This window comes from Microbulbifer sp. TB1203 (assembly GCF_030997045.1).
Taxonomy (GTDB): domain Bacteria; phylum Pseudomonadota; class Gammaproteobacteria; order Pseudomonadales; family Cellvibrionaceae; genus Microbulbifer.
In genome coordinates this window covers 3,173,015-3,288,357 of record NZ_CP116899.1, presented here as the reverse complement: position 1 = coordinate 3,288,357, position 115,343 = coordinate 3,173,015, and the positions used below count along the sequence as shown (strand labels likewise).

Below are 115,343 nucleotides of genomic sequence, written 5' to 3'. Positions count from 1 at the left end.
CCTGAACGATGCCAACAACCAGTTGGAAGATGGCGACCTGCTGTTTACCGGCATCGACAGTGCCAGCGTTCCCACACTGAACACCTCCGGCGGCGTGGATGCAATTTCTGTGACCGGTGAGAACAAACTCACGGCCGCCGGTATTGATTTCCGCGATGTGTCCATCGTCGCCGATACCGGCAGCAGGGACACCGTCAATAGTGCCGTTACCAACCGCGATTGGGTGCTCCGGGACAACGGTCTGGATGTGGAACACGCGGGCATTACCTTCTCCGCTGTGGAATCCTTCTCAGGTGGCAACGGTATCCTGCAGGGCGGCATTGCTAGTTCTGATTATGCGGTGACCGCAAGTGGATCGGTTTCCGTGGACGGCTTGCGCTTCTTCAGCGACTTGGCCGAAGTGCAGGCTCAGGCGGGCGGCGATGATCTGGCCGCGCTGGAAACCGTTACCCTCACTGACGGCAGTGGGGCATTCAGCACCAGCGGCATCAACTTCACCGGTGTCGAAACCCTGACCGCCGCAGACCTTGAGGGCACCGTCGCTGACGACGAATTCACCCTGCTCGCGGACAGCAGCCTCAGGATTTACGGTCTCACCATTTCCGGCATCGATACCCTGGACGCGGCAGCGGGCAGTGGCGACAGAGTGGTCGGCCGCAATGGCATCGGCTACCAGTTGAGCAGTAATGGGGCGGTTACCCACGACGGCATCCTCTTCAGCAATACCGAGATGTATGAAGGTGTGGGCGCCGACTTGACCGCTAGCGACGCGGATGACCATTTCACCATGACTGCCGCCGACGCCGTGCGCCTGGAAGCCACGGGGCAGCAATTCAGCGGCCTCGTCAGCGCCAATACCGGAGTGGGTGCAGATACAGTTAGTGCCCTGGGCGCAGTTGCCGTAACCGGCAGCAAGGCGGCCACTGCCGGAGAGATTGCTTTCAGTAATATCGAAACGGTCAGCGGCACCGGCGCCCTCAGCGCAACCGGCGGTGCGGACTCTTTCACCATCGCCGCCACCGGCGAACTCGACAGCTACGATATCCGCTTCGAAGATGTCACTTCCGTGGCTGCGGGCGGGGGCGAAGATACCGTGCAGGGCCTGGGTGAATCCGGCTGGGAACTGGACGAAAGCGATAAGGCGCTCAGGCACGCCGGAATGGCCTTCACCGGCCTGGATGTCGCCAGCGGCGGCAATGGCGTACTGACCGGTTCCGCTGCCGCCGAGCAATTTACCGTGAGCGCGGCCAATCAGGTCACCGCCAAGGGCATCCAGTTCGATACCGTGAGCCTAGTCGACGCCGCGGGCGGCGCGAACAGTGTGGTTTCCATAGACGGTGAAACCTGGGTGCTTGGTGCGGACAATCGCTCCGCTTCAGCATCCGGCATTCAGTTTGCCAACGTCGATACGATCAGCGGTAGTGCCCTGAACGTTGATGCCGCCACCAATAACAGGAGCGACGACTTTGTTCTGGAGGGTGGCGCTCTGACCGTGCGCGCAATCGAGTTCGCCTCCGTCAGCAACGTAAGCGCCGGTGCCGATGGTGGCGACGCAGTTACCAGCAGCGCTGGCGAGTGGCAGCTTGCAGGTGGCGAGAACACCGAAGGTGAAGTTTCCACCGGCGGTGTCAGCTTCACCGGCATGGATCGGGTCTTTACCGAAAATGCCCTCCTGCGGGGCAGTGGTACCGCCGAACACTACGCCCTCAACGGCGAGGGGGCGCTCAGCGTAAGCGGCATGGCCTTTGAAGGCATTGCCGAAGTGGAGGCTGGCTCGGGCAGAGACTCGCTGCAGGGCACTGGCGGCGCCGATGAGTTTGACTTGGCTGGCAGCGGCGATATCAGCGTTGCCAGTATCCGCTTCGGCGGCGTGGAAAGCGTTGACGCTGGGGGCGGCGGAGATACCGTCAATGCCGAGGGCGCGAGTTGGACCTCCGTGGCCAGCGGTGATGCCCTGGTCGAAGGCGGCGCGGTGGCCGCCATCAACAGCCTGGAAGTCCTGTTTGAGAACCTTGAACAGGTCAACGGCGCCGGCAGCTACGCAGGCCTGGATATTGATGGTGAATACCTATTCGACAACCTGAATTCCGCCACCATCGGTGGCGTAGCTTTCGCGGATCTGGAGTCCATCGTGGCCGGCAGTGGCAACGATGCGTTCTTCGCCGCGGACATAGACGCAAACTGGAGCCTGGACACCGGCGGCGGCTTGGTGACCAGCGAAGGCGCTTCCCTGGTGTTCAGCGGCTTCGAATCGATTTTCGCCGGCAGCGGCGTGGATCAGTTCATCCTCTCCGGCGGGCAACTGGCCACCCTCGATACCGGCGCCGGCAGCGATTCGGTTCTGCTTACCGGCACTGCTATTGCGAGCTTGTCCCTGGGCGACGGCAACGACCTGTTGCAGGTGGACAGCGACAGCAGCCAGAGCGTCGCACTCGACGGCGGCAGCGGCGAAGATGAATTCCAGCTGCGCATCGACGACAAAACCTGGCGGATCTTCAGTAGTGACGACTTCAGCGTTGGTAGCTTCCAGTTCTCCGCTTTCGAGTTGGTGGAGAACGGCAGTGACAACCTGAACGTGGAAACCGACCAGGCCTTTGATTTCTTCCTGGGCGACAGCGCCGGCCTTCACTTCACCGGCAGCGATATGCGTATGCACTACAACGGCAGCGGCAATGTGAACATCGTCAATATCGGCAACCAGACCATCGGCGGGGGCGCCCAGGCGAAAAGGCTGGATCTCACCACCGCCGGCGATGTGGATATCACCACCGATGTCGAAGTGCTGAACATTCAGGGCAGTGGCGATATCGATATTGTGGTAGTCGCCGAACAAGACTTGGTGATCGACGAGATCAACGCGGGTCGGAACGGCACTATCGCCATCGACAGTGCCCGTTTCGGCAGCCTCACCGCGGAAACCTACGGCGATACCCACCTCACCGGGCGCACCGTGCAGCTCGGCTCCGAGCTGCAGCAGTGGTCTGTAATCGGCAGCGCCATCAATCCGCTGCGCATGGACGTTACCGAATCCGTGGATATCGTTTCCATCACTTACTTCCAGCCGGACTTCATTAATCAGGTCCCCGCGTTCAGCGCCAGGGGTGACGAACTGCAGTCCATAGCCGGTGCCCAGGCCGCCCAAGGCCTCAAGTCTGCCGTGCAGAATGCAGTGGAAGACTTCACCCAAGTAGACCCGGGCATCTTCACCGCCGTGCCGCCGTACAGCGCCGGTGTGGAGGTGGTGAATGCACCGGAAATGGCGTTGAACGCCGACGGCCTGCATCCGGTTTACGGGCCTGCTGCGGAAGAAGACGAGGACGACCTGGAGGAGCGCATGCGCGAAGACTTGCCTTCGGTTGACGGCGCGCGGGTATCTGGCGGTCGGTAAAGAGAATTTTGGCAAGCAGTTTAGTGGGAATTATTGAAATGTCCGGAGTAGTACACCAGAAGGATTACCGCGGGTTCGTTTATTTTCACCCGAGTACCAAGGGGCATGAGGGTAAGGCGGTCTTTATCGATAAAGGCCTGTTGAGGCGTTTTATGGACCTGGTGGACACCTCTACCGAAGAGGGCAGGCTATTGGCTGTGAAGGTGACCGAGCTGAAATCCAAGGCTGCCGGCTTCGAATCCGCCAGCAATATCAGCGACGGATTCAGTCACCGGCAAACCTTTGGCAGCGTGGAGGTGACCTACGCGGTTTTTCAGACTCGGGAAGCGATGTTCTGGTCGATGCGGCCACTAACAACGCTGACGATAACTTTGTACTGGATGACACCGGACAATCACTCAGTGTGCGCGGAATCGACTTCTTCTCGGTTGGCAGTGTCGTCGCTGGCGCCGACACGGGAGATTCCGTAAGCAGTAATGCTACCGACTGGCAGCTGACCGGGACCGACGGGGAGTTGGTCGTCAACGACGTCACCTTGTCGGGTATCGACCAGGTGATCACCGCTAACGCGCTCTTGAGCGGCACTGCCAATAGCGAGACCTTTGCCCTCGCGGGCGAGGGGGCTCTGAGCGTCGCCGGTATGGCATTCGAAGGCGTTGCCCGGGTGGCGGCCGGCGGCGGCAGTGACCTGTTGCAGGGCACTGCCGCCGCGGACAATTTCGAGCTGGCAAGCTCCGGAGACATCAGCGTTGCCGGTATCAGTTTCAGCGGCCTCGAGACCGTAGGTGCGGGCGGAGGTGCGGATACCGTCAATTCCAGCGGCGCCAACTGGACCTCGGTGAGCAGCGACGACGCACTGGTAGATGGCAGTGCCCAGGCCGAAGTCAACAGCATAACGGTGCTGTTCGAGGACCTGGAGCTGGTCAACAATACCGGAACCTACGTAGGGCAGGATATCGACAGTGAATACACTTTCAGCAGCCTGGACACCATGTCCGTCGGTGGAACTACATTCGCTGGCCTGAACAGCTTCACCGCCGGAAGCGGAACGGATGTACTTCACGGTGCGGATATAGATACGCAGTGGTCGGTAAATGCCTCCCAGGGCACTATCAGTAGCGATGGGGAATCGCTGGTCTTCAATGGCGTGGAGTCGATAGTCGCGGGTAGCGGTGCCGACCGGTTCACCCTTTCCGGCGGTGAATTTACGTCAATAGATAGCGGCGCAGGTAACGATACGGTACTGCTTGCCGGAACCAGCCTGGAGACGTTATCCCTGGGCGAGGGCAATGATCTGCTGCAGGTCGATGCCGACAGCAGCCAGGAGGTAATGCTCGACGGCGGCAGCGGCGATGACCAGTTCCAATTCAATATCGCCGGCAAGACCTGGCAGATTTCCGGCAGTGGTGATCAGGTTGGGAACTTCCAGTTCTCCGGCTTCGAGTGGCTGGACAACAACACCGGCAGCCTGACCCTGGAAACCGACCAGAACTTTGATTTCGTAAGTGGTGGCAACAGTTCGGCCAGCTTTAACCGCAATGGTGCCGGAATTCTGTTCACCGGCAGCGGTATGCGCTTGGGGTATGACGGCAGCGGCGACCTCACCATTACCAGTATGGGTACGGAAACCATTGGCGGGGATTTGCAGGCAAACCGCGCGGATCTGGTCATCTCCGGTAATGTCGATATCGAAACCGATGTGAATATAATTGCTATCCATACCTCCGGAGACGATATCGATGTCGCCGTACTGGCCCAGGGCGATCTGGTTATCGACGAGATCAACGCAGGCCGCGGCAATATCACGTTGAACAGCGCCAGCTTCGGCAGCCTTACCGCGGAAACCTTTGGCGATACCCACCTGACGGCCGGAACGGTGAATCTGGGCTCTGAACTGGAGCAATGGAGCATCATCGGCAGCGCGATCAACCCCCTGCGCATGGATGTGTCGGAGTCGGTCGACATCATTTCACTGAGTTATTTTGAGCCGGACTTTGTTGGTGGTGTGCCAGCCTTTACCGGTACGGGTAACCAGCTGCAGTCTGTAGCCGGGGCCCAGGCTGCCCAGGGGCTCAAGTCCGCGGTGCAAAACGCTGTCGAGGATTTTGTTCAGGTGGACCCGGGTATTTTCAGCGCGGTAAACCCATACAGCACCGGCGTGGACGCGGTCAATACACCGGAAATGCGGATAAGCGGGGGAGAACTGCTGCCTGTGGCCGCATCGACGGCGCCCGGCGATGAGGTTGAATTGCCGCACGGGCCCGAAGAGTTTGAAGAGGATGAAAAGCCGTCTGAGCGGGAAGGTAAACGTACAGCGCTGGCGCCAGGGAATGCGGGAGGATGATCCCGGATATCCCGTTTGGTGAGCATCCCGGCTTTCAGGATGCTGCTCTGTAACTTGCAACTGATAACAAAGCGGCTGCCTTAAGGCAGCCGCTTTGTTATTTGGTGGTGTTCAGAATGATCAGTGTTTGCGTACTGAGTTATATGTGGCGAGCCCAGCATACAGCCTGTGCTTGAATACGCAAAACGCCATTCAGAACCGGGTCTTAATACAGATAGACTGCACCACTTTGCTGCGCGCTATTGTCGTCCTGGTCCCCGTTTATTCCTGTTGCCGCACTGTCTTCCAGGGTTGCGGAAACCGCGAGAGTCTTGCCGTCGCCGGATAGTGCTAACGAGTTGCCGAACCAATCACTCTTATCTGTATTGGAAGCCTTCATGTAGGCTTGTTGTTGCCAACTGCCATCGGCGAGCGTAAATAAATAAGCGGCGCCACTAAACCTGGCTGAATCACCGCTTTGGTCGCCGTTGATTCCTGTAGCTAAACTTTCCTCCTCCTCGGCACCGATAGCGAGTGTTTTACCATCAGTCGACAGGGAAAGGCTGCTGCCGAATCCACCAGCAGTGCTGGCGTTGGAAGCTACCAAGCGGACGGGTTCTTGCCATTCCGCTCCACTTCGCTCGAATACATAGACAACACCGTCGATGGTGGGATCACTGTCAACACTGTCCTCACGGCTGCTTATTGCGATAGTATTTCCGTTCCCGGATATTGACGTGCGCCAGCCGAAGATACCACCGTTACTGGTATTGGGAGACTTCAGGTATGCCTGCTGCCGCCATGTCTCCCCGCTTTGGATATAGACGTAGGCGGCACCTCCGCTACTTATACTGTTATCGCTTTGATCACCGTCAATACTGGTGGCGCCGCTGTCTTCGCCTATAGCTCCGACAACCAGGGTTTTGCCGTCGCCGGATAGTGCCAGTGACCAGCCGAAACGGTCCCCGTCATCCCACGGGTTTTCCCCCCCGTCCGTATTGGAAGCCTTCAAGTAAGCCTGTTGCTGCCAGTTGCCGTCCACCTGCGTAAACAGGTACACAGCGCCGCTTCTTGATGCGCTGTTGTCGTTCTGGTTTCCGTCTATCCCGGTTGCCGCACTGTCTTCACCCGTTGCCCCAACGGCCAGGACCTTGCCGTCAGCGGATAAGGATAAAGAATGGCCAAAGAAGTCTGCGATGTCGCCATTGGAGGCTTTCAGGTAGGCCTGCTGTTGCCAGCTATCTTCGCTGCGGACAAAGATATAGGCCGCGCCGCTGTTTGCTGTGCTGTTGTCGCCCTGATCGCCGTCGACTCCGCGAGCTGCACTGTCTTCCCGCCGCGCGCCTACGGCCAGGGTATTGCCATCGGCGGAGAGAGACACACTGTGCCCAAAGTCCTCTTCGGCCTCGGCATTGGAGGCCTTCAGATAGGCCTGCTGCTGCCAGATGCCTTCCTGCCGGGTAAAGACATAGACGGCACCGCTCTGCTCCGCGCTGAAATCATCCTGGTTTCCATTGACGCCAATACCTGCGCTCCTTTCATCCGGGCCGCCTACGGCGAGCGTAGAGCCGTCGGCAGACAGGGACACGATGCCGAAGAAAATTTCACCCAGATATTCGGTGCCCTGGGTATTGGATGCCTTTATATAGCCTATGGCTTCCTCCAGGTTGCCACTTACGGCGACTTCATCGGAATCGGTACAGCCGGCGTCGTTACAGGCCTGCAGTATATAGCTGGCGTTGATCCGTTCAGGCAGGAAGACCATCAGCCCGTATTCCGTGGTTTCCGCATCCAAACTGGCGATGGGTTCATAGCCGGATACGCCGTCCGGGTTTTCGAGCAGGTGATATTCCTCCGCACCGTTTACCGCCTCCCAGCTGAACTGGAAGGTTTTGATAGGTTGGGGCTCCATGGTTAGCGTAGGTTGTTCCGGCGGAGGCTCCGGCTCCTCGCCGCCGCTGCTGGAGGAGCTGCTGCTCGAGCTGCTACTGCTTGAGGAACTGCTACTGGAAGAGCTGCCAACACTATTATCGCTGCTGCCCCCGCCTCCACCGCAGGCTGCAAGCAGTACCGTTAGCAGCAGCACTGAAAGCTTGCCCGTCACTTGAGCAAGCAAACTCGTTATGTATTGGTGTGATACGGTCATGATCTATTCCTTTTAAGCTGGCTGTACTTGGTCCATTTCAGTGCGTTTTTATCAGTGGTCATAATAAAATGACTTGTATTTAAAGCTCTGTGTTGTTGTTTTCTTATTTTATTCTCGATTATTGTCTGTGTTCTTATGAGTTTGAAGCTCGTGGAATTCCTAGCCCTTTATAATAGAGGACGTTAACCTTGCTTTTAAATGGTTTCCCTCGAATGCGAAGGGCGCCTTTACCTTTGTTGCGCAGAGACACCTTCGCCTGATGAAAATATTGTAATGACCCGGGTCCTGGCTTGATATCGCTTTCGGCCAGCTGCAGTAGGCGGCTGTGGACAATTCGCAACAGGTGGGAGGAGCCAGAAAAGTGGACTCGCCGAGATTCAGGTGGCGGCCTGTGGTTTTCCGTTTCGACGGGGGATTCAAAAGCATGTAGTCAGGTTCCCTGCGAGTAACTCCCTGTCGCAGCTGCGACGATCTGAAATTTTAACTAACTCTCAGAGTATCATCTAGTCGTTCAGCCCTAAGGGGTGATCTGAATCGCATTTCTGACGTAAAGATTACTGGCTGGGCGAGTTGGGATGCGTTGCTCGTTACGAACTTTGTCTTTATGTCGAAGATCTGCATGCTGCGTTTGTCCTGTAAGGAGACCTTGATTCTGCCGCTCACTGAGTTATTTGGAGTCAGACTTTATCGGTAGCGTTCTGGTCTTTACCGGTACAGGTAACGAGCTGCAGTCTGTACGGCACCCAGGCCGCCCAGGGCCTCGAGTCTGCCGTGCAGAATGCGGTGGAGGGCTTCGCCTAGGTAGAGCCGGGCATCTTCACTGCGGTGCCGCCGTACAGCGCCGGTATGGAGGTGTGGATGCACCGGAGATGCGACTCTCTGGTGAAGGGCTTCAATCGGTGGCCGTATCTGCGCCGTCAGACGATGACGGAAACAAATGCACTCTGAGAGTCGGTTGAAGAGCCCTGAATAGGCGGTCGACGCTTCCTCGTGGAAATATGCGAAGATGCACCAAATCGTTCCACCAGGGAGAATAAACCCGTGAGCCAGGACCAAAACGCCCCTCTACGAGAAGACGTCCGCCTGCTCGGCGAGGAGCTCGGCGCGGTACTGCGGGAGCAGGCCGGCGAGCAACTTTTCGATACAGTTGAAACCATCCGCCAAGCCGCCGTGGAAAGCCGCAGCCAGGGTGAGATGCCGGTGAAGCGCCTGCGCCAGCTGCTGGACCCGCTCGACGACGAAACACTGCTGGAAGTGGCGCGGGCATTCAGCCAGTTCCTCAATCTGGCCAATATCGCCGAGCAGCGCCACCGCGAACGCCTGCACCGCCATCACCAGCGCTATCCCGGCGATCCGGATACGGACCGGGGCCTGCGCCAGGTGCTGGCGGAGCTGAAAAAAGCCGGCGTCGGCGAGGATAAGGTCAAGTCGGTGCTGCAAGACTTGTCCGTGGAGCTGGTGCTCACCGCCCACCCCACCGAGGTCACCCGCCGCACCCTGATCCGCAAGTACGACCGGATCGCCGACCTGCTCACCGACCTGGACCGGCCCGATCTCACCGAAGAAGAGGAGCAGGATCTGCGCCGTTACCTGCGCGAACAGATTCTCTCCGCCTGGAGTACCGACGAAATCCGCCGCGAGCGGCCGACACCGGTGGACGAGGCCAAATGGGGCTTCGCCACCATCGAGCAGTCCCTCTGGCAGGCGGTGCCCCGGGGTATGCGCGAGATTGAAGCGGAGCTGGCGCTCGCCGGCCTGGACCCGTTGCCCGCGGACTGGGTGCCGATCCGCTTTGCCTCCTGGATGGGCGGGGACCGGGACGGCAACCCCAATGTCACCGCCGCTGTGACCCGCCAGGTGCTGCTGCTGGCCCGCTGGATGGCCGCCGACCTGTACTTGCGGGATGTGGAAAATCTTTTGGCGGACCTGTCCATGCACCGGGCCAGTGACGAACTGCTGGAACGCACCGGCCCCAGCCACGAACCTTACCGGCTGGTACTGCGCGAGGTGCGCGAGCGCCTGCGCATCACCCGGGCGCGGATGGAAGCCCGGGTGGCCGCCCGCCCGGAACCGGAAGGCGAGGGCTACACCAGCGGCCGGCAACTGTTCGACGAGCTGAGCCTGATAGACCGCTCCCTGCGCGCGGTGGGCCTGTCCGCTGTCGCCGACGGCCAGCTCAAGGACACACTGCGCCGGCTCAACTGTTTCGGCATCACGCTGCTGTGCCTGGATATCCGCCAGGAGTCCACCCGCCATATCGACACGCTGGACGCCATCACCCGCTATCTGGACCTTGGTGGTTATGCGGACTGGGACGAGACACAGAAACAGCAGTTCCTGCTCACCGAATTGGAGAGCCGGCGTCCGCTGGTGGACGAGGCCTTCTATCACAGCGATCTTTGTGATGAAGACGTGCGCGAGGTGCTGGACACCTGCAAGGTGATCGCGGAGCAGGGACCGGAAGGGCTCGGCGCCTATGTGATTTCCATGGCGAGGACGTCTTCCGATGTGCTCGCCGTGATGCTGTTGCAGAAAATCGCCGGTGTGCGCCAGCCGATGCGCGTAGTGCCGCTATTTGAAACCCTCGATGACCTCAACAACGCCGGCGACACCATGCGCGCGCTGCTCGATATTCCGCTGTACAAACAGCGTGTGAGCGACGGTCAGGAAGTGATGATCGGCTATTCCGATTCCGCCAAGGACGCCGGCTTCCTCGGCGCCGCCTGGGCCCAGTTCCGCACCCAGGAAAAGCTCACGGCGATTTTCCACGAACACGGTATTCCACTGACCCTGTTCCACGGCCGCGGCGGTTCCATTTCCCGGGGCGGGGCACCGACCCGCATGGCACTGCTGTCGCAGCCGCCGGGCTCGGTGGCCGGCCGCATCCGCGTCACCGAACAGGGCGAAATGATCCGAGTCAAATACGGCCGCCCCTCGCTGGCGGCCTACAACCTGGAGCAGTATGTGGCCGCCACCCTGGAAGCCACACTGATGCCGCCGGCGGAACCGCGCCCGGAATGGCGCGCGGAAATGGACCGCCTGACCGAAGTGTCGGTGGACGGCTACCGACAGGTGGTGCGCGACGATCCGGCACTGGTGGCCTACCTGCGTACCGTAACCCCGGAAACCGAACTCAGCCGCCTGGCCCTGGGCAGCCGCCCGGCGCGGCGCAAACCCGGCGGCGGGGTGGAAACCCTGCGCGCCATTCCCTGGGTGTTCGCCTGGACGCAGATCCGCCTGATGTTGCCCGCCTGGCTGGGCACCGGCGCGGCGCTGGAAAGCGCGCTGGCCAGCGGCGAGGAAACGGAAATATTGCGCGCGATGGACGAGCAGTGGCCCTTCTTTCAGGGCGCCGTGGATATGCTGGAGATGGTGCTCGCCAAGACCGACACCCGGGTCGCGTCCTGGTACGAGGAGCGGCTTACTGACGAGAAGGAGCTGATCCGCCTCGGCGACACACTGCGCGAGCACCTGGCCGACACCGTGGCAGCACTGCACCGCCTCACCGGCCACGACAGCCTCCTCGACAACAACCCGGTGATGCGCTGGTCGATCCGCGTGCGCGATCCCTATACCGATCCGCTGCATCTGCTGCAGGCGGAACTGATGGCCCGCCTGCGCGAACGGGACGCGGACCCGGTGCTGGAAAGTGCGTTGATGGTAACCATCGCGGGAATCGCCGCGGGGATGCGCAACACCGGATGATGCGGCATGGGATTTCGGTGAGAGTCAGTGACTACTCACCCCGGGGGCCGGAGAAGAATACTGGAGTTTGATGCGAAGGCCCCGATGCCGGTGGCTGTTTGGGAAATGATTGACTCGGGCCATCCATGGCCCTTGCCCTTCGGGCGCCTACGGCGTCCAAATCGGCTGTCCTGCCGATTTGTGCCGATCAGGCTTTTTCCCGAATGGCCACCGGCAGCGGTGCCTGGCCTTGGCTTAGTGGTGACGAGGCCAAATAAAAAGGCCGACTCTCGCGAGTCGGCCTTTTTTGAATATGGTGCCCAGGAGAAGACTTGAACTTCCACGACCGTAAGGCCACTAGCACCTGAAGCTAGCGCGTCTACCAATTCCGCCACCTGGGCAAATTCAACGGTGTGCCCCGTTGAGGTCGCGAACTATAGAGATTTGCCCCGGGGGTGTCAACGGTCAATTTGCGTTTGCTTCGTCGTCGTTCGCGGGAGTCGGGATAGGGCGGGAAATGGCTTATACTGCCTGCAATGCGACCTTCTGCCGCGGCCCTTGGCGCCGTTACTGGCCGAGCCCCGTGTCGCAATCTACCAATCCCCGGACCCTGTCCCGGGAGCCGCCGCAGACCGGCGGTCACCTCGAACAACGGATGCTGCTTTGACTCAAAAGAAACCCACACACCACACCCAGGCCGATCCCCACGCCGAGCGCGAGGCCGAGAAGTACGAGAAACCCGTTCCCAGCCGCGAGTACCTGCTGCAACTGCTGGAGCAGCAGCCGGGCCCGGTATCCTGGGAGACGGTGGCCGACGCCCTGGATATCCAGGACGAAGACCGCCGCGAGGGGGTGCGCCGACGCCTGATCGCCATGTCCCGCGACGGCCAGATCGCCAGCAACCGCGCCGGCGACTTCGGCGTGCTGGACAAGATGAGCCTGGTGCGCGGCCGCGTCATCGGCCACCGGGATGGCTTCGGCTTCGTCTCCCCCCGGGATGGCGGCGACGACCTCTATCTCTCCCACCGCCAGATGCGCAAGGTGTTCGACGGCGACGAAGTGCTGGTGCGCGAGACCCCCGGCGGCTTCCGCGGCAAGCGGGAAGCGGCGGTGGTGCGGGTGATCAAGCACAACACCCGGGAGCTGGCCGGTCGCCTGTTCCGCGAGAACGGCATCTGCTTCGTGCGCCCGGACAACCCGCGCATCAACCTGGACATCATGGTGGCGGCGGAAAAGACCGCCGGCGCCAGTCACGGCCAGTATGTGGTGGTGAATGTCGTCACCCAACCCAGCCGCACCAGTCTGCCCCAGGGCGAAGTAACGGAAGTGCTCGGCGACCACCTGGCGCCGGGCATGGAAATCGATGTCGCCATCCGTAACTACGGTATCCCCCATACCTGGCCGGCGGGACTCCAGAGCGAAGTGGACGCCATTGCCGACGAGGTGAGAGAAGAGGACAAGGTCCACAGGGTCGACCTGCGCCAGCTGCCGCTGGTCACCATCGACGGCGAGGACGCCCGCGACTTCGACGATGCCGTCTTCTGCGAGGTATTAAAGGACGGCAGTTGGAAACTGCTGGTGGCCATCGCCGACGTCTCCCACTATGTGCGCCCCGGCAGCGCCCTGGACGAGGAAGCCCACAGCCGCGGCAACTCGGTTTACTTCCCGGACTTCGTAGTGCCCATGCTGCCGGAGAAGTTGTCCAATGGCCTCTGTTCCCTCAACCCCGACGTGGACCGGCTGTGCATGGTGTGCGAGATGCACATCGACGTCGACGGCCGCATCCTCGATTACCGCTTCTTCGAGGGAGTGATGCGCAGCCACGCGCGCCTCACCTACTCCCAGGTAGGGCAGATGATCGAGGAGCGCGGCAAGCGCAGCAGCGGCCTGCGCAAGCAATTCGCCGCGCTCACCCCGCACCTGGACAACCTGCACGACCTCTACAAGGCCCTGCGCGGGGCCCGCGACCGCCGCGGCGCCATCGACTTCGAAACCACCGAGACGCGGATTATTTTCGATGAGAGCCGCAAGATCGAGCGCATAGTCCCGGTGCAGCGCAACGACGCCCACAAGCTGATCGAGGAGTGCATGCTCGCCGCCAACGTCTGCGCCGCGGAGTTGATGGAGCTGTCCGAACTGCCGATACTCTACCGGGTGCACGATACCCCCAAGCAGGAGAAACTCAGCAACCTCCGCGAATACCTGGGCGAACTGGGCCTGCGCCTCCCCGGCGGCGCCGAACCCCAGCCCAAGGACTTCCAGGCACTGCTGGAATCCGTGGAGGGGCGCCCGGACGCGCACATTATTCAGATGATGCTGTTGCGCTCCATGAATCAGGCGGTCTACCAGCCGGAAAACCGCGGCCACTTTGGCCTCGACTATCACGCCTACGCCCATTTCACCTCTCCCATCCGCCGCTACCCGGACCTGCTGCTGCATCGCGCCCTGCGCTGGCTGATCCGCAATGGCAGCGCCAATGAGCGCATGGTGGAAAAAAAGATCCATGTAGAGCCTGGGGCCAAGGCGCTGCCGCGGGAGCGCATCCTCCCCTACGATATGCCCGCCATGGTGCAACTGGGCGAGCATTGCTCCATGACCGAGCGCCGCGCCGACGACGCCACCCGCGATGTGGTCAGCTGGCTCAAATGCGAGTACCTGCAGGACCATGTCGGCGAGGTCTACCGTGGCGTGGTCAGCGCCGTTACCGGATTCGGCCTGTTCGTGGAGCTGGAGGATCTCTACGTGGAGGGCCTGGTCCATGTCACCGCCCTGCCCAAGGACTATTACCGCTTTGAACAGGCCCACCAGCGCCTGATCGGCGAGCGCAGCGGCGCCCGGTATCATCTGGGAGACCTGGTCACCGTGCAGGTGGCGCGGGTGGATCTCGAAGAGCGCAAGGTGGACTTCGCCTTCGGCGAGCTGCTGAGCAAGAATAAAAAAAAACAAAAAAGCCCAGGGAAAATCCGCAAGTTAGCGCGCGCGCTATGGAAATGGCCGTGGAGCACCAGCGCGAGCGCGAAAGGCGAGGCCGAGACGCCGCCGGAAAAACCCCGAAAGGAAAGGAGGGAAAGACCAGCCCCTGGACCAGGCGCGAGGAAATCCCGGGGAAGGCGACGCCCTTCCGCAAACGCAAAGTCGGCTCCACCGAAGCGCAACCGGTAGAGGCCCAGCCGGAAAAAACACCCGCCCCGGAAGAGGGGGAAGCCCCGCGCAAAAAGCGCGGCCCCAAACGCACCCCAACCCGCAAGGGTGGCAAGCGCCCGTCGGTAGCCGCGCGCAAGGCCGCACAAAAAGCGGAAAAGGCCGGTGCCAAAAACGGTAAGGGGAAAAAGAAAAAAGCCGCTAAGGGCAAGAAGAAAAAGTAATATCGGTTTTCGGGAAAACTGTAGAGCGGATAAGCGCTACAAAGCCTGAAAGATTAGCTCCCCTCTCCCGCTTGCGGGAGAGGGGCCGGGGGAGAGGGTATTCCCAATCCCGCCACATCGTCAGTAAATAACACCAATGTCCAAGGAAATCATCTACGGCCTCCACGCCGTACAAGCACTGCTGAAAGGCTCCCCCCAACAAGTACAGGAGCTACTCCTGTTGCGCGGCCGCAAAGACCAGCGCCTGCAGAAAATTCTCAAACAGGCGGAACAAAACGATATTCCCCTGCGCTTTGTCGACCGCCGCACCCTGGACGAAAAAGCCGGCGACGAAGGCAACCACCAGGGCGTGATCGCCCTTTGCGTCGGCGAAACCAAAGTTCACGACGAGCGCTTTCTGAAAGATCTCTTGCAGGAACTGGAACAGAAGTCCGAAGCCCCGTTCCTGCTGGTCCTCGACGGCGTCACCGACCCCCACAACCTCGGTGCCTGCCTGCGCACCGCCGAGGCCGCCGGCGTACACGCCGTGATCGCCCCCAAGGACAAATCCGCCGGCCTGACACCCACCGCCAGAAAAGTCGCCTGCGGCGCCGCGGAAGTGCTGCCCTTTGTCACCGTCACAAATTTAGCGCGCACATTGCAGCAGTTACAGCAGGCGGGAATATGGATTTTCGGCGCTGCCGGGGAGGCGGAGCAGGATATCTACCAGAGCCAGCTCACAGGCCCCATGGCCCTGGTAATGGGCGCCGAGGGTTCCGGTCTGCGCCGGCTGACCCGGGAAAACTGCGACCACCTGATCAGGATCCCCATGGCCGGGGAGGTGAGCAGTTTGAATGTCTCGGTAGCTACCGGTGTATGTCTGTTTGAAGCGGTTCGGCAACGAACAGGCTCAAAGTAATCCCTAACCTGAATGCCACTAAGTTAAGGTCGAGGCGGCAGGACCTTAGCATCACGCTTTTTGTAGGAGCCTGCTTGCGGGCGAATTGAAGGCGCGGCAAGACATCGGGAATATTCGCCAGGCAGATTTTGCTCCTGAAAAAATTGCATTTTTGCTGGGCGGCATTCCGCTGGGCAGTACCCCGCTATCCCTGGCGGTCACAGCAGGCTCCTAGAGCGCAAATTTCCAGCGTAGAAGCAGCTTGGGAATAACTATTGACCGGCACTCACATCCGCCGGGAAACTGCTGTTCGGTTCCGAAAGTGGCCAGCACCTACCCGTCACAAAGATACCCTGCATCCACAAACGTAAAACGAAGTGGGTATCTCTATGAATCAGTTACTGCACACAGAATTCACCACCCTCCACCGCAGTTCATCGCCGCTGCTGTTGGCAAATATCTGGGATTCAGCCAGCGCGTTGCTCTGCCAGCGAGCCGGTACCCAGGCGCTGGCAACCTCCAGTGCCTCCATGGCCTGGTCCCTGGGTTACGCGGATGGCAGCGCCCTTCCTCGGGAGGAATTGTTATCCGTGGTCCGGCGCATGGTGCGCGTGGCCCGGGTACCGGTGACAGTGGATATCGAGGATGGCTACAGCGAGGAACCCCGCGAGGTGGCGGAGCTGGCTGCTGAAATCGCGCGGTGCGGTGTCGTGGGCATCAATATCGAGGATGGCGAGGGTTCTGCTGAATTACTCTCCCGCAAGATCCGCGCGATACGCAACACCCTGGGAGACCGGCCGTTGTTTATCAATGCCAGAACCGACGTCTATCTGCGCGGCCTGGCCACCGGCGAGAAGGCGGTGGCGCTTTCGATAAAGCGCTTGGCGGAGTATCGGGATGCGGGCGCCGATGGCGGTTTTGTTCCGGGGCTGGGTGCCGTGGAGCAGGTGCGCGCGGTCGCCGCCGGAGTGGATATGCCCCTCAATCTTATGATACTGCCGGGAATGGCGTCGGTAGAGGATCTGTTCGCGGCGGGTGCCAGGCGGCTCAGCGCGGGACCGGCCACTTTTCTGGCCAGCTATGCTTCGCTCGCCGAAGTCGCGCGGGGATTTCTCGAGTGCGGCGAGACTGAGCCAATGTTCGCACACAGGCTTACCTATAAGGCACTGAACCAGGCCTTTGCGGGGAAAGCCGTCCCTGGATAGGGTTGTTGGCGTTATTGCCGAAGGGGCTCAGTTGCCTGTTCCTTCGGCTTGGTCCCGTACAGTTCGCCCGCCGGGCGGTAGTTGACCCAGGAAGTCAGGATATATTTATCGCCGGACACGGGCACATTGCCGCGGTGGGTATGGGTAAAGCCGCAGGGGGAGAGGATCAGGCTGCCTTTGCGTGGTTTGATTTTGGCGCCCTGGTAGCAGAATTCTGTCTCACCGCCTTCGTCCACATCGTTGAGATAGAGAATCCAGAAAAGCACCCGGTGCAGGGATTTTTGCCCCGGGTCGCTGGGGTGCGGATAGTGCTCCGAGTGCCAGTGGTAGTAGCCTCCCTTGGCTTTCTCATAGTGCTGCAAGTTGATCTTGTCCAACTGGTAGATGCCGGAAACCAGCCGCTGCATCTGCTGTTCTCCAAGCCCGCCGATATCCCCGCTGGTCAGGTTGCGCACTTCCCGGCTGGTTTCATCGTAAAAGGAGGGGGAGAGAGCGCCGGTCAATATGTGCGGGTAGCGGCGGCAGTACTCCATCAGTCCGCGAAAAACCAAGTTGTTTACTGCGGCACATTCATCCCGCCAGGAATCCATATCGGAGATAAACAGGTCGGAACTGTTTTTCTTGCTGTGGTCCACTCCGGAGCCGGTCCGGCCCGGCTGTTTGTCTGGGGACTCGCGAAAGCGCCGGATCAAATGATCGCAGGTTTCCGCGGGTGCGATATTCTCAAACATCAGAATCAGCGAATCCATACTCTCCACTCCGAATACCAAACTGACAGAAATACCCGACAAAACGTTATCTATGGATAATGAGGCCGGATCGACGTCCACCGGCCTACTGGCCGGGTGTCGTCACCGGTTTTTTTAACCTCCGGCGAATGAAGCCGGTGGAGTTTTTGATGGCATTACTGTAACGCGAACTATGGTTTTAGGAAAATTAAATTTCTGATTTTTGGGGCTTGATTGGAATAATTTTGCGTTGCGGCCCTTGGGGCGAACAGGTGCAAGCCCGGCCGGCCCGGAAGTTTATTTGAATAATTTTGAATTTTCGGGAACCTTTTCGGGTTGCCCTGCGTGTTAACAGACCGATTGAAGATATCGGCGAGAGGAGTGATGGCTTGACCGGCCTGATGCAGATATTCCGCTGGCGCGCGGCGCCGGAGGACCGCTTTACCGCCCTGGTGCGCCCGCACATCCGCCTGATGTACCGGATGGCCTACCGCTGGACGCAAAACCAGTCGGAAGCGGAGGATCTGGTGCAGGACGTACTGGCCCGCCTGTTTCCGCGGTTGGAAGAACTGGTCGCACTGGACAAGCCGGGCCCCTGGCTGGTCAAGGTGCTCTACCACCGCTACGTGGACCTCTACCGCCGCCGGCTCAATTCGCCGGTCGACGACAGCGTTTCCTGGAGCAGCGATGACGCTTTCTTTCAGGGGCACCTTCTGGATGAGCGTAACCATTTCCATCAGCTGGAACTGAAGCGGGCCCTGAACCGGGCGCTGGAAGAGCTGGATGACGGCTGGCGCGACGTGGTGCTATTGCACGATGTGGAGGGCTATTCGGTCCTGGAAGTGGCGGAAATCCTGGAAATCAATGTGGGCACTGTGAAATCCCGCCTCCACCGTGCGAGAAAAAAACTGAAAGCGGCGCTGCAACTGGGAACCATTGAGGGCTGCCACGCGTGTTAACCGGTGGCGAGGAGATGATTATGAATTGCAATCGGGCAAAACAGGAATTGGACTTGATGCGCGAGCAGAACGACGGAAGTCTGCTGCATCATCTGCGCCAGTGTGCCAACTGCCGCGACTACGCGGAAGAACTCCGGGTGGTGCGCCTGCTGCGCGGCATGCCCGCGCCGGAACCCTCGGAGGGTTTCGAGAAACGGGTGCTGCAGTCGGTGCTTCCGCAGTCCCGGGTGGAGCCGCAGGCCCGGCTGCGCGGCTGGCAACTGGCGACCGCCGCCAGTCTGCTGCTGGCGGTAATAATGACGGTGCCCCGCTGGCAGTCGCCGCAGCCCGCCGCGCCGCAGGTCGTCTCGACGCTGCCGGTCAGCGTATCCCTCGACAGCGCCCGCCCGTTGGAGGGCGCCGTTATCCGGGTGTCGCTGCCGTCCCACTTGGCGCTGGATGGTTATCCCGGAGTTCAGGAGCTGGAGTGGCGGGCGAATTTGAACGCTGGAGGCAACCGGCTCACCCTGCCGGTGCAGTTGCAGGGCGCGGAGAGCGGCGGCGAAATACTGATTGAAGTCGAGCACGGGGGGCAGCGCAAGACGTTCCGGGTGCCGGTTCAGCCCCGGCCTTCTGGAGGTGCCGCGACGGCCCCGATGCAGAAGACCTGAACGATTTCCCATAGAAACAACATGAGGTTTCCCGGATGAAAGTGCAAAGAAGGTTGTTGGTGCTGACTCTGTTTTTCGCGGCGCAGTTAGCTGTTCCGGCACAGGCCGAGGATGAAGCCGACAGCGATGAGCTGGATGTCACCCTGACCGTGGTGGAGTCCGATGAAGACGTCGAAGATGCGGTGAACACCATCCAGCTGCCCGAGCAGGCCAGCGAAGTCGCGAAGGAGAGCGCCGCTTTTGGCCAGGCCACCGCCAACACCGCCCGCCAGCGTGCAAAAGATGACTCCGGCGAAGTAAAGGACGAGGCCAAAGAAGCTGCCGAGCAGGCAAAGGCGGCCGCCAAGAGTGCACGGGAATCTGCGCGGGAATCCGCTAAAAACGGCAATGAGGCCGCGGAGGAAGCAGTGAAGAACGGGCTCTCCGGCGGCGGTACGGAAAATATTCCAGAAGAGGTGCTGGACAATATTCCCGATGATGTAAAGGACAAGCTGCCGATCGATCTGGACTCGGTGATCGATGGCGCTGACGAGAAGGGCCGGGGAAATCTACCCGGCAGTTGATACGCGCTTCCCTAGTAGTGGCTTTGGTGGTCGGGTTCTGTGCCCGGCCATCTTTTTGTTGTTTTGAAACTGCGGAAAATTGTAATGTTGGCAAAGGCGATAAAAACGATTTCTCTATGGGGGCTGCTGAGTGCATCGCTGGTACACGCAGAGGATAATTTCAGCCGGGGGACAGCCGCCTTCAAGCACGGGGACTACCAAGAGGCCTTGGTGCAGTTCGAACTGGAGCGGCGCAAAGGCAACAGCGACGGGAAGCTGATTTACAACATCGGCATTACGCACTTCAAACTGGGGAATTACCACGAGGCCGGCTTGGCCTTCCGCCAATTGACGGAGGCTCCCCGCTGGCGGGACCTGGGGTATTTCCAGATGGCGCTGGTGGAGGAAAAGCAAGGGCGCAAGGATCGCGCTATCCGCCTCTACCGCGAGGTTGAAGCGCAGGCGGAATCGGACAAGCTGCGCCGGCTCGCCAACAAAAGGTTGGCTGCCTTGGCACCGGCGGAGCCGCGAGGGGTGAAATCCAATCCCTGGCTGGGCATAGTCAGTGCCTCTGCCGGTTACGACGACAATGTCTTTGCGCTGAGGGACGAACTGCAGCTGGATTCATCCGCGGGGGACGACGTCTATTCGGAGTTGTTTGCCTGGGGGCAGTACCGCCTTCACGGCACGACGAGCGACGGCTGGCGGTTGCAGGGGTTTGGCTACAGTCGTCGCTATCGGGAGTACAGTTCCCTGGATATCAACAGCTACAGCCTGGGCCTCTCGCGGGACCTGCAGTGGGCCGGCTGGCAGACTGAACTCGGAATTGCCGCGGAACACACCACCCTGGACGGGACACAACTCACAAACAGAGCCGGGCTGGTGGGCAGGTTGAAGCGCAGCCTCGGCGGTGCCCGGGTGACTCTCGCCTACTTGCCCTCCCACTATAGCGGGGGCGGCAACTACACCTATCTGGACGGCTGGCGCCACCGGTTCGAGGCCAAGTGGCAGCGGCCGCTGCGCTCGGCCACGGTCAGTGCCCTCTACCGGCTGGATATCGACGACCGCGCCGACCTCGAGAACGGAGGCGGCGAGTTCTACAGCTATTCACCCACGCGGCACAGCCTCGGCCTGGAGCTGGGCTGGCAGTTGCGGAGCAACTGGGTCGTGTCCGCCGGCTTCGAGTACCGGGCCAGCGAATACGGTGGCAGCAACAGCCTGACCGATACCGACGGCGTTCAGCGGCGCGAGGCGCGGGAGGCCGATCGGGTGAAGTCCTGGCTGGAATCCGAGTTGCAACTGTCGCCCCGGCTGCAACTGGCAGGAAAGGTCTCTGTCGTCGACAACGAAGAGAACTTCGACCTCTATACCCACGACAAAACCGAGGCCAGCCTGGGAGTGAGGTACATCTTCTGAGAGCCCTTTCATAACCTTGTATTTCCGAGCGCGACGGGTGGGGCGGCCCTTTGCCGGGACATGCTGTGAATACACCCCCGGCAGAAAGCTGCTCTCTACGTTTTCTGCCGCCACCCCCTATCGGTCGTCGCTCATAACCGGCCGCCCTCCTCACAAATTCGTCAAGAGCAGATTTTGACGGCGAAGGCGCACGTCAGGGCCGGTGCGAGTCATCGGGTCTCCCCACCTGGCCCCGCACTGGACCGAATTTTTGAAGACTTCAAAAGGCTCGCCCCCCAGCCTGCCATCCCCATCAAGAGATTGTGAACCGGCTCTGAATTACGGCCGGTCCCTCCAGCCGACGATCCACCGCTCCGACAACGGGCCCCGTATTCCCAATCCGGGAACCTTTGACAGCTGCCAAGCGTGTTAACCGGTATTGAGGAGGCGGGCATGGATCGCAATCAGGCAAGACGGGATCTGGAGTTGATGCGCGAGCAGAGCGGCCGCGCCCTGTTGCCCCATTCCGCCAGTGCGCTTGTCGCGAGTGCGTCGGGAGCTCAGGGTGGCACGGCAGCTCCTTCGATCCGGCGACAATGATTTAAAAATTTTTTTCCTAAGTAGAAAGTGAGGTTCAATAAAAATGAATATATTCAAGAAGACAATGGTCCTGTCGCTGTTCGTCTCCGCGCAGTTTGCTGTTCCGGCCATTGCTGACGGCGACCTGGATGTGACAGTGACCGTAGTGGAGGCCGACGGCAGTGTCGAGGACGCGGTGGAGCTGATCGAACTCCCGGAAGAGGCCAGCGACGTGGCGAAAGAGGCTTCGGCCTTCGGTCTGGCCACCGCCAATGCGGCGCGCCAGCGCGGCAAGTTCGAGAGAGACGATATAGACGAGCCGACCGAGGACGCACTGGACGACATGGACGACGCGGCGGAAGAGGCGCGCGAATCCGAAGAAGAGGCGCGGGAGGCCGCAGACGAAGCCGCCGAGAAGGCACAGGAGGCCGCTGAAGAAGCTGCCGAAGAGGCGCGGGAGGCCGCCAAAGAAGCTGCCGAAGAGGCCCGGGAGACCGCCAAAGAAGCACGGGAGGCTGCCGAAGAAGCTGCCAAAGAGGCCCAGGAAGCCGCTGACGAAGCTGCCGAGGAGGCGCAGGAGGCGGCTGAAGACGCCGCCGAGGACGCGCAGGAGTCCGCTGAAGAAGCTGCCGAAGAGGCGCAGGAAGATGCCAGCGAAGCAGCCGAAGATGCCATGGAAGATGCCGAAGAGGCAGCTTCAGCTGGCTGATACCGGAAGCAGAGACCGCGAATATCGCAGTATGAATGGCCGGGCGGTTGCGCTCGGTCATTTTTGTATTTGGGGTAGCCTCCCGGGGGAATTGATCAACTTGCAAGCAGCGGGGGGAGTGCATAGAATACGCCGCCCGCAATGTGCCCCTCAAAAGGCCCGTTGTTCTCCTTGCCTCACCGGATTGTCCGGGAGGCTGTTTAACCCGTAAGGAGCAAAAATGCGTCATTACGAAATTGTATTCCTGGTCCATCCCGACCAGAGCGAGCAGGTGCCCGGTATGGTGGAGCGCTACAGCGCGACCATCAAGGACAGCGGTGGACAGGTCCATCGCCTGGAAGACTGGGGCCGCCGCCGTCTGGCCTATCCGATCAACAAGATCCACAAAGCCCACTACATCCTGATGAACGTCGAGTGCACGGAAGAGGCTCTGGAAGAGCTGACTACCAACTTCCGCTACAACGACGCCGTGCTGCGCAACCTGGTGATGCGCGAAGATGAGGCCATCACCGAAGAAAGCCCGATCATGAAGGCGGAGAAAGAGAGCCGCGAGCGCAAGGCCGCACGAGCGGAGCGTGGCGAGCGTAGCGAACGCCGCGAGCGCACCGAGCAGGAAGAAGACAGGTCTTCCTCCGATGAAGAGGAAGAAGAGTCTTCCGATACCGCTGAAGACGAAGAGTAAGGGGATTATCAGATGGCACGTTTTTTCCGTCGTCGCAAGTTCTGCCGTTTTACCGCCGAAGGCGTCAAGCGTATCGATTACAAGGATCTCGATACCCTGAAAGCCTACGTTTCCGAAACCGGCAAGATTGTTCCGAGCCGTATCACCGGCACCAAAGCCAAGTATCAGCGCCAGTTGGCCACCGCGGTCAAGCGCGCCCGCTACCTGGCCCTGCTGCCGTACACGGACAGCCACGAGGCCTAAGCCGGAAACCTAGGTTTCTGTGCTTAGACGCTTTACAAGAGAAGCTATCTAGACGTGCGCGCCCTGGCCGAATTCATCATGCGCGGGCGCGTGCGCGCGGTGCTCATCACTATGGTGGGCATACCGCTGATCAGCCCGGCGGCGCTGGCCCTGGTGAGCCTGCGTCGCGGCGGCAGCGACGGCCTGATGGTTCTGGCCTGGGCCCTGCTGCCGGTGATTGCCGCGGGCCTGAGCGGCTATATGATGTCGCCGCTGATGATCGGCCTCACCGCCAGTCATCTCGCCGCAGTCTTCTGCGGCGCGATGCTGTTGCGCGGCACCCGCTCCTGGGGTGCGGCGCTGGTGGGGGCCACCGCGGTGGCGGCAGCGGGAATTCTGCTCACCGCCCACTTCAGTGGCGGTCTGCTGCAGAGCCTGCTGGAAGCCGCGGAGACCTCCGGCGGCGGCCAGGCGGAGCAGTTGCGCCAGGTATTCGACAGTGAGATGTTGCTTACTGGCTATGTGGCTTGGTTCTCTGCCATGTATGCCACTCTGGCCCTGGTGCTGGGCCGCTGGTGGCAGGCACTGCTGTACAACCCCGGCGGCTTTCGCCAGGAGTTTCACCAGTTGCGCATGCCCCTGCCGCTGGCGGCTGCGGGAATGCTGCTGTGGGTCTTCGGCCTGGTGAGCGAGGGCCTGGTGTTCTGGGGTGCTGTGGTCGCCTTCCCGATGGTGGTGGCCGGCATCGGCCTGATCCACTGGCTGGTGGCAAGGCGCGGCTGGGGCAGGGGGCCACTGGTGGCCCTGTACGTGATGCTGGTGATCGCGGCGCTGCCGCTGGCCGGCTTCCTTTGTGGGCTGGCGCTGATAGATAGCTGGATAGATATTCGCGGACGCGCCGCCAAATAGGCGGTCCCGCACAAAATTGAAATTGAGGAAACCGAGATGGAAGTTATTCTGCTCGATAAAGTCGGCAAACTGGGCAACGTGGGTGACCGCGTTGAAGTGAAGGCCGGTTTCGGCCGCAACTACCTGCTGCCCACCGGTAAGGCCGTGGCGGCCACCGAAACCAATATCGCCGAGTTCGAAGCCAGGCGCGCCGAACTGGAAGCGGCCGCTGCGGCCAAGATCGGCGGAGCCGAGGGCCGCGCCGCCCAGCTGGCAGACCTGTCTGTAACCCTCACCGCCAACGCCGGTGACGAAGGCAAGCTGTTCGGTTCTATCGGCACCCGTGATATCGCCGAGGCGATCACCGCCGCAGGCGTGGAAGTGACCAAGGCTGAAGTCAAGCTGCCGGAGGGCGCGCTGCGCGAAGTGGGCGAGTACGAAGTCGACGTACAGCTGCACGCGGACGTGATCGCCACCGTCAAGGTCATCATCGAAGCCGAGTAAGCGGGCTCTGCCTGTTTCCCTTGGCGCGACTGACTCGCCACGTCCCTGTGGCTCGCCCGCTTCGCGGGCAGCCTTCGGCTGTCCAAATTCGCTCCGGGCGAATTTGTCGCGCTACAATCGGGCGCTGATTCCCCCGCGGATTCAGCGCCCGCTTTGTTTCTGGTAACCAGCAAATCCCTATGCACGACGAGTACGCCGTCCCCGAAGATGAACTACAGACCGAGGAATCCTCGCCGCTGCCTCACTCCGTAGAGGCGGAACAGTCGGTGCTGGGCGGGCTGATGCTGGATTCCAGCCGCCTGGACAGCGTCGCCGAACAGCTGGGGGAGCAGGATTTCTTCGTTGCCAGGCACCGGGTGATCTTCTCGGTGATGGTGCAGCTGGCAAACGGCGAGCAGCCACTGGATATCGTCACCCTGGCGGAGGCGCTGGCCAGCCGCGACCTGCTGGCGGAGGTGGGCGGGCCCGCCTACCTGGCGGAACTGGCCGAGAATACGCCCTCCGCGGCCAATATCGTCGCCTACGCCAAAATCGTGCGCGAGCGTTCCATGCTGCGCCAGCTGATCGCCGCCGCCGGCGAGATCAGCCGCACCAGCTTCAAGCCCGGCGGCCTGGCCTCCAGCGACCTGCTGCAGATGGCCGAGCGCCGAGTGGCAGAGATCGCCGAGGGGCGCGCCAAGGAGGGGGGCTTTGTCGGCGTCGATGCGCTGCTCAAGAAGACCGTCGAGCGCATCGACGAACTGTTCAAATCCGAGGGGGACATCACCGGCCTGGGCACCGGCCTCACCGAGCTGGACCAGCGCACATCCGGCTGGCAGCCGGGGGAGCTGATCATTCTCGCCGCGCGCCCCTCCATGGGCAAGACCGCGTTGGCGCTCAACTTCGTGGAAACCGCGATGCTGTCCCAGGAGCGCCCGACCCTGGTGTTCAGCATGGAGATGCCCTCGGACAGCCTGGTAATGCGTATGCTGTCCTCCATCGGCCGCATCGACCAGGGCCGCATCCGCAACGGCAAGCTGCAGGAAGAGGACTGGCCCAAGCTCTCCAGCGCGGTGCAGAAGATGAAGGGCAAGGCCCTGTACATCGACGACACTCCGGCTCTGACCCCCAGCGAAGTGCGCGCGCGCACCAAGCGCACGGTGCGCGACCACACCAACCGGCTGATGCAGGCGGACAGCAAGCTCAGCCGCGAGGAGGCCGAGCGCAAAAGCATGCCCGCGATGATCATGGTGGACTACCTGCAGCTGATGCAGGTGGCCGGCAGCACCGAGGGCCGCACCCAGGAGATCTCCGAGATCTCGCGGTCTTTGAAGGCCCTGGCAAAGGAGTACGATTGCCCGGTAATCGCCCTGTCCCAGCTCAACCGCGGTGTGGAGCAGCGCCCCAACAAGCGGCCGATGAACTCCGACCTGCGGGAATCCGGAGCCATCGAGCAGGATGCGGACGTGATCCTGTTTATCTACCGCGATGAGTACTACAACGAAGACAGCCCGGACAAGGGCATGGCTGAGCTGATCATCGGCAAGCAGCGGAACGGCGAGATCGGCACCTGCCGCGCCGCCTTTGTGGGCAAGTACACCCGCTTCGACAACCTGGCGCCGGAGTACTACCAGGGAGACTAATGCCCTCTAGATACGCTGTTTAAAATTAAGTACTCGTCATACCGGCGCACGCCGGTATCCAGTTCAGTGGCACCTAGGCCTACGCCGGAAGGACGACAGTGCGCTGTAGGGGCGGACCTTTGCTGGCATGGACAGGGACGAATACAAGGTTCACCCCTAAGGGAGCTTCGAATTGCTGTCTGAGGAAATCATTCGCGCGCTGGTGATCGAGCGCCAGCATATCCACAAACCCTGGCCCGGCGACCTGCCGGCGCTGATCCGCCATCTGGGCGCACTGCAGCTGGATGCCATCCAGGTGATCGCCCGCGCCCACCACCACCAGCTCTACAATCGCCTGTCGCGCTACCGCGAGAGCCAGCTACAAACAGCGGAGCGGCGTCGGGAGATTTTCGAGTACTGGTCCCACGCCGCCGCCTACCTGCCCATGGAGCACTACCGCTATGCGCGGGTGCGCATGGACCGCGTTCGCGAGGGGCAGCGGCACTGGTTTGAGAAAAACGCCAAACTGTGCCGCCACGTGCTGGACCGGGTGCGCGCTGAGGGCGCGCTCAAGGCCAGTGACTTCGTAAAGGGGAAGGGCGGTTGGTGGGAGTGGTCCGATGAAAAGAAAGCCCTGGAGCAGCTGTTTCACGAGGGCGAACTGATGGTGAGCCACCGGGACGGTTTCCAGAAAGTCTTCGACCTGCCGGAGCGCCTGCTGCCCTCCCATATCGCCACCGATACCGCCAGCGACGCCGACTACGGCCGCCACCTGGTGCGCACTTTCCTGCGCTGTCAGGGCGTGGGCCGGCCGGAGGAGATCGCTTACCTGCGCCGCCACGACAAGCCGCTGGTCAAGCGCGCGATCGATGCCATGCTGAAAAGCGGGGAACTGATGCCGCTGGGGAAGGAGCTGATACTGGCGGAGGACGGGCGGCCGACTCCGGCCAGGCCGGCGCGCCGGGTGCGCCTGCTGTCCCCCTTCGATCCGTTGGTATTGCAGCGCAAGCGACTTAAGAGGCTGTTCGATTTCGACTACCAGCTGGAGTGCTACCTGCCGGCACACAAGCGGCGCTATGGCTATTTCTGCCTGCCGATTCTGTACGGGGATAAATTTGCCGGCGTGGCGGATTTGAAGGCGGACCGGGAGGTCGGCCTGTTGCGGATCAAATCCCTGCACTGGAAGGCGGACCCGGGGGCGACGTTGAAGGCCGGTTTTACCCGTGCCCTGGCGGGCTTTGCCCGTTTCCACGGCCTGGAGGCCCAGGCCCTGTAGGGTGCGCCGCGCGCACCGCGAACAAAAGGGGCTGTGCCCCTGATTCTAGGCCACCTTGTTCGCCAGTTCGCTCTTGATCAGCTCAAGCGCCTCTATCTGCATTGTGTCCGAGGCCTTGCGCGCGGCCCGCACATTGCCCTGGTCGATGGCGTCGTAGAGCCGCTTGTGGTTCTTGTAGCTGGCCGTTTCCACTCCTTTGATGCGGTTGGTGAAGCGGATGCTCACCCGCAGCGCCGTCTCGATAAAGCTGGAGAGCTGCATATAGAAGGGATTGTTGGTGGCCTTGAGTATGCTGATATGGAAGGCGATGTCCGCGTCCACCGAATCACCGAGCCCCTCTTCTGCGTCTTTCATCCGCCGTAAGGCTGCGCCGATTGCGGCGATCTTGGGCCTGTCCTGGTCTTCCGCCGCCAGCGCGGCCGCTTCCTGTTCGATGGCCACCCGCAGTTGCAGGAACTCCTTGAGCATTTCCAGGGTGGGTTGGCCGCGCAGTATCCAGCCGAGTACATCCGGGTCGAACATGTTCCAGGTCTCCCGCGGCTGCACGCGGATGCCCTGGCGCGGACGCGAGCTGATCAGCCCCTTGGCGGTGAGCATCTTGATCGCCTCGCGGGTGGCGCTGCGGCTGATGCCGAACTCTTCACACAGGTGAGCCTCGGAGGGCAGGCCCTCGCCGACCTTGTAGCGGCCGCTGGCGATGGCCGCCCCGAGGGTGTGCACCAGTTGCTGGGTCAGGTTGCGCCCGTTCTGTTCTCTATCCATCTTATACGTCGGTCCGTGGAGTGAATATTCGTATGATAAATCTACACAAAGGCCACGGCTACCCCCGGTACGATAGTTCGAGTCTAGCTGTCGGTGTTCGGAGGAGTGGTGGGGTGATTTGGCGATGATATCACGATATTTCGCCATCGTTTCGAAGATGATACTGGAATCAGGTGAGAAATCTCTGCCCGGCAGGTTCCCGCCTCCGGGCCACGGCATTCGCCAGTGGCCGGAGGCGTCCCTCTCTACACCCGGCCGCCGTCGATCACCAGGGACTGGCCGGTGATCATCCTCGACGCCTGGGAGGCGAGGAAGAGTGCCGAATTTGCGCAATCCTCCTCGGAAATGGTGTCTTTCAGGCACTGTTGGTCGAGGCACTCCTGCAATGCCTCCGGGGTCACCCACAGCTCCTTCTGCCGCTCGGTCATCACCCAGCCGGGAATCAGGGCGTTAACACGGATATTGTCCGGCCCCAGTTCCCGCGCCAGTGCCTTGGTGAGGCCGATGATCGCCGCCTTGGCGGTGACGTAGGCCGGGTAACCGCTCAGTCCCAGCAGGGAGGAGTTGGAGCCCACGTTGATGATGCTGCCCTGTCCCTTCCTGCGCATACCCGCCGCTACCGCCTGGGCGGTAAAGAAGTGGGGGCGCAGGTTGGTGTTGATGGACTGGTCCCAGTCCTCGGGGGTGAATTCGTCGAGGGTGTGGCGGGTGTCGCGGGCGGCGTTGTTGATCAGTACGTCGATGGGCCCTATCTCCTGTACCGCCTCCGCCACGCAGGCCTTGAGGTGGTCCACATCGGAGATATCGCAGCTCCGATAGAAGGGCCGCACACCCGACTGGGCTTCTATGTCGTCGCAGAGGCGCTCGGCCTTGTCCGCGTCCAGGGACACAAAGGCGACCCGCGCCCCCTGGGCGACAAAGGCGCGTACAAAGGCGGCGCCTATACCGGAGCCGCCGCCGGTGATAAAGACCGAGGTGTCTTTGAGATCGAAATAGGTCGTTACTGCCATCGCTGTGCTTTCCCCCTGTATGGCCTTCCCTTTATGATTTTATCCATATTTATATGATAAATTGATGGTAAGGGCCTGCCAAGCGGTTTCTGTCCGTTTCCAACAACATAAAGCAGGGCAACCTCCAGACGACTTCCGTTATCGGAGGGTGGGGGAGGGTGGTTAAACCGATCGCGGCCAGCGGCCGCTCCTACAGTAGGAGCAGACGCCGGCCGCGATCAGTGGCGATGAAAGCCGTGTTCTCTCAGATCCTCACCACCACGTAGACTTCCCTGCCATCCCGCTGGGTCGGGAGGAAGTAGTCGCTGCCGTAGCGGTAGTACTGCACCCCGTTGACGATCTCCGCGGTGTAGCCGGGGGGTAGGGTCTCCACCACTTCTCCGGGGGAATAGTCGGAAGAGGTGCTGGCCACGGTCACCGGCGGCGGGACCACCACATAGCCGCGGCTGGCTGGATGCCATTGGTAGTAGGCATCTGCGTACTGGTAGTAGGTGGCGCCACCGATCTCCAGCCGCACTGTACTGGCCGGCAGCGACATCACCGAGGCACCCAGGGGGGCGGAAACCACCACGTAGCCCGCCGGTGCCGGCCGGTAGAAATAGCCACTGTGGTAGTAATAGGGGCGGCCGCCCACTGCCAGGCTCATGTAGCCGAAAGGCAGGATCGGCGCGCTGAAGCCGATGGATACCCGCGGTCCACGGTAACGGTGGCCATACCTGTAACGGTGGTCGTGCCTGTAGTGGTGGTGATGGCCGTAGCCGTGGCGCTGGTGGCCGGGTGTTCGCGCGTCGGCGGGTGGGGTGAAGGCGAATGCCCCCAGCGCCACGATTGCCGCGGCGCCGATCAGAGTTTTTAACGTTTTCACAGCCTTTCCTGCTAAGTAATCACTTACATCGTTTAAATATTAACCCCTTTCGGGGTGGGAGCGCCACGCCTGCGCGTTAAGAAATGTCAAACGGACGCCGGCCGGGTGGTCGCCGGAGTGTATCCGCGGACCACAGGGTCATCGATGTACTCGAGAGGTCTGTGTAGGAGCGGTCGTTGGCCGCGATCGGTGTATGCTGCGAGACGAGGCTGATCGGATCGCGGACAGTGGCCGCTCCCACAACCGCGTCAGCGATTGCGCTGCACGATTCCCATCAGCTTGTACAGCAGTTGCGCGGCGGCAAAGTCGTAGGCGTGGAAGCCCTCGATAGGGGCGAATTCCAGCAGGTCGAAGCCGATAATCTCCCGCTGCCTGGCCACCGATTCGAACAGGTTGAGGGTCTGGTACCAGCCCAGGCCGCCGGGCACCGGAGTGCCGGTGGAGGGGAACACCGACGGATCTATGCCGTCGACGTCCAGGGTGAAGAACACCTTCCTGGGGAAGTCCTCCGGCAGCTCGAATTCCTGCACGTTGGTGGGCACCAGTTGGTGGGCGTCCAGGTAGTGCACGCCGTACTTGTCGCGCGCGCCCATCTCCTCCTCGCAGTAGGCGCGGATACCCAACTGGAACAGCGGAATGCCGGCCTCAACCACCAGGCGCATCACACTGGCGTGGCTGTGCTTTTCACCCTCGTAGCAGTCGCGCAGGTCCGCGTGGGCGTCTATCTGCACCACGCCGAAGTCCTCTACACCCGCGTCCAGGTAACCCTTGATCACGCCCCAGGTCACCGAGTGCTCGCCGCCGATGCCCACCGGCATTTTGCCCAGCTCGAGAATCTTGCGGGTGGCCGCGGCGATATTGTCCATTACCTGCTCGGGCTTGCCGGAGACATCCACCGCATTGCGGGTATAGATGCCCAGTTCGCAGGGGGAAGAGAAGTTGTCGAAGGTCTCCAGTTGCTGCGAGGCTTCGACAATCGCGGCGGGGCCCCGCCCGGTGCCACCGCCGTAGGACACGGTGGCCTCGTAGGGAATCGGCAGGATATGGAACAGAGCCTCTTCCGGCTTCGGTTGCTCTATCTCGGAGCCTAGGAAAATCGGGTAGCCTTTTTCTGCAAGCATGGTTGTTCACCCTGTAGGGAGAGGCCGCTCCTACAGCAGATGGAAAGTTAGGAGAGGCGGTCCTTGAAATCCCCGTAGCCGAACTCTTTGATAATTTTCAGCTCGTCGGTTTTCGAATTCCACAGCGCGATCGCCGGCAGCGGAATGCCGTTGAAGGTATTGGTCTTGACCATGGTGTAGTAGGCCATTTCCTCGAACACCAGGCGGTCGCCGACTTTCAGCGGATCGGCGAAGCTGTACTCGCCGATGCTGTCGCCGGCCAGGCAGCTCTGGCCGCCCAGGCGGTAGTCGTGGGGCAGTTCGCCGGGGCGGGCGGCGCCGGTGATTTCCGGGCGATAGGGCATTTCCAGCACGTCGGGCATATGGCAGGTGGCGGAGGTGTCGAGGATCGCCTGGTTGCGGCCGTTCCAGGTGAGATCCACCACTTCGCCCACCAGTACGCCGGCGAACAGCGAAATCGCCTCGCCGGGTTCCAGGTAAACCTGCACCTTATGTTTGTCGGCAAAAGTGCGCACCGCGTTTACCAGTTCGTCGACCTGGTAGTCACAGCGGGTGATATGGTGGCCGCCGCCGAAATTGATCCATTCCATCTGCGGGATCAGGTCTTTGAATTTGTCCTCCACCGCGGCGATGGTGCGCTCCAGTGGTTTGAAGTCCTGCTCGCACAGGGTGTGGAAGTGCAGGCCGCTGATGCCGTGGAGATCCTCGCCGTCGAACAGTGAGCGCACTATGCCAAGGCGCGAGCAGGGCGCGCAGGGATCGTAGAGGTCTGTGTGTCCCTCGGAGTGTTCCGGATTGATGCGCAGGCCGAAACGCAGTTCCGGCCTTTCGTTCTGCATTTCCAGGCACAGATCTTTGTAGCGCTTCCACTGGGAAAAGGAATTGAAAATCACATGGTGGGCGAATTGCAGGATTTCCCGCAGTTCGCTTTCCTTGTAGCCGGCGCTGAATACATGCACTTCTTTGCCGAGGTCGCGGCCACCGTACTCCTCGAAACCCAGTTTCGCTTCGAACAGGCCGGAGGCGGCAGTGCCGGACAGGTACTCGGCAACGATGGGGCCCACGCTGAACATGGAGAAGGCTTTCAACGCCGCGAGCACCTTGGCGCCGCTGCGTTCCTGCACATCCGCCAGGACTTCCAGGTTGTCGCGCAGCGCTCTTTCGTCGACGACGAAACAGGGAGACGGCACGCGGCTGGGGTCGAAACTGCCGAAGTAGTCTATTCGAGGGGTCAGGTCCATAGGCTGATAATTGTGTTTTGCGTGATTCAGGCTCAGTAGCAGCCGGATACCGGCTTGCCGGGGTGACGACGGTTTTCCGGAGTCGTCACACCGGCGAAAGCCGGTGTCTGGAAACTATCGGATTATTGGAACGGCTTGTCCAGCCAGGTCTCCTGCCATGGCAGGCCGTACTGGTTGAGGTCGGCCATAAACGGGTCCGGATCCAGCTGCTCCATGTTCCACACGCCGGGCTTCATCCATTTGCCTTCCAGCATCATCTTGGCGCCAATCATCGCCGGCACGCCGGTGGTGTAGGAGATGGCCTGGGACTGCACTTCCTTGTAGCACTCCTGATGGTCGCAGATATTGTAGACGTAATAGATTTTTTCTTGCCCATCCTTGGTGCCGCGGATGATATTGCCGATGCAGGTTTTGCCCTTGGTCAGGGGGCCCAGGCTGGCCGGGTCGGGGAGCAGCGCTTTCAGGAACTGGATCGGAGCGATTTCCTGGCCCTGGAATTCGATCGGTTCGATGCTGGTCATGCCGACGTTCTGCAGCACTTCCAGATGTTTCAAATAGTTGGGCGAGAAAGTCATCCAGAAACGTGCGCGCTCGATTTCCGGCAAGTGCTTGCTGAGGGATTCCAGTTCCTCGTGGTAGAGGAGATAAATATCTTTTTCGCCGATGCCTTCCGGGAAGTCGAAAACCCGCTTTTCTTCCATCGGCTTGGTGGTGACCCACTCGCCGTTTTCCCAGTAGCGGCCGTTGGCGGTGATCTCGCGGATATTGATCTCGGGATTGAAGTTGGTGGCAAACGGCAGGCCGTGGTCGCCGGCGTTGCAATCGAGAATATCCAGGGTCTTGATGCGGTCGAAGTGGTGCTTCTTCGCGTAGGCGGTGAACACGCTGGTCACGCCCGGGTCGAAGCCGCTGCCGAGCAGCGCCATCAAGCCGGCTTTCTCGAATTTTTCGTGGTAGGCCCACTGCCACTTGTATTCGAACTTGGCTTCTTCCGGCGGCTCGTAGTTGGCGGTGTCCAGGTAGTGCACGCCGGTTTCCAGGCAGGCGTCCATGATGTGCAGGTCCTGATAGGGCAGGGCCACGTTGATCACCATATCCGGCTTGACCTTCTCGATCAGTGCCACCATTTCGCCCACGTGGTCCGCGTCCACCTGCGCGGTGTCGATCTTGCGCGGCAGCATCTCGGCGATCTTGTCGCACTTGCTCTTGGTGCGGCTGGCCAGGGTGATCTTCTCGAATACCTCCGGTACCTGCGCGCACTTGTGCGCGACCACCTGGCCGACGCCGCCGGCGCCGATAATCAGTACATTGGCCATAAAATCTCCGTATTTTGCAATTCTGTTTTCAGTACGCGCGGATCCTGTAGGAGCGGCCCATGGCCGCGATTGAACTTTCCGGGTGCACCGGACTTCGATCGCGGCCATGGGCCGCTCCTACAGCACAATCTTGCGAGTTCCGCGTCCTGCTTATTTCTCGAAATAGGTATAGCCGCTCATACTAGCGGTATAAGTGTGCAAAATCTGCTTGCGCTGTTGCGGGGTGATCTTGCCGTCCTTCACCGCGCGCTCGGCGAGCTTGCGGAAGCGCTCGAACAGGTCCTGCGGCCGGTACTCCACGTAGCTGAGCACGTCGGCGATGCTGTCGCCGTGAATTTCCCGACTGTAGTCGAAAGTGCCGTCGTCGTGGATGCGCACGCTGACCACGTTGGTGTCGCCGAACAGGTTGTGCAGGTCGCCCAGGGTCTCCTGGTAGGCGCCCACCAGGAAGGCGCCGAGAATGTAGTCCTCGTCGTCTATCAGAGGGTGCAGCGGCAGGGTCCGATGCTCCTCCTGGCGGCCGATAAAACGGTCTATCTTGCCGTCGCAGTCGCAGGTGATGTCGGCGATGATCGCCGAGCGGGTGGGCGCTTCGCCGTGGCGGTGGATCGGCAGCACCGGGAATACCTGGTCGATGGCCCACATGTCCGGCAGTGATTGGAAGACACTGACGTTTGCGTAGTAGATGTCCGACAGCACTTCCGGCAGCGCCTGCAGATCCACGGGTACTTCCTCCGCCTCGTCGAGCAGCGCGCGGATTTTCTGCGCGCCCTGCAGGAACAGGTTTTCCGCGTTCGCACGTTCGCGCAGGCTGACCTGGCCGTGCAGGTAGAGGGCGCGGACCTCGTCCCGGTAGTAGAGGGTGTCGTTGTAGCTCTCCTGCAGGTTTTTTGCGCTGACACTGCTGACCGCGTCCTGCAGGTTACGCAGCATCGGGTGATCGTCCTCGTTGATTTTGGTGTGTTCCAGCTCCACCGGCTCGAAGCGGGTGGTGTCGAGGATGTCGAACAGCAGGACCGAGGAGTAGGCCACGGTGGCGCGGCCGGATTCGGTGATGATCACCGGGTGGGCCACTTCCTCGCTGTCCAGCGTGCCCATGATGGCTTCCACCACATCCACGCAGTACTCGTCCAGGGAGTAGTTCTTGGAGTGGGTGTAGTTGGTCTTGGAGCCGTCGTAGTCCACCGCCAGGCCGCCGCCCAGGTCGAGGTAGCCCATGGCCGCGCCCTCTTCCACCAGATCGGCGTAGTAGCGGCAGGCCTCCAGTACCCCGGTGCGGATATCGCGGATATTCGGCACCTGGGACCCCAGGTGGTAGTGCAGCAGCTTGAGGCAGTCGAGCATGTCGTGGCGGCGCAGCTGGTCCACCATCGCGATCAGATCGTTGCTGCCCAGGCCGAAGATGCTGCGGTCGCCGCTGGTGGCGTTCCAGTAACCACCCACCTTGGAGGCGAGTTTGACGCGCGCCCCTATGTTGGGGCGTACCTGCTCCCGCTCCGCGCAGCGGATGATGGTTTCCACTTCCGAGGGGGTTTCCACCACAAAGAAAATCTGCACGCCCAGGCGCTGGGCCTGCAGGCCCAGGTTGATGAATTCCTCGTCCTTGTAGCCGTTGCAGATAATCAGCGATTCGGTGTTGTCGAGAATTGACAGCGCGGCGATCAGCTCCGCCTTGCTGCCCGCCTCCAGGCCGTGGCCGAAGCGGCGCCCTGCGCTGGCAATCTCCTCGATCACCTGGCACTGCTGGTTCACCTTGATCGGGAAGACGCCGCGAAACACATTGCGGTAGCCGCAGTCGGCGATGGCGCGGGCGAAGGATTCGTTGATGCGGGCGATCTGTGCGTCCAGCAGGTTCTCGATGCGCAGCAGCAGCGGCATGCCCAGGCCGCGGTCGGTGGCGCCGCGGGCGATGTCTACCAGAGAGACGGCGCGGGTTTCACCGCTTGTGGTCTCTACCTGCACGGTCACTTCGCCACTCTTGTCCAGGTCGAAATAGCCGGCGCCCCAGTTGCGGATTCCATAGAGTTCGGCGGAGTCTTCGCAGGTCCAGTCCTGTACTTGTCGCTGTTTCATGGCGCCTGTTTGGTTGGAGTGTTTCGGGGCGCGAATCTTGGGCCCAGAAAGGGCGGAAAGCAATAACTATAGATAAGAAAAACGCTGTTTTTTAGCAGGTAAAATTAAATTTTTGTTCAGTTTTTGCTGGTTGGGAGAGGTGCAGGTCAAGTGTAGGAGTAATCCCCGCCAGTGCAAGCGACGGGCTGGGCGCCACAATCCGATTCCCACAAAAAAGGCGGCCACAGGGGCCGCCGGCAACAGGGGTGAAAACTCAGTAGAAGCCCGGGTTCCTTACTACCCGGTAGCCCCGGTGGCGACCATCCCAAAGGTAGTAGGTGTCGTAGGCCACGTAGTAGTTATGGCCGCCGAACGCCAGGGTCACCGCGGAGGCGGGCAGGCTGTACACTATGGCGCCGACCGGCGGTTGTGCGACCACATAGCCATGCTGGTGGGGACGGTAAAAGATGCCGTCGCTGTAATAGAAGCCCAGTCCGCCGAAGCTGATGCGTACAAAGTTGCGCGGCAGGCGGTTCCAGCGGTAGCCGTAGCCGTAGTGGCGCGGGCGCCAGTGGTGGCGGTGCCTGTAGCCGTGCTTGTAGTGATGGCGATCGCCGTAGTGATGCCTTCTGTCGCGGTGTCCCCAGTCTCTGTCGCGGCGGCCCCAGTCCCTATCGTGGTGTCTCCGGCCTTTGTCGTGATGTCTCCGGTCCTTGTCGTGGTGCCTCCGGTCCTTGTCGTGGTGCCTCCGGTCTTTGTCGTGGTGCCTTCGGTCTTTGTCGTGGTGCCTCCGGCCCTTGTCGTGATGTCCCCGACCCCGGTCGTGATGTCCCCGGCCTCGGTCGTGCCCGCGATTTTCGCGGTAGGCTGGGCCGGCGGCGTGGGACAGTTTGCGTTCCGGACCCTTGTGACCGAAGCGGTCGTCGCGGTCCGCCGCCAAGGCCGGGCCCGCCAACAGCAGGCCGGCAATGGCGGCAACGGTGGCCAGTTTGCTCAGGGGGTTTTTCATGGCGCTCTCTCCAGTGCCGTTGAACGGCATCTCGTGATACTGGCGGCTAGTTTGTCCCCGGCGGACTGAATCTTTCCTGAACCGGATGAAATTTTTTTTTGCTATGATGCCGCGCTCATCCACCCACAGCGCTAGAGATCGCGATGCAAGTGTTTCACCATGTGGCCAGCCTGCGCGGGGCGCTGGCGGAGGCCCGCGCCGCCGGCAAGACGATCGGCTTGGTGCCCACCATGGGCAACCTGCACGACGCCCATATCGAGCTGGTCAAAACCGCTCGGCAGCATTGTGACCAGGTAGTCGTATCCATCTTCGTAAACCGGCTGCAGTTCGGCCTAAACGAGGACTGGGACAAGTACCCGCGCACCCTGGAACAGGATACCGCGCGGCTGCGCGAGGCGGATTGCGACTTCCTGTTCCATCCGGAGGAGAGCGAGATCTACCCGAACGGGATGGACCAGCAGACCCGGGTGATCTGCCCAGCGATGACCGACGTACTCTGCGGTGCCAGCCGCCCCGGCCACTTCGAGGGTGTGACCACGGTGGTGGCCAAACTGTTCAATATCGTGCAGCCCCAAAAGGCGATATTCGGTATCAAGGATTTCCAACAACTGGCGGTGATCCGGCGGATGGTGGAAGACCTGTGCATTCCGGTGGAGATCATCGCCGCGCCGGTACACCGGGAGGCGGATGGCCTGGCCATGAGTTCGCGCAACGGCTATATCACCCCGCAGGAGCGCCCGCGGGTGGCGGTGCTCAACCAGTCGCTGAACTGGGCCAGGGAGCAGATAGAGAGCGGCTGCCACGATTTCTCCGACCTGGAGGCGGAGGCGAAGAAGCGAATCGAGCAGGCGGGTTTCCGCGTGGACTATTTTTCCATCTGCAACAGCCGGACTCTGGAGCCCGCCGCGGACGACGACGGAGAGATCACCGTGCTCGGCGCCATCTATACCAGCGCCGCGCGGTTGATCGACAACGTATCCCTGCAACTTTAATGGGGGTGAAAATGCAAATCGAGTTGCTGAAGTGCAAACTGCATATGGCCGCCGTCACTCAGGCGGAGCTCTGGTATGACGGTTCCTGTGCCATCGATCAGGATCTGGTGGAGCTGGCCGGCCTGCGCGAATTCGAGAAGATCGATATCTACAACGTGAGCAACGGCGAGCGCTTCCACACCTATGTGATTCTCGCCGAGCGCGGCTCCGGCACCATCTCCATGAACGGCGCCGCCGCGCGCCGGGTGCAGGTGGGCGACCGCATCATCATCGCGTCCTATGCGCAGATGAGCGAGCAGGAGGCCGACAGCTTCAAACCGAAACTGGTCTACCTGGACGAAAGCAATCGGGTGGAGCGCAGTACCAATACCATCCCCGTGCAGTTGGCCGAAGCCTGATTCTCCTTGCAGGAGCCTTGCCGCCATGCCCGTCGGTTTTATTTCCAGTCCCGCCTGCGCCGGTCACGATATGGGTGCAGGGCACCCGGAGCGCCCGGCGCGCCTCGATGCGATTCGCGATCAACTGCTCTCCAGTGGCATCGATGTAGCCTTGCGTCACTTCGACGCGCCGGCGGCCAGCCGCGCGCAACTGGAGCTGGTACACGATCCGGATTATGTCCAATCCATCTTTGCGCGCGCGCCCAAGGAGGGCATCGAACAGCTGGACCCGGACACCTGCATGAATCCGGCTTCGCTGGACGCCGCGCTACACGCCGCCGGCGCGGTGGTGTCGGCGGTGGACCGGGTGATGACCGGGGAGATACCCTCCGCCTTCTGTGCCGTCCGCCCACCGGGCCATCATGCCGAGCGGGACAGGGCCATGGGTTTCTGCCTGTTCAATAATATTGCTATCGGTGCGGCCTGGGCGCGCGAGCGATACGGCCTGGAGCGAGTCGCCATCGTCGATTTCGACGTGCATCACGGCAACGGCACCGAAGATTTTGTGAAAGGGCGGGAGGGCTACCTGCTCTGTTCCAGCTTCCAGCATCCCTACTACCCGTTTTCCGGCACAGGCGAGCTGCCGGACAATGTGATCAATACACCGCTGGAGGCCGGCGCCGGAGGGGCCGGGCTGCGTCGCGCCGTCGAGGATACCTGGCTGCCGGCCCTGGAGAATTTCCGGCCACAGATGCTGTTCGTGTCGGCCGGCTTCGACGGCCACCGGGAAGACGACATGGCCCAGTTGCGCTTCGTTGAAGACGATTACCGCTGGGTTACGGAAACGATCAAAAAGATCGCCGATCGCCATGCGGGGGGGCGTATCGTATCCGCACTGGAAGGTGGCTATGCATTGAGCGCGCTCGGCCGCAGCGTCGTCGCCCATCTTCAGGGCCTGATCGGCAGATAGCCGTCAATTGCTCTCCCCGGGTAGAAGTTGCTTCATAACGTAGCGAGCGGGTGGCTGGTGGCGGCCGCCGGAGCGGAGGCACCGGAATGTACACGTAGTACCTGAGGATGCCGACCGGGCTGGCGCACCAGCACCGCCGGACGCCGCCAGGCGCCCGCGCAGTAGTTATGAAGCGGCTTCTATGAAAGCCCCTTGCCATCGGGCTATTATGAAGGGAAACATCTGAATAATAAGGGAGAAAGTGATGTCCGATGTGCATACCCGCCCCGTACCCGCAGAATTCGCCGATAGAGCACATATCAGTGCCGAAGACTACGAGAAAATGTACCGCGAGTCGGTCGAAAGTCCGGAGGCTTTCTGGTCTCAACAGGCCAAGGATTTCCTGCAGTGGGAGAAGCCGTTCACCAAGGTCTGCGAGGAAGACCTGAAGCGCGGCCATGCCGCCTGGTTCGCCGATGGCCAACTCAACGTCACCGTCAACTGCATCGACCGCCACCTGCCCAATCGCGCGGCGCAAACCGCGATTATCTGGGAGGGCGACGATCCCGCCGACAGCCAGACCATCACCTATCGCCAGTTGCATGAAAACGTCTGCCGTCTCGCCAATCTGCTCAAATCCCGCGGAGTAAAAAAGAGCGATCGCGTGTGCATCTATATGCCGATGATTCCCGAGGCCGCCTACGCCATGCTCGCCTGTGCGCGCATCGGCGCGGTGCATTCGGTGGTGTTCGGCGGCTTCTCCCCCGACTCGCTGAAAGACCGTATCCTGGACTCCGACTGCCGCCTGGTGATCACCGCCGACGAGGGCGTGCGCGGCGGCAAAAAAGTTCCGCTCAAGGCGAATGTGGACAAGGCCCTCGCCCACTGCCCCGACGTACACACCGCCATCGTGGTCAAGCGCACCGGCGCCAATATCGATTGGAACAGCGAGCGCGATATCTGGTATGCCGAATCCGTAGCGGAGATGGAAGCCGACTGCGCACCGGAGTCGATGAACGCGGAAGACCCGCTGTTTATCCTCTACACCTCCGGCTCCACCGGCAAACCCAAAGGGGTGTTGCACACCACCGCCGGCTACCTGCTGATGACCGCCATGACCTTCAAGTACGTCTTCGACTACAAAGAGGGCGACGTCTTCTGGTGCACCGCCGACGTGGGCTGGGTCACCGGCCACAGCTATATCGTCTACGGGCCTCTATGCGCGGGGGCTATCACCCTGATGTTTGAGGGCGTGCCCACCTATCCGGACGCCTCCCGCTGTTGGCAGGTGGTGGACAAGCACAAGGTCAATATCTTCTACACCGCCCCCACCGCCATCCGCGCTTTAATGGGAGCCGGCGATGAATTCGTCACCAAAACCGACCGCAGCTCGCTGAAACTGCTCGGCACCGTGGGCGAGCCGATCAATCCGGAGGCCTGGGAGTGGTACTACAAGGTGGTCGGCGATGAGCGCTGTCCCATCGTCGACACCTGGTGGCAGACCGAGACCGGCGCCCACCTGATCACCCCGCTGCCCGGTGCAACCGAACTCAAACCCGGCTCCGCCGCAGTTCCCTTCTTCGGCGTGCAGCCGGCACTGCTGGATGAAAAGGGCAAAGAGATCGAGGGCGAAGGCGAGGGCGCGTTGGTGATGAAATCCAGCTGGCCCAGCATGATCCGCAGCGTCTACGGCGATCACCAGCGCATGGTGGACACCTACTTCTCCAGTTTTCCCGGCTACTACTTCACCGGCGACGGCGCCCGCCGCGATGCCGACGGCTACTACTGGATCACCGGCCGCATCGACGACGTGCTCAACGTCTCCGGCCACCGCCTGGGCACCGCGGAGATCGAGAGCGCCATAGTCCTGCACGACGACACCGCCGAGGCCGCGGTGGTGGGCTACCCCCACGATATCAAGGGCCAGGGGATTTACTGCTACGTTACCCTAAAGGCGGGCCACGAGCCGAGCGACGAATTGCGCAAGGAACTGATCGACCTCTGCGTCAAGGAAATCGGCCCCATCGCCAAACCGGATGTCATCCAGTGGGCGCCGGGACTGCCCAAGACCCGCTCCGGCAAGATCATGCGCCGCATCCTGCGCAAGATTGCCGGCAATGAGCTGGACAACCTCGGCGACACCTCCACGCTGGCGGATCCGTCGGTGGTGGACGAGTTGATTGAGCACAGGGCCAATCGCTGATCACCGCCTTCGGAGAGGCCGGGCAATGCCCGGCCTTGTGGTTTGCGTGGGGCGGGGAAGGTCGCTAAAGTTGGGAGGTAGCACCAACGAGGTTGCCGATATGTCCACCCTGAGCGAACGAATCACCATAAACCCACAACAGTGCGGCGGACGCCCCTGCATCCGCGGAATGCGCATCCGCGTATCCGATGTGCTGGATCTGCTGGCAAACGGGCTCAGCGCCGAGCAGGTACTGGCGGAAATGCCCGATTTGGAGCCGGAAGACATCTCTGCCGCGCTACAGTTCGCCGCCCGACGCGTTGACCATCCGATTCTGGCCGCATGATTTTCTGGATCGATGCCCAGCTCTCCCCTGCGCTGGCGCTGTGGATTGGCGAGGAATTTGGCATCGAGTCCTACTCTGTCCAACGACTGGGTTACCGGGATGCCACGGACAACGATATTTTCTTTGCCGCCCGGAAGGCCGGGACGGTGGTCATAACCAAGGACAAGGATTTCACCTATCTGATCGACAAGCATGGCCCGCCGCCACAGGTATTGTGGGTCACCTTGGGCAATACTTCGAACAATCATATGCGGACTGTGCTAAAGAAAGTCTTGCCCGAAGCGGTTGCACTTTTTGAACAGGGCGAGCCGCTGGTGGAGATCGGTTAGGCGTATTCGTGTGGCCGCCGCACATTGATTCCCTTCTCAGTTATGGCGCTTCCCTAAGTGAATGGGGTCATCTCGTTTTTTTGTGGCGACCGGCCTTGAATTTGTATCGGCTACCGCTGGCAGCAGAGAGAAGAAAGTTCCAATGAGTGTAAATAATGAATAAAAATACCGATATCAAATTGATGATTGTATTTCTTCTGCTCTGTGTTCTGGGCGCGGCCGCCAACGCCGGTGCCCCCGGAGAGCGCATCACCCTGAAATCGGAGGTGTTGCAGGAGGAGCGCGCGATACAGGTTCTCCTGCCCGAGGGTTATTGGGTCGATAAAGACACCAGCTACCCGGTGGTCTACCTGCTGGACGGGGACTATAACTTTCACGGCGTGTCCGGCATGCTCGACCTGCTGGCGAACAAAGGGCAGATGATCCCGGAAGTGATTCTTGTCGGGATTGCCGACAAGGGAACACTCCGCTACCGGGAGAATATGACTCCCGCCAGCGGTGACGGCAAGGGAGGAAAAGCCGGTCAATTCCTGAATTTCCTGGAAAAGGAGCTGAAACCCTATATCGACCGGCACTATCGGTCCGCGCAAAATGCGACGCTGGTGGGGCAGTCCATCGGTGGCCTGTTCACGGTCAACGCACTACTGGAAAAGCCGGACAGCTTCGACCATTACGTGGCCATCAGCCCCGCTCTCTGGGTAGGTGACCATCAACTGGAAAAAGCCGCGGCGGAGCTGGTTGGCAAGAACAGCTATCGGGGGAAAACCCTCCACTTGTCGCTGGCGGATGAGACCCGTATGGGGGTCTACGGATTCCTGGAAGTGCTGGACCGGAAGAATGTGCAGGGCATCGAATGGCAGTTCACCCATTACGGGGATGAAAACCACAACTCCGTCGGCCTGCCCGCGCTGCGCGACAGCCTGAAAGAGATCTTCGACGGCTGGTACCTGTCCGGGAGCGAGATATCCGCAATGGAACCGGACGGTGTCCTGGCGCATTACAGGGCGCGAATGGATGCATTCGGCATCAACCAGCCCATACCGACGTCCAGCGTAAAAAGCGTGATTCGGACGTTGTATAACCGGGAGAGGGCCGCGGAAATTGACGCACTGGTTGCGCGGGTGAGGCGGGATCTCCCCATGTCTGAGCGGGATTTTATCATTATGCAGGCCGCCTATGCGGGCCATTTCGATTCCCCGAAGAGGGCGCTGGAAATACTCCGGGAATCGGAGTCCCGTTTTTCCGCTTCGGTAAAGTACTTGCAGGAAATCGCCGGCGTCTATGAACAATTGGATAATCGCCGGAAGGCCCGCGAATACTACCAGAGGGCCGCCGCCCTGGCGGAGCGGCAAAATGCGGGGCAGTGGCAGATGAACATCCTTAATGCGGCTCTGGTGCGCACCGAAGCCTGACCCTGAAAATTACCCGGAACACAGCTATGTCCGATACGCCAGCCATCTCTTCCGGGCAGCCGGCCATGAAACTGCGCCCGGCCTCTCCCGCCGATCTGGACCTGCTGCGCCACTGGGACGAACAACCTCACGTGATCGCCGCAGACCCGAATGACGACTGGGGCTGGGAGATGGAGCTGGCGCGCAACCCCGACTGGCGCGAGCAACTGATCGCCGAGCTGGATAGCCGGCCGATCGGTTTTATGCAGATTATCGATCCGGCATTGGAGGACAGTCACTACTGGGGCGATGTCCCGGAGAACCTCCGAGCCATCGATATCTGGATCGGCGAGGCGCGGGACCTGGGCCGGGGCTACGGCACCCGGATGATGGAACTGGCTCTCGACCGCTGTTTCGCGGATCCGGCGGTGATGGCGGTATTGATCGATCCGTTGGCAAGCAATGTTCGCGCGCACCGTTTTTACGAGCGGATCGGCTTCAGGTTTGTCGAGCGCCGCCGGTTTGGCGAGGACGACTGTTTCGTCTTTCGCCTGGAGCGTGCAGAATATTCCTGCAAATAGGTTTTGGGGATGTCGGGTGAACGAACAGCAGTATCTTTGCGAGCACTACAGGTTCAATGCCGAGCAGCGGCTGAAGGGTTTCAACTTTTTTGTCGTTCTGTCGATGTTCGCCGAGGGCGGTATCTTTACCGCGGTTGAAAAGGGCTTCCACCCCCTGAGCCTGGCGTTGCTCGGCGGTTTTGTGGTGATACTCTCATCGGTTTTCTGGTTGGTGGATGCGCGCAGCCGGGAGCTGCTCAGCCTGGCGGTTCCAGGGCTCAAAAAACTGGAAGGCGATCTCTCGGAGGAGTGCAGATTATTTACCCGGGACAGCGCGGAAAAGGGCAGCTTTGTCCGATACACTTTCGCGATACGCGCGCTGCTTATCGGCCAGTTTATCTTCGGTACCGGCGTGGCCAGCTACGGCCTCTATCTGTGGTTGCTGGCGCCGGCAACATAGGGCGGAGCCGTGAACCTGCTGTTTGTCTGTAGTGAAAACCGCCTGCGCAGCCCTACTGCGGAAGCGGTTTTTTCATATTACCGGGGTGTCAATGCGCTTGGCGCGGGGGTCAATCCGGCTGCGGCCAGGACGGTGAGCCGGGACTTGATCGAGTGGGCGGACAGGGTATTTGTTATGGAGGCCTTCCACCGGGAACTGCTGTTGAAAAAATACCCGGATCTGCTCGATGACAGACGGTTGGTATGCCTGAATATCCCGGACAGGTTTGCCTATATGGACCCGGAACTGGTGGAATTGCTGGAGTCCGGGGTATCCGAATACCTCCGCCCGGACTGAAGCCGAATGACCTGTATTCACAGCTTCGAACCGATTGCGTCCGGGAGCGCCGAACGCCTGATCCTCGGTTCCGTGCCGAGCAAGGCTTCGCTGCGCGCGAAGCAGTATTATGCCCATCCGCGCAACGCCTTCTGGCGAATTATCGAATCGGTGCTGGCGCTTGACCCCGGGCTTCTTAGCTACGAACAGCGCTGTGCACAACTGGTGAAGCATCGGATCGCGCTCTGGGATGTACTGAAGAGCTGCACCCGATCGGGCAGCCTGGATTCGGATATTGTCGCTTCGTCCATAGTGCCAAACGATTTTGCCGGATTCCTCGCCGATCACCCGGGGATTGGGTATATCTATTTCAACGGCGCCAAGTCGGAGCAGATGTATCGGAAATATGTACTGCCAACACTGCCCGAGCAATACGCTGCCCTTCCCACCCTGAGATTGCCCTCCACCAGTCCGGCCAACGCCTCGCTCAGCTTTTCAGGTAAACTCGAGCGGTGGCGCGCTATCGTGGAATAAGAGGAGGTAGTTATGGATTCACTGCTGCCCATGGGCAGGGACGTGCTTGCCAGCCAGCCGTTCAGCCGGTTGCTGGGGGCCGAACTGGACGGGTTCTCTGCCGGCAATGCGGAACTGCGGGTTCCGGTCACGGATGAACTCAAACAGCAACACGGCTTTGTACACGGCGGTGTGGTGAGCTATGCCGCGGACAACGCGCTGACCTATGCCGGTGGCAGCGTGCTGGGCACCAATGTGGTCACCTCGGAATTCAAGATCAACTATGTGCGCCCGGCGGTGGGCGAGTATATTGTCGCCAGGGCGAGCGTTGTTCACTCGGGCAGGACCCAGGCGGTCTGCCGCTGCGAGGTCTACGCCGTGAACGGCGATGAAGAGAACCTCTGCGCTGTAGCCCAGGGAACCATCGCCAGGCTCGGGAGCGCCAAAACGGATTGAGGAGGAAAAGAATGCTGGACCATATCGGCCTACAGGTGCACAGCTACGAGCGCAGCAAGGCCTTCTACCAGGAAGCACTGGCGCCGCTGGGCTATCAGCTGATTCTGGAATACGCCGATTGGGGCGGCTTCGGAATCGGCGGCAAACCGGATTTCTGGATACAGGTGGGCAAGCAGGTGAGGCCCGGGCTGCATATCGCCTTCCGCGCGGATAACCGGGAAATGGTCGACGCATTTTATCGCGCTGCGCTGGACGCCGGCGGCAAGGACAATGGCCCTCCCGGCCTGCGCGAGATCTACCACCCCGATTACTACGGCGCCTTCGTGATGGACCCGGACGGGCACAATATCGAAGCGGTCTGTCACACGCCGGTGCAGTCGTGAAGACCGTCGGCCTGATCGGAGGCATGAGCTGGGAGTCCACCCAGATCTATTACCGGCGTATCAACGAACTGGTGAAGGAGCGCCTCGGCGGCCTGCACTCGGCGCGCCTGCTGCTCTACAGTGTCGACTTTCACGAGATAGAGCAATTGCAGCATGCCGGCCGCTGGGAAGAGGCCGGTGAACTGCTGGCGGCTGCAGCGCGGTCACTGGCGGCGGCGGGCGCCGACTTCCTGCTGATCTGCACCAACACCATGCACAAGATTGCGCCGGCGGTGGAGGCGGCGGTCTCCATTCCCCTGCTGCATATCGCCGATGCCACAGCCGCGGAGATCGGGCGCGCCGGTGCCCGCACCGTGGGGCTGTTGGGCACCCGCTTTACCATGGAGGAGAATTTTTACCGCGGCCGCCTGCAGGAGGAGCACGGCATCCCCGTATTGCTGCCGGATGCCGAAGAGCGGGCGCTGGTGCACCAGGTAATTTACCAGGAACTCTGCCTGGGTACGGTGCGCGACGAATCCCGCGCGGCTTATCGGGACATTATCCGGCGCCTGGTGGAGCGGGGCGCGGAGGGGATTATTCTCGGCTGCACAGAGATCGGTATGCTGGTAACGGCGGCGGATGCTCCGGTGCCGCTGTTCGATACCACTGAAATACACGCGCGGGCGGCGGTGGACCGGGCCCTGCTCGACATAACATAAAACAATAAACAGGCAAATATTGCATGCAGGATGTTTTTATCACCGGGACCGGCAGCTTTCTGCCGGGCGCGCCGGTGGACAATGGGACCATGGAGGAGCGCATCGGCCTCCTCAGCGAACACAGCCGAAAACTGAAAGCCGCCTCCCTGAGGCAAAACGGCATCAAGTCCCGGCACTATGCCATCGACGCCGGGGGCAATTACCTTTTTACCAATGCGGAAATGGCGGCACAGGCTATTCTTTCCGCCTGCGATCTGGCGAGACTGGACCCCCGCCGTATCGGTTATCTCTCCACCAGCACTACCCAGGGCGACCTGCTGGTGCCGGGCCATGCCAGTGCGGTGCACGCCGGACTTGGCGCGGGGCCGATGGAAATCTCCTCGCACCAGAGTGTGTGCGGCAGCAGCATGATGGCGATCAAATCCAGCTACCTGAATATTCGCGCCGGGGAACACCACACCGCCGTTGCCTGTGGCAGCGAGTTTTCCAGCCGCTGGTTCCAGCCGGGTTTCTATTCGGCGATCGACTTTGCCGGCTTGTCCGCGGAAGAGGCACTGCAATACGAATTCCTGCGCTGGACGCTGTCCGACGGCGCCGCAGCGTTGGTGATGGAATCCCGGGCCGACGACAGCCGGCCCTGCCTGCGTATCGACTGGATAGAGCAAAAGTCCTTCGCCGACCGCTTTCCCAGCTGCATGTACGCGGGAAGCCGCACTGCGGACCCGGAGCAGTTCAAGCCCTGGGCCCACTACGGGGCGCCGACCGAGGCCTGCGGCGATGGCGCCGTGGCGTTGCGCCAGGACTTCGATTTATTGCAGCAGATGTTCCCGGTGTGGATGGGTTACTTTCTCGAGGTGTTGGACAAGCGACGGCTGTCGCCGGGGGAGGTGCGCTATTTTCTGCCCCACTATTCGGCCAGGTCCCTCGGCAACCGGATGAAAACCTTGCTGACCCGCTCCGGGGCGATGATTCCAGAGGAGCGCTGGTTCAACAATCAGCATCGGGTGGGAAATGTGGGCTCGGCCTCCATTTTCCTGATGATCGATCAACTGATGCGCGAGACCGCACTGCAACCCGGCGACCGGGTGCTCTGCTTCGTGCCGGAGAGCGGGCGCTGCCTGGCGGCCTTTATGTGTATGACGGTGGTTTAACAGTGAATGAAAACGACAAGACGTCGCGGCTGATCCGCGAACTCACCAAAACCTGGGCGGATTTCGAGGGCCGGTTGGTCCAGGTGCCGATGATCAGCCGCGCCCTGCGGGGTGCACTGCGCCTGGATGACTACCGCACCATCCTCTGCGATCACTACCAGCAGGTGATCGAGGGGGCCTGCTGGATCGCCCGCGCGGTGTCCTCCATCGACCGCGGGCACCTCGAGTTGCGCTCGAGCTTCCTTTCCCATGCGAAAACCGAGCACCTGGATTACCGGATGCTGGAGCGGGACTACCAGTCCGTGGGCGGCGATCTCGCGACGCTGCGCGGCGGGCGGAAAAATATCGGCTCCAACGCTCTCTCCGCGTGGATGTACCACCGGGCCTCGCAGCCGAATCCGCTGGACCTGCTGGGGGCGATGTTTATGATCGAGGGGCTGGGCAAACACTTCGCCGGCATCTTTGCCGAGTCGCTGCAAAAGCATCTGGGGCTGCGCGGAGACCAGGTCTCGTTTTATCTCTACCACGCGCAGCACGACGAGGATCACTTGGCGGAACTGGCGGAAACGCTGGGTTCCGGCATCCTGGACACAGACGGCCTGGCGGAGCGCATCCTGGAAACCGCGCGGGTCACCGGGCGCCTGTACCTGTTGCAGTTGGAGGAGTTGGGGAACTATTAATGAGCTGGAACAGCGATTTCGAACAGGGCACCATCAACCGGCGGGACCCGAATCCCTGGCTGGCCCTGTACCTGGACAGAAGCCTGCCGATAAACGAGGGCGCCAAGCGGGCGCTGCTCGCCGGCCATAATACCTGGTCCCGCCGCCTGCTGCTGCCGGTGGTACGGCCGCTGGCGCGGCTCAGTATCGTGCTGGTGCAACTGTTGCGCATCGCAATTCCGGAGCGCTGGAACTCCTCGAAAATTCTCCATCGCACCATCTACTGGGGGCTAAAGTATTTCGTGCGTCCGGATGCCAACTACCTGATCCTGCGCCATTTCAATATCGGCACCGAACTGCTGCAGTTTATCGCCGACAATATCGACGGGGTTGAGATAGAGAGCACCCGGCCTCTGCGGCCGCGCCGCCTGGAAGACCTGTTGGATGACACCTTCCTGATCCACGACCTGAATATCTACAATTTTGTCGCCGAACTGAGCCAGAAGCTGCGCGAGGAAAACCGGGAGATCGTGCCCCCGCGGCAACTGGATTTCAGCGCGATCTCCTCCGCAGAGTTCGAGCTGGACCCGGGCGAGGCGCATTTCACCAATGTGATCGACCTGCAGACCGCGATCGAACTGTATACGCCGCTATACGCACTGTTTCTCTCGGATCACGATTTCTGGCGCGCGAGTAATTCACTGCAGTTGGACGAAACGGTATCCATCTATATCGGCAGGCTGCTGAACGACGGCACTGCCCTGTCCCTGGTCAGCAACCGGCACCCGATGGTGCCGCACTCAACTTTGCAGGCCGGCTTCCGGCTGATGCTGCACGGGCTCGATGCGGAATTGCTGCATGGCTATCTGCGCAATTTGAAGGTGACTGCTGCGCGTGAGGATGTTGCGCAGCAGCTTTGTGTGGAATCCTAGTGGTCTACTCTTTCTCCGGCAGGTACTGTTCGTGCACTATGCCGCGCAGGTCCTTCCAGGGGATTGTCAGCTCTACAGGGCCGAGGACGTAGGGCCCCAGGGCATAGACGTTGTAAAGCAACACCAGGCCCTCGTCGTCGAAACGGAAGTTAGTGCTGCGCCGGAACGGCCAGGTCTCGCGGAATTCCCTGTTGGTTCCCGGCTGTTCATCCAGCCAGCGCCGGTGTGCCCCCCGGGCCTCTCCCCAGAAGTCCTTCTCCTGGCCCTTCCGGATCGTCTCGCTCAAGGGTACCTCTTCGTCCGCGGCCAGGTCCCAGTTGAGCCAGCGAATGGCCGGCATGCCGTGGGCGCCGCCGGTATAGATATAGCTGTTGATTTCCACCGTGAGCAGGTCGTCGCGACGGGCCAGTCGCTTTGCCTCGCCGGTGAGCTGCCAGCGGGCGCTGCTCTCCCCGTGCCCCTCCGCCGCTTCGGCGAGAAAGTTGTCGGCGAGTTCCTCCAGGCTGTTTGCAGACGTCTGATCCTCACCGTTTCCCTGAAGTTGGTGGATCATCTGCTGAAGAACGACTCTGTTCAACGCCGGCCGCTGTTCGAACACCTCGCGGGTGATGGACACGGACGCGCATTCCTCTTTTTCGGTGCAACCGCTTGCCCGACGCTCGAAAGTTTCCCGCTTGGATTTCAACTTGCCGATCGGAGGCTGGTTCTCCGGGGAATCGCTCTGTGACTCCCGCTCGCGGTCACAGCCGGCCAGCGACAGCAGGATGGCGAGAATCGCAGTTGTGGCGATGGATTTTATGGAAGGTCTTGTCGGCATAGCGGGTCCCTGTCAGCTCGATTCCGGATAGAGACGCGGGCCGGGCCCGCGCCAGTGGCGGAAAGGATGCCCCCCGTGGGGGCTCAGGGCAAGCTTAGCTCAGGCTGCCAGCCGCGGGCGCAAATCCTTCAGGTGAATATGGCCTCTGAAATCGGCGCCGCTTTTCGTGGGAGTCACTTCTTCGATTGCCTGGGCGAAACGCACTGCCGGGTCCTGTTGCAGTTTCCGCAGATAGCGGGCCAGGTACGGATAGTTGCGCTGCAGACCGAACAACCTGTGGTGTCCAACCCGGCGGGCGATGCCGGACAGGTAAGCATCCGCTAGACTGCGTTCACCCAAGAGCCAGTCGCTGCCCTCCAGCAGCCCGTTGAGATGGGCACAGCACCGGGCAATCTGTTCGCGTCCGAGGACGTACAGAAGCTCCCGCTGTTCAGTGGTCAGCCCTCGAGTTTCCACCAGGGCGCGCAACGGGGCGAACGCCGAGAAGACGTCGGTATGCAGGTAGGCCAGGGTCTGGCACAGCCGGTCGAACTTCGCTGTGCCCGGGCATATCCCAAGCGGGCTGTCCGGATCGTGTATGGCCAGGTGCATCAGGATCGCCAGACTTTCGCTCAGGATATCGCCGTTGTCCAGCAGCAGGGCCGGAGTTTTCATCAGCGGGTTTACCTGGCTGTAGAGCGGGTCTTGGAGGTGCCCGATTCTTTCGATGCGGCACAGGTGGTAGGGCCGCCGCAACCACTCCAATGCAACTATGGAGCCGAATGAGCAACCCTGGGAAACGCCGTAGAACAGGACGGGAGGCATTTTCGATTTCCTTACCGTGGTTGAATGGAAAGGCCGCGAGTCTCGCTGGCCGTAGTGGTAAGGTAAGCGATTAATAGGTTAGTTATCGTCCTATTATTAACCCGGGGATCAAATAGATTTGTCTATTGTTTCCGCCCGGAAATGCTGGCGATGTGGCGCTACTTGTCCTCATAGGCTTCTTCGCCGTGGGTCGCCTTGTCCGAGCCTTCCTTTTCCTCCTCGGCGGGAATCCGCAGCCAGCCCGTACTTCGCAATATCCAGCACGCCCGATATCGGAGCCGGAAACCGGACTGTCTTCCGGTTTCCCATCGGTCCCAGACGGAAACGCTGAACGAACGGAAAGTTTAGATCATTGCGAGCAAAATGGTGCCAACTCCCCGGCCGACGTGAAATTCCACGAATTGGCTACTGCTATCAGAGCGATAACAATGTCTAATTTCCCAGCCATTGTGCATCCCTATAGGCTTTCCCCACGCAATAGACAAAGCAATAAAGCTATAAGGAGCGCAAATCCAATGTTTAAAAGAGCCCTTCCGTTGGCGGCAGTGTTGGCGGTAGCCATCTCCGCTAACGCCAATGCCAAGGAGGCCCCCATGTCCAACCAGGACTGGTGGCCCGACCAACTCAGCCTCCAACCCCTCCGCCAGCACGCCGAAAAATCCAATCCGATGGATGACGATTTCGACTACGGGTCAGCTTTCACCAGCCTCGACCTCGATGCGGTTAAAAAAGACATCGAAAAAGTGCTGACCACTTCCCAGGACTGGTGGCCCGCCGACTACGGCCACTACGGCCCCTTCTTTATCCGCATGGCCTGGCACAGCGCCGGAACCTACCGTGTTTACGATGGCCGCGGCGGCGCCGGCGGCGGCCAGCAGCGCTTCGAGCCTCTCAACAGCTGGCCCGACAACGTCAGCCTGGACAAGGCTCGCCGCCTGCTGTGGCCGGTAAAACAGAAATACGGCAACAAGATCTCCTGGGCGGACCTGATGGTATTGGCCGGCAACGTGGCCCTGGAATCCATGGGCTTTGAGACCTTTGGCTTTGCCGGTGGCCGCGAAGACGAATGGGAGGCCGACATCGTCTACTGGGGCTCGGAAAGGGAGTGGCTCGGTGACCAGCGCCACAGCGGCGACAGAAAACTGGAAAAACCGCTGGCCGCAGTGCAGATGGGCCTGATCTACGTCAACCCGGAAGGCCCCAACGGCAACCCCGATCCGCTGCTCGCCGCCAAGGATATCCGCGAATCCTTCGGCCGCATGGCCATGAACGACGAGGAAACCGTGGCCCTGATCGCCGGCGGTCACACCTTCGGCAAGGCCCACGGCGCCCACAAACCCGAGGAATGCGTGGGCGAAGCTCCGGCGGGTGCGGCTCTTGAAGAGCAGGGCTTCGGTTGGAAGAACAAGTGCGGCAAGGGCCACTCGGAAGACACCGTTACCAGTGGCCTGGAAGGCGCCTGGACCGCCAGTCCGACCATGTGGAGCAGCCAGTACCTGTCCAACCTGTTCGCGTTTGAATGGGTGAAGTCCAAGAGCCCGGCGGGCGCCACTCAGTGGGTGCCGAAAAATGCCGATCAGGCCCGCTTCGTTCCGGATGCGCACATTCCCGACAAGCGCCACGCGCCCATCATGTTCACCACCGACCTGGCGCTGAAGTTCGACCCGGAGTACCGCAAGATCGCCAAGCGCTTCGTGGAAGATCCCGAAGCGTACCGCTTGGCCTTCGCCAAGGCCTGGTTCAAGCTGACCCACCGCGATCTGGGCCCGCGGGCGCGGCACCTGGGCAGTGAGGTGCCGAAAGAAATCCTGATCTGGCAGGACCCGATCCCCGCCGTCGACTACACCCTGATTGACGACAGGGACATCGAGGCATTGAAAGCCAGGGTACTGGACAGCGGGCTGACCGTTCCGCAACTCGTCAGAACCGCCTGGGCCTCCGCCTCCAGCTTCCGCGGCACCGACATGCGCGGCGGCGCCAATGGTGCGCGCATCCGCCTGGCGCCCCAGAAAGACTGGGCCGTAAACGACCCCCGCGAGCTGAAGAAAGTCCTGGGCCGCCTGGAGCGCATCCAGAAAGACTTCAACCGCAAGCAGTCCGGAAACAAGAAGGTCTCCCTGGCCGACCTGATCGTTCTGGGCGCCGCCGCCGCCATCGAGCAGGCCGCTGAAAAAGCGGGCCACGACATTCGGGTGCCCTTCAAGCCGGGCCGCAACGACGCGGCGCAAGCGCAGACGGACGTGCAATCCTTTGCCTTCCTGGAACCCAAAGCAGATGGTTTCCGCAACTACTACAGCAGCGAAAGCCACCTCTCCCCGGCGGAGATGCTGATCGACCGCGCCGACCTGCTGACCCTGAGTGTTCCGGAAATGACCGCGCTGGTGGGCGGCATGCGCGCCCTGGGCGCCAACGATGGCGACTCGAAGCACGGCGTCTTCACCGATCGACCGGGCGCCCTGACCAACGACTACTTCGTGAACCTGCTCGACATGTCCACCAAGTGGTCCAAGTCGTCCGAGGAAAACGGTATTTACGAAGGCTACGACCGCAAGAGCGGCAAGCTGAAGTGGACCGCCACCCCGGTGGACCTGGTCTTCGGCTCCAACTCCGAACTGCGCGCCGTGGCGGAAGTCTATGCCAGCGACGACAACCGGGAAAAATTCGTCGAGGACTTTGTCGGCGCCTGGACCAAGGTGATGACTCTGGACCGTTTTGACTTGAAATAATCCGGACCTCACAGGACGACCACACTGCAACCCTGTTGCAGTCAACGGAAAACGGCGGCGTTACTCAACGCCGCCGTTTTTTGCACTTCCCCCATGCTCCCCGAAGGGCTGTTGGCGGCGGTACAAATTTGTTCCGAACAGATTTGTCTGTTTGGTCCCGGCGCGCGGGCCGGGTTAGCATAGCTGTCCTATGTAAACCCCGGATATGTCATGCCCCAGAGCCACCACCCCTACGAAGCCCTCACGCCGGATATGGTTATCGACCTGTGTGGAGAGCGCCGGGCTGGTGTCCGACGCGCGCATCTTTCCCCTGAACAGCTACGAAAACCGCGTCTACCAGGTGGGTATCGAGGAGAGCGAGCCACTGATCGCCAAGTTCTACCGTCCGGGCCGCTGGAGTGACGAGCAGATCGTGGAGGAGCACCAGTTCACCCTGGAACTGGCGGCGGCGGAGATTCCGGTGGTGGCGCCGCTGCAGTTCGACGGCCGCACGCTGATGGAAGCCGGGGGGTTCCGCTTCGCGCTCTTCCCCCGCCGCGGCGGGCGGCAGGTGGAGCTGGACAATTTCGAGCACCTGGAGCAGGTGGGCACCATGCTCGGGCGCATCCACGCGGTGGGCCGCGCCAGGCCCTTCCAGTACCGGCCAGCGCTGACCCTGCAGCACTTCGCCATCGACAGCCGCGAATTCATCCTCGCCGGTGACTTCCTGCCGCGGGAAAACCGCGAGGCCTACGAATCGGTGACCGCCCATATCATCGAGCGGATAGCGCCGCTGTTCGAGCGCGACTGGGCGACCCTGCGCCTGCACGGCGACTGCCACCCCGGCAATTTCCTGTGGCGCGAGGAGACCCCCTGGTTCGTGGACCTGGACGACTGCCTCACCGGCCCGGCGATCCAGGACATCTGGATGCTCATTTCGGGTAACCGCGCCGAGCAGACTGCCTACCTGGACGCGGTGATCGAGGGCTACGAGACCTTCTCCAGTTTCGACCCGCAGGAGCTGCAGCTGATTGAGCCGCTGCGCTGCCTGCGCCAGATGCACCACGCCGCCTGGCTGGCGCGTCGCTGGCAGGACCCGGCCTTTCCCCTGGCCTTCCCCTGGTTCAATACCCCGAACTACTGGGGGACACATATACTGGCGTTGCGCGAGCAGTTGTCTGCGCTGCAGGAACCGCCGCTGACCCTCGGCGCTGTCTAAAGGAGGAATATTGTCGATGGAAGCTTACCGAGTGGATGTGAAAACCGATGAAATCTGGCGGGAGATCCGCGGCGGCGTGGCCCAGCAGGTGGAGCGGGAGCCGATGCTGGCGAGCTTCCTGCACGCCACCATCCTCAACCACGACACCCTGGAATCGGCGCTGAGTTTTCACCTGGCCAACAAACTGGACAGCCCCGTGGCGCCGGCGCTGCTGATCCGCGAGGTGATCGACGAGGCACTGGTGGCGGACGCCGGCATCGGCCGCGCCGCGCGCGCCGACCTGGCCGCCGTCCACCAGCGGGATTCCGCCTGCAGTGCCCTCTACGAACCCTTCCTGTACTTCAAGGGCTTCCACGCCCTGCAGGCCCACCGCGTGGCCCACTGGCTGTGGCGCCAGAAGCGCCGCTCCCTGGCGCTGTTCCTGCAGCACCGCATCTCGGTGGTGTTCAGCGTGGACATTCACCCGGCGGCGGAGCTGGGGCAGGGCATACTGCTGGACCACGCCACCGGCATTGTGATCGGCGAGACCGCGGTGGTGGAGGACAACGTATCGATCATGCAGTCGGTGACCCTGGGGGGCACCGGCAAGGAGAGCGGCGACCGCCACCCCAAAGTGCGCCGGGGCGTGCTGATCGGCGCCGGCAGCAAAGTGCTGGGCAACATCGAGATCGGCCAGTGCGCCCAGGTGGCCTCCGGCAGTGTAGTGCTCAAATCGATACCGGCGCAGAAGCTGGTCGCCGGCGTCCCCGCGCGGGTGATCGGCGATGCCAGCTGCGCGCAGCCGGCGCTGTCCATGGACCAGTGCGCGCTGTCGGAGGTGGACAGGCAACTGCGCTGACGGCTATCAGTTGCGCTGAGGGCTATCAGTGCGCTGAGGGCTCCGGCGCCACCGTTCCTGTAGGGGCATCCCACACCTACACCCCTCCGGCCAACCGCTATTCTTGTAAGAATGAAATACAGTCTCAGCGCCAAAAACCTCGTCTGCCGCAATCTGGAGGCCAAGGCCAGCTACTGCGCCGGCCTGTTGAACCCGGATCACACCCGGGAGATCACCGGCGTACTGCGCACCGACAGCGGCCTGCTGTCCCACACCTTCAACCAAGTGGTGAGCAATGCGGTGATGCCCACGCGCATACTGCAGCGCTTCGTGGTGGACTACTTCGCCGAGCGCCACAGCCCCTTCACCCTCTGGCACTGCGCCAACAAGCCGCTGGACCACGCCGAACTGGCGGAATTGGGGGTGGTGCGCCAGGATACCCTGGTGGCCATGGCGGTGGAGGTGCAGCGACTGGCAGCGGACGATCAGTGCCCCCCGGAGCTGGAACTGGCGCCCGCGGCCGCGGAAGAGATAGCCGACTACGCAGAGTTGCAGGCGGAAGCGTTCAGCGGCGCGCGCGAGGGGCCGCAGATCAAGAAGTTCTACCGTAAGCTGCAGGAGCTGCCGGAGCACAAGCGCGGTCGCCTGAAACTGTTCCTGGGCAAGTGGGAGGGCAGGCCGGTGGCCGCGGGCTGCCTGTTCGCCTCCGCCGATGCCCTGGGCTTCTACGACCTGATCACCCGGGAGGAATACCGGGGCCGCGGTATAGGCCGTGCGCTGTTCAACTACCTGGTGGCCCAGGCGCTGGGCAGCCATCACAAGCACGCGGTGGCGCTGACACCGGTGGAGCGGCAGGAGCTCCATCTTGAGACCGGTTTCTTCGCCGTGGGCGAGGTGACCCGCTATCGCTACGAGCCGTAGAGTGCGCCGTGCGCACCGCCCGGTCAATGGTGCGCACGGCGCACCCTACGCACGGTCAATGGGAAATACGATGACTTCGTCGATCCGCGAATAACCGCCGGCGAGCATCAGCACTCGGTCCACGCCCAGTGCCACTCCCGCGCACTCCGGCATTCCGGCGCGCAGCGCTTCCACCAGCCGTTCCTCGAAAGGATACACGTGTCGCTTGTGGGCGGCCCGGTAGCGGTGGTCCGCGTGAAAGCGGCGCAGCTGTTCCTCGGGGTCGGTGAGTTCCCAGTAGCCGTTGGCCAGTTCCATACCGCCGGCGTAGGCCTCGAAGCGCCGTGCCACGGCGGTGCCGGTCTCGTCTTCCACCACCCTGGCCAGGGCCGCCTGCCCGACGGGGAAGTCGTATAACAGGGTGATGCCCTCGCCCATGGCCGGCTCCAGGCGGTGGCTCATCAGCAGGTCCAGGCACTCATCGCGGGTGGCGGGCGTGAAGGACAGCTCCACTTCGCGGCCGGCGCAGTCGCGCAGTTCCGCATCGGAGACGGTGTGCGGGTCCAGTTCCAACTGTTGCAGGAACAGCTCGCGGTAGCTGAGCGAGCGCACCCGTTCAGTGCCGAGCAGTAGGCCCAGCAACTCTCCCACTTCCTCCATCAACTGACGGTCGTCCCAGCCCACCCGGTACCATTCCAGCATGGTGAACTCCGGGTTGTGGCGGCCGCCTGCCTCGCCCTCGCGAAACGCCTTGCCGAGGCTGTAGCAGTCCCCCACCCCCGCGGCCAGCAGCCGCTTGAGGCCGAATTCCGGGCTGGTGGCCAGGTAGGCGGGCTCGCCGCCGCAGAGGGCGGTGATGGGCTCGATATGGGGATCGCTGGTGGCGCGGCGGGAGAGCAGCGGCACCTCCACTTCCAGCACATCGCGATCGGCGAAGAAGCGGCGGATATCGGCCAGCAGCCGCGCGCGGTGGCGCAGGGCCTCGACGGAAGCGGTGGGTTGCCAGGAATTCTCTGTCATGTGGGAGAAACTTTGTAGGAGCGGGCCATGCCCGCGATCAATCTTGCTACGTAGCACATGCCGCTGACTCGCACAATAGCTCGGCACATCCATGTGCCTCGGCCTTCGGCCAGCTAAAGCTGCTCAAATCCGCTTCCGGCTGATTTGTCCATGGTGCTCGCCCTCCGGGCGCCTGCGGCGTCCAAATCGGCTATCCTGCCGATTTGTCGCGGGCATGGCCCGCTCCTACAGAAAAAGTGATCAGTCTTCCTTGGCGCGCCCCAGGTACTCACCGGTGCGGGTGTCCACCTTGATGGTCTCGCCGATCTCCAGGAACAATGGCACCTTGACCACCGCGCCGGTGATCAGGGTGGCGGGCTTGGTGCCGCCCTGGGCGGTGTCGCCGCGCAGGCCCGGATCGGTGTCGGTGATCTCCAGGATCACATGGTTGGGCGGAGTGACCGCGAGCGGCGCGCCGTTGTACAGGGTCACGGTGCATATATCCTGTTCTTTCAGCCATTTGGCGGCGTCGCCCACCGCGTCGGCGGAGGCCTGGTGCTGCTCGAAGGTCTCCGGCTCCATAAAGTGGTAGAACTCGCCGTCGTTGTAGAGGTACTCCATGTCGCGGTCCATCACGTCCGCGGCCTCCAGGCTCTCGCCGGAGCGGAAGGTGCGCTCCCACACCCTGCCGGTTTTCAGGTTGCGCAGCTTCACGCGGTTAAATGCCTGGCCCTTGCCGGGTTTGACGAATTCGTTCTCCACGATGGAGCAGGGGTCGCCGTCGAGCATTACCTTGAGGCCGCCCTTGAATTCGTTGGTGGAGTAACTAGCCATGGATTCCTCTAAAACAAACTTTCAATTTCTAATGAAGTGCTTAAAATTTGCGCGCTTCAGCCATTTGCAAACAGCCGCCTATGATACAGCACGCCCCAGCCGCCAGTGAAATCGTTGCCCGCGAGGCAGTCCCCGCGGGACGGCAGCGGCGTTGGCAGGAGGAGCTGGCGGACCTGCTCACCGATCCCCGCGAATTGATCGAACTGCTGGAACTGGACCCGGCGCAGCTGCCGGCGGCACTCGCCGCGGGCGGCGACTTCTCCCTGCGTATCCCCAGGCCCTACCTCAAGCGTATACGCCCCGGCGATCCCCGCGACCCGCTGTTGTTACAGGTGTTGCCCGCCGCCGCGGAGCTGGAGGCGAGCCCCGGCTACAGCGCCGATCCGCTGCGCGAGGCCGAGGCCAACCCGCGGCCCGGTGTGGTGCACAAGTATCGCGGCCGCCTGCTGCTGATCGCCGCCGGCCAGTGCGCGGTGAACTGCCGCTACTGCTTTCGCCGCCAGTTTCCCTACGGCGACAACCACCTCAGCCGCACCCAGTGGGTGGAAGCGCTGGACTATATCCGCTCACAGGCGGATCTGCGCGAGGTGATTCTGAGCGGCGGCGATCCGCTGGTGCTGAGCGACCGCCAACTGCGGTGGCTGAGCGGCGAACTGGCGGCGATTCCGCAGTTGGACAAGCTGCGGCTGCACAGCCGCCTGCCGATAGTGGTGCCGGCGCGGATCACCGATCAACTGATCGACTGGTTCACCGGTTCACGGCTCAAGCCGGTGCTGGTGCTGCACTGCAACCACGCCAACGAGATAGACGGCGAGGTCCGCAGCGCCCTGCAAAAATTGCGTGATGCCGGAGTCACCCTGCTCAATCAGGCGGTACTGCTGCGAGGGGTAAACGACAGCGCCGAGGCGCTGGAAGACCTGAGCGAGGCGCTCTTCACCGCCGGTGTGCTGCCTTACTACCTGCACCAGCTCGACCGGGTTCAGGGGGCGGCGCACTTCGAGGTGTGTGACGCCCGCGCGCGGGAACTGGTGGAACAGCTGCGCCGGCGGTTGCCCGGCTACCTGGTGCCGCGACTGGTGCGGGAAATCCCCGGGGAAGCATCCAAGACGCCGCTCTGAAAGCCTGTTTGGAGTCTCGCGCTGAGGTTTCCGGGCGGGGCTGGGCCTCTTCCCAAGTCTCAGTTTGCGAAGACTTCAACAGGCTCCTAATCATTGGCCTTCCCATTTGCTTCGAATAGTGTGACGCGGTTGCCACTCCCGCCTTGTAAGTCCCAGTCGCGCAGCAATAAACTAGCGGGCTCGCCTGACGCGACGGTAGTTAACAAGAGCAAATAATGAGCAGCAACGACACCATTCGACTTTTATTGATCCACGATACCCCCACCGAAGCCCAAAGATTGGTGAGCATGCTGCACAACGCCGGTCGTCCCAACCGCGCGCAACACGTGGCCAGCGAGGCCGCGCTGACCAAGCTGCTGCAGGACAAAGCCTGGGACCTGCTGATCGCCGCGGAAAACAGCCAACAGCTGCCTCCCGCAGTTGCGCTGCGCACCATCAGCAAACTGCAGAAAGACGTGCCGGTGCTGCTGCTTACCGAGCGCAGCGGCGCGCAACCGGCGGTGGAGGGGCTGAAACTCGGCGCCCGCGATGTCATAACCGTGGACGAGGACCAGCACCTGCTGCTGGTGATCCAGCGCGAACTCACCGCGCTCGCCAACCGCCGCGTGGCGCGCCTGCACGACCAGCGTTACCACGCCACCCTTCAACGCGCCAAGGAACTGCTGGACAGCTCCAAGGACGCCATTGCCTATGTGTCCGACGGCCTGATCGTCTACGCCAACGACTCCTTTGCCGAGCGCTTTGGCTACCGCAGCAACGAGGATGTGGAGTACCAGCCGCTGATCGATATGCTCACGGCGGGCGAACAGGAAGCCGGGCGGGAATTTCTCAAGCAATGCGCCATCGACAACAACGAAGTCGAGGCCCGCGAGTGGAAATTCACCGCCAAGACCGCTTCCGGCAGCCCGCTGCCCACCCGCGCCCAGGTGCTCTCCACCGTGTACGACGACGAGCGCTGCCTGCAGGTGCGCATCGCCTCGCGCAGCGGCGACACCGAGGAGCTGGAGGCCCAGCTCAGCGACATCAAGAACCGCGATCCGCTCACCGGCCTCTACAACCGCCAGCACTTCGTGCAACTGCTCAATTCCGCCATTAAATCCACCGCGGGCACCCAGCGCACCGGCGGCCTGATCTATATCGAGGTGGACGGCTTCGAAGAGACAGTACAGAAAGTGGTGGGGGTGGCGGGCGCCGACGCGCTGCAGAAAAATATGGCCGAGCTGCTGCAATCCAGCCTGCGCCGCGGCGACATGATCGCCCGCTACGGGGACGAGAGCTTCTGCCTGCTGATACCGGAAACCACCCCGGACAGCGCCGAGCACCGCACCCGCGAGTTGCTGAAAAAAATCTCCGACACCATCTTCGACGCCGCCGGCAAGACTCTGCAGATCACCGCTTCGGTGGGTATCTCGCTGCTTAGCGAGGCGTCCGGCAATGCACAGAAAGTACTCGACCAGGCATTGCACGCCCATAAGCAGGCGCTGCAGAAAAACCCCAAGGGCAATGGCTTCGCCCTCTACGAACCGGACGCCGGCAAGGAGGGCGACGCCGACACCTACCACCGCGCCCGGGTGGTACAGGCGCTGGAGGCGGGCAAGCTGAAGCTGTTATACCAGCCGATCCTCAGCCTGCAGGGCAGTGGCGAGCAGATTTACGAAGTGCTGGTGCGCCTGGTGGACGGCAAGGACCAGTTGGCGCCGGTGGCTTTCCTCGAGGCCCTCGGCGACGCCGGCCTCTCCACCAAAATGGACCGCTGGGTGACCCTCACCGCGATCAAGTCCGCCGCCGCCCAGCGCGCTAAGGGTAACGAAGTGTCGCTGCTGTTGCATATCACCGCCGCCTCGCTTCTGGACAGCGGCCTGCCGGCCTGGTTGGCGGTGGCCTTCAAGGCCGCCAAAGTGCCCCCAAAGGCAGTGACCTTCCAGTTGCGCCAGGAGGATATCAACAGCAACCTGCACGCCGCGCGGGACTTCACCAAACAGGTACAGGACCTGGGCTGCCGCGTGGCCGTGTGCCACTTCGGCACCGGTCTCAACCCCTTCAAGGCCCTGGAGCACGTCAAGGTGGATCTCGCCAAGGTGGACCCTTCCTTCGTGCGCGAGGTGCAGGACGAGGGTGAGAGCAGCGAAACCTTGGCCAACCTGGTCAAGCAGCTGAGCGAGGCCAACACCAAGGTGATAGTGCCGCACATCGAACAGGCCAGCATGCTGCCCACCCTGTGGCAGACCGGCACCGACTATATCCAGGGCTACTATGTCCAGGCGCCCGGCGAGGCGATGGACTTCGATTTCAGCCTGGATTGAATCTCGAGGGGCGAACACAGGATTCGCCCCTAATAAGCTTCGTGCTACTCCCTCCCTGTAGGAGCGGCCCATGGCCGCGATCGGCTTCAACGCCTTGTAGTTAAGGATGGGCGGTCCTGCCACCAGGGGTCTTTTGCGAGACACGGGCTGGGTGCCCCCCCTTAAATACATCCCTGACAGATTTTTGCTCCTGCAAAATCTGCACTTCCGCCATCCATGGCGGTCGTACGCTCGTAATCGGCATCCATGCCTCATACGGTCCCGCAAAAGACCCCTGGTAGCAGGACCTTCTCATCGAGGCCATTTTTCTTAGCTGGTATCGCAGCCAACGGCCGCTCCTACAGGGCACCTTTCCGCATTGGTTCTGCTCCCGGCTGATTTGTCCCCGTTGCTCCTGTATCCTGTGTCGCGTTTCAATAAGCAGAATATTTCTGGAGCCAATCCATGCTGCCCCGCTTACTCTGTACCAGTTTTCTTTTCGGCGCCCTCGCCCTCGGCGGCTGCGCAAAATCTGAACCCGAACCAAAGGATGAAAGCGCCGCGCCGCAGGCCGAAGCCCCTGCGGCCGACTCCGCCGATAAGGCCGCTGCAGACAAAAAGGCCCCGAAATCCGGCGTGGACTACCATTCCTTCGCCAACACCGACGACTACCGCATCAAGCACCTGGACCTGGATCTCACCGTGGATTTTTCCCGCAAGGTGCTGGAAGGTGAAGCCCGGCTGAAAATCAAGCGGCTCACAAAAAAGAACCCGCCGCTGGTGCTGGATACCCGGGACCTCACTATCGAATCCGTCGAGGCCGGCCACGGCGAGCGGCTGGAACCGGTGAAATTTTCCCTGGGTGAAAAGGACGATCACCTGGGCACGCCGCTGTCGATCAAATTGCCGAAAAATGCCACCGCCGTGGCCATCCGCTACCGCACCTCGCCGAATGCCTCCGGTGTGCAGTGGCTGGAGCCGCAGCAGACCGCGGGCAAGAAACATCCCTTCCTGTTCACCCAGGCCCAGGCGATCCACGCGCGCAGCTTTGTGCCGTTGCAGGACTCCCCCAAGGTGCGCATGACCTACAACGCCATTATCCGCACGCCGAAAGAATTGCGCGCGGTGATGAGCGCGGACAACGATCCGGAGACGGAGAAAGACGGCGTTTACGAATTTGAAATGCCGCAGCCGATCCCCTCCTACCTGCTGGCGCTGGCGGTGGGCGACCTGGAATTCAAGTCCATGGGCGAGCGCACCGGCGTCTACGCCGAGCCGGCGCTGCTCGACGCCGCCGCTGAGGAGTTTGAGGACACCGAGTCCATGCTCGAGGCCACCGAGCAGGTCTATGGCCCCTACCGCTGGGACCGCTACGACTTGCTGATCCTGCCGCCGAGTTTTCCCTTCGGCGGCATGGAGAACCCGCGCCTGAGTTTTATCACGCCCACGGTGATCGCCGGTGACAAGAGCCTGGTGGCGCTGATCGCCCACGAGCTGGCCCACTCCTGGTCCGGTAACCTGGTCACCAACGCCAGCTGGCGCGACCTGTGGCTGAACGAGGGCTTCACCACCTACCTCACCAACCGCATCATGCAGAATATCTACGGCGACCAGCGCTACCGCATGGAAATGGCGCTGGGCTACGACGACCTGCAGGCGGACCTGGCGGACAGGGAGGACCGCGACGAGATTATGGCCATCGACCTGCGCGGCCGCGATCCGGACGAGGTCTTCTCCAATATCCCCTACGAAAAGGGCTCCCTGTTCCTGTTCGAACTGGAACAGAAAATCGGCCGCGAGAATTTCGACCAGTTCTTGCTGGACTACTTCAACCACTTTGCCTTCCAGAGCATCACCACGGAAGATTTCGTGGATTACCTGAACCAGACGCTGCTGAAGCAATATCCGGACAAGCTGGATGCGGAGCGGATTCACGAGTGGATCTATGAGCCGGGCATTCCGGAAGGCGCGCCGCATCCGCAATCGGATGCCTTCAGCAAAATCGATCCGCTGCGCCAGCAGTGGCTGGACGGCGAGATTTCAGCGAAGGATATCGACACCAGCGGCTGGACCTACCACCAGTGGAAATATTTCCTCGACGGCATGCCGGAAAAACTGAGCGAAGCGCAACTGAAAGAACTGGACAGCACCTTCGAACTGACCGAATCGAAAAACAACGAAGTTGCCTTCAGCTGGCTGATGATTGCGGTGCACAACCAGTACAAGCCCGCCTACGGGCGCCTGGAGAATTTCCTCACCACCATCGGCCGCAACAAGTTCCTGCGCCCGCTGTACAGCGAGCTGGTGGAGACCGGCCAGGGAGACCTGGCCAAGCGCATTTTTGAAAATGCCAAGGCCGGCTATCACCCGCTGACGGTGAAGGTGAACAGCAAGGTTATCTACGGCGACGACGGCGAGTAACTAACCCCTCTCCCCAGCCCCTCTCCCCGCGGAGGAGGGGGGCTCTGTGCTCCCCGGGAGCGGGGTTGGGAGGGATTGGGGGGAGGGCTGCTCCACCAGACAAACCCTTCCAAATGTAAATTTTTGTAAAATCCACCCCCCCCCATTCCGCTGCTGCGGGCATGGGAGTATGCACTGGCAACGGAAATTGAATTTGCAGTAAAGTGCGCATGCACAAGGCCGCCATATGGAGATCAGGACGGTGCACTATCTATCTTTTTCGGTTCTGCTGCTGGCGCTGATCGTCGCCGGCTGCAATAACAAGGTTTGTGACGACGAGCGCGGCAAACCTGCGCCCATACCTTTTCCCCACGCCGGCGTCACACAGGGCTGAGTTCAGAAACCCCAGGGAAAGGTATCCGGTGGTGCCGCCTCCGCGGATGTCTTCACATGCAGCGGGTGCAGCGCCCGGGTTTCCTCCAGATATAAAAAAGCGTCGTAGCGGCGCGCCAGTTCGGTGGGCACATAGTTGAACCGCTCGTACTCCGGGTTGTACACGACGCCGACGGCGCGGTGTCCGCGGGCCTGCAAAAAATCATCCCGCTCCCCGGTCTCGTCCAGCAAAAAGAGCCCGTCGTCGCCCAGTGCCTCGTGCATGGCGCCTTCCCAGGAGTGCGCGGGAGCTTCCGGCAGCGGCATTTTCTGCTGCTGGCTGCCCCAGGCTCTGCCGGCGATCACGCTGCCCCGGTGACAGCCGAAGCCCACCAGACGCACCCGTCCGGAGCCCCACTCCTCACGCGCCAGTTGGCCGATGTTGTACATCCCCTCGTGCCGCATGTCGGTGGCGCGGGCGTCGCCGACATGGGTGTTGTGGGCCCATACGATGCCCTTGCTGTCCGGCCCGTGGTGCTGCATCAGGCGGTTCAGGGTTTCCATCATATGGGTATCGCGCAGGTTCCAGGAGCCGGGGCCGCCGAGCACCATGGTGCGGTAGTAGCGCTCCGCGTTCACCATCACGTGGGCGTTCTGCTCGGTGTCGAAGTCGCCCTCGGGGTCCGTATCGAAACGCGGGCGGCGGTGCGCCAGTCGCAGCAGCAGGCGGACCACCTCATCCGCGCAATCCTGGTGCGTTGCGGTTGTATGTCGCGCATAGCGCTGCTCGTCGCGCCCGTAGGGCTGGAAACAGTTGAACACCCGCTCTGCCAGGGCCAGTGATTGCGGATCGTTTCGGCGCACGTGACCGATGATCGCCTCCAGGGATTCCCACAGACTGTACACGTCGAGCCCGTAGAAGCCGGCCCCGCGTTCGCGTCCGGTATTGTGGTTGCGCAGCCACTCGGCGAAGGCCACCATCTCCCAGTTGGCCCACATCCACGTGGGCCAGCGATCGAAATCGCGCAGCACCGATTCGGCGTGCTCACCGGCTTGCGGATAGGATTTTACGTAGCGGTTGACGCGGTAGCAGTCGGGCCAGTCGCCTTCCACCGCGACAAAGTCGAACCCGTGCTCCTCGATCAACCATCGACTGATGGCGGCGCGCCAGACATAGAACTCGGAAGTGCCGTGGGAGGCCTCGCCCAGCATCACTATCCGGGCTGAGGCCAGCTTTTCGATCAGGGGGGGCCAGGTCTGCCCGGCCCCGCAGCGGGCGTTGCAGGTCGCGCAGCTGGTCGGGGAAGGGGGCTCTGTCTTTGCTCGATGCTGTCATCAATCCGGCCATGGATGGTGGACAAAAACGGGCGGTGTCTTTGAAAGGATAGTGCTACCACCGCTGCCCCCCCATGCGATGGCCTGGACTCCCCTTTGTAGGAGCGGCCGCTGGCCGCGATCGGCCTGAGCTACGAAGCAAACCCGATCGCGGGCATGGCCCGCTCCTACAGCAACGCCTCTATCTGCCGGTCATTCAGGCCGAACAGGTACAGGGCCGCATCCAGCCCAAAACTGTCGATGGACTGGGGCGCCTCCCGGCGCACCTTGGGCTTGGGGTGAATGGCGATGCCCAGGGCGCCCAACCTGAGCATGGGAATATCATTGGCGCCGTCGCCCACGGCGATCACCCGCTCCAGGGGCAGGTTCAGCTCATCGGCCAGCCGCTGCAGCAGTTCGCGCTTGCGCGCGCCGTCGATAATCGGTTCGATCACGTCGCCGGTCAGCTTGCCGTCGGCGAACTCCAGCTGGTTGGCGTGAACGAAGTCCAGTGGCAGCTTGTTCGCCCGCAGGTAATTGGCGAAATAGGTGAAGCCACCGGAGAGAATCGCGGTTCTGCAGCCCAGTGCGCGCAGGGCAGTCAGCAGCCGCTCGGCCCCCCGCTTGATCGGCAGCCTCGGGGCTATCTCGGCCAGGCGCTGCTCAGAAAAATCCTTTAGCAGAGCCATGCGCTTCCTGAAGCTCTGTTTAAAATCCAGTTCGCCGCGCATCGTCGCCTCGGTGATCGCCGCCACCTGGTCGCCGATACCGAGAATCTTCGCCAGTTCGTCGATTACCTCCGCATCGATCAGGGTGGAGTCCATATCGAAGCCGGCCAGCCCCGGCACCCGCTGGCTGGCGCCGGGCTGCAGCACCAGATCGGCGACCAGCCGCTCCGCCTGTTCCAGGCAGGCGTGTTTCGCCGCTTCGAACTCCAGCTCCGCCTGCAGTTGGAAGCGGATCACTGTGCACCCGGGATGACGCGCCAGGGTGTCGGCGGCGGTCACCTCCCAGCCCTGTTCGGCAAAAAATGCCAGCAGTCGGCGCAATTGCTCCAGGGTGGCGTTGGGGGAGAGCAGTGTGGCGCACCAGGGGGCGGTCACCGGCGCCGGCTCCGCGGGCATGGGGGACAGGGGGCCCGCAGCTGTAGCTGTCTCCATTGGGGGCGGGCCGCTGTACTCCAGACCCAGCCGGGCGTCGCCGCCCCGGTATTCAAGGTAGTGCAGCGGGCCGTCGGCGGCAGTTGTGCGAATTTGCTCCAGGGACAGCTGGAACTCCTGTTGCGTCGGCGCTTCGCCCATAGTGCTGTGTTTCCGCGGCTGGATGAAAAGAAGGCGCGCATTATAGCCCCGGCGTCATTATTCGCTAAAATCCCTGACTTCAATAAATGCCCACGCGGTTTCCCTATGTTTGCCAGCAACCTTCCCGAGTTCCTGTCCCGCCTGCCCGGCCGCACCCGGCAGCAGTTGCTGGCCGGCGGCATCTGGCTGGTGCTGGCACTCTTTTGCAGCGCCGCCCTGGGCCACTACTACGGCCAGCAGAAGGCCGACGCCGCAGAGAGGGACAGAGCCGCGGCGAAGGCGGCTGCGGCCTTCCTGGCACAACAGAGCCTGGAGCGGATCGTCGCCGGAGACCGCATCAGCATGCAACTGCTGGCCCGGCAGCTGTTGGAACTGCCGGCGGTTACCGGCGTCACCGTGGAGGATGTGGAGTCCAACGCGCTGGCCCAGGTCGGCGATACCCACCAGGGGGAAACGGTCAGCGCGCCGGTGGTATTGCACGACAGCCTGGCCGGCAGTGTGACCCTGAACCTGGTGCCCGGCAGCGGCGTAGGTTTTCCCTGGGCCAGCCTGCTGTTGAGCCTGGTGTTCGCGCTGCCGGTCAGCGCCGCCGCGGCCCTGGCCGCGGGCAATTTCCCCTCCCGGCGCCCGCTGCCGGTGGTGCCCGCCAGGCCGGCGCCCGCGCCGGAGCCGGAGGTGACCGTGGGGCTCTACCTGCGCCCGCTGAACTGGGCGCAACTGGGCAACCAGCTGAGCCGCGCGGCACTGGACAAGCTGCAGGGCGACCTGGACCAGCGCCTGCAGCTGTTGCGCCGGATCTACGACGCCCGGCCGCTGCGCCATTCGGGCCCGCAACTGGGGCTGGGTTTCAGCGGCGGGGATGCCGCCTTCCGCGCGGTCTGCTGCGGCCTGCTGTTGCGCGAGCTGCAGCAGGCCAGCCGCGCTGCCGGCCTGCAATTGGCCGCGGCGGTGGTGCCCGCGGAGCCCCGGTTCTGCGACTTCTCCGGCGAGCAACTGCTGAGCCACCCCCGCGGCCTGGCCCTGCACCCGCAGCTGCTGGAGGACGCGGCGCTGCTGAGCCGGGTGGAGTGCCACACCACCAGTTGGGGTGCCGAGGTGACCGGCCTGGTGCCCAGCTACCAAAAACTGCTCGACAGCCAACTGCGCCAGTTGGCCAATACCTGACGCTTTCAATCCGTTTTTCCCCCTGTAGGAGCGGGCCATGCCCGCGATCGACCTGAGCTACGAAGCAAATCCGATCGCGGGCATGGCCCGCTCCTACAGTCGCCGGCAAAAAGTAATGCGACTGGCATCCAGCCCGCGGTCAGTCTCGGCTCTTGCTTTACGTTTACGTCAACGTAACCCTCTGCTAAGCTCCTCCCGCAACCCGAGAGAGCCGATATGAAGACCGAAACCATCGAGCCCGGCAGCTACAGCATTTCCGAATTGGCGCAGGAGTTCGGCATCACCACCCGCGCCATCCGCTTCTACGAGGACAAGGGGCTGCTCAGTCCGGCGCGGCGCGGCCAGGCCCGTGTCTACAGCCCCGAGGATCGAGTCCGGCTGATGCTGATCCTGCGCGGCAAACGGCTGGGCTTCTCCCTGGACGAGAGCCGGGAAATTATCGATATGTACGATCCGGCTCACGGCAATGTGGAGCAGCTGCAGCGGCTGCTCCAGTACATCGAACAGAAGCGCGCGCAGCTGCAACAGCAGCTGCGCGACATCCACAGCCTGATGGAGGAACTGGATCGAGCGGAGGCGCGCGCCCGCGCCGCGCTTTCACCGGACCACCACAAAAACCCTTCCTGAATAGAGCAACTGGCAAACCCTGTTGGAGTCGCTATGAATACCCCCTACCGCACCCTCGATTTCGGCCTCGGCGAGGAGATCGATATGCTGCGCGATATGGTCTACAAGTTCTGCCAGGCGGAACTGGCCCCACGCGCGGCTCAGATCGATGAGGACAACCTGTTTCCCGCGGACATGTGGAAAAAATTTGGTGAGCTGGGCCTGCTGGGCATCACCGTCGAGGAGGAGTTCGGCGGCTCCGACATGGGCTACCTGGCCCACGCCGTGGCTATGGAGGAAATCTCCCGCGCGTCCGCCTCCGTGGGCCTGTCCTACGGTGCCCACTCCAACCTGTGCGTCAACCAGATCCGCAAGAACGGCACCCGCGAGCAGAAGGAAAAATACCTGCCCAAACTCTGCTCCGGAGAACACATCGGCGCCCTGGCGATGAGCGAGCCCAACTCGGGCTCCGACGTGGTCAGCCTGCAGCTGCGCGCGGAGAAAAAAGGGGACCGCTACATCCTCAACGGCAACAAGATGTGGATCACCAACGGCCCGGATGCGCACACCTACGTGATCTACGCGCGCACCGAGCCGGGAGTGGGCTCCGGCGGTATCACCGCGTTTATCGTCGAGCGGGATTTCCCAGGTTTTTCCCAGGCGCAGAAACTCGACAAGCTGGGCATGCGCGGTTCCAACACCTGCGAGCTGGTGTTTGAGGACTGCGAAGTGCCGGAGGAAAGCATCCTCGGCGAACTGAACGGCGGCGTGCGGGTATTGATGAGCGGTCTCGACTACGAGCGCACCATCCTCTCCGGCGGCCCGGTGGGTATTATGCAGGCCTGTCTGGATGCGGTGGTGCCCTACGTCCACGAGCGCAAGCAGTTCGGCCGCGCCATCGGCGAATTCCAGCTGATGCAGGGAAAGGTCGCCGATATGTACGCCGACCTGAACGCCAGCCGCGCCTATCTCTATGCGGTGGCCCGCGCCTGTGACCGGGGTGAGGACTCGCGCAAGGACGCCGCCGCGGTAATCATGTTTACTGCCGAGCGCGCGACACAAATGGCCCTGCAGGCCATCCAGGCTCTGGGCGGCAACGGTTATATCAATGAGTACCCCACCGGCCGCCTGCTGCGCGACGCCAAACTGTACGAGATCGGCGCCGGCACCTCCGAGGTGCGTCGCATGCTGATCGGCCGCGAGCTGTTCAACGAAACCCGCTGAGTCCTGGGACCGCGGAGCCATTTACCTTGGAGCGCTGAAGGCTCCAGCTCCGCACGCGGGCCGGAGGCTCGCCTAATAATGCCAAAATATCTATGAACCAAATACACAGCAAAATTAACCCCCGCGACCCCGCCTTCGCAGAAAACCGCGAACAGATGCAAAAGCTGGTCGCCGACCTGCGGGAAAAAGTCGAAACCATCGCCCGGGGCGGCGGGGAAAATGCGCGGGAAAAGCACCTGGCCCGCGGCAAGCTGCTGCCCCGGGATCGTATTGATGCGCTGCTGGACCCGGGAAGCCCCTTCCTGGAATTCTCGCAACTGGCTGCCTACGAGGTCTACGGCGAGGAAGTGCCGGCCGCGGGGATTATTACCGGCATCGGCACCGTTTCCGGGCAGCCCTGCGTAATCGTCGTCAACGACGCCACGGTGAAAGGCGGCACCTACTATCCGCTCACGGTAAAAAAACACCTGCGCGCGCAGATGATCGCCGAACAGAACAAGCTGCCGTGCATCTACCTGGTGGATTCCGGTGGCGCCAACCTGCCGCGCCAGGACGAAGTGTTCCCGGACCGCGAGCACTTCGGGCGTATCTTCTTCAACCAGGCCAACCTGTCCGCGAAAAATATTCCGCAGATCGCCGTGGTGATGGGCAGCTGCACCGCCGGTGGCGCCTATGTGCCGGCGATGGCGGACGAGTCGATCATGGTGAAAGAGCAGGCGACGATTTTCCTCGCCGGGCCGCCGCTGGTAAAGGCGGCCACCGGCGAGGAAGTCTCCGCGGAGGAACTGGGCGGGGCGGAGGTGCACTGCCGCACTTCCGGGGTGGCGGACCACTACGCCAACAACGACGTGCATGCGCTGGAACTGGCGCGGCGCTCGGTGAGCCGGCTGAATCGCATCAAGAATCCGCAGCTGGATATCCGCCCCCCGGTGGAACCCGCCTATCCGGTCGAGGAACTTTACGGCGTGGTGCCGAAGGACTCCCGTCACCCCTACGATGTGCGCGAAATTATCGCGCGGGTGGTGGACGGCTCCGAATTCGACGAGTTCAAGGCCCTCTACGGTACCACCCTGGTGACTGGCTTCGCACGCATTCACGGCTACCCGGTGGGTATCGTCGCCAACAACGGCATCCTGTTTTCCGAGAGCGCGCAAAAAGGTGCGCACTTTATCGAGCTGTGCGCCCAGCGACAGATTCCGCTGGTATTCCTGCAGAACATCACCGGCTTTATGGTGGGCAAGCAGTACGAGGCCGGCGGCATCGCCAAGCACGGCGCCAAGATGGTGACCGCGGTGGCCACGGCAAAAGTGCCCAAGATCACCGTGCTGATCGGCGGTTCCTTCGGCGCCGGCAATTACGGCATGTGCGGCCGCGCCTACGATCCCAATTTCCTGTTTATGTGGCCAAACGCGCGCATCTCGGTAATGGGCGGCGAACAGGCCGCCGGTGTGCTGGCGCAGGTGAAAAAGGACCAGATGGCCGCCGGCGGAGAATCCTGGAGCGACGAGGAGGAAAAGGCCTTCAGGCGGCCGATCATCGAAGACTACGAACACCAGGGGCACCCCTATTACGCCTCCGCGCGGCTGTGGGACGACGGTGTGATCGACCCGGCGGATACCCGCCGCGTGCTGGGCCTGTGCCTCGCCGCGGCGAGCTACAAAGAGCCGGAAGAAACAAAGTTCGGCGTATTCCGCATGTAGTAGGGTAGGCACCCTGTAGGAGCGGCCTTTGCCGAATAGAAACACTGATCGCGGCCATGGGCCGCTCCTACAAAAAACGACTAACAGGCGCCGAAGGCTAAGGAATTGAATATGAGCGACAAGCTGCTGACCGAAATCGACGAGCGAGGTATCGCCACCGTCACCCTCAACCGCCCGGAGCTGCACAACGCCTTCGACGATGAACTGATCCGCGAGCTGGGCGAGACTTTCGACCGGCTCTCGCAAAACCCCGTTATTCGCGCCCTGGTACTGGCGGCGAACGGCAAGAGCTTTTCCGCCGGCGGCGACCTGAACTGGATGAAGCGGATGGCGGACTATTCCGAAGAGGAAAACCGCCGCGACGCCGCCGCCCTGGCCGCGATGCTGCATAAACTGGACACCTTTCCCGCGCCCACCATCGCGCGGATACAGGGCGCCGCTTTCGGCGGCGGTGTGGGCCTGGTGAGCTGTTGCGATATTGCCGTGGCGAGCGAGCGCGCCAGTTTCTGCCTGTCCGAGGTGAAAATCGGCCTGCTGCCGGCCACGATCAGTCCCTACGTGATCAACGCCGTCGGCACCCGCCAGGCGCGGCGCTACTTTGTCACCGCGGAACGCTTTTCCGCCGAACGCGCGCGGGAGATCGGCCTGGTATCGGAAGTCTGCGCCGAGAATGAACTGGACTCCACCGTGCAAAATCTCGCGGACACCATTGCCGCCAATGGCCCCCGCGCAGTGGCCATGGCCAAGCAACTGGCGATGTCCATGTCCAACCGGGTGATCAACGAGGAGCTGCAGGGGCAGACCAGCGCGCTGATCGCCGCGGTACGGGTTTCTCCGGAGGGGCAGGAAGGGCTCGGCGCTTTTCTCGAAAAACGTGCGCCCAACTGGCAAATTAAGAAACAGTGAGTCCGATGCGAAGGGCCTGATGCCGGGAACTGTTTGCGGGACTGTCTGCGAGAGGGACCTCGCGGACAAGCCTACAGGGATGTATTCACGGCGTGTCCCGCAAACAGTTCCCGGCAGCAGGGCCGCCACCGCGCTTGATCTCAGCACCATTCAACTTGTACTGATTTTATGATTCGCAAACTACTGATAGCCAACCGCGGCGAAATCGCCTGCCGCATTATCAAAACCGCCCGCCGCCTGGGCGTGGCAACCGTCGCTGTCTATTCCGATGCGGACGCCGACGCACTGCACGTGCAGCTGGCGGACGAGGCGGTGCGCCTGGGACCGGCGCCGGCGAAGGACTCTTACCTGGACATCTCCAAGGTGTTGGATGCGGCGGCGCAGACCGGCGCCGATGCCATTCATCCGGGCTACGGTTTCCTGTCGGAAAACGCCGAATTTTGCCGAGCCTGCGACAGTGCCGGCATTGTCTTCGTGGGGCCGCCGGCCGGCGCAATCGAGGCCATGGGTTCGAAGTCCGCTGCCAAGCGGATTATGGAGGACGCGGGGGTACCCCTGGTGCCTGGCTACCACGGCACCAACCAGAACCCCGGTATTCTCGAGGGTCACGCCCAGCGCATCGGCTACCCGGTACTGCTGAAAGCGGCCGCCGGCGGTGGTGGTAAGGGGATGCGCCGGGTGGACCGGGCGGAGGATTTCCATTCGGCGCTGGAGGCCGCCAAGCGCGAGGCGCTAAACGCCTTCGGCGACGACCTGATGCTGCTGGAGCGCTACGTGGTGAGTCCCCGCCACGTGGAGATCCAGGTGTTCTGCGACCAGAAGGGCGGCGGCATCTACCTGTTCGAGCGCGACTGCTCGGTGCAGCGCCGCCACCAGAAAGTGGTGGAGGAAGCGCCCGCGCCGGGCATGACCGAAGAGCTGCGCGCGCGCATGGGCGAGGCGGCGCTGCGCGCGGCCCACGCCATCGGTTACGTGGGTGCGGGTACGGTGGAATTCCTGCTGGATGCCAGCGGCGCTTTCTACTTTATGGAAATGAATACCCGTTTGCAGGTGGAGCACCCGGTCACCGAAATGATCACCGGCCAGGATCTGGTGGCCTGGCAGCTGGCAGTGGCCGCCGGTGACCCCCTGCCGCTGGAGCAGGAGGACCTGCATATCCTCGGCCACGCGATGGAAGTGCGCATCTACGCCGAGGACCCGGACAACGACTTCCTGCCCGCCACCGGCAAACTGGTCCGACACCGGCCGCCGAAAGAATCCGAGTCGGTGCGTGTGGACACCGGTGTGCAGAGCGGCGACGAAATCGGCGTGCACTACGACCCGATGATCGCCAAGCTGATCTGCCACGGGCGCAGCCGCCGCGAGGCGCTGGCGAAACTGGACCGCGCGCTGCAGGAATACCAGATCGCCGGTGTGCGTCACAATATCGAATTCCTGCGCCGGGTGATCAACCACCGGGAATTTGCCGGGGGCCGGGTGTCCACACATTTTATCGAGGACTTTGAGGCGGAAATCCTGGGACAGGAGCCCCAGCTGACGCCGTTGAATTGCGCCGCCATCGCCGCCTGCCTGAGCGACCGGGAGCGCCGCGACCTGCGCGCCGCCGCACCGAAGGCGGATGAACACTCCCCCTGGCACGGCGGCGACAACTGGCGCTGCAACCTGGCCAGTGCGCGCAGCCACAATATCGAGTACCACGGCCGGCAGGTGCAACTCAGCTTCCGTCAAAGCGGCGAGCAGCTGCACTGGCAGTGCGGAGACATGCAGGGGGAAATCCGCCCGCTCCCCGGCCGGGAAATCGCGCTGGTGGACGGGCGCCGGATGAACTATTCCTGCGTGCAGACGCGGGATGGCGGCTCGGTTTTTATCGATGGCACCCAGGTGGAGTTCAGCCTGCTGCCACCGGAGCTGGGCGAGGGCGGCGACCGCGCCCAGGGCCTGGATGCACCCATGAACGGCACTATCGTCACCCTGCTGGTGGAGCCGGGCGCGCGGGTGGAAAAAGACCAGCCACTGCTGGTGCTGGAAGCCATGAAAATGGAGCACACGCTGCGCGCCCCGGCCGACGGCACCGTACGGGAGTTTTTCTGTGCCGAGGGCGAACTGGTGGATGGCGGAAGTCTGCTGATTGACTTCGCGGAGGAATAACGGCGCCTCGGATTGGCCGCCGTAGGGTGCGCCGTGCGCACCGTTGTGAGGCTGAGGCGGAGCCGGACCTTTTTCGGTGCGCACGGCGCACCCTACCTTCGCAATGAAAAGAGATACTGCAAATATGAGTCTCCCGAATAAGGTGAAAATGGTGGAGGTGGGCCCCCGCGACGGCCTTCAGAACGAAAAGCGGGAAATTTCCATCGACACCCGCATCGCACTGATCGACAAACTCAGCGACAGCGGGCTGCAGTTTATCGAGGCGGGCAGCTTCGTCAGCCCCAAGTGGGTGCCGCAGATGGCCGCCAGCGAAGAGGTGCTGGCGGGTATCCGCCGCGCCACCGGTGTCTGCTACAGCGCACTGACCCCCAATTTGAAGGGCTACGAGCGCGCCCTGGAGGCGAAGGCGGACGAGGTGGCCGTATTCGGTGCCGCCTCGGAAACCTTCACGCAGAAAAACATCAACTGCTCCATTGCCGAGAGCCTGGAACGCTTCCGCCCACTGCTGGATCGTGCAAAGGCGGACGGCATTCCGGTGCGCGGCTACGTGTCCTGTGTGCTCGGCTGTCCCTATGAGGGGGAAATCGACCCGGCGAAGGTCGCGGAGGTCAGCCTGGCGCTGTACGAAATGGGTTGCTACGAGATCTCCCTCGGCGACACCATCGGCGTGGGCACGCCGGAGGCGGCCAAGCGCATGATCGAAACCGTCGCCGCGCGGCTGCCGCTGGAAAAGCTCGCGGTGCATTTCCACGATACCTACGGACAGGCCCTGGCGAATATCTACGCTGTGCTGCAACTGGGGGTGGCAGTGGTGGATTCCGCGGTGGCAGGCCTCGGCGGCTGCCCCTATGCCAAGGGCGCCTCCGGCAATGTGGCCAGCGAGGATGTGCTGTACTTGCTGAGCGGTCTGGGGATCGAGACGGGGGTGGATCTGCGCCGGCTGGCGGAGGCTGGCAACTTCATCTCCGCCGAACTGGGCCGCGAGACCAATTCCCGCGTGGCAAAGGCCCTCGCCGCAGCCTGAGTGGTTGCTGTAGGAGCGGGGGGGCGGCCATCCGCCCATGCCCGCGATCGAGCTACCTGGGTACACCTGGGCTCCGATCGCGGGCATGGCCCGCTCCCACAGGGATATCCCATTTCGGGATTGACCTTCTGAACGTCGATTACCGTCACCACCTCCCCCGGAATTTGCTAACATCGACGGAAATTTCCAAATTCCGATGCCCCAATGAAGCTACTGCGCACTGTTTTGATTTCCCTTTCCGTCCTGCTGGTCGCCACTGCCCTGGCGGCCCCTGGAGTTATCGGGCCCAAGGTGGAGGAGGTGTGGAAACAGCAACTCGGCCGGCTGCGCGGCGGCGAGGCAGGGCCCTACCAGCGCGGCTGGTTCGGTGCCGAGACCAACACCGACCTGGCGACGGAGGAGGGCAACACCCGGCTGCACAGCGAGATACAGCACGGCCCGCTGCTGTTCACCGCTCGCGGCCCGCGCATCGGCTTGGTGTACAGCGAGACTCGCCTGTCCGTGGAGCAGCTGGCACCGGCCCTGCGCGGGCAGCTGGAGCGGTTCTACGGCCGCCTGGATCACAGTCCGCTGGTACTCGAATCCCTGGTGGGAACGGACAACCGCGTAGTGAATTACCTGCGGCTGGAACCCTTTACCCGTAGCGACAGTGGTGGCGAACTGGTATTCGAAGGTGCGGAGCTGCTGGTGAAAACCGACTACAGCGGCTCGCTGTTGACCGGCGTGCTGGAACTCGGGGTGGTTCGCCACTCGATCGGTGGCCGGGAGACCTTCCACCTGGAGCAGGCCCGCGCCGACATTCTCTACACCCCGGGGGGGGACGGAGAAGCGACCGTCACCCTGCCGCTGCTGCGCACCGAATCGGATTCCGGGCCGCTGGAACTGCGGGATATTTCCCTGCAACTGGATATGCAGCCGGTGTCAGCGGGGGCAATTAAACTGGCCTCCACGCTGCAGGTGCCACAGGTTCAGTCGGCCACGCCGGTGACTTCGCTGCAGCAGCAGTTGACCCTGCCACATATTTCCTGGGCCGATTTGGGCCACTACTTGAAAGCGCTGGCCACCCCTGCGGCGAAGCGCGACTGGCAGCGGGTATTGGACAGGCCCCTGAAACTGCAACAGCAGCTGTCTGTGGAGTCTGCCAATGGCCCGACGCTGCTGGATGCGGATATCGACTGGCGCGGCCAGCGCTCCGGCGCGCGGGCGGTGGACAGCGGCGGGGGCCCGTGGTGGCTGAGCCCGCTCACCTGCGACCTGACCTTCAGCGCCGCGGAGCAGGCGCTGATGCAATCGCCACTGATCGGCCAGGCCACGGTGCTGCGCCAGTACGGGCTGCTGTTGGAAAATAACGGGGAATTGCAGATGCACCTGCAGGTGGAGCGTGGGCGGCTGCAGGTAAACGGCCAGGAACTGCCGCCGGATCTCTTCCTGCTGGCGCTCACAGGAAAATTCTGACTCAAGTTCCGGGATTCAGTTCCGGCTTTTGCCATCGGCAGGCGCCTCGAACTCGAAACTTGAGTTCTAAGCGGGGTTTTGTAGGGTGCGCCATGCGCACCTGTCGGGCCAGCGCCTGGGCCGGTTCTCTAGTGGTGCGCACCCTGCAAATTCGGATCGCCTGGTCAGTAGGCCGGGCGGTTGTCCGCCAGAACCAGCCAGCCGCGGACCACCCGATAGATCGCCCACACCCAGGCGATGCCTAGGATCAGGAAACCCAGGCCCAGAAGCCACCAGGTCGCCGAGCCGATTATCGTCCACAGCAGCCAGAACCAGAAGGTGCGTATCTGCCAGCGGAAGTGGGACTCCGCCAGGGTGCCGCGTACATCGCCCCGCTTGACGTAGTTGATGATCACCCCGATAAAGAAAGGCACTGCGGTGAACAGGCTGATGGCCTGGATCAGGTAGACCAGGGTGGCGAGATCGCGGCCCGACTGCTCGCGGGACTCGTCGGTGCCGATGGGAAACTGTTGGGGCATGCTCGTTCTCGTTTGATAATGCTCAGGTCCTAGTGTGGTGTAAGGTACTAAATGCGGTTATCAGAGCCCCCCAAAATGTTCACAGCAAGGCGCCGCTCGCAGGGAATGGCTCGCCCTTTTCAAGAGCGGCAACGCGGCTGTGGGCCCTCTCTACCAGGTGAAGAGGGGGGGCTCCCTTCGGGCGGGCCGCATTTAGTACCTTACACCACACTATCATGCGGGCCGGTGTTGCGATTGCAAGCGGCCTTCGCTCCTCCGATCCCCGATTTCTGTCATTTTAGCGCCCACTCACTATGAACGTTTTTCTCACGCCAGGCTTTGAGCTGCTGTATCGATGTGCGCATCAGGTTGAGGACTTCGGTGCGCTGGTGGCGGCAGTATTCCCGCTCGCCGTCCACCGAGAGGCGCGCCACCAGCGCGCGCAGGCGCGCAGCTGCGGCCTCCAGGCCAAGCTCCTCGGCGTTCGCGGCGATGGCCTGGGCCTGCTGCTCGGCATCGAGCCAGTGGCGCCCGGTGAGCGCGCTGGTGAGTGCGGTGGTTTTCTTGGGCAGGGTGGCGATGCGATCGCCGAGCAGCTCGGCAAACGGCAGGTGACCGAGAGTGTCCCGCTGCCGGCATAGAGTCTCTGTGTTGAGCAGGCGCGTGGCACGAGCGCGTTGCTCGCCGGCGGGGCGTGCCCGCCTGTGCCGGGCGGCCCAGGCGAGCAACTGTTGCAACTGGGTTTCCGCCACCGGTCTCGGCACTACGCCGTTGAGGCCTTGATCCCGGTAGCGCTCCCGGTCACCGGGGCGCAGGTTCGCCACCAGGGCGAAAATCGGTAGTTCTTTTCCGGCGCCGCGACGAATTCTGCGCGCCGTTTCCACGCCGTCCATCAGTGGCAGGGTACTGTCCAGCAGTACCAGGTCGAACTTGTCGCGCAGTGCCGCATCAGCGCCGTCGACGCCATTGTTGTGCTGTTGTACCCGGTGGCCGCGCTCCTCCAGGGCGGGGCGCAGAGAATCGTGGTTGCCGCTCTCCACCAGCAGGATCGACAGGCTGTCCGCGGTCTGTTGCGCTGGCATTTTCAGCTCCACCGTTTCCAACTGCTCCATCTGCCGCATTTCCTCCAGGGATTCCAGGGCCGTCTGGGCCTGTCGGCGGGCCGTGTCCACCAGCCGCGCCGTTTCCCCGTCGGTGTTCTGTGCCAGCAGGTTCAGGGTGCCGAGCAGGGTGTCCAGGGGTTGGCGCAGGCGGTGGCCGGTAATGGCGAGCAGGTCGGATTTCTCCTGGCGCAGCTTTTCCTGGCTGTCGCGGGCCTCGCCAAGTTCCCGTTCGCGCGCGGCCAGTTCGCGCCCCCTGGACTGCAACTGGCGGTGGAGCCTGGCATTGCTGGATTGCAGTTCCGCCGCGCGGGCTTCGCCGCTGAACAGAGCATCGCGCAGGCGCAGCCGGAGCAGGAGGGCGATCACTGCAAACACGACGACAGTGAGCCCCAGGCCCAGGGCCCAGAGTATGGAGACTTGCGTGTGCAGAGGCGGAATTGACAGCGGAGCGGCAATGGCCGCGGCGGGCAAAAGAGTAGCGGCGAGCGCGAGACAGGCGGCGCGCGCACCGTAATAGGTAAAGGCACCCTTATGGGTGCGAATGGCCTCGTTCATCCTTGTAACCACTTGTTGTCTATGCGGGTTGAATTCCAGAACCCGAGAACTGTGTATTTGTCGCTAATCCCCTTCCAGTCGTGGGTTGTTTTGATACTGCAAACAGCCGGTGCACTCAAGCTAAATTTGCACCCGAAACCGGGTTTTCGTGGTACGTAAGTACTAACTATTGGCGTGGCGCTCCAATAGTTTACCCCGATGGGCTTGGATTACGGGATTGATAGGATAGTCAGGCCGCTCGGGGCAGCCGCTCGCGCAGTAACTCAAGCATGCGCTCCAAGGGCAGGAACAGGCGGATGCCGTCGCTGTGGGCCAGAAATAATCGAAGTGGGTGCAACCGAGAATCAGTATCTGCACGCCGCTCTTCACCAGCGCCGCGGCCAGATCGTCCAGTGCATGCTGCGGTACGATCATCTCCGGGGTTACTCCGTCCTCGATATCCTCGACGATCTGCAGGTTGCCGATACCGATCACCTTGGCGGTCTCGTTGCGCGCGAGGATCTCCCGCTCGATATTGGCGCAGCTCTGGCAGTTCGCCGCAGCTGCGCAACCAGTCGAGATAAATCCCGTGGGTGGCCCGAGGGTGCCGGGGTGCCCATCTCCCGCTGCGAGCGGTTACCATTCCGGCCAGTATGAAATTCATTGCCTGTCTGGAGTCTGTATGTCCCTGCGCTACGCTGTCCTCACCCTGCTGGATATCGAGCCCGGCAGTGGCTACGACCTCAAACGCCGCTTCGAGCGCAGCATCTCCCACTTCTGGAGCGCCAGTCACCAGCAGATGTACCGGGAGTTGCACAAGCTGCACGCCGAGGGACTGCTGGATTGCACCGAACAAGCCCAGGAGGGCAAGCCGGACAAGAAGATCTACCGCCTGACCGAAAGCGGCAGGAGCGCACTGCGGGAGTGGGTGCAGCGGCCCGCACCCGCACAAAAAATCCGCGAGCCGTTTCTGCTGCAGTTGTTTGCCGGCCACCACCTGACCCGCGGGCAGGCGAGGGATGCGGTGCGGCGCCATTTGGACGAGCACCGCGAACTGTTGCAGGGTTACCTGGAGCAGAATGAAAGGGTAAAGCAGAGCGATCCGCAGCTGCAGAAACGTTTCTGGCTTGCGCACCAGACCCTGCTGCTGGGTATCGAGACGGAAAAGGCCTGGCTGGCGTGGGGGGAGCGACTGTTGGAGGAACTGGAATAGCCCGCTCCGGGAGCGCAGGACTCCAGCTCAGCAAGGCGCTGGAGTCCGCAGGAAATATCAGTCGGTCTGGACTTCTGCCGGGCTTTCCTCCCCGTTCGCAGCGGTTTTCAAATCATCGCTTTCGGCAGCGGGCGCCGGTTCCACTGCGGCTGCCGCTTCCTGCGATGCGTCCGTGGCGCTGTCGCACTGCCAGCCCCAGCTCTGCTGGCTGGCGATAAACTCCTCCGCCTTGCTTTCGCAGAAGCCGGCCTGATTGCTCGCGCTCCACAGGGTCCGGGTCTCCCCGTCCTTGGTGTAGTGCACCTCACAGGGCAGTTCGGCCCCCTGGGGGTAGACCACCTCGATGGTGCGTACATCGCCACCATGGGTGCAACTGGTGGATAGGGGATCGGCGGCGGTTGCCGCGAGTGGCAGGGCTAGTGTCATCAACAACAGTTTCTTCACGGTGCTGTCCTCTTTTTATTGGTGTGAAAGAAATCGTTTGGATTGCGAATGCCGTTTCCGGAAGCGGCCAGCTGAAACTGCCGGCATTCGCTAGGCTGGCCGTTCTGCTCGCTACTCTGGAGTATAACGATGGCAATGCCGTTTATCGTAACACCGATTCGTGAAGAATTTTTGTCTGAAGTCAGGCAGACCGGCCTGGATGATCAAAACCAGCCCGTGAGATACAGGGTCGCCGATGGCGGCGAACCCTGCCGCGATGTGCTGCGACGCGCGCGGCCCGGGGAGCGGATTGTCCTGGCGAGCTATTGCCCCTTCCGACGGCCGGGTCCTTACCGGGAGTACGGTCCTGTCTTCGTATTGGCGCAGCCCGAAGAAAATCAAAATGCAAAAAGGCATTTGCCGCTGCCGTCAGGTGAGGCGGGTGACTACCTGAAAGCCAATACACCAGTGGTATTGCGCGCCTACTGCGCAGAGGAGAGTATCGTGGCGGCAAGATTAGTGCTGCCGGAACAGATAGAGACCGAGCTGGTTACGTTTTTTGCGCGCAGTGAAACCGAGTTTGTCTTGCTGCGCTTTGCCGCCTATGGCTGCTATGCACTGCGTTTCGATCGCGTCCCGGGGCCGAAGGAAACCACGGCCCCAGAGAAAGACTTTTGTTAAAGAGTGATCTTTTCCACCACCAGGCTGCCAATCGAATAGCCCGCGCCGAAGGAACAGATTACCCCGCGATCTCCCGTCTCCAGATCCTCGCTGTAAAGATGAAATGCGATCAGTGAACCGGCGCTGCCAGTATTGGCGTAACGGTCCAGTACTATGGGCGCGCGTTCGGCGCTGGCGTTATCGCCCATCAGTTTTTTCGCGATCAGGTTGTTCATATTGATATTGGCCTGGTGCAGCCAGTAGCACCGGATTGTTTCCGGCTTGCTGCCCGCCCCGCGCAGATGCTCCTCGATATGCGCGGCGGCCATGGGGCAGACCTCCTTGAATACCTTGCGCCCGTTCTGGTGAAACAGCTTGTCGGGGCCGAAGGGGTCCACATCGGCAGCGCGGGCGGTGTAGCCGAAATTGGAACGGATATTGTTCGAGTAGACGGTTTTGGCCCTGGTACTGAGGATTTCCCAGGCGGAGTCCGTGGCGCAGGTCTCGCGCCGCTCCACCACGCTGGCCACCGCGACATCGCCGAAAATAAAGTGGCTGTCGCGATCGGTGAAATCCAACTGCGGAGAGGTCAGCTCCGGGTTGATCACCAGCACCGCGCGCGCGGAGCCGGAGCAGATGGCATCCGCCGCGCGCTGCAGGGAAAAGGTGGCGGAGGAGCAGGCCACTTCCATATCGAAGGCGAAGCCGTCGATACCAAGGGCGCTCTGGATCTCGATGGCGATGGCCGGGTAGGCCCGCTGCAGGTAAGAGGCGCCGACGATCACCGCATCGATGTCTTCGGGTTTTTTGCCGGCTTTATCCAGCGCCATACGCGCGGCGGCAACGCCCATTGCCGCCTGGAGACAGAGTTCGTCGTCGCCGCGCTCCGGCAGGTAGGGGCGCATGCGTTCCGGATCGAGGATGCCCTCGCGGCTCACCACATAGCGGCTCTCGATGCCGGAGGCCTTTTCGATAAATTCCGCCGAGGAGGGCGGCTTGGCGGTCAGGCAACCGGCCTCGATTTCCGCCGCGTGCTCGCGGTTGTATTTCTCCGCGTAGGCGTTGTAGGCGGCTACCAGTTCCTCGTTACTGATCGATTCCGGCGGCGTCCACAGGCCGGTACCGCTGATCACCACGCTGCGCGGCAACTTGGTTTCACTCATGGCTGAACCCTCGGCCCGCCCGCATCCCACTGGCTGCGCGCGAGCAACTATTTATTTAAACGCTAGCAGTGCCGGCCCAGTTGATACGCGGGTACCGGTTTGGCAAAGGGGGGCTATTGTAACCGGGCTGTCTCTTGCGGGCGCCTATGGCATCCAATTTCGCTCCCGGAGGAATTGGGCCGGTCCACGTTTAGAGGGGATAGGGCTCAGGGGGTTCTGGCCAGGGCGAAGGTGCTGACCCGCGCAGCGCCGGCTTCCAGCAGGCAGCGGGCCGCCGCCTCCAGCGTGGCGCCGGTGGTAATTACATCGTCCACCAGACCGATATGCAGGCCGCCCGGCGTCCCGCGCACGCGGAAGCTGTCGCGCAGGTTGCGCAGTCGCTGACCGCGTTTGAGTTGCTGCTGGGTGCCCGTAGCGGTGTGCTTGTGCAGCAGCCGCGGCTTTACCGGGATATTCCACTGGCGGCCGAACTCGCTGGCGAGCAGTTGGGCCTGGTTGTAGCCGCGGGTCAGGTAGCGGCGCCAGTGCAAGGGAATGGGTACCAGCAGGTCCGGTGGATCGACCGGCCGGATATGGGCCGCGGCCAGCAGCGCCAGGCTGTGCCCGGCGGCGAGATCCCGGTGGTATTTGAAGCGCTGGATCAACTGACCCACGGGAAAGGCGTAGTGCCAGGCGGCCCGGGCGGAGGCAAAGGCCGGCGGCTGCTGCAGGCAGTTGGCGCAGGCGTCGGCGGGCTGAGGGAGGGGCAGGGCGCAGCGGCGGCAGGCACTGTGCAGGTAGGGCAGCTCCCCGAGGCAGGGCGCGCAGACTCCGTGGGGCTCCGCCGGGCCGGCGGCGCACAGCACACAGCGGGCCAGCCCGCGGGATAACAGGTGGGACAGGTGTTTGTAAACCATTGGTAGTCACTTTGGTTGACAGAGGTTGGTCCACCGTTACACTGGCGACTTTTAAATGCACCCTGTAGGAGCGGCGGGGCGGATGGCCGCCCCGCCGCTCCTACAAGTCAAAACAACAACCGGGGAGACTACGCCCGTGACCGCCAACCGGCAAATGCCCACCGCCGCCATCCGCCACGATTGGACCCGCCAGCAGGTACTGGACCTGTTCGCCATGCCGTTCAACGATCTGCTGTTCACCGCCCAGCAGGTGCACCGGACACACTTCGATGCCAACCGGGTACAGGTGAGCACCCTCTGCTCCATCAAGACCGGCGCCTGTCCGGAGGACTGCGCCTACTGCCCGCAGAGCGCCCGTTACGACACCGGCCTGGAGCGGGAAAAGCTGATGAAGGTGGAAAAGGTGCTGGAAGAAGCCCGCGCCGCCAAAGCCGGCGGAGCCACCCGCTTCTGCATGGGCGCCGCTTGGCGCTCGCCGAAGAAGAAGGATATGCCCTATGTGACCGAGATGGTGCGCGGGGTGAAGGCTCTGGGGCTGGAGACCTGCATGACCCTGGGCATGCTCAACGACGAACAGGCGAAGGAACTGGCGGATGCCGGCCTCGACTATTACAACCACAACCTGGACACCTCGCCGGAGTACTACGGTGAGATTATCACCACACGCACTTACCAGGACCGGCTGGAAACCCTGGACCGCGTGCGCGCCGCGGGCATGAAGGTCTGTGCCGGCGGCATTATCGGTATGGGCGAGGGCGAGCAGGACCGCGCCGGGCTGCTGGTGCAACTGGCCAACCTGCCGGAGCACCCGGAATCCGTGCCGATCAATATGCTGGTGAAGGTCGCCGGCACGCCGCTGGAAGACGAGCGCGACCTGGACCCCTTCGAGTTTATCCGCTGCATCGCCGTGGCGCGGATTGTGATGCCCAAGTCCCATGTGCGCCTGTCCGCCGGCCGCGAACACATGAACGACGAAATGCAGGCGCTGGCTTTCCTGGCCGGAGCCAACTCCATTTTCTACGGCGAGAAACTGCTCACCACGCCAAACCCGGAAACCAACCGGGATATGCAACTGTTCAACCGCCTGGGTATCCAGCCGGAGGAATACCACCAGCACGCCGATGAGGCGGAGGTGGAAGCGGAGTTGTCCGGGCGCATCGCCGAGCAGCAACAGGACCCTTACTTCTACAACGCGGTGAAATGACCTTCCGGGAGATTCTGCACCAGCGGCTCGCCCGGCGGCGCGAGCTCGGCCTCTACCGGGAGATGAAAACCCTGGCCGCCGCGCCCGGGCCGCGGGCGCAGGTGGATGGCGGGGAACTGGTCGCCTTCAGCAGTAACGACTACCTGGGCCTGGCCACCCATCCGCAAGTGATCGCCGCGCAGCAGCGGGGCGCCGGGCTGGGTGCCGGCGCCACTGCCTCCCACCTGGTCAACGGACACCTGCAGATCCACGAACAACTGCAGGACAAGATCGCCGAACTCACCGGGCGCGAGGCCGCGCTGGTATTCTCCAGTGGCTATATGGCCAATATCGGCGCGGTGTGCGCGCTGGTGGGCCGCGGCGATACGGTGATCCAGGACAAACTCAATCACGCCTCGCTGATCGACGGCGCGCAGCTCAGCGGTGCGCGCAGCCTGCGCTTTGCCCACAGCGATATGGAATCCCTGGAGCGGCAGTTGAGCCGCGCGGACGGCAATACCCTGGTGGCGGTGGACGGCGTCTACAGCATGGACGGCGACTGCGCGCCGCTGGCGGATATCGCCCGCGTGTGTGACGCGCACGGCGCCTGGCTGATGGTGGACGAGGCCCACGGTTTCGGCGTTATGGGCAGCGAAGGGTTTCCCTGCGCCGGCAGCGCCGCGGCCGCCGGCCTGACCCCGGAACAGGTGCCGATACTGATGGGCACCCTGGGCAAGGCCGCCGGCAACGCCGGCGCCTTTGTCGCCGGTTCGTGGGAGCTGATCGATTACCTCACCCAGTTCGCGCGCCCCTATATCTACACCACCGGCATGCCGCCCGCGGTGGCCGCCGGCTGCCTGGCGGCGCTGGAAATCATGCAGCGGGAACCGCAGCGGCGCGAGCGCCTGGCCCACCTGATCCGCTATTTTCGCGACCGGGCCGGTGCGCTGGACCTGCCCCTGACGGATTCCCGTAGCGCCATCCAACCGCTGATTATCGGCGGAGAGAAAGCGGTGATGGCACTCGCCGCCGGGCTGCAGCAGCGGGGCTTCCTGGTGGGCGCCATCCGTCCGCCCACGGTGCCGGCGGGCACCGCGCGCCTGCGTATCACGCTCTCCGCCGCGCACAGCGAGGCGGAAATCGACGCGCTGTTGCAGGCTCTGGTGGAATCCCTGGCCGACTCCGCGGTGGTGGCAGAGTGAAAGCGGTAGAGCGACTGGTCTTTGTGCACGGCTGGGGCGGTGACAGCCGCGGCTGGCAGCCGCTGCTCGACACCCTGCGGGATAGGACCGCATTGCCGATCACCTGCCTGGACCTGCCGGGTTTCGGCGATGCGGCGGGCGAGCCCTGGCCCGACGACGAAACGCTGCTGCAGAATCTTTATCGGTGTCTGCCGCACAACTGCTTGTTAGTCGGCCATTCCCTGGGCGGGATGCTGGCCGCGCGGCTGGCTGCAGTGCCCGGCCAGGAGAAAATTAGCGCCCTGCTGACGATCGCCGCCAACGGTCGCTTTGTCGCCGGCGACGGCTGGCCCGGTATGGACCCCGCCACCTTCCGCCGGTTCTGTCGCTCGATGCGAAGCGAGCCCCGGGAAACCTGGGAAAAATTCTGCGGCCTGCAGGCCCGCGGCGATGGCGAAATGCGCCGGGTGATCAGGCAACTGAAGCAGTGGGCGCCGCAAACCATTGGCGATGCCTGGGGGGAAGCCCTGCGCAGCCTGGGCCGTTGGGACAACCGGGAAATATTGCGGGGCTTGTCCCTACCGGCGCTGCACCTGTTCGGCGAGCGCGATGCCCTGGTGCCCGCCGACGCGGCGGCGCGTCTGCGTGGACTGGGCGCGCAGGCCAAACTGCTGCCCGGCAGTGGCCACGCGCCGCATATCTCAAATCCCGAACGGGTGGCGGAGAAAATTCTGGATTTTGTGCGGGCGGATAATGGTTTCGCTCCCCCGGACGGCGATATTCCTCCCCCCTTCGACAAAAGCGCGGTAGCCAAATCCTTCGGCCGCGCCGCGCACAGCTATGACAATGCCGCCCATCTTCAGCGCGCCGTGTGCCGGCAGTTGCTGCGCGAGATCGGCGATCACTTGACGCCGCGGCGTATCCTGGACCTTGGCAGTGGCACCGGCTACGGCAGCGAGTTGCTGCGCCGACGTTTTCCGGGGGCGGAGATCATCGCCTTGGACCTGGCCGGGGAGATGTTGCAGTTCGCGCGTCGCGAACGGCCGGCGGCGGATCACTATATTGCCGCCGACGCGGAGCAGCTGCCGCTGGCGGACGGCAGTATCGATCTGGTGTTTTCCAGCATGGCGCTGCAGTGGTGCTACCGCCTGCCGCAGCTGTTTGCGGAGCTGCGCCGGATACTGGCGCCGGGGGGGCGCTGTCTGGTCGCCACCCTCGGTCCGGGCACCCTGCGGGAATTGAAGGCGAGCTGGGCGGATGTGGATGGCGGTGTGCACGTCAACCGCTTCCTGCCCGAGGACGACTGGCGCCGGGCGGCGGGAGACTGCCGGTTACACTGTGAGGAGCGGGTGCTCTATTTCGATAGTGCCCGGTTGCTGATGCGCGAACTGAAAGTTATCGGGGCCCGGAATATCAACCGCGACGCCGGCCGCGGCCTGCTGGGCCGGGAGAAGCTGCGCCGTCTGGCGGCGGCTTATGAACGGTTCCGTACGGCGGCCGGGCTGCCGGCGACTTACGAGGTGATCTACCTGAGCCTGGCGAAAGGTGTCGGGGAAGCCGAGGATTTCAATGTAGGAGCGGCCCATGGCCGCGATTGAGTTCTCCGGTTAGCGGATAACCCGATCGCGGCCATGGGCGGATGGCCGCCCCGCCGCTCCTACAGCACAATCCTGCGAGTCCTGAGACTCGACGTCAGGGATAGATATGAATGGGCGTCGGCGTCTTCACCATCGCCCAGATCTCATCCATCTCGCGGTTGGTTACCGCGATACAGCCGTCGGTCCAGTTCGTTTTCTGCAGGTACTTCTCCATGCCCTGCCACTGCGGTTTTATGCCGTGGATCATGATATCGCCACCGGGGTTCACTCCCAGCCTGCGGGCGCGGGCGCGGTCGGCGGCATTTGGGTAGGAGACGTGGATGGAGCGGTAGAAACGACTGTTGGGATTCTTCCAGTCCAGGGTATAGCGGCCCTCTGGGGTGCGCTCGTCCCCCTGGCGGACCTTGTGGCCCCTGGGGTTTTCGCCGAACACCACCTTGTAGCTCTTGACCACACGCTCGTTGCGGATCAATTGCATCAGGCCTTTGGATTTATACACGACCACCAGGTCGACGGGATTTACAGCGGCACAGGCGAGCGCAGGTGCCAGCAACAGCAGGGCAAGAGTCAGGTATCGCATTGGTCTCTGAAGCAAAAGCTATAGTTTTCTGTTCTTCGGAGCTTCCTTGCGGTCGCACTGCCGCCGGTGGGGCGTGATGCGATCTTATGCCGGCGCTGTCCAGCCGCCGGCGTAGCGGGCAATTATCCCAACCCCGGGCAAAAACCCCTGCCGGAATTGGTTATTTTTTGCTCTGAGTGGGTAATTTATCAGCATGTAGGCGACGTTGAAAGAGGCGTCAAGTAAAAAAGATGAAAATTCTGATGGAGGGAATGTCTGTGGCCCGCACCTTCTTTGTGGCCGGTACTGACACCGAGGTGGGAAAAACCTATGCGACCGCGGCACTGCTGGTCCGCGCGGCCGGGCAGGGATTGGGCACCGCCGCGGTGAAGCCGGTGGCCTCCGGCTGCGACTGCACCCACGAGGGGCTGCGCAACGCCGATGCACTGATGCTGCAGGAGGCGATGACCCTGGAGCTACCCTACCAACAGGTCAATCCCGTCGCCCTGGAGCCTGCCATAGCGCCCCATATAGCCGCGCACGAAGCGGGAGTGCTGCTTAATGTCCCCCGCTTGGCCGGTGTCTGCCGCGGAGTGATGGCCGCGGGTGCGGACCTGGTGTTGATCGAGGGTGCCGGCGGTTGGCGCACACCGCTGGGCCCCCGGGCCTTCCTATCGGACCTGCCACGGGAACTGAATATCCCGGTGATCCTGGTGGTGGGCATGCAACTGGGCTGCATCAACCACGCGCTACTGACGGCCGAGGCGATCCGCCGCGACGGTCTGCAACTGGCGGGCTGGGTGGCCAACTTCGTCTGTGAAAGCATGGCGCGGCCGGAGGAAAACCTGGCTACTCTACAGGCGCTGCTGCCCGCGCCGCTACTGGGTACACTGCCGTTCGACGAGGCGGCCGATTACCGCAACGCGGCCGAGCACCTCGACCTGGGACTTCTCCTAACCCCCATGTAGGAGCGGGCCATGCCCGCGATCGATCTCTCCTCGTAGCGATGCCGATCGCGGGCATGGCCCGCTCCTACAGCGTCGAACCTCAACACCATTTTTCCAACACGGTTGACAATCCCCCGCTTCGCGCCTAGATTCAAACAACTGTTTGAAACAAGTGAATGAGGACCGGGAGCATGGCTGAATACAAGGCGCCACTGCGCGAGATGCACTTTCTCCTGCACGAAGTATTTGCCGCAGAAAAACTCTGGGCCCGCCTGCCGGCGCTGGCGGAAACCGTCGATCGGGAAACTGCGGGCGCGATCCTGGAAGAGATGGCCAAACTCGCCGCCAATACCCTGGACCCGATCAACCGCAGCGGCGATGAAGAAGGCTGTCACTGGAACGACGGGGTGGTGACCACCCCGAAAGGTTTCCCGGAGGCCTATGCCACTTTCTGCGAGGGCGGCTGGGGCGCGCTGCTGGGCAACCCCGAATACGGCGGCATGGGCATGCCCAAAATGCTCGGTGCCCAGGTGGAGGAGATGATCAATTCCGCCAATATCTCCTTCGCCCTCTACCCGGTGCTGACCGCCGGCGCCTGCCTGGCGATCGACGCCCACGGCAGCGAGGAACTCAAGCAGCGCTACCTGCCCAAGATGTACGAGGGCACCTGGGCCGGCGCCATGGACCTGACCGAGCCCCACGCCGGCACCGACCTGGGAATGATCCGCACCAAGGCTGAACCGAGGGAAGATGGCAGCTATGCCATCACCGGCAGCAAGATTTTCATCACCGGCGGCGACCAGGACCTGTCCGAAAACATCATTCACCTGGTGCTGGCCAAGCTGCCGGACGCCCCCGCGGGCCCGAAGGGTATCTCCCTGTTCCTGGTGCCCAAGGTGCTGGTCAACGAGGATGGAAGCCTGGGCGAGCGCAACGCGGTGCACTGCGGCTCCATCGAACACAAGATGGGCATCAAAGCCTCCGCCACCTGCGCGATGAATTTCGACGGCGCCACCGGCTGGCTGGTGGGCGAGGTGAACAAGGGTCTCGCCGCGATGTTCACCATGATGAACTACGAGCGCCTGGGGGTGGGGATCCAGGGCCTGGGTGCCTCCGAGCGTTCCTATCAAAACGCCCGGGAGTACGCCCGCGAACGTATCCAGAGCCGCTCGCCTGCGGGCCCGCAGGCGGCGGACAAAGCCGCCGACCCCATTGTCGTGCACCCGGACGTGCGCCGCATGTTGCTCACCCAGAAGGCGCTGATCGGCGGCGGCCGCGCCCTCTCCACCTACGTGGCCCAGTGGCTGGATATCGCCAAGTTCGGCGAGGGCGAGGAAAAGCAGAAGGCGGAGGCGCTGGTGGCCCTGCTCACCCCGGTGGCCAAGGCTTTCTTCACCGACAAGGGCCTGGAGTGCACAGTGCTTGGCCAGCAGGTGTTCGGTGGCCACGGCTATATCCGCGAGTGGGGCCAGGAACAGCTGGTGCGCGATGTGCGCATCACCCAGATCTACGAGGGCACCAACGGCATCCAGGCCCTGGACCTGGTGGGCCGCAAGACGGTGGCCAACGGCGGCGCCTTCTTCGAGCTGTTTGCCGCCGACGTCCAGGCCTTTATCGACGGGGAGATCGACCGCGAGGACATGGCCGAGTTCGTGCAGCCCTTGGCCGCGGAACTGCAGCGCCTGCGCGAAACTACCGAAAACATACTGGCCACGGCCGAGGACGACCCCCACGCGCCCGGTGCCGCCTCGGTGGAATACCTGCACCTGTTCGGCCATGTGGCCTACGCCTACATGTGGGCCAGGGCCGCCGCAGTCGCGCTGCCGAAAGCCGCAAAGGAGGACTTCTATAGCGGTCAGGTAAAAACCGCGCGCTTTTTCTTCGCGCGCCTGTTGCCCCAGGCCCGCGCCCTGGCCGCCAGCGTCGAAGCCGGCAGCGCCACCCTGATGGATATGGGCGAAGAACTCTTTTGAATGCGGAATGCGGAATGCGGAATGCGGAATAGCGGGGTATGATTCCGCATTCATCATTCATTATTCCGCATTTATGAACAAGCTCTCCGACGAAGACCAGGCCAAGGTAGACAAATACCTGCACAGCGGCGTCAACAAGGTGGAGCGCAAACCCTTTCGCCCGCTGCTGCTGTTGCTGGTGATCGTCGGCGTGCTCACCCTGTTGTCGCTGCTCAGCATTTTTATCGCGCGCACCAAGGGCGTCGTATAGAAGAATTACAGCCTGCGGAGAGGGGTTCGCGGCGGGGCGCCACTCGCGTAATATGGGGCTCAGCCGCATCTTGCGGCCGCGTCGCTCGGACGGTTCCGGGCGCTAACGTGTATCGAGGAACCCATGACAACAGACACCCAAACGCCGGTGCGCCGGTTTTCCCGTATCGACCGACTCCCGTCCTACGTTTTCAATATCACCGCCGAACTCAAGATGGCTGCCCGCCGGCGGGGAGAGGACATTATTGATTTCAGCATGGGCAACCCGGATGGCCCCACCCCCCGGCATATCGTCGACAAGCTGTGTGACGTGGCCCAGCGCGAGGATACCCACGGCTACTCCACGTCCAGGGGGATACCCCGATTGCGCAGGGCCATCTCGCATTGGTATGCGCAGCGCTACCAGGTGGAGATCGACCCTGAAGAGGAGGCGGTGGTCACCATCGGTTCCAAGGAGGGGTTGGCGCACCTGATGCTGGCGTCTCTCGACCACGGCGACACGGTGCTGGTACCCAATCCCAGTTATCCGATCCACATTTACGGAGCGGTGATCGCCGGCGCTCAGGTCCGCTCAGTGCCCCTGGCCCCGGGAATCGATTTTTTTGTCGAGCTGGAAAGGGCTATCCGCGAAAGCATTCCCAAGCCAAAAATGGTCGTGCTGGGCTTCCCGTCCAATCCCACCGCCCAGTGTGTCGAGCTGGATTTCTTCGAGCGCGTGGTGGCTCTGGCGAAGCGCTACGGCATCATGGTGGTTCACGACCTCGCGTATGCGGATATTGTCTATGACGGATGGAAGGCGCCCTCGATCATGCAGGTGCCGGGGGCCAAGGATGTGGCGGTGGAGTTTTTCACCCTGTCGAAAAGCTACAACATGGCGGGTTGGCGCGTGGGGTTTATGGTCGGCAATCGGGATCTGGTCAACGCCCTGGCGCGTATCAAGAGTTACCACGATTACGGCAGCTTTACGCCGCTGCAGGTGGCTGCCATAGCCGCTCTGGAGGGCGACCAGCAGTGCGTGAGGGATATTGCCGAACAATATCGCCTGCGCCGCAATGCCCTGGTCAAGGGGCTGCACGAGGCGGGTTGGATGGTCGACCTGCCCAAGGCGTCCATGTATGTGTGGGCAAAGATTCCGGCACCCTACCGCGAAATGGGATCTCTGGAGTTCGCGAAAAAACTGCTCACGGATGCCAAGGTGTGCGTCTCGCCGGGTATCGGTTTTGGCGACTACGGCGACGACTATGTGCGTTTCGCCCTGATCGAAAACCAGAACCGCATCCGCCAGGCGGTGCGCGGAATCAAGGGCATGTTCCGCGCGGATGGCTCGCTGGGGGCTGGCTGAAATCCTCGCACTGACCATGTAGGAGCGGGCCATGCCCGCGATCGGTAATACTTCGGAGCGCAATCCGATCGCGGGCATGGGCGGATGGCCGCCCCGCCGCTCCTACATAATGGCATTACCCAGTCGCAGAATGGTTTTCCACTCCCGAGCGGTCACCGGCTGGATCGACAACCGCCCCTGTTTCACCAGCAGCATCTCCGCCAAATCCGGACTCCTTTTGATCTCCGCCAGTGGCACCGGTCGCGGGAACTCGCTCTGCCAGCGGATATCCACGCAGTACCAGCGCGGCTTGTCACCACTGGCCTTGGGGTCGAAGTAGCCGCTTTTGGGGTCGAACTGCGCCGGGTCCGGGTAGGCTCCGCGCACCACTTCGGCGGTGCCTACCACGGCAGGCACCTTGCAGGCGCTGTGGTAGAAGAGTACCCCGTCACCCACCCCGACCGAATCCCTCAGAAAGTTCCGCGCCTGGTAGTTGCGGATACCGTCCCAGCGACCGGTGTGACCGGGCTCCGCGGCCAGGTCGCGGATGCTGTACTCGTCCGGTTCCGATTTGAAAAGCCAGTAAGTCATGATGTGTTCCTGCGGCAGTCCGTCCTATTGCTGCGCCCGACGGTGTTTCACCGGGCGGGCCGCTGCATTAGGCTGTTTTGCAACCTGCGGCCTTCCGGGGTCGATTGAATAGCAATGAGTATTTATGGGCAACAACGCATTTCGATGGCTGTCGCAGCGGCTGGCCGAGCACCAGAAGCAGTACTGGGCTCTGCAGCTCGCCGGCTGGGGTGGATATACCCTGCTCACCTTTGTGGGCAGCTTCTTCTGGGTGGAGGACCACTGGTTGCACATGGGATATCTCGCCGTGGCCACCGGCTCGGGGGTCGCACTCTCGGAAGTGATGCGCCGCGGTTTCCGCCGGCTGTGGGACAAGCCGCCGGCGTGGCGCCTGTTCGGCTCCCTGGCGGTGATTGCCCTGGCCGCACTGGTGTGGGCGGCGATCAAGTTCGGCGGCTCCCTGTGGCTGTACGGCAAGCGGGGAGACGAGCACCCGGCAGTACTGGCCATCTACTGGTTTTCCTACTCCTTCATGATCCTGATGACCTGGACTGCGCTCTATTACGGCATCAAGTACTACCGCGCTTCGCTGACCCAGCAGGAAAAGGCCTTGCGCGCCGAGTCCATGGCTCACCAGGCGCAGTTGAAGATGCTGCGCTACCAGTTGAATCCGCACTTCCTGTTCAACACCCTGAACGCCATCTCCACCCTGATCCTGGACAGCCAGGGGCGCACTGCCAACGATATGGTGACGCGCCTGTCGCAGTTCCTGCGTCACTCCCTGGACAACGACCCCATGCAGAAAGTGACCCTGGCCCGAGAGGTTGAGGCGCTGATGCTCTACCTGGATATCGAAAAGGTGCGCTTCGCCGACCGCCTGGGGGTGAACCTGGATCTGGAGGGGGAGTCCCCGCGCGCGCTGGTGCCCAGTCTGCTGCTGCAACCGCTGGTGGAAAACGCGATCAAATACGGCATCTCCCAGCGGGAGTGGGGGGGCGAGATCACCATCAAGGCGCGGGTATTTGCCGGTGAACTGTTGCTGGAGGTGGGCGACAACGGCCCGGGCATGGCGGATGAGGACCTGGCCCGACTGACTTCCGGTTACGGCGTGGGTATCCGCAATACCTGTGAGCGCCTGCGCGCCCTGTACGGCGAAGAACAGAAAGTGCGTTTTTGCAACCGGCCGGAGGGCGGCCTGGTAGTGCATATCCGAATTCCCTATGAACAGGAATAGTGCGATGAGTGAGGCGGTAGAAAAATTAAAAACCATTGTAGTGGACGACGAACCGCTGGCGCGGCGCGGGCTGCGCCTGCGGCTGGAGCAGATGGACGATGTGGAGGTGATCGCCGAGTGCAGCAACGGTCGCGAGGGGCGGGAGCAGATCCTAGAGCTGGACCCGGACGTTGTGTTTGTGGACATCCAGATGCCCGGGGTAAACGGGCTGCAGATGGTGCAGCAGATTCCCGAGGAGCAACTGCCCCAGGTGGTGTTCGTCACCGCCTATGACCAGTACGCGGTGGAAGCTTTCGAGGTCAACGCGGTGGACTATGTGCTGAAGCCCATCGAGGAGGAGCGCCTGGCACTGGCGCTGGCGCGGGTGCGGGAGAAGCTCGCCAGCGCCGACATCGCCACCCAGCGCGAACAGTTGCTGGAAGCGGTGGCGGATCTCACCCGGGAGTCGCCGGAAGTGCTGGAGCGGAAGCTGGCGGCGGGCGACTTACATGTGGGGGAGGGGGGCAGCAGCCGCTATCCGGAAAAGATCGCCATCAAGGACGCCGGCCGCATCACCCTGGTACCCGCGCGGGAGATAGACTGGATCGATGCCGCCGGCGACTATATGTGCGTGCACGCCAACGGCGAGACCCATGTGATGCGCATCACCATGAAGGAGCTGGAACAGCAACTGGACCCCCGGGTGTTCCAGCGTATTCACCGTTCCACCATCGTCAACCTGAGCCGCGTGCGCGAGATCTGTGCGCATATCAACGGCGAGTACCACCTGGTACTGAACAATGGCGAGCGTTTGAAAATGAGCCGCAGCTACAAGAACAAAGTGCAGCATTTCCTCTGATTGTCGCCGGGAGCGCCCGCCGGGAGCGCCGAGCCCCAGCTCGGCTTGCGGGCCGCTTGCGAGTTCTCTAAACCGTTGGGAGTGAGCGCCTATGGGCAACCGCTGACGCCGGATTACTCCAATGTCCATCCCGGATTCAGCGAGCGCGCCGCCCGCGAGGCCACCTGCCGGCAGATCGCCGCAGATATCTCCCGCCGCGTCAGCGTCACCGGCAAGGTGAGCAGCCGCAAACTGCGTATCTACGAGGAAGAGTACCTCGCCTGTGTGAACGACTCCTCCTCGAGGCGCCGCTATTAACCCCTGGCCGGGTTGATAACTCCCCTCATCTACACTCTATCAGTGGACCTGCGCGGTTTCCGGTCAAGGATAGAGTCAGGCTATGGCGGGCGAATGCTGTCACTTTCCCTCTCGCTGTGGGCGTTATCGCGTTGCCGCCCGTATTTCGCTGGCCCTCTTCCTGCTGTGTATTTCCCTTCACACTTTCGCCCAACTGCCCACCAAGAAGCCCGAGGAATTCAAACCGGAGATTCCCGATTTCAACTCGCCCTCCGCCGGCTGGTGGACCACCTGGCCCGAGGCCACTCGCGAGCAGCGCGAGCAGTGGCTGGAGGACTTGAACAAAGCCTGGGAAAAGTGGAGCGAGACGCTGCCGGACCGCGAGCGGGTGCAGGAGCGCGTCGCTGCGGTGGAGAGGAGCCTCAAGGGCATCGGCATCACCTGGAAGAAGTACGCCGAGTTCGAGAAAGTCGCGGTACTGCCCGAGGTCGAGTTCCCCCGCAACCCGGGGGTGATGGCCTGGGCCACGGCCGACGCCGCGGTGGCCCGGGGGCGCCAACGGCTGTTGGGGCTGCAACTGGAGCTGCGGCAACTGGACGAGGCGCTCGCCCAATCCCTGGGCCAGTTGCGCCAGCAGGTGGTGATTCTGCGCGAGGCGAGCGACGACCCGGCCGCCCGCGGAGGCGCGGCCCTGGCGCTGCTGGCGGCCCAGTTCAATCACCTGAATATTATCGAGCAGCGCAGGATCATCGAGCGGCAGTTGGGCGCCTGGCAGGAGCAGATCGAACACGGCGAGAGCCAGCTGCAGCGGATGCTGGAGGAACTGCAGTACAGCGCCGAGGCGACGGAGCAGCTGCAGAAAACCCTGGAGAAATACACCGATAGAATCGAAAAGCTCACCGGCGACCGCACCCGCTTGCAGAGCACCACACTGGAGTCCACCGACCCGGCTGAGAATATGAAAAAAGACCTGCGGGTGATGGAACTGGAGGTGCAGGCCCTGGAGGCACACCTGCAGAAGCGCAAAACGGAGATACTGGCCTCCATCAACAATGTGCTCAATCCCGAGGTGAAAGACCAGTCTCTGGTCTCCAGCGGCGACCTGGTGGAGACAGCGCGCACCCTGGTCGACAATATTTCCCGCGAACTCAACGTCCGCCGGCGCCAGGTGGTGGCCTGGATGGGAGAGGGCAGCGAGGCGATGAGCGGCTGGTGGCGGAGCTTCGAGCGGGTGGATAGTGCCCTGGGCCGCAGCGACGACTTGATCGAAGACGTGCTGCGGTACGAAACAGCCCAACTGACGGTGTACCGCCAGCACCAGGGATGGTGGGCCACGGTGCGCGAGCGCGCGGGCCACTGGGGTGGTGTTGTCTACAACCGTTGGCGGGAACTGGCGGACTACGAGCTGTTCGCGATCGGCGAGAGCCCGGTAACTTTGCGCGACATCGCCAGGATTATTTTTGTGCTGGTGGTCGCCTGGCTGATCTCCAGCCTCACACGGCGTTTTCTCAATCGGCTGGTAGTGAAAAAACACGCCAGCGAATCCTCCATGTACAACCTCGGCCGGGTATTGCACTACACCATTATCGCCATTGCGCTGGTGATTGCGCTGAGCATGCTGGGTCTGGACACGTCCAAGCTGGCGCTGGTGGCCGGGGCACTGTCGGTGGGTATCGGCTTCGGCCTGCAGGCGATTTTTTCCAACTTCCTTTCCGGGTTGATCCTGCTGTTGGAGCAGCCGCTGCGGGTGGGGGACCTGGTGGAGCTGGAGTCCGGCGTCTTCGGCCGCATCCGCGATATCAATGTGCGCTCCACCCGCATCACCACCCGGGACAACGTAGATATCATGGTGCCCAATTCGGAATTCGTGACCGGTCGGGTGATCAACCACACCCTGGACGACCCGGTGCGCCGCATCCACGTGCCCTTCGGCGTGGCCTACGGCTCCGACCCGGATCTGGTGCGCGAGGCGGCCATGGAAGCGGCGGAGCGGGTGAACATTACCCATACCGATTGGCAGCGCAAGACCGAGGTCTGGCTGATGGAGTTCGGCGACAGCGCGCTGAATTTCAAGCTGGTGGTGTGGGTCAATAGCAATATGGTCTCGCCCCTTGGAGACCCTTACGCGCTCTACAACCTGGAGCTGCTGAGGGAGTTCAACGAGAGGGGCATCGAAGTACCCTTCCCCCAGCGCGACCTGCACCTGCGCAGCTGGGAGGTTCCGCTGCCGGTCGAGCGGCGTGCGGGAAAATAAATATGGTCGGGCTTACGGTTTCGTATTTGGATCAATTACAAACCGCCAGCCGGTGTAGGGTGCGTCGTGCGCACCGGGTATTGCCTGAAGCTGCGGCAATGCCCGGTCGGCGCACACGGCGCACCCTACGGTGGGCAAGCTACTGATTCATTACCGCAGTGACCGTGGCATCGGCATCCGCCAGCCCGCTGCCGCACTGGGAACAGGAGCCCGCAAAAGCCCGTGCGTTGGCTTTGATCTCCGCTTCAAGCTCCGCCGGAGTGATATCCGGATCGACACTCCGCACCAGCGCCGCCAGTCCCGCCACGTGGGGCGTGGCCATGCTGGTGCCCTGGTAGAAGGCGTAGCTCTCCGATGAAGGCGTCTGCGAACCACTGTTGAGAGTGGAGAGCACGCCGTTGGCGGTGGAGGCGGTCTCGCCGCCGGGGGCCGCCACATCCACCGCGCTGCCGTAGTTGGAGTAGCTGGCACGGTTGCCCTGGCGGTCGGTGGCCGCCACGCTGATCACGTTGTTGCAGCTGGCGGGCTGGAAGCCGGAGGCGTCGGCATTGCTGTTGCCCGCCGCCACCACCACCGCGGTGCCGTTGCCCACCGCGGTGTCGATGGCATCCTGGAAAGTGGCGCCGCAGGCGCCGGAGCCGCCCAGGCTCATATTGATCACATCCGCGGGAAAGGGATTGGCGGGCACGCCGGAGACGCTGCCGCCGGAGGCCCAGACAATGGCGTCGGCGATATCCGAGAGGCTGCCGCCGCATTTGCCCAGCACCCGGACCGGCACCACCTTGGCATTGAAGGCCACGCCGGCCACGCCCTGGCTGTTGTTGGTCAGCGCCGCCACCGTCCCGGCCACGTGCGTGCCGTGCCAGCTGCTGCCGGCGGGGAAGATGCCGCACTCGAACCAGCCGTACCAATCCCCCTCGTCGTGGGCGTCGCTGTCGCGGCCGTTGCCATCGCGGGCGGTGGCGCTGTCGCTGATAAAGTCGTAGCCGCCGATGATATTGCCGAGCAGGTCGCTGTGGTCCGTATAGCCGGTGTCCACCACCGCCACCACCGCGCCGCCGCCGTCCGCCTTATCCCAGGCGCCGGGTAGGTTTAGGCCGGCGGTGGCCTCGTAGTAGTGCCACTGCTCACTGTAGCGGCTGTCGTCCGGGGTGAACTGGGTGGTGAGGCGGATATCCGGTTCCACGTAGGCGACGTCGGGGTCGCGGGCAAAGCGGCGCATCAGCGCCTCGGCGGCGGCACCGTCCAGCCCGCCGGGGGCCCGCACCAGGTCGGCGCCGGTGGCCAGGCGGCGGACCAGATTCAGCTCTGTGCCGGTCTCCGCGGCTACCGCGTGCAGCAGTCGGTTGCCGGCGGCCAGGCTGGCGCGCTCCGCCGCGCCCTCGCGGTATTTGACGATAAAGCGCTGGTGGTTCTGGCCCGCCTGCAACGCGGGGAGGTTCATTTTGCCCGCCAACAGATCGGGGGCGGCGAGGGCGCCGGCGGAACAGGCCAGGGCGCAGGTGGCGAAAAACGGTAAAACTTTATTCGAGGGTTTGCTACTGTGCTTCTTCATTTGGGGCTCCAATGATTTCCTTATTGTGATCTCTCCCGCCGTCGGACCGCACAGCGGGCGTCCGGACAACGCCTGCAAACATAGCGCGGCTCTCTCCGGACAATCCAGCGAGGCAGGGGCCGTTAGTGAAAATTGGCGGGGAAATAGCGGTGTTGTGGCGAAAGTGCAAAGTATTTGTAAATTATGTAGCGGTTTTAGGTCGTTTGGCTGCAAGAGGATGGCATTGTTGTAATGTCGAACCGCCCGCCCGAGCGATAACCACAAGGAAAATCCCGTGCTGATTATTCCCATCCAGAACAAGCCCGACTGGCGCCGCCCGCCGCTGGTCTGCCTGGCCCTGATCGCGCTCAATCTGCTGGTCTTCGTGTTCTACCAGGGCGGCGACGAGGCCCGCTGGCAGCAGGCGGAGGAATACTATTTTTCCAACGACCTTTCCGCCCGCGAGGAGTCACGCTTCCTGATCTACGTGAACGAGGTGCACCCGGAATGGCGCCTGCAGGTGGATGCCGAGGGGGAGGACTTCGTCTACCGCGAACTGCTGTGGAACCCGGAATTTCACCGCTGGCTGCTGCCGCAACTGCGCACCGAAGGGGAGAGCGAGTGGCTGGCGCAACGGCAGGAATTCGTGCGGCTGCGCGACCGCCTGAGCAGTTTCGCCCTGGGGCTGACCCCGGCGGAGCCCCACTTGGCCGGCGTGTTCGGGCATATGTTCCTGCACGGCAGCTGGGACCATCTGATCGGCAATATGGTATTCCTGCTGCTGTTTGGCCTCTCGGTGGAGCTGGCGCTGGGGGCCGCCTGGTTTTTCGGCCTCTACCTGCTCGGCGGCCTGGCCGCCGCGGGGCTGCACATCGCCGTGGAGATGGGCAGTCCGATGCCGATGGTCGGCGCCTCCGGCGCGGTGTCGGCAATAATGGGCATGTTCGTCGCAGTGTACGGAGTTCGCAGGCTGCGCTTTTTCTACACCCTGGGTTTCGTGTTCGGCGAGTTCAGCGCGCCGGCGCTGCTGGTGCTGCCGCTGTGGCTGGGCAAGGAAATTTTCGGTTACTTTTACGGCGACAGCAGTATTGCCTACTGGGCCCACACCGGCGGTCTGCTGGCCGGCTTTGCCTCTGCCATGGTACTGGTAAAGCGGCGCCCGCCGCTCACCCAGGTTCCGCGGGAAGACGAAGCCCCGTTGCTGGAGCAGCGCGCCATGGCGCGCATCGAATCACTACAGAACAGCGGCAAATTATTGGAGGCGGCCGACGCCGCGGTCGCCGCGGTACACCAGTTCCCGCAATCGCTGCCGCTGATTCAGCGCGCCATCGCCCTCACCGCGGCAGCCCCGGACAGCGACGCGCACCACCGCGCAAACCTGGCACTCTTCGCCCTCGCCGGCAACTCCGCAATCGACGCCCGGAGAATTTCCGAAGGCTACCGCAACTACCTCCAGGCCTGCCCCCAACCCCGGGCCCTCACCGCCAAGGCCTGCCTGTTACTGGCACGGCGCGCGGCACAGGAAAAAGACTGGCCCTGGCTGGAGGATTTATTGCGGCGGCTGCATAAGAGGGGAGCCGAGCATCCGCTGTTGCAGAGCCTTGGGATGGCGCTGGTCAATCACTATCGCAGGGTCGGGGAGGAGCAGCGGGCGCGGGAGGTATTGCGGTTGGTGCGGCCTGAAGAACATGCATAGTGGGCCCTGCGGTAAATTCTGTAACCGATCTCTTCGCCACAGGCCCCAGTGCTGCGTTGAAAAAGCTTGAATTAGCGCTGCTAGTCCTGCGCTTTTTCGTCTTGCTCTGGAGCCTGTGGCTGTGAGCTTTAGTTACCGAATTTACCGCAGGGCCCACTAGTCTTTGTTTTGCCTGTTACATTGAATAAGTTGAGTATAGGAAAGGAAAATGAGAGGCAAGCTTTGCATACTGCTTATGGCTTATCTGTTGCCGATTGCAGGGTGGACCAGTCCGGCTAATCTGGTAAATGCCGAATGGCGTGAAATCGAAACGCCACATTTTCGCATAGTGACCAACGGCAGACCGGAATCGGTAAAAGGCCTGGTGGAAGACCTGGAGCGCTTCCGGGTTGTGGCCTCTCAACTGCTCAGTGCGAGTGAAGACCAGCATAAACTGACAATTTTCGCGTTGGCTGACAGAAACAGTTATGCAGCCTTCGTCGGCAACGAGAACGCAAAGCGTACCGGGGGCGTATTCCATAATACCAGCTATGGGAGCTTTGCCCTGGTCAATCTTGGGAGCGAGCGGTCCATGCGGGAACACCCGGCACGCGAATTCCTGTTTCATGAATACACGCACTTCCTTACCTACGGGAGAAGTCCACTCCATTACCCATACTGGTATAGCGAGGGGTTTGCGGAAGTTTTCTCCACTGTGGACTTTCCTGAAGACGGCAACTACGTGTTTGGGGCCATTCCCATGGACCGCGCCGCCTCACTTTACTACGACCAGCCGATGCCGCTGGAGGAATTGCTCAGGGCGACGCCGGCAACGGCTGACGGGAGGCATAACTCCAGAGTCTATGCGGGAGGCTGGATGCTTACCCACTGGTTAATCATGAGCAGTGGGAAGGCAGACAGAATACAGGATTACGTGTCGGCGTATAACCGTGGAGAGGACCCGGTGGACGCTCTGGTTTCGGCTCTGGAAATGCCGCTTGAAGAATTGGAACGACACTACACCCGGCAGGTGAAAGGCAAGTTTTCCAAAAGCACAGGCCAGATGCCCCGGGGCTACAAACCGGCTCAACCGATAGTGCAGCCGTTGTCACGAGAGGATGCGGTGGCCGAGATTGCCCGCTATCTGGTGATGTCCGGAAAGAACGCAGACTCCCTTCGGGAACTGGTGCAGTATGCGCGGGCGGAGAGAGCTGACAGCCATGAATTGACGTCGATAATGGCCGTTGCAAAAACCCGGGCCGGAGAGTTTTCCCGGGCCGAATCCCTATTGGAATCTATACCCTTGGGGGCGCACAGCGAGCAGTGGTACCAGAGCGCGGAAGCCATTTTGTGGCTGGAAGGGGAGCTGGCAAAGGGCGTACACAGCGATCCCGAGCGATTGGAAGCTGTCCGCGACAGGTTTGCTGCACTGATAGAAGCCAACGATGAGGTGCCAGCCTATTGGCGCGGCTTGGCTGTCGCCATGCAGAAACTCGGGTATCCGCGGAGCGAGTATCTGAAAATACTGGAACAGGCCTACCTGAGGGCTCCGCGGGAGGTGGGTATTGCCTGGTGGTACGCTAATGAACTGTATCTTGACCGGGATGCGGAAATATTCGCCCGGGTAGCGCACCCGTTGCTTATGCAAATAACGGAGGAGCAACCGCGTACACAACTTCAAGCCATGCTTGCCGATCTGCTGCCCGATATTGCAGCGCCTGAAGTGGATGGGGTGGAGAAAAAGACTATTGATGATGCCTTTGCCAAGTATAAAGGGTATTCAGCGAACAAGGCTCTCGCCCTGGCCCTTGATTACAAAGGCGCCTATGTGTTCGGTTATGCCTATGATTCTCCCGATCAAGATAGTGCCAATAGCAAAGCTCTCGAGGTGTGTGAAGCCCGGAGGATTACATTAAATGTCGAGAGCTTGTGCAGGGTTTACGCGGAGGGCGATAAAATAATTGATGCCGTGGGTTCCTCGGACAGGCTCTGAGCGGAATAGCTTCAGCTAACCCCTGCTCTCCATTTCCGCCATTTAGGGAACCTCTGAATATCGTCATTCCGGCGTAAGGCCGGAATCCAGAACACGGCGATTTCTATGGGCTCCGGCCTTCGCCGGAGTGACTAATTTGACTTATTCAGAGGTTCCTTAGGTCAGGTTTATGGTTATGATGATGGCGCGATCATAAATCATAAATCTGATTTCCTGATACTGAGATGCGGCTATCTCATACCAAACCGGATAACGCCCTCGGTAAAAAGACTGATGACAAACCGCAGGGGGCCATACCAGATATTGTTGGCACCGCCGTGTTCGCTGCCGATGTCCCGATGGTTCTTTTCGTCTTCCAGGATCGCCGCTACGGTATGGTAAGCAGCCCTGTCGGATTTGCTCTCCAGGTAGGCGAGCTGGGTATTGAGATGGTTTACCACCACAGACTCCACCGCCCAGGTACAGGCCATAATGCCCTTCTTCCCGAGCAACGCGGATACAAACCCCATAAAATAGCCCCCGAGCCCACAAAGCCAGAAGCTCTTGCACTTCACGCCGTTCCGGGACTGGATTTCCGCCCAGAATATTTGCAGGTGTCTTTTCTCGTCGGCCAGGAATGATTCGAGCAGTGGAACCAGGTCGCGCATAAAAATTCGGGAAACGAAGATCTGGGAGCGATATATATTTATCGCGCCAAATTCCCCCGCGTGATTCACTTTCAGAATCTTCTTGGGAGTGTCCAGACTTCCCTTACTGTCTTTATATTTCACTTGGCATCGTTCAGATCGGTTGTGCTGGCTATTTGACGTACAGTATCAAAAGGATGTTTTTTCTTTGTCTTTGCGCGCCTGAGAATTATCTGCCAGTAAGGTTTGGTGGCAAAATTGTACTCCGACCCAATATCAATATTCTTTGGGTAAAATGATGGTTGTTGTTGTCCACCTATTGGCATGCTAGACGTGCCGCTGTACCTGAATTAGCCTTCAGGCGAAGTTAGTTATAAACATACAGGTTCACGCCTATCGTTGAGCCCACTGTACCCTGAGCCGCTGAGGTGTAGGCAGTATGGGCTTTGAACCAGTGGCGGTTGCCAACCAATCCGGGGTCACACCAGGAGCCATTGGAACCTTCCTGGAAGAGCCAGTGCAATGTCCCGTCGGTTCTGCCCATCAACCCAATCGAAAACAGATGAGTTGAAAGGGGGCGCCTGATATAGGAGTCCATATAGACGTGGGAGGCGTTGGCGTAATTCGCCACGACATTTTTCAACGTGGTGACTTCACCGCCGTACCCGACCTTGTTAAAAATGGTTTCTATGCCAGGAGTGGTTTCCAGCACCAGAGTAATCCCGTTGGCGTTGCGTAGTATGGTCTCGGCTATATTGCTGGGCATGGTTAATCCGGGTGCCCGGCCGCCGACGCGCATTGGGAACAGGTCGCGTTCCAGCCGGGTATCGCCATAGTTCCAATAGTTCGCTTGGGTTTGGTTAGCCAAATTGGCCCCTGATGGCAGGGTCAGGGTAGCGGCCGTCAAGTTATTTTCATGCAATACTTTGAGGCCCCAGGCCGTAGTGCAACACCCACAAGAGGTAGAATCAATCTGTTGAGAGGCAGTGATGTGGTTGAAAGGCATGTTCGAGTTCCTTCTGAAATATTGTAAGTGTTTACTATTTGCTGGGAAGAATCTTTGTTTACGGTAGAGCCGCTGATAGTAAGTCCGGGGCAGACCTGATTTCAGCCAAATTGGCTCAGCGCTCCAGCATAAATCCTTGTTTCAAATCATCACCCATGGGGTTAGTGCCATCCAGGTCAAAATTGTACCCTGACTTCGGTTGTTCATAAATTCGCCCGATTTAATCTGCCGCTTTAGGCGCGCTGAAGGCTTTACTATAGTAGCCAGATGGATCGAAACAGCAAACCCGCCGTTTTCCGGAAGCAAGCATGTCACAAGCATTACTAATCCGCTTCGCCCGAGTCTTGGACTGCTTGGCTGAAGTAACCCAATGTATCCAGTCCAGACGTGCGATGGTGGTTGTATCCTCCCAAACGGCTCGAGCCTCGGGAGCAGCCGCAAGGGCTTCTTGCAAGTCCGAGGGAATCTCAGGTTCTGGTTCTTGCTCCACTGCCATGACCTCAAAGGTGACAGTGTCGCCAATGTTCACGTCTGCGGCTTCGAGTAGCTCCTCATTTACCCGCAGCCAATGACTCAATTGGCCATCCGGCTCGAGCGTGGCCCGGAAGCCGTGACCGTTGATGGTGCCCTCTACCGTCGTCCTTCCCCGTCTTGGAAGTTTTGCGCTCGCGTTCTTGGGCAGAATTATAAAAGCCCACGGCGTATTGCTGCCCGACTTGGCTGGACAAAGCAGTTTTGCTTTGAACCGGGACTTTGTGTCGCTTTGTATCATTCTGAGTCAGCCTCCAAATGCGCCTACGTTGCCAGCTGGAGCGTACAGCTTGGCCTTATATGCCCATAAATGGTCGCATGTATAAAAAATTGTGAGGGGCACGTCTGTGCCGAGCAGTCAGCCCGCCACCTGCACTCCACCAAGTACCCGCTCCAACGTATCCACCTGCCCCTGCAATTTACTATTGGGAAAATGCTGCCGCACAAACGCCAGCAGCTTCCTCGCCATATCCTCGCGGTTAAAACCATCGATATAGATCTGCGCCAACAGCAGATAAGCTGCATCCAGCTGCCGGTAGTCCTTGTCTCCCTTATGCAAATTATTCAGCAGCATCGCCGCCGGGCGGAATTTTTGTTGCCGGTAGAGGGCCTCGGCCAGGGTGTGACGGAGGTGGGACTTGTCGATGGTGGGGAGCGGGTCTGTGGCCAGGTAGAGTTCCGCGGCCTTGTGGGCGCGGTTCATGCGGATGAATTTTTCCAGCAGGTGCGGGCCCAGTTCGCGCAGGGCTTTTTTGTCCTGGGTGGCGAGCAGCAGGCGGTAGTAGCGCTCGTTCAGGGCCGGGTCGTCCGGGTAGCGGCGCAGACATTCCACCAGGGCGCGGCGCGCCCCGTTGAAGTCGCCCTCGCGCATCAGTATCTGGCTTTCGGCCAGGGCGCGGGCGCGGTTGAATTCGGCTTCCTCAAGGAAGTCGCCGTCGTCGTCCCGCTCGGCGATGATGCCCAGTTTTTGCTGTCGGGACAGGCAGATGTAGCCCATCATCGCGCTGGTCACAATATAGAAGTAAGTCGTGCTCGCCGCGATTACCGGCACTATGGCCCAGGGCGGCAGTTTGTTCGCCACCAGCACCACCAGGTAGCCGGGGGCGGCGGAGACGGCGCTGGTGGTGAGCCACAGCAGCAGGTAGGGCCAGCCGATAATCACAGTGAACTGCAGCAGCTTGAGCGGGTTGATGGCGGCGCGCAGGCTGCCCTCCAGGGCCAGCACTATCATCGCCGCCGGGGCCAGCAGGGACAGCGCTATGGAATAGAGCTGCAGGGCACCCTGGCCGAAAGTCATCAGCTTGTAGCCGACGAAGCCGGCGATCAAGGCCATGCCGATCACCTTGAGGAAAAGGGGCGCGCTGTTGCCGTCCAGGGCGTCGCCGAAGGATGGCGCCTGCAACTGGCCGCCGGCCAGCTTCTCGATCACCAGCAGATTGTAGCGGCTGACCAGGGCCACCGCCGCCAGCAGCAGTAGCAGTGAGATGATGCCCAGGCCGGAGATCATCAGGCTGGCGCCGGTGGCCAGCGCCAGCACCGTCAGCGGGCCCGGCTGCAGCGCGTAGCGGAAGTAGAAGAGGCCCATCTGCCAGAAGGGTTTGGCGCTGTTGCTGGCGCCGATATAGTCCAGCGGTTTGTGGCACAGGGGACAGTCCGGCTGGTCGTTACGATAGTTGGCGCTGGCGCCGGGGATGCAGCTGCCGCAGAAGTGGCGGCTGCACGGCTGGCAGCGCCAGGCGGCCTCGGCGGATGAGTGGTAGTTGCAGGGCTCGGCCATGAATAAATCCGTTTGTTGTCGTTATTTCCCGCGCGCCAGTTTATACCGGCGCACCCCCTCCCCCAACCCCTCACCCGCAAGCGGGGGAGGGGAGTTGATTAGGCTGCTAGAATGCACCGCAAATCCACCCGACGATTTCAGTTAAGGATGCAGTATGACGAAGGCAATGCAGGTCCAGTTGGTCAAGTCCGCCGCGGCGGAAACTTGGGGTGACAAGGCGCTGTTGAGTTTTTCCGACGGCGGCGCTGTGGTACACGCCACCGAGGCCGCCGGCGCACCGATGGTGGCGGTCCAGCGCGCGGCGCGGCGGCTGGACGGTATGGGCGTACCCGCGGTGACGCTCGCCGGAGACGGCTGGGACCTGGAGAGCCGCTGGGCCTTTTGGGCCGGCTACTACAACCCGAACCGCGAAAACCGCCTGGATTGGGGCGCGCAGGATACCGCCGAGTTGAAGGAGCTGAAAGCCCGCGAGGCGGCGGCGCGCTGGGTGCGCGAAATCACCAACGGCACTCCGGAGGAGGTGTTCCCGCGGGCTTTGGCGGAGAGCGCGGCGGACATGCTGCAGAAGCTGGCGCCGGAGGCGGTCAATTACCGGGTTATCGCCGGGGAGGAGTTAGTACAGGAGGGTTTCGCCGGTATCTACAAGGTGGGCCAGGGCAGTGCGCGCGAGCCGGTGATGCTGGAGCTGGACTACAACCCTTCCGGGAACGCCGATGCGCCGGTGGATTTCTGCCTGGTGGGCAAGGGCATCACCTTCGACTCCGGCGGCTACAGCATCAAGCCCTCCAGCAATATGGTCACCATGAAATCCGATATGGGTGGTGCCGCCATGGTCAGCGGGGGTCTGGGGCTGGCTATCGCCCGCGGCCTGCAGAAGCGGGTCAAGCTCTACCTGTGCTGCGCGGAAAACCTGATCTCCGGCCAGGCTTTCAAGCTGGGGGACGTTATCCGCTACAAAAATGGCGTCAGCGCGGAGATTCTCAATACCGACGCCGAGGGCCGGTTGGTGCTGGCGGACGGCCTGATCGCCGCGTCGGAACAGAATCCGCGCTGGATCCTCGACGCCGCCACCCTCACCGGCGCCGCGAAGATGGCGGTGGGGCGCGACTACAATTCGGTGCTCAGCTTCGAAGATGAAACCGCGCAGAAGGTTCTGGACGCTGCCGCCGCGGAAAACGAGAAGGCCTGGCGGCTGCCGCTGGAGAAATTCCACCTGGAGCAGATTCCCTCCGGCTTTGCCGAGGTGGCCAATGTGGGGATCGATGGCAGTGCCGGCGCCTCCACCGCCGCGGCCTTCCTGGCCCGCTTTGTGCGCGATGACGGGCGCGCCTGGGTGCATATGGACCTGTCCGGCTCCTACCTGCCCTCCGCCAACGACTTGTGGGCCCAGGGTGCCAAGGGCCATGGCCTGCGCACAATTGCACGCTTTTTGCAGGACAACTGAGGTGGAGAGGTCGCGCTGGTCAGTATTGCAGGATGGGCAAAGCAAAGCGTGCCCTCCGGAGGGGAGTTGATGGGCACGCTTTGCTTTGCCCATCCTACAAACAGCTGACAGCGTTCTCTTTATATGCCACGGGAAAGAGGATTTTTCCCGAGACCAATAACAACAAGGAGCGTCATCATGCGAGTCCTGCTGCTGTGCAGCGCTTTCAACGGCATAAGCCAGCGTATCCACCGCGAACTGGAACTGCACGGCTGCGAAGTTTCAGTAGAACTGGCCACTGGCGAAACCGGGATGGAGAAGGCAGTGGCCGAATTCCGCCCGCGGCTGATCGTCTGCCCCTACCTGGTACACCGGATTCCCGACGTCATCTGGCAAAAAATACCCTGTCTGGTGGTACGGCCCGGCACCGAGAGCGATCGCGGGCCCGCGTCTCTCGACTGGGCGATCGCCAGCAATTGCATCGAGTGGGGCGTGACCCTGTTGCAGGCCAACGGGGAAATGGGCGCGGGGGATATCTGGGGCACCGCCACCTTTCCCCTGCGTGGCACCAGCAAAGCAGGCCTTTACCGGCGCGAGGTCACCGCCGCCGCCGCGTCCCTGGTCAAGTCGGCCCTGGCCGCGCTGAAAGACCCCGGTTTCACTCCCCGTCCACTGGAGACGCAAAAAATTCCCGGGTGCGTGCAGCCACCCATGCGCCAAGCGGACCGCGCGGTCGACTGGCAAAGGGATTCCACCGATATCGCCATTGCGAAACTGCGCGCCGCCGACAGCGCGCCGGGTATCCGTGAGGAGATCGGCGGCCAGGTGGTGTTCCTCTATGGTGTGCGCCGGGAGGAAAATCTCTCCGGTGGGGCGGGCGACTTTATCGCCCACAGCAACGGCGCCGTTTGTCGCGCCACCGTCGATGGTGCCGTGTGGATACCGCAGGCCCGGTGCGAAGGCGGGATCAAGCTGCCCGCGGCGCAGGTTTTACTGCCGCTGCTAAAGGAAATCCCCCGCGAGTTGAAAAACATCCCCAGCGCTGTGGAAGACATTCGCAGCGAGCGGATTGGCGATGTGGCCTATCTCTATTTCGATTTTGCCGGCGGCGCCATGAATACCGGCCAGTGCCGGCGCCTGCTCGAACACTACCGCGAACTGCAGTCCGGCGATGCGCGGGTGATTGTGCTGATGGGCGGCGAGGATTTCTGGAGCAACGGTATCCACCTGCACTGTATCGAGGCGGCAGAGGACCCGGCGCGGGAGTCCTGGGAGAATATCAACGCCATCGACGACCTGGTGGAAGCCATTATCGAAACACCCGAGCAGATCACCGTGGCCGCCCTGCGCAACAACGCCGGTGCCGGTGGCGCCATGATGGCGCTGGCCTGTGATCATGTACTACTGCGCGAAGGCGTGGTGCTCAATCCACATTACCGGACTATGGGGTTCTGCGGCTCCGAGTACTGGACCTACCTGCTGCCGCGGCGGGTTGGGAAAAAGCAGGCCCTGGCGCTGACCCAAAACTGCCTGCCGCTGCTCGCCACCGAGGCGCTGCAGATAGGGTTTGGCGACGAAATCTTCGATGAGGGCTGGGATATTTTCCAGCGGGAGATGGAGCATTATTGCCGGATATTGTCGCAATCTGCCAACTTTGGCGCGCAGCTGAAAGCCAAGCGGGCCATGCGCGCCGCCGACGAAAGGTGCAAGCCGCTGCGCCGGTACCGGGAGGAGGAGCTGGAAAGGGTGTCCGCGGTGCTCTTCGATCCGGAAGCGGAGTACCACCGGGCGAGGCGGGACTTTGTCTACAAGATTCCCCCCCGGGAGACACCGGCGCATCTGCGCCGCAAAGTGCGTTTCTGGCAGCGGGTGGTGTTTTCCTGAGAGTGGGCTGCCGTTTTTCTTTGTGTTTTTCGACAACGGATGACAATGAGACGGCGGAGGGCACGACCGTAGAGAACGTTGGCTCTCCCGGATCAAGCTCCCATTGAGTCGTCATACCGGCGCAGGCCGGTATCCAGGCCAGTGGCACCTGGGTTCCGGCTTGCGCCGGAACGACGAAAGAGCGTTAGAACGTTGTAGGGGCTATATCACCGCGCCGATCCGCCAGGGCGCAAACTCGTTGTCGCCGTAGTCGAGCTTCTCGCTGGCGCTGAGCTCGCCGGAGGCAATGGCCAGGATGCGCTGGAAAATAAACTCGCCGCGCTCCGCCACTGTGTACTCGCGGTCGAGAATGCCGCCGCAGTCGATATCCATATCCTCGCGCATCCGCTCGAACAGCTGCGAGTTGCTCGCCAGCTTGATGCTGGGCACCGGTTTGGCGCCGAAGGCGGAGCCGCGGCCGGTGGTAAAGCAGACCACATTGGCGCCGGAGGCAATCTGACCGGTTACCGAAACCGGGTCGAAGCCGGGGCTGTCCATAAACACCAGCCCTTTCGTGCGCACCTGTTCAGCGTAGAGATAGACATCCTGCAACATGGTGGTCCCGGCTTTGGCCTGGGCGCCCATGGATTTCTCTGCGATGGTGGTCAGTCCGCCGGCCTTGTTCCCCGGTGAGGGGTTGTTGTTCAGGGCAACGCCGTTGATCTCTGTGTAGTGCTCCCACCAGTGGATGCGGTCTACCAGCTTCTGCGCCACTTCCGGCGATACCGCGCGGCGGGTGAGCAGGTGCTCGGCGCCGTAGATCTCCGGTGTTTCCGAGTAGATCACCGTGCCGCCGTGGCGCACCAGTAGGTCCGCCGCTGCACCCAGCGCCGAGTTGGCGGTGATGCCGGAGTAGGCGTCGCTGCCGCCGCACTGCACCGCGAGGGTCAGTTCCGAGGCGGGAACGGGCTCCCGCCGGCAGTTGTTCGCCGCCGGCAGCATGGTGGTGAGCATCTCGATGCCGGCCTGGATGGCCGCGCGGGTACCGCCCTGCTGCTGGATGGTCAGTGTCTGGAACAGCGGGTTGGTTTCCAGGCCTGACTCGCGCAGCACGCTGCTTACCTGCATTGCCTCGCAGCCCAGGCCGATCAATAGTACCCCGGCGAAGTTGGGGTGGGCGATGTAGCCATGCAGGGTGCGCAGCAGCGTCTGGTAGCCCTCGTCGTAGGTGGACATGCCGCAGCCGCTCTCGTGACCCAGGGCGACGATGCCGTCGATATTGGGGAAGTCCCGCAGCATGCCGCTGTTCTGAAAATGCGCGGCCACCGCCCGGCCCACGGTCACCGAGCAGTTGACGGTGGAGACGATGGCCAGGTAATTGCGGGTGCCGGCCTTGCCGTTGGGCCGCCGGAAACCCAGGAAACTGGCCTGGGCCGCCGGGTCGACGTAATCGACGGGCTGCGCCTCGCTGCAGAAATCGTGGCTGGGCTTGTGGTTGCCGGCACACATGTTGTGCTCGTGCACATGCTCGCCGGCGGCGATATCCCGGGTGGCAAAACCGATCACCTGGCCGTATTTGAGCACTGCCTCGCCGCTGGCGATGGGGGCGACTGCCACCTTGTGCATGGCGGGCAGGTCACTGACCAGCTCGAGCATGGCGTCGCCCCAGTTCACCAGGCTGCCGGCGGGCAGCAGGGCGCGGCTGAGGGCGACATTGTCGGATTCGTGAATATGGATAAGGTCCATCTGCGTACAGACTCCGCACCGGCAAACGGCCAGGAACAACTGATTTTTATTGATTGCTATGTGAATGGCTGCAATCTAGCACTATATTGGTAAGGCCGCAATCTCGAATCGGACTTGTTTTGGTAAGACTGTTGTGGCAGCAGTTCTGTTTGTAGCGGCTAAACCCCTTCTGCTAAACTGCGCCAATTATCGAATGACGGAGAATGCCTTCATGCAAGGTGTGCGACTTTACCAACAGGTGGCTGAGCAACTGGCCGCCGCCATCGCCTCCGGTGACTACCCTCCGGGCACACGCCTGCCGGCGGAGCGCAAGCTGGCGGAACGTTTTGAGGTCAGCCGACCCACGGTACGCGAGGCGATTATCGCCCTGGAGCTGGCCGGCTGTGTCGAAGTGAAGGGCGGCTCCGGCGTCTATGTAGTGGATGCGGAGGTGGGCGCCTTCAAAGCCGGGGAATCCGACATAGGCCCGTTTGAAATACTGCAGGCGCGCATCATGTTCGAAGGGGAGGCCGCCGGCCTGGCCGCCCGGCAGATGTCCGGGGCGGAACTGGAGACGCTGGAGCGGATACTCGAGGAGATGATCGTCGAGAACGCCACCGAGGCCAACGCAGAGGTAGCGGACGAGAAGTTTCACCTTCATATTGCCCGCAGCACCCACAACGATGCGGTGGTCTCCGTGTGCGAGCACCTCTGGCAGCTGCGTAACAGTTCCAGTGTGTCCGCGCGCATCCTGGAAAAGGTGCGCCAAGCCGGCTCCCGGCCGCGCATCGAGGAGCACCGCAGGATTCTCGACGCTCTCAAGCGCCGCGACGCGGATGCAGCCAGGAGCGCCATGCGCGATCACCTACAGCGTGTGGTGAAGCAGTTGCTGGATGCCACCGAAGCCGAGGCCCTGGAGGCCGCGCGGCGCGAAGTGAATGCGGCGCGCCAGCGCTTTGCCCTGCCCTGAATCCATGACTGATGACCGATGATCAGTTTTTTAATTTGATCATCGGTCATTGATTTTCCTTCCCCTTGCTCCTGTAAAATTGGTATGACACCATTGGGTCATAGTAATGGTCTGGTCTTGCCGCTTTCGGCTGAGATAATAACGATAGTGGAGTTAGGGAGCTATGACACAATTGAGCCGGCGCGCATTTCTGCAATCTGCTCTGGCCGCGGCCGCCATTCCGGCGGTGCCCTGGGCCATGAGCCGGCCGCCGCGGATGGATTACAGCGGCCCCTGGGCCGAGGTACCGAAAATTCTCGCCGCCATTGAGCGGCCGAAGATTCCCTCCCGGGAGTTCAATCTCCGACAGTACGGCGCCAGTGGTGAAGGCGAGGATGCGAGCACCGCCTTCGCCCGTGCCCTGGCCGCCTGCCGCGAGGCCGGCGGCGGCCGCATCCTGGTACCGCCGGGGCGTTACCGCAGTGGACCTATTCACCTGCCATCGAATACCGAACTGCACCTGCAGGAAGGTGCGGTGCTCTCCTTTATCCCCGAACCGGAACGCTACCTGCCGGCGGTAAAAACCCGCTGGGAGGGAATGGAGTTGATGGGATATTCCCCCCTCATCTACGCACTCGGTTGCGAGAATGTGGCGCTCACTGGCAAGGGGCGCATCGATGGCGGTGCGGACTGCGATACCTGGTGGCCCTGGAAGGGAAAGAACGGCAAATGCGAATACCGAGAGAGCCCTACGCAGAAAGCTGCGCGGGACGCGCTGTTTGAGGATGCGGAAAAAGGCCTGCCGGTGGCGGAGCGGGTCTATGCCGACGGCAGCTACCTGCGCCCGCCGCTGGTGCAGTTCTACCAGTGCCGCAATGTGCTGATCGAAGACGTTACCCTGGAAAACTCCCCCTTCTGGGTTATGCACCCGGTGCTCTGTGAAAACGTTACCGTGCGCGGTGTCACCGCGCGCAGCCACGGGCCCAATTCTGATGGCTGCGACCCGGAATCCTGCCGCAACGTGCTGATCGAGGATTGTCTGTTCGACAACGGCGACGACTGTATCGCGATCAAGTCCGGGCGCAATGCGGACGGCCGCCGCCTGGCCACACCCAGCGAGAATATTGTCATCCGCAACTGCCGCATGCGCGACGGCCACGGCGGTCTGGTGCTGGGCAGCGAGATTTCCGGCGGCGTGCGCAATGTATTCCTGGAAAACTGCGTGATGAGCAGCCCCAACCTGGACCGCGGTCTGCGCATCAAGACCAATGCCATGCGCGGTGGCAAAATTCACGATATCTATGTGCGCAACCTGGAAATCGGCCAGGTAAAAGACGTGATCGTGATCAATTTCTTCTACGAGGAAGGGGACAAGGGCCCCTTCGACCCGGAGGTGTACAACATCTTCGTGGACAACCTCCGCTGCGAGAAGGCGCAGCGCGCCTTCCATATCCGAGGCTTCGACCGCGCCCCCATCCGCGGTCTGCATATTTCCAACAGCGAAATACGCAGCGCGGAATCGGTGGGAGTGATCGAGGCGCTGGAGGAGTTCACCGCGGACAAATTGCAAATCAATGGCGAAATATTCAGCCCCGGGAAAAAGTACGTTGCCAGCCGTTCGTAGCGCGGGCGCAGATCGGAAGGGTTTTCGGTTGAAAACCCGACGAA

General features: G+C 62.1%; 99 protein-coding genes, 1 tRNA gene, 1 other RNA gene and 1 pseudogene (1 of these 102 cut by a window edge). 70 read left to right on the top strand and 32 right to left on the bottom strand.

Annotated features, from left to right (window positions below):
* The 3 genes in view from PP263_RS13820 to PP263_RS13810 are tightly spaced (at most 38 nt apart) and all read left to right on the top strand, a layout consistent with a single transcriptional unit that may run on beyond the window.
* Positions 1-3,388, top strand: partial view of a filamentous hemagglutinin N-terminal domain-containing protein gene (locus PP263_RS13820; RefSeq protein ID WP_308364143.1) — the end only. Its footprint begins 10,169 nt before the window's first position; the window shows 3,388 of its 13,557 coding nt (coding positions 10,170-13,557); its start codon lies off the left edge, out of view; it ends in the stop codon at positions 3,386-3,388.
* Positions 3,389-3,426: 38 nt separating this feature from the next.
* Positions 3,427-3,858 (top strand): hypothetical protein, encoded by a 432-nt coding sequence (locus PP263_RS13815; protein WP_308364141.1) that lies wholly within the window; start codon positions 3,427-3,429, stop codon positions 3,856-3,858.
* Positions 3,792-5,732 carry a hypothetical protein gene (locus PP263_RS13810; protein ID WP_308364140.1) on the top strand — a complete coding sequence of 647 codons (1,941 nt, stop codon included), beginning with the start codon at positions 3,792-3,794 and terminating at the stop codon, positions 5,730-5,732. Before PP263_RS13815 ends, PP263_RS13810 begins: the two co-directional genes overlap by 67 nt.
* Positions 5,733-5,937: 205 nt before the next feature.
* Here PP263_RS13810 and PP263_RS13805 read toward each other — a convergent pair whose 3' ends face one another.
* Positions 5,938-7,857: an FG-GAP repeat protein gene (locus PP263_RS13805; RefSeq protein ID WP_308364138.1), complete on the bottom strand. Its 1,920-nt coding sequence runs from the start codon at positions 7,855-7,857 to the stop codon at positions 5,938-5,940.
* A 1,041-nt stretch (positions 7,858-8,898) separates the two neighbouring features.
* Between PP263_RS13805 and ppc the strand changes: the two genes are divergently transcribed.
* Positions 8,899-11,562, top strand: coding sequence for a phosphoenolpyruvate carboxylase (ppc, locus tag PP263_RS13800; RefSeq protein WP_308364137.1), 2,664 nt, complete (start codon positions 8,899-8,901; stop codon positions 11,560-11,562).
* A gap of 293 nt (positions 11,563-11,855) precedes the next feature.
* On the opposite strand, the gene PP263_RS13795 is transcribed toward ppc, so the two are convergent.
* A tRNA-Leu gene (locus PP263_RS13795) sits at positions 11,856-11,942 on the bottom strand.
* A 262-nt stretch (positions 11,943-12,204) separates the two neighbouring features.
* Here PP263_RS13795 and rnr point away from each other — a divergent pair.
* The 3 genes from rnr (at position 12,205) to PP263_RS13780 (ending at position 16,988) form a co-directional block, all read left to right on the top strand.
* On the top strand, positions 12,205-14,703 hold the full coding sequence (gene rnr / locus PP263_RS13790; protein ID WP_308364135.1) for a ribonuclease R: 2,499 nt from the start codon (positions 12,205-12,207) through the stop codon (positions 14,701-14,703).
* Positions 14,704-15,042: 339 nt separating this feature from the next.
* Entirely contained in the window at positions 15,043-15,804 is a 762-nt protein-coding gene (gene rlmB / locus PP263_RS13785) for a 23S rRNA (guanosine(2251)-2'-O)-methyltransferase RlmB (protein ID WP_308364134.1), read from the top strand.
* A 368-nt stretch (positions 15,805-16,172) separates the two neighbouring features.
* Positions 16,173-16,988: an isocitrate lyase/phosphoenolpyruvate mutase family protein gene (locus PP263_RS13780; RefSeq protein WP_308364132.1), complete on the top strand. Its 816-nt coding sequence runs from the start codon at positions 16,173-16,175 to the stop codon at positions 16,986-16,988.
* A gap of 11 nt (positions 16,989-16,999) precedes the next feature.
* Here PP263_RS13780 and PP263_RS13775 read toward each other — a convergent pair whose 3' ends face one another.
* Positions 17,000-17,737 carry a 2OG-Fe(II) oxygenase gene (locus tag PP263_RS13775; protein ID WP_308364131.1) on the bottom strand — a complete coding sequence of 246 codons (738 nt, stop codon included), beginning with the start codon at positions 17,735-17,737 and terminating at the stop codon, positions 17,000-17,002.
* A gap of 368 nt (positions 17,738-18,105) precedes the next feature.
* On the opposite strand from PP263_RS13775, the gene PP263_RS13770 reads away from it, so the two are divergent.
* From PP263_RS13770 to PP263_RS13720, 11 genes are all read left to right on the top strand, one after another.
* Positions 18,106-18,675: an RNA polymerase sigma factor gene (locus tag PP263_RS13770; RefSeq protein ID WP_308364129.1), complete on the top strand. Its 570-nt coding sequence runs from the start codon at positions 18,106-18,108 to the stop codon at positions 18,673-18,675.
* Positions 18,676-18,695: 20 nt separating this feature from the next.
* Positions 18,696-19,325: a hypothetical protein gene (locus tag PP263_RS13765; protein ID WP_308364128.1), complete on the top strand. Its 630-nt coding sequence runs from the start codon at positions 18,696-18,698 to the stop codon at positions 19,323-19,325.
* A gap of 35 nt (positions 19,326-19,360) precedes the next feature.
* Positions 19,361-19,888, top strand: a complete 528-nt coding sequence (locus PP263_RS13760; RefSeq protein WP_308364126.1) for a hypothetical protein — start codon at positions 19,361-19,363, stop codon at positions 19,886-19,888.
* Positions 19,889-19,972: 84 nt separating this feature from the next.
* Entirely contained in the window at positions 19,973-21,283 is a 1,311-nt protein-coding gene (locus tag PP263_RS13755) for a tetratricopeptide repeat protein (RefSeq protein WP_308364125.1), read from the top strand.
* A 622-nt stretch (positions 21,284-21,905) separates the two neighbouring features.
* Positions 21,906-22,550, top strand: a complete 645-nt coding sequence (locus PP263_RS13750) for a hypothetical protein (protein ID WP_308364124.1) — start codon at positions 21,906-21,908, stop codon at positions 22,548-22,550.
* A gap of 220 nt (positions 22,551-22,770) precedes the next feature.
* Entirely contained in the window at positions 22,771-23,232 is a 462-nt protein-coding gene (gene rpsF / locus PP263_RS13745; RefSeq protein WP_308364123.1) for a 30S ribosomal protein S6, read from the top strand.
* Between the two features lie 12 nt (positions 23,233-23,244).
* Positions 23,245-23,475, top strand: coding sequence for a 30S ribosomal protein S18 (gene rpsR / locus PP263_RS13740; protein ID WP_067084304.1), 231 nt, complete (start codon positions 23,245-23,247; stop codon positions 23,473-23,475).
* A 54-nt stretch (positions 23,476-23,529) separates the two neighbouring features.
* Positions 23,530-24,363, top strand: a complete 834-nt coding sequence (locus PP263_RS13735; protein ID WP_308364122.1) for a hypothetical protein — start codon at positions 23,530-23,532, stop codon at positions 24,361-24,363.
* A 36-nt stretch (positions 24,364-24,399) separates the two neighbouring features.
* Positions 24,400-24,846 (top strand): 50S ribosomal protein L9, encoded by a 447-nt coding sequence (gene rplI / locus PP263_RS13730; RefSeq protein WP_308364120.1) that lies wholly within the window; start codon positions 24,400-24,402, stop codon positions 24,844-24,846.
* 179 nt (positions 24,847-25,025) lie between these two features.
* Positions 25,026-26,468 carry a replicative DNA helicase gene (gene dnaB, locus PP263_RS13725; RefSeq protein ID WP_308364119.1) on the top strand — a complete coding sequence of 481 codons (1,443 nt, stop codon included), beginning with the start codon at positions 25,026-25,028 and terminating at the stop codon, positions 26,466-26,468.
* Between the two features lie 172 nt (positions 26,469-26,640).
* On the top strand, positions 26,641-27,723 hold the full coding sequence (locus PP263_RS13720; protein ID WP_308364118.1) for a DNA glycosylase AlkZ-like family protein: 1,083 nt from the start codon (positions 26,641-26,643) through the stop codon (positions 27,721-27,723).
* A 45-nt stretch (positions 27,724-27,768) separates the two neighbouring features.
* Here the strand turns inward: PP263_RS13720 and PP263_RS13715 are convergent, their stop codons facing one another.
* The 8 genes from PP263_RS13715 to PP263_RS13680 form a co-directional block, all read right to left on the bottom strand.
* Positions 27,769-28,485 (bottom strand): FadR/GntR family transcriptional regulator, encoded by a 717-nt coding sequence (locus tag PP263_RS13715; RefSeq protein WP_183463834.1) that lies wholly within the window; start codon positions 28,483-28,485, stop codon positions 27,769-27,771.
* Positions 28,486-28,730: 245 nt separating this feature from the next.
* The gene (locus PP263_RS13710; RefSeq protein ID WP_308364117.1) at positions 28,731-29,495 is read right to left on the bottom strand and encodes an SDR family oxidoreductase; all 765 of its coding nucleotides are present in this window, start codon (positions 29,493-29,495) and stop codon (positions 28,731-28,733) included.
* 244 nt (positions 29,496-29,739) lie between these two features.
* Positions 29,740-30,360 carry a DUF6515 family protein gene (locus PP263_RS13705; protein WP_308364116.1) on the bottom strand — a complete coding sequence of 207 codons (621 nt, stop codon included), beginning with the start codon at positions 30,358-30,360 and terminating at the stop codon, positions 29,740-29,742.
* 248 nt (positions 30,361-30,608) lie between these two features.
* On the bottom strand, positions 30,609-31,481 hold the full coding sequence (speB, locus tag PP263_RS13700) for an agmatinase (protein ID WP_308364115.1): 873 nt from the start codon (positions 31,479-31,481) through the stop codon (positions 30,609-30,611).
* 47 nt (positions 31,482-31,528) lie between these two features.
* Positions 31,529-32,722 carry a carboxynorspermidine decarboxylase gene (gene nspC / locus PP263_RS13695; RefSeq protein ID WP_308364114.1) on the bottom strand — a complete coding sequence of 398 codons (1,194 nt, stop codon included), beginning with the start codon at positions 32,720-32,722 and terminating at the stop codon, positions 31,529-31,531.
* A 122-nt stretch (positions 32,723-32,844) separates the two neighbouring features.
* On the bottom strand, positions 32,845-34,038 hold the full coding sequence (locus PP263_RS13690) for a saccharopine dehydrogenase family protein (protein ID WP_308364113.1): 1,194 nt from the start codon (positions 34,036-34,038) through the stop codon (positions 32,845-32,847).
* A gap of 150 nt (positions 34,039-34,188) precedes the next feature.
* Positions 34,189-36,111: a biosynthetic arginine decarboxylase gene (gene speA, locus PP263_RS13685; RefSeq protein WP_308364111.1), complete on the bottom strand. Its 1,923-nt coding sequence runs from the start codon at positions 36,109-36,111 to the stop codon at positions 34,189-34,191.
* A 253-nt stretch (positions 36,112-36,364) separates the two neighbouring features.
* The gene (locus tag PP263_RS13680; RefSeq protein WP_308364109.1) at positions 36,365-37,099 is read right to left on the bottom strand and encodes a DUF6515 family protein; all 735 of its coding nucleotides are present in this window, start codon (positions 37,097-37,099) and stop codon (positions 36,365-36,367) included.
* A gap of 143 nt (positions 37,100-37,242) precedes the next feature.
* On the opposite strand from PP263_RS13680, the gene panC reads away from it, so the two are divergent.
* From panC to PP263_RS13665, 3 genes are read left to right on the top strand one after another with little or no spacing between them, the layout of a single operon-like run.
* Positions 37,243-38,091 (top strand): pantoate--beta-alanine ligase, encoded by an 849-nt coding sequence (gene panC / locus PP263_RS13675; protein WP_308364108.1) that lies wholly within the window; start codon positions 37,243-37,245, stop codon positions 38,089-38,091.
* An 11-nt stretch (positions 38,092-38,102) separates the two neighbouring features.
* Complete coding sequence (panD, locus tag PP263_RS13670; RefSeq protein ID WP_183462159.1) at positions 38,103-38,489, top strand: aspartate 1-decarboxylase; 387 nt, start codon at positions 38,103-38,105, stop codon at positions 38,487-38,489.
* 25 nt (positions 38,490-38,514) lie between these two features.
* On the top strand, positions 38,515-39,438 hold the full coding sequence (locus tag PP263_RS13665) for a histone deacetylase family protein (RefSeq protein ID WP_308364106.1): 924 nt from the start codon (positions 38,515-38,517) through the stop codon (positions 39,436-39,438).
* Between the two features lie 28 nt (positions 39,439-39,466).
* Here PP263_RS13665 and PP263_RS13660 read toward each other — a convergent pair.
* A non-coding RNA gene (locus PP263_RS13660) (sX9 sRNA) lies at positions 39,467-39,541 on the bottom strand.
* A gap of 141 nt (positions 39,542-39,682) precedes the next feature.
* On the opposite strand from PP263_RS13660, the gene acs reads away from it, so the two are divergent.
* The 14 genes from acs to PP263_RS13590 all read left to right on the top strand — a co-directional run bounded on the left by acs (position 39,683) and on the right by PP263_RS13590 (position 49,792).
* Complete coding sequence (gene acs, locus PP263_RS13655) at positions 39,683-41,620, top strand: acetate--CoA ligase (protein WP_308364105.1); 1,938 nt, start codon at positions 39,683-39,685, stop codon at positions 41,618-41,620.
* Positions 41,621-41,720: 100 nt separating this feature from the next.
* On the top strand, positions 41,721-41,945 hold the full coding sequence (locus PP263_RS13650; protein ID WP_308364104.1) for a DUF433 domain-containing protein: 225 nt from the start codon (positions 41,721-41,723) through the stop codon (positions 41,943-41,945).
* On the top strand, positions 41,942-42,274 hold the full coding sequence (locus PP263_RS13645) for a DUF5615 family PIN-like protein (RefSeq protein ID WP_308364103.1): 333 nt from the start codon (positions 41,942-41,944) through the stop codon (positions 42,272-42,274). The genes PP263_RS13650 and PP263_RS13645 overlap by 4 nt, the downstream gene beginning before the upstream one ends.
* 155 nt (positions 42,275-42,429) lie before the next feature.
* Entirely contained in the window at positions 42,430-43,686 is a 1,257-nt protein-coding gene (locus tag PP263_RS13640; RefSeq protein ID WP_308364102.1) for an alpha/beta hydrolase-fold protein, read from the top strand.
* A gap of 26 nt (positions 43,687-43,712) precedes the next feature.
* Positions 43,713-44,246 (top strand): GNAT family N-acetyltransferase, encoded by a 534-nt coding sequence (locus tag PP263_RS13635; protein ID WP_308364101.1) that lies wholly within the window; start codon positions 43,713-43,715, stop codon positions 44,244-44,246.
* A 16-nt stretch (positions 44,247-44,262) separates the two neighbouring features.
* Positions 44,263-44,685 carry a hypothetical protein gene (locus PP263_RS13630; protein ID WP_308364100.1) on the top strand — a complete coding sequence of 141 codons (423 nt, stop codon included), beginning with the start codon at positions 44,263-44,265 and terminating at the stop codon, positions 44,683-44,685.
* Positions 44,686-44,694: 9 nt separating this feature from the next.
* On the top strand, positions 44,695-45,021 hold the full coding sequence (locus PP263_RS13625; RefSeq protein ID WP_308364098.1) for a phosphotyrosine protein phosphatase: 327 nt from the start codon (positions 44,695-44,697) through the stop codon (positions 45,019-45,021).
* 6 nt (positions 45,022-45,027) lie between these two features.
* On the top strand, positions 45,028-45,534 hold the full coding sequence (locus tag PP263_RS13620; protein ID WP_308364097.1) for a DNA-deoxyinosine glycosylase: 507 nt from the start codon (positions 45,028-45,030) through the stop codon (positions 45,532-45,534).
* A gap of 12 nt (positions 45,535-45,546) precedes the next feature.
* On the top strand, positions 45,547-45,969 hold the full coding sequence (locus PP263_RS13615; RefSeq protein WP_308364096.1) for a PaaI family thioesterase: 423 nt from the start codon (positions 45,547-45,549) through the stop codon (positions 45,967-45,969).
* 11 nt (positions 45,970-45,980) lie between these two features.
* Complete coding sequence (locus PP263_RS13610) at positions 45,981-46,352, top strand: VOC family protein (RefSeq protein WP_308364095.1); 372 nt, start codon at positions 45,981-45,983, stop codon at positions 46,350-46,352.
* On the top strand, positions 46,349-47,050 hold the full coding sequence (locus PP263_RS13605) for an aspartate/glutamate racemase family protein (protein ID WP_308364094.1): 702 nt from the start codon (positions 46,349-46,351) through the stop codon (positions 47,048-47,050). Before PP263_RS13610 ends, PP263_RS13605 begins: the two co-directional genes overlap by 4 nt.
* Positions 47,051-47,073: 23 nt before the next feature.
* On the top strand, positions 47,074-48,201 hold the full coding sequence (locus PP263_RS13600) for a 3-oxoacyl-[acyl-carrier-protein] synthase III C-terminal domain-containing protein (RefSeq protein WP_308364092.1): 1,128 nt from the start codon (positions 47,074-47,076) through the stop codon (positions 48,199-48,201).
* Between the two features lie 2 nt (positions 48,202-48,203).
* On the top strand, positions 48,204-48,881 hold the full coding sequence (locus tag PP263_RS13595) for an iron-containing redox enzyme family protein (RefSeq protein WP_308364091.1): 678 nt from the start codon (positions 48,204-48,206) through the stop codon (positions 48,879-48,881).
* A complete protein-coding gene (locus tag PP263_RS13590; protein ID WP_308364090.1) occupies positions 48,881-49,792 on the top strand; it encodes a hypothetical protein in 912 nt (303 codons plus the stop codon). The genes PP263_RS13595 and PP263_RS13590 overlap by 1 nt, the downstream gene beginning before the upstream one ends.
* 4 nt (positions 49,793-49,796) lie before the next feature.
* On the opposite strand, the gene PP263_RS13585 is transcribed toward PP263_RS13590, so the two are convergent.
* A complete protein-coding gene (locus PP263_RS13585) occupies positions 49,797-50,609 on the bottom strand; it encodes a DUF3298 domain-containing protein (protein ID WP_308364088.1) in 813 nt (270 codons plus the stop codon).
* 99 nt (positions 50,610-50,708) lie between these two features.
* On the bottom strand, positions 50,709-51,413 hold the full coding sequence (locus tag PP263_RS13580; RefSeq protein WP_308364087.1) for a glutathione S-transferase family protein: 705 nt from the start codon (positions 51,411-51,413) through the stop codon (positions 50,709-50,711).
* A gap of 515 nt (positions 51,414-51,928) precedes the next feature.
* On the opposite strand from PP263_RS13580, the gene katG reads away from it, so the two are divergent.
* From katG to PP263_RS13560, 4 genes and pseudogenes are all read left to right on the top strand, one after another.
* Entirely contained in the window at positions 51,929-54,139 is a 2,211-nt protein-coding gene (gene katG, locus PP263_RS13575) for a catalase/peroxidase HPI (RefSeq protein ID WP_308364085.1), read from the top strand.
* Positions 54,140-54,349: 210 nt separating this feature from the next.
* Positions 54,350-55,337 (top strand): annotated as a pseudogene (locus PP263_RS13570) (serine/threonine protein kinase).
* Between the two features lie 16 nt (positions 55,338-55,353).
* Complete coding sequence (gene cysE / locus PP263_RS13565) at positions 55,354-56,175, top strand: serine O-acetyltransferase (protein ID WP_308364084.1); 822 nt, start codon at positions 55,354-55,356, stop codon at positions 56,173-56,175.
* A gap of 111 nt (positions 56,176-56,286) precedes the next feature.
* On the top strand, positions 56,287-57,075 hold the full coding sequence (locus tag PP263_RS13560; RefSeq protein ID WP_308364082.1) for a GNAT family N-acetyltransferase: 789 nt from the start codon (positions 56,287-56,289) through the stop codon (positions 57,073-57,075).
* A gap of 45 nt (positions 57,076-57,120) precedes the next feature.
* On the opposite strand, the gene epmA is transcribed toward PP263_RS13560, so the two are convergent.
* Entirely contained in the window at positions 57,121-58,074 is a 954-nt protein-coding gene (gene epmA / locus PP263_RS13555; RefSeq protein WP_308364081.1) for an EF-P lysine aminoacylase EpmA, read from the bottom strand.
* 240 nt (positions 58,075-58,314) lie between these two features.
* On the bottom strand, positions 58,315-58,887 hold the full coding sequence (gene efp, locus PP263_RS13550; RefSeq protein WP_308364080.1) for an elongation factor P: 573 nt from the start codon (positions 58,885-58,887) through the stop codon (positions 58,315-58,317).
* A gap of 80 nt (positions 58,888-58,967) precedes the next feature.
* Here efp and epmB point away from each other — a divergent pair, with 80 nt between their 5' ends.
* From epmB to PP263_RS13530, 4 genes are all read left to right on the top strand, one after another.
* Positions 58,968-60,005: an EF-P beta-lysylation protein EpmB gene (gene epmB / locus PP263_RS13545; RefSeq protein WP_308364079.1), complete on the top strand. Its 1,038-nt coding sequence runs from the start codon at positions 58,968-58,970 to the stop codon at positions 60,003-60,005.
* A 215-nt stretch (positions 60,006-60,220) separates the two neighbouring features.
* The gene (locus tag PP263_RS13540; protein ID WP_308364078.1) at positions 60,221-62,308 is read left to right on the top strand and encodes an EAL domain-containing protein; all 2,088 of its coding nucleotides are present in this window, start codon (positions 60,221-60,223) and stop codon (positions 62,306-62,308) included.
* A gap of 444 nt (positions 62,309-62,752) precedes the next feature.
* Positions 62,753-64,708 carry a M1 family metallopeptidase gene (locus PP263_RS13535; protein ID WP_308364077.1) on the top strand — a complete coding sequence of 652 codons (1,956 nt, stop codon included), beginning with the start codon at positions 62,753-62,755 and terminating at the stop codon, positions 64,706-64,708.
* A 241-nt stretch (positions 64,709-64,949) separates the two neighbouring features.
* Positions 64,950-65,081, top strand: coding sequence for a hypothetical protein (locus tag PP263_RS13530; RefSeq protein ID WP_308364076.1), 132 nt, complete (start codon positions 64,950-64,952; stop codon positions 65,079-65,081).
* 2 nt (positions 65,082-65,083) lie between these two features.
* Here the strand turns inward: PP263_RS13530 and PP263_RS13525 are convergent, their stop codons facing one another.
* Both PP263_RS13525 and serB read right to left on the bottom strand, forming a co-directional pair.
* Positions 65,084-66,271 carry an erythromycin esterase family protein gene (locus PP263_RS13525; protein ID WP_308364075.1) on the bottom strand — a complete coding sequence of 396 codons (1,188 nt, stop codon included), beginning with the start codon at positions 66,269-66,271 and terminating at the stop codon, positions 65,084-65,086.
* A gap of 290 nt (positions 66,272-66,561) precedes the next feature.
* On the bottom strand, positions 66,562-67,674 hold the full coding sequence (serB, locus tag PP263_RS13520; RefSeq protein ID WP_308364074.1) for a phosphoserine phosphatase SerB: 1,113 nt from the start codon (positions 67,672-67,674) through the stop codon (positions 66,562-66,564).
* A 105-nt stretch (positions 67,675-67,779) separates the two neighbouring features.
* Here serB and PP263_RS13515 point away from each other — a divergent pair, with 105 nt between their 5' ends.
* From PP263_RS13515 to PP263_RS13480, 8 genes are all read left to right on the top strand, one after another.
* Positions 67,780-68,838 carry a hypothetical protein gene (locus tag PP263_RS13515; protein ID WP_308364073.1) on the top strand — a complete coding sequence of 353 codons (1,059 nt, stop codon included), beginning with the start codon at positions 67,780-67,782 and terminating at the stop codon, positions 68,836-68,838.
* 216 nt (positions 68,839-69,054) lie between these two features.
* Positions 69,055-69,465 (top strand): MerR family DNA-binding transcriptional regulator, encoded by a 411-nt coding sequence (locus PP263_RS13510; protein WP_308364071.1) that lies wholly within the window; start codon positions 69,055-69,057, stop codon positions 69,463-69,465.
* Positions 69,466-69,498: 33 nt separating this feature from the next.
* Entirely contained in the window at positions 69,499-70,668 is a 1,170-nt protein-coding gene (locus tag PP263_RS13505) for an isovaleryl-CoA dehydrogenase (RefSeq protein ID WP_308364070.1), read from the top strand.
* A 92-nt stretch (positions 70,669-70,760) separates the two neighbouring features.
* The gene (locus tag PP263_RS13500; RefSeq protein WP_308364069.1) at positions 70,761-72,368 is read left to right on the top strand and encodes a carboxyl transferase domain-containing protein; all 1,608 of its coding nucleotides are present in this window, start codon (positions 70,761-70,763) and stop codon (positions 72,366-72,368) included.
* A 111-nt stretch (positions 72,369-72,479) separates the two neighbouring features.
* Positions 72,480-73,274, top strand: a complete 795-nt coding sequence (locus tag PP263_RS13495) for an enoyl-CoA hydratase/isomerase family protein (RefSeq protein ID WP_308364067.1) — start codon at positions 72,480-72,482, stop codon at positions 73,272-73,274.
* A gap of 168 nt (positions 73,275-73,442) precedes the next feature.
* Positions 73,443-75,422 (top strand): acetyl/propionyl/methylcrotonyl-CoA carboxylase subunit alpha, encoded by a 1,980-nt coding sequence (locus PP263_RS13490; RefSeq protein WP_308364066.1) that lies wholly within the window; start codon positions 73,443-73,445, stop codon positions 75,420-75,422.
* 124 nt (positions 75,423-75,546) lie between these two features.
* Positions 75,547-76,446 carry a hydroxymethylglutaryl-CoA lyase gene (locus PP263_RS13485; protein ID WP_308364064.1) on the top strand — a complete coding sequence of 300 codons (900 nt, stop codon included), beginning with the start codon at positions 75,547-75,549 and terminating at the stop codon, positions 76,444-76,446.
* 204 nt (positions 76,447-76,650) lie between these two features.
* Positions 76,651-77,901, top strand: a complete 1,251-nt coding sequence (locus tag PP263_RS13480; RefSeq protein ID WP_308364063.1) for a DUF945 family protein — start codon at positions 76,651-76,653, stop codon at positions 77,899-77,901.
* Between the two features lie 164 nt (positions 77,902-78,065).
* Here PP263_RS13480 and PP263_RS13475 read toward each other — a convergent pair whose 3' ends face one another.
* The 3 genes from PP263_RS13475 to PP263_RS13465 form a co-directional block, all read right to left on the bottom strand.
* On the bottom strand, positions 78,066-78,419 hold the full coding sequence (locus PP263_RS13475; protein ID WP_308364062.1) for a hypothetical protein: 354 nt from the start codon (positions 78,417-78,419) through the stop codon (positions 78,066-78,068).
* 272 nt (positions 78,420-78,691) lie between these two features.
* Positions 78,692-80,056, bottom strand: coding sequence for a response regulator (locus PP263_RS13470; protein WP_308364061.1), 1,365 nt, complete (start codon positions 80,054-80,056; stop codon positions 78,692-78,694).
* Between the two features lie 162 nt (positions 80,057-80,218).
* The gene (locus PP263_RS13465; RefSeq protein WP_308364060.1) at positions 80,219-80,530 is read right to left on the bottom strand and encodes a hypothetical protein; all 312 of its coding nucleotides are present in this window, start codon (positions 80,528-80,530) and stop codon (positions 80,219-80,221) included.
* Between the two features lie 187 nt (positions 80,531-80,717).
* On the opposite strand from PP263_RS13465, the gene PP263_RS13460 reads away from it, so the two are divergent.
* On the top strand, positions 80,718-81,248 hold the full coding sequence (locus PP263_RS13460) for a PadR family transcriptional regulator (protein ID WP_308364059.1): 531 nt from the start codon (positions 80,718-80,720) through the stop codon (positions 81,246-81,248).
* 57 nt (positions 81,249-81,305) lie between these two features.
* Here PP263_RS13460 and PP263_RS13455 read toward each other — a convergent pair whose 3' ends face one another.
* Positions 81,306-81,692 carry a hypothetical protein gene (locus PP263_RS13455; protein ID WP_308364057.1) on the bottom strand — a complete coding sequence of 129 codons (387 nt, stop codon included), beginning with the start codon at positions 81,690-81,692 and terminating at the stop codon, positions 81,306-81,308.
* Positions 81,693-81,821: 129 nt separating this feature from the next.
* On the opposite strand from PP263_RS13455, the gene PP263_RS13450 reads away from it, so the two are divergent.
* Positions 81,822-82,352: a DUF1203 domain-containing protein gene (locus tag PP263_RS13450; RefSeq protein ID WP_308364056.1), complete on the top strand. Its 531-nt coding sequence runs from the start codon at positions 81,822-81,824 to the stop codon at positions 82,350-82,352.
* Here the strand turns inward: PP263_RS13450 and PP263_RS13445 are convergent.
* Positions 82,349-83,494, bottom strand: a complete 1,146-nt coding sequence (locus PP263_RS13445) for a beta-ketoacyl-ACP synthase III (RefSeq protein ID WP_308364055.1) — start codon at positions 83,492-83,494, stop codon at positions 82,349-82,351. The genes PP263_RS13450 and PP263_RS13445 overlap by 4 nt on opposite strands.
* A gap of 206 nt (positions 83,495-83,700) precedes the next feature.
* Positions 83,701-84,390 carry a ComF family protein gene (locus PP263_RS13440; RefSeq protein WP_308364054.1) on the bottom strand — a complete coding sequence of 230 codons (690 nt, stop codon included), beginning with the start codon at positions 84,388-84,390 and terminating at the stop codon, positions 83,701-83,703.
* Between the two features lie 154 nt (positions 84,391-84,544).
* Between PP263_RS13440 and bioB the strand changes: the two genes are divergently transcribed.
* From bioB to bioC, 3 genes are read left to right on the top strand one after another with little or no spacing between them, the layout of a single operon-like run.
* On the top strand, positions 84,545-85,594 hold the full coding sequence (gene bioB / locus PP263_RS13435) for a biotin synthase BioB (RefSeq protein WP_308368613.1): 1,050 nt from the start codon (positions 84,545-84,547) through the stop codon (positions 85,592-85,594).
* Positions 85,591-86,775, top strand: a complete 1,185-nt coding sequence (gene bioF, locus PP263_RS13430; protein ID WP_308364053.1) for an 8-amino-7-oxononanoate synthase — start codon at positions 85,591-85,593, stop codon at positions 86,773-86,775. The genes bioB and bioF overlap by 4 nt, the downstream gene beginning before the upstream one ends.
* Positions 86,772-88,352 (top strand): malonyl-ACP O-methyltransferase BioC, encoded by a 1,581-nt coding sequence (gene bioC / locus PP263_RS13425; protein WP_308364052.1) that lies wholly within the window; start codon positions 86,772-86,774, stop codon positions 88,350-88,352. The genes bioF and bioC overlap by 4 nt, the downstream gene beginning before the upstream one ends.
* A gap of 94 nt (positions 88,353-88,446) precedes the next feature.
* Here bioC and PP263_RS13420 read toward each other — a convergent pair whose 3' ends face one another.
* Positions 88,447-88,932, bottom strand: coding sequence for a L,D-transpeptidase family protein (locus PP263_RS13420; RefSeq protein WP_308364051.1), 486 nt, complete (start codon positions 88,930-88,932; stop codon positions 88,447-88,449).
* A gap of 230 nt (positions 88,933-89,162) precedes the next feature.
* Here PP263_RS13420 and bioD point away from each other — a divergent pair, with 230 nt between their 5' ends.
* The 4 genes from bioD to alaC all read left to right on the top strand — a co-directional run bounded on the left by bioD (position 89,163) and on the right by alaC (position 93,422).
* A complete protein-coding gene (gene bioD, locus PP263_RS13415; protein WP_308364050.1) occupies positions 89,163-89,879 on the top strand; it encodes a dethiobiotin synthase in 717 nt (238 codons plus the stop codon).
* Positions 89,880-90,049: 170 nt separating this feature from the next.
* The gene (locus PP263_RS13410; protein ID WP_308364049.1) at positions 90,050-91,831 is read left to right on the top strand and encodes an acyl-CoA dehydrogenase C-terminal domain-containing protein; all 1,782 of its coding nucleotides are present in this window, start codon (positions 90,050-90,052) and stop codon (positions 91,829-91,831) included.
* A 73-nt stretch (positions 91,832-91,904) separates the two neighbouring features.
* Positions 91,905-92,081, top strand: coding sequence for a DUF3094 family protein (locus PP263_RS13405; RefSeq protein ID WP_308364048.1), 177 nt, complete (start codon positions 91,905-91,907; stop codon positions 92,079-92,081).
* Between the two features lie 123 nt (positions 92,082-92,204).
* The gene (gene alaC / locus PP263_RS13400) at positions 92,205-93,422 is read left to right on the top strand and encodes an alanine transaminase (protein ID WP_308364047.1); all 1,218 of its coding nucleotides are present in this window, start codon (positions 92,205-92,207) and stop codon (positions 93,420-93,422) included.
* A gap of 102 nt (positions 93,423-93,524) precedes the next feature.
* Here alaC and PP263_RS13395 read toward each other — a convergent pair whose 3' ends face one another.
* The gene (locus PP263_RS13395) at positions 93,525-93,992 is read right to left on the bottom strand and encodes an EVE domain-containing protein (protein ID WP_308364046.1); all 468 of its coding nucleotides are present in this window, start codon (positions 93,990-93,992) and stop codon (positions 93,525-93,527) included.
* A 124-nt stretch (positions 93,993-94,116) separates the two neighbouring features.
* Here PP263_RS13395 and PP263_RS13390 point away from each other — a divergent pair, with 124 nt between their 5' ends.
* The 4 genes from PP263_RS13390 (at position 94,117) to PP263_RS13375 (ending at position 98,573) form a co-directional block, all read left to right on the top strand.
* A complete protein-coding gene (locus PP263_RS13390) occupies positions 94,117-95,205 on the top strand; it encodes a sensor histidine kinase (protein WP_183462058.1) in 1,089 nt (362 codons plus the stop codon).
* A 4-nt stretch (positions 95,206-95,209) separates the two neighbouring features.
* Positions 95,210-96,043, top strand: coding sequence for a response regulator (locus tag PP263_RS13385; protein ID WP_308364044.1), 834 nt, complete (start codon positions 95,210-95,212; stop codon positions 96,041-96,043).
* Between the two features lie 81 nt (positions 96,044-96,124).
* Positions 96,125-96,340, top strand: coding sequence for a hypothetical protein (locus tag PP263_RS13380; protein ID WP_308364043.1), 216 nt, complete (start codon positions 96,125-96,127; stop codon positions 96,338-96,340).
* Positions 96,341-96,422: 82 nt separating this feature from the next.
* Positions 96,423-98,573, top strand: coding sequence for a mechanosensitive ion channel domain-containing protein (locus PP263_RS13375; protein WP_308364041.1), 2,151 nt, complete (start codon positions 96,423-96,425; stop codon positions 98,571-98,573).
* Positions 98,574-98,712: 139 nt separating this feature from the next.
* Here the strand turns inward: PP263_RS13375 and PP263_RS13370 are convergent, their stop codons facing one another.
* Positions 98,713-100,128, bottom strand: coding sequence for a S8 family peptidase (locus PP263_RS13370; protein ID WP_308364040.1), 1,416 nt, complete (start codon positions 100,126-100,128; stop codon positions 98,713-98,715).
* A gap of 274 nt (positions 100,129-100,402) precedes the next feature.
* Here PP263_RS13370 and PP263_RS13365 point away from each other — a divergent pair, with 274 nt between their 5' ends.
* Both PP263_RS13365 and PP263_RS13360 read left to right on the top strand, forming a co-directional pair.
* Positions 100,403-101,803 carry a rhomboid family intramembrane serine protease gene (locus tag PP263_RS13365; protein WP_308364038.1) on the top strand — a complete coding sequence of 467 codons (1,401 nt, stop codon included), beginning with the start codon at positions 100,403-100,405 and terminating at the stop codon, positions 101,801-101,803.
* A 208-nt stretch (positions 101,804-102,011) separates the two neighbouring features.
* Entirely contained in the window at positions 102,012-103,775 is a 1,764-nt protein-coding gene (locus PP263_RS13360) for a hypothetical protein (protein ID WP_308364036.1), read from the top strand.
* Positions 103,776-104,005: 230 nt separating this feature from the next.
* Here PP263_RS13360 and PP263_RS13355 read toward each other — a convergent pair whose 3' ends face one another.
* The 4 genes from PP263_RS13355 to PP263_RS13340 all read right to left on the bottom strand — a co-directional run bounded on the left by PP263_RS13355 (position 104,006) and on the right by PP263_RS13340 (position 107,715).
* Positions 104,006-104,545 carry a demethoxyubiquinone hydroxylase family protein gene (locus PP263_RS13355; RefSeq protein WP_308364035.1) on the bottom strand — a complete coding sequence of 180 codons (540 nt, stop codon included), beginning with the start codon at positions 104,543-104,545 and terminating at the stop codon, positions 104,006-104,008.
* Positions 104,546-104,768: 223 nt separating this feature from the next.
* Positions 104,769-105,407 carry a hypothetical protein gene (locus PP263_RS13350; protein WP_308364034.1) on the bottom strand — a complete coding sequence of 213 codons (639 nt, stop codon included), beginning with the start codon at positions 105,405-105,407 and terminating at the stop codon, positions 104,769-104,771.
* A 220-nt stretch (positions 105,408-105,627) separates the two neighbouring features.
* Positions 105,628-106,179 (bottom strand): YdeI/OmpD-associated family protein, encoded by a 552-nt coding sequence (locus PP263_RS13345; protein ID WP_308364032.1) that lies wholly within the window; start codon positions 106,177-106,179, stop codon positions 105,628-105,630.
* Between the two features lie 117 nt (positions 106,180-106,296).
* The gene (locus tag PP263_RS13340) at positions 106,297-107,715 is read right to left on the bottom strand and encodes a tetratricopeptide repeat protein (protein ID WP_308364031.1); all 1,419 of its coding nucleotides are present in this window, start codon (positions 107,713-107,715) and stop codon (positions 106,297-106,299) included.
* Positions 107,716-107,869: 154 nt separating this feature from the next.
* Between PP263_RS13340 and pepB the strand changes: the two genes are divergently transcribed.
* Positions 107,870-109,159: an aminopeptidase PepB gene (gene pepB, locus PP263_RS13335; RefSeq protein ID WP_308364030.1), complete on the top strand. Its 1,290-nt coding sequence runs from the start codon at positions 107,870-107,872 to the stop codon at positions 109,157-109,159.
* A 177-nt stretch (positions 109,160-109,336) separates the two neighbouring features.
* Positions 109,337-111,022: an enoyl-CoA hydratase-related protein gene (locus tag PP263_RS13330; RefSeq protein ID WP_308364028.1), complete on the top strand. Its 1,686-nt coding sequence runs from the start codon at positions 109,337-109,339 to the stop codon at positions 111,020-111,022.
* Positions 111,023-111,223: 201 nt separating this feature from the next.
* Here the strand turns inward: PP263_RS13330 and PP263_RS13325 are convergent, their stop codons facing one another.
* Entirely contained in the window at positions 111,224-112,747 is a 1,524-nt protein-coding gene (locus tag PP263_RS13325; RefSeq protein ID WP_308364026.1) for an altronate dehydratase family protein, read from the bottom strand.
* Between the two features lie 211 nt (positions 112,748-112,958).
* Between PP263_RS13325 and PP263_RS13320 the strand changes: the two genes are divergently transcribed.
* Together PP263_RS13320 and PP263_RS13315 are read left to right on the top strand one after the other, a co-directional pair.
* Positions 112,959-113,696, top strand: coding sequence for a FadR/GntR family transcriptional regulator (locus PP263_RS13320; RefSeq protein ID WP_308364025.1), 738 nt, complete (start codon positions 112,959-112,961; stop codon positions 113,694-113,696).
* A gap of 163 nt (positions 113,697-113,859) precedes the next feature.
* On the top strand, positions 113,860-115,299 hold the full coding sequence (locus PP263_RS13315; RefSeq protein ID WP_308364024.1) for a glycoside hydrolase family 28 protein: 1,440 nt from the start codon (positions 113,860-113,862) through the stop codon (positions 115,297-115,299).
* Positions 115,300-115,343: the final 44 nt, after the last annotated feature.

What these genes read in the sequence shown, in the direction of transcription:
- PP263_RS13345 (WP_308364032.1), bottom strand. Translation starts at nt 106,179, where the DNA reads ATGATACAAAGCGACACAAAGTCCCGGTTCAAAGCAAAACTGCTTTGT.
- alaC (WP_308364047.1), top strand. Translation starts at nt 92,205, where the DNA reads ATGACAACAGACACCCAAACGCCGGTGCGCCGGTTTTCCCGTATCGAC.
- PP263_RS13750 (WP_308364124.1), top strand. Translation starts at nt 21,906, where the DNA reads ATGAATATATTCAAGAAGACAATGGTCCTGTCGCTGTTCGTCTCCGCG.
- PP263_RS13560 (WP_308364082.1), top strand. Translation starts at nt 56,287, where the DNA reads ATGAAATACAGTCTCAGCGCCAAAAACCTCGTCTGCCGCAATCTGGAG.
- PP263_RS13495 (WP_308364067.1), top strand. Translation starts at nt 72,480, where the DNA reads ATGAGCGACAAGCTGCTGACCGAAATCGACGAGCGAGGTATCGCCACC.
- PP263_RS13515 (WP_308364073.1), top strand. Translation starts at nt 67,780, where the DNA reads ATGTTTGCCAGCAACCTTCCCGAGTTCCTGTCCCGCCTGCCCGGCCGC.
- PP263_RS13535 (WP_308364077.1), top strand. Translation starts at nt 62,753, where the DNA reads ATGCTGCCCCGCTTACTCTGTACCAGTTTTCTTTTCGGCGCCCTCGCC.
- PP263_RS13370 (WP_308364040.1), bottom strand. Translation starts at nt 100,128, where the DNA reads ATGAAGAAGCACAGTAGCAAACCCTCGAATAAAGTTTTACCGTTTTTC.
- PP263_RS13330 (WP_308364028.1), top strand. Translation starts at nt 109,337, where the DNA reads ATGCGAGTCCTGCTGCTGTGCAGCGCTTTCAACGGCATAAGCCAGCGT.
- PP263_RS13610 (WP_308364095.1), top strand. Translation starts at nt 45,981, where the DNA reads ATGCTGGACCATATCGGCCTACAGGTGCACAGCTACGAGCGCAGCAAG.
- epmB (WP_308364079.1), top strand. Translation starts at nt 58,968, where the DNA reads ATGATACAGCACGCCCCAGCCGCCAGTGAAATCGTTGCCCGCGAGGCA.
- PP263_RS13440 (WP_308364054.1), bottom strand. Translation starts at nt 84,390, where the DNA reads ATGGTTTACAAACACCTGTCCCACCTGTTATCCCGCGGGCTGGCCCGC.
- bioD (WP_308364050.1), top strand. Translation starts at nt 89,163, where the DNA reads ATGAAAATTCTGATGGAGGGAATGTCTGTGGCCCGCACCTTCTTTGTG.
- speB (WP_308364115.1), bottom strand. Translation starts at nt 31,481, where the DNA reads ATGCTTGCAGAAAAAGGCTACCCGATTTTCCTAGGCTCCGAGATAGAG.
- dnaB (WP_308364119.1), top strand. Translation starts at nt 25,026, where the DNA reads ATGCACGACGAGTACGCCGTCCCCGAAGATGAACTACAGACCGAGGAA.
- PP263_RS13765 (WP_308364128.1), top strand. Translation starts at nt 18,696, where the DNA reads ATGAATTGCAATCGGGCAAAACAGGAATTGGACTTGATGCGCGAGCAG.
- PP263_RS13405 (WP_308364048.1), top strand. Translation starts at nt 91,905, where the DNA reads ATGAACAAGCTCTCCGACGAAGACCAGGCCAAGGTAGACAAATACCTG.
- pepB (WP_308364030.1), top strand. Translation starts at nt 107,870, where the DNA reads ATGACGAAGGCAATGCAGGTCCAGTTGGTCAAGTCCGCCGCGGCGGAA.
- PP263_RS13445 (WP_308364055.1), bottom strand. Translation starts at nt 83,494, where the DNA reads ATGAGTGAAACCAAGTTGCCGCGCAGCGTGGTGATCAGCGGTACCGGC.
- PP263_RS13475 (WP_308364062.1), bottom strand. Translation starts at nt 78,419, where the DNA reads ATGCCCCAACAGTTTCCCATCGGCACCGACGAGTCCCGCGAGCAGTCG.
- PP263_RS13350 (WP_308364034.1), bottom strand. Translation starts at nt 105,407, where the DNA reads ATGCCTTTCAACCACATCACTGCCTCTCAACAGATTGATTCTACCTCT.
- PP263_RS13340 (WP_308364031.1), bottom strand. Translation starts at nt 107,715, where the DNA reads ATGGCCGAGCCCTGCAACTACCACTCATCCGCCGAGGCCGCCTGGCGC.
- PP263_RS13500 (WP_308364069.1), top strand. Translation starts at nt 70,761, where the DNA reads ATGAACCAAATACACAGCAAAATTAACCCCCGCGACCCCGCCTTCGCA.
- PP263_RS13650 (WP_308364104.1), top strand. Translation starts at nt 41,721, where the DNA reads ATGTCCACCCTGAGCGAACGAATCACCATAAACCCACAACAGTGCGGC.
- nspC (WP_308364114.1), bottom strand. Translation starts at nt 32,722, where the DNA reads ATGGACCTGACCCCTCGAATAGACTACTTCGGCAGTTTCGACCCCAGC.
- PP263_RS13410 (WP_308364049.1), top strand. Translation starts at nt 90,050, where the DNA reads ATGGCTGAATACAAGGCGCCACTGCGCGAGATGCACTTTCTCCTGCAC.
- PP263_RS13805 (WP_308364138.1), bottom strand. Translation starts at nt 7,857, where the DNA reads ATGACCGTATCACACCAATACATAACGAGTTTGCTTGCTCAAGTGACG.
- PP263_RS13460 (WP_308364059.1), top strand. Translation starts at nt 80,718, where the DNA reads ATGTCCCTGCGCTACGCTGTCCTCACCCTGCTGGATATCGAGCCCGGC.
- PP263_RS13615 (WP_308364096.1), top strand. Translation starts at nt 45,547, where the DNA reads ATGGATTCACTGCTGCCCATGGGCAGGGACGTGCTTGCCAGCCAGCCG.
- efp (WP_308364080.1), bottom strand. Translation starts at nt 58,887, where the DNA reads ATGGCTAGTTACTCCACCAACGAATTCAAGGGCGGCCTCAAGGTAATG.
- PP263_RS13315 (WP_308364024.1), top strand. Translation starts at nt 113,860, where the DNA reads ATGACACAATTGAGCCGGCGCGCATTTCTGCAATCTGCTCTGGCCGCG.
- PP263_RS13360 (WP_308364036.1), top strand. Translation starts at nt 102,012, where the DNA reads ATGAGAGGCAAGCTTTGCATACTGCTTATGGCTTATCTGTTGCCGATT.
- PP263_RS13620 (WP_308364097.1), top strand. Translation starts at nt 45,028, where the DNA reads ATGACCTGTATTCACAGCTTCGAACCGATTGCGTCCGGGAGCGCCGAA.
- PP263_RS13760 (WP_308364126.1), top strand. Translation starts at nt 19,361, where the DNA reads ATGAAAGTGCAAAGAAGGTTGTTGGTGCTGACTCTGTTTTTCGCGGCG.
- panD (WP_183462159.1), top strand. Translation starts at nt 38,103, where the DNA reads ATGCAAATCGAGTTGCTGAAGTGCAAACTGCATATGGCCGCCGTCACT.
- rpsF (WP_308364123.1), top strand. Translation starts at nt 22,771, where the DNA reads ATGCGTCATTACGAAATTGTATTCCTGGTCCATCCCGACCAGAGCGAG.
- PP263_RS13320 (WP_308364025.1), top strand. Translation starts at nt 112,959, where the DNA reads ATGCAAGGTGTGCGACTTTACCAACAGGTGGCTGAGCAACTGGCCGCC.
- rlmB (WP_308364134.1), top strand. Translation starts at nt 15,043, where the DNA reads ATGTCCAAGGAAATCATCTACGGCCTCCACGCCGTACAAGCACTGCTG.
- PP263_RS13585 (WP_308364088.1), bottom strand. Translation starts at nt 50,609, where the DNA reads ATGCCGACAAGACCTTCCATAAAATCCATCGCCACAACTGCGATTCTC.
- PP263_RS13325 (WP_308364026.1), bottom strand. Translation starts at nt 112,747, where the DNA reads ATGGACCTTATCCATATTCACGAATCCGACAATGTCGCCCTCAGCCGC.
- PP263_RS13645 (WP_308364103.1), top strand. Translation starts at nt 41,942, where the DNA reads ATGATTTTCTGGATCGATGCCCAGCTCTCCCCTGCGCTGGCGCTGTGG.
- PP263_RS13505 (WP_308364070.1), top strand. Translation starts at nt 69,499, where the DNA reads ATGAATACCCCCTACCGCACCCTCGATTTCGGCCTCGGCGAGGAGATC.
- PP263_RS13485 (WP_308364064.1), top strand. Translation starts at nt 75,547, where the DNA reads ATGAGTCTCCCGAATAAGGTGAAAATGGTGGAGGTGGGCCCCCGCGAC.
- PP263_RS13635 (WP_308364101.1), top strand. Translation starts at nt 43,713, where the DNA reads ATGTCCGATACGCCAGCCATCTCTTCCGGGCAGCCGGCCATGAAACTG.
- PP263_RS13480 (WP_308364063.1), top strand. Translation starts at nt 76,651, where the DNA reads ATGAAGCTACTGCGCACTGTTTTGATTTCCCTTTCCGTCCTGCTGGTC.
- acs (WP_308364105.1), top strand. Translation starts at nt 39,683, where the DNA reads ATGTCCGATGTGCATACCCGCCCCGTACCCGCAGAATTCGCCGATAGA.
- PP263_RS13450 (WP_308364056.1), top strand. Translation starts at nt 81,822, where the DNA reads ATGGCAATGCCGTTTATCGTAACACCGATTCGTGAAGAATTTTTGTCT.
- bioB (WP_308368613.1), top strand. Translation starts at nt 84,545, where the DNA reads ATGCCCACCGCCGCCATCCGCCACGATTGGACCCGCCAGCAGGTACTG.
- speA (WP_308364111.1), bottom strand. Translation starts at nt 36,111, where the DNA reads ATGAAACAGCGACAAGTACAGGACTGGACCTGCGAAGACTCCGCCGAA.
- PP263_RS13690 (WP_308364113.1), bottom strand. Translation starts at nt 34,038, where the DNA reads ATGGCCAATGTACTGATTATCGGCGCCGGCGGCGTCGGCCAGGTGGTC.
- PP263_RS13375 (WP_308364041.1), top strand. Translation starts at nt 96,423, where the DNA reads ATGGCGGGCGAATGCTGTCACTTTCCCTCTCGCTGTGGGCGTTATCGC.
- PP263_RS13710 (WP_308364117.1), bottom strand. Translation starts at nt 29,495, where the DNA reads ATGGCAGTAACGACCTATTTCGATCTCAAAGACACCTCGGTCTTTATC.
- PP263_RS13525 (WP_308364075.1), bottom strand. Translation starts at nt 66,271, where the DNA reads ATGCTGGGCGAGGCCTCCCACGGCACTTCCGAGTTCTATGTCTGGCGC.
- rplI (WP_308364120.1), top strand. Translation starts at nt 24,400, where the DNA reads ATGGAAGTTATTCTGCTCGATAAAGTCGGCAAACTGGGCAACGTGGGT.
- PP263_RS13590 (WP_308364090.1), top strand. Translation starts at nt 48,881, where the DNA reads ATGAGCTGGAACAGCGATTTCGAACAGGGCACCATCAACCGGCGGGAC.
- PP263_RS13780 (WP_308364132.1), top strand. Translation starts at nt 16,173, where the DNA reads ATGAATCAGTTACTGCACACAGAATTCACCACCCTCCACCGCAGTTCA.
- PP263_RS13490 (WP_308364066.1), top strand. Translation starts at nt 73,443, where the DNA reads ATGATTCGCAAACTACTGATAGCCAACCGCGGCGAAATCGCCTGCCGC.
- PP263_RS13385 (WP_308364044.1), top strand. Translation starts at nt 95,210, where the DNA reads ATGAGTGAGGCGGTAGAAAAATTAAAAACCATTGTAGTGGACGACGAA.
- katG (WP_308364085.1), top strand. Translation starts at nt 51,929, where the DNA reads ATGTTTAAAAGAGCCCTTCCGTTGGCGGCAGTGTTGGCGGTAGCCATC.
- PP263_RS13640 (WP_308364102.1), top strand. Translation starts at nt 42,430, where the DNA reads ATGAATAAAAATACCGATATCAAATTGATGATTGTATTTCTTCTGCTC.
- PP263_RS13580 (WP_308364087.1), bottom strand. Translation starts at nt 51,413, where the DNA reads ATGCCTCCCGTCCTGTTCTACGGCGTTTCCCAGGGTTGCTCATTCGGC.
- serB (WP_308364074.1), bottom strand. Translation starts at nt 67,674, where the DNA reads ATGGGCGAAGCGCCGACGCAACAGGAGTTCCAGCTGTCCCTGGAGCAA.
- PP263_RS13470 (WP_308364061.1), bottom strand. Translation starts at nt 80,056, where the DNA reads ATGAACGAGGCCATTCGCACCCATAAGGGTGCCTTTACCTATTACGGT.
- PP263_RS13775 (WP_308364131.1), bottom strand. Translation starts at nt 17,737, where the DNA reads ATGGATTCGCTGATTCTGATGTTTGAGAATATCGCACCCGCGGAAACC.
- PP263_RS13510 (WP_308364071.1), top strand. Translation starts at nt 69,055, where the DNA reads ATGAAGACCGAAACCATCGAGCCCGGCAGCTACAGCATTTCCGAATTG.
- panC (WP_308364108.1), top strand. Translation starts at nt 37,243, where the DNA reads ATGCAAGTGTTTCACCATGTGGCCAGCCTGCGCGGGGCGCTGGCGGAG.
- PP263_RS13420 (WP_308364051.1), bottom strand. Translation starts at nt 88,932, where the DNA reads ATGCGATACCTGACTCTTGCCCTGCTGTTGCTGGCACCTGCGCTCGCC.
- PP263_RS13540 (WP_308364078.1), top strand. Translation starts at nt 60,221, where the DNA reads ATGAGCAGCAACGACACCATTCGACTTTTATTGATCCACGATACCCCC.
- PP263_RS13755 (WP_308364125.1), top strand. Translation starts at nt 19,973, where the DNA reads ATGTTGGCAAAGGCGATAAAAACGATTTCTCTATGGGGGCTGCTGAGT.
- cysE (WP_308364084.1), top strand. Translation starts at nt 55,354, where the DNA reads ATGGAAGCTTACCGAGTGGATGTGAAAACCGATGAAATCTGGCGGGAG.
- rpsR (WP_067084304.1), top strand. Translation starts at nt 23,245, where the DNA reads ATGGCACGTTTTTTCCGTCGTCGCAAGTTCTGCCGTTTTACCGCCGAA.
- PP263_RS13600 (WP_308364092.1), top strand. Translation starts at nt 47,074, where the DNA reads ATGCAGGATGTTTTTATCACCGGGACCGGCAGCTTTCTGCCGGGCGCG.
- PP263_RS13665 (WP_308364106.1), top strand. Translation starts at nt 38,515, where the DNA reads ATGCCCGTCGGTTTTATTTCCAGTCCCGCCTGCGCCGGTCACGATATG.
- bioF (WP_308364053.1), top strand. Translation starts at nt 85,591, where the DNA reads ATGACCTTCCGGGAGATTCTGCACCAGCGGCTCGCCCGGCGGCGCGAG.
- PP263_RS13395 (WP_308364046.1), bottom strand. Translation starts at nt 93,992, where the DNA reads ATGACTTACTGGCTTTTCAAATCGGAACCGGACGAGTACAGCATCCGC.
- PP263_RS13390 (WP_183462058.1), top strand. Translation starts at nt 94,117, where the DNA reads ATGGGCAACAACGCATTTCGATGGCTGTCGCAGCGGCTGGCCGAGCAC.
- PP263_RS13680 (WP_308364109.1), bottom strand. Translation starts at nt 37,099, where the DNA reads ATGAAAAACCCCCTGAGCAAACTGGCCACCGTTGCCGCCATTGCCGGC.
- epmA (WP_308364081.1), bottom strand. Translation starts at nt 58,074, where the DNA reads ATGACAGAGAATTCCTGGCAACCCACCGCTTCCGTCGAGGCCCTGCGC.
- PP263_RS13815 (WP_308364141.1), top strand. Translation starts at nt 3,427, where the DNA reads ATGTCCGGAGTAGTACACCAGAAGGATTACCGCGGGTTCGTTTATTTT.
- PP263_RS13715 (WP_183463834.1), bottom strand. Translation starts at nt 28,485, where the DNA reads ATGGATAGAGAACAGAACGGGCGCAACCTGACCCAGCAACTGGTGCAC.